The sequence below is a fragment of the Thermococcus sp. GR6 genome, from assembly GCF_012027415.1.
Classification (GTDB): Archaea; Methanobacteriota_B; Thermococci; order Thermococcales; family Thermococcaceae; genus Thermococcus; species Thermococcus onnurineus.
Window position 1 is genome coordinate 987462 of record NZ_SNUM01000001.1, and the last position, 105757, is coordinate 1093218.

At 51.6% G+C, this 105757-nt stretch carries 141 protein-coding genes and 7 tRNA genes (2 of these 148 only partly in view); 46 read left to right on the plus strand and 102 right to left on the minus strand.

Going from position 1 to position 105757, the window contains the following annotated elements; all coding sequences use genetic code 11:
- The 3 genes in view from E3E32_RS05445 to E3E32_RS05455 are tightly spaced (at most 42 nt apart) and all read right to left on the minus strand, a layout consistent with a single transcriptional unit that may run on beyond the window.
- A protein-coding gene (locus E3E32_RS05445) for an isopentenyl phosphate kinase (RefSeq protein ID WP_167730697.1) crosses the window boundary here: on the minus strand, positions 1 to 730 show its 5' portion. 47 nt of this gene lie to the left of the window's left edge; the window shows 730 of its 777 coding nt (coding positions 1-730); its start codon is at positions 728 to 730; its stop codon lies off the left edge, out of view.
- On the minus strand, positions 727 to 1749 hold the full coding sequence (locus tag E3E32_RS05450; protein WP_370456356.1) for a mevalonate kinase: 1023 nt from the start codon (positions 1747 to 1749) through the stop codon (positions 727 to 729). The genes E3E32_RS05445 and E3E32_RS05450 overlap by 4 nt, the downstream gene beginning before the upstream one ends.
- A 42-nt stretch (positions 1750 to 1791) precedes the next feature.
- Entirely contained in the window at positions 1792 to 2667 is an 876-nt protein-coding gene (locus E3E32_RS05455) for an MEMO1 family protein (protein WP_167730701.1), read from the minus strand.
- Between the two features lie 110 nt (positions 2668 to 2777).
- On the opposite strand from E3E32_RS05455, the gene udp reads away from it, so the two are divergent.
- Positions 2778 to 3611, plus strand: coding sequence for a uridine phosphorylase (gene udp / locus E3E32_RS05460; protein WP_167730703.1), 834 nt, complete (start codon positions 2778 to 2780; stop codon positions 3609 to 3611).
- Positions 3612 to 3825: 214 nt separating this feature from the next.
- Positions 3826 to 4566 carry a hypothetical protein gene (locus tag E3E32_RS05465; RefSeq protein ID WP_240910568.1) on the plus strand — a complete coding sequence of 247 codons (741 nt, stop codon included), beginning with the start codon at positions 3826 to 3828 and terminating at the stop codon, positions 4564 to 4566.
- A 33-nt stretch (positions 4567 to 4599) separates the two neighbouring features.
- Here the strand turns inward: E3E32_RS05465 and E3E32_RS05470 are convergent.
- Positions 4600 to 4677 (minus strand) — tRNA-Arg (locus E3E32_RS05470).
- 105 nt (positions 4678 to 4782) lie between these two features.
- On the opposite strand from E3E32_RS05470, the gene E3E32_RS05475 reads away from it, so the two are divergent.
- Positions 4783 to 4860, plus strand: a tRNA-Gly gene (locus E3E32_RS05475).
- A gap of 145 nt (positions 4861 to 5005) precedes the next feature.
- Here E3E32_RS05475 and E3E32_RS05480 read toward each other — a convergent pair.
- The 5 genes from E3E32_RS05480 to E3E32_RS05500 all read right to left on the minus strand — a co-directional run bounded on the left by E3E32_RS05480 (position 5006) and on the right by E3E32_RS05500 (position 9850).
- Positions 5006 to 6343: an FAD-dependent oxidoreductase gene (locus E3E32_RS05480; RefSeq protein WP_167730707.1), complete on the minus strand. Its 1338-nt coding sequence runs from the start codon at positions 6341 to 6343 to the stop codon at positions 5006 to 5008.
- 123 nt (positions 6344 to 6466) lie between these two features.
- Positions 6467 to 7270 carry an S-methyl-5'-thioadenosine phosphorylase gene (gene mtnP, locus E3E32_RS05485; protein ID WP_167730709.1) on the minus strand — a complete coding sequence of 268 codons (804 nt, stop codon included), beginning with the start codon at positions 7268 to 7270 and terminating at the stop codon, positions 6467 to 6469.
- Between the two features lie 40 nt (positions 7271 to 7310).
- Positions 7311 to 8612, minus strand: coding sequence for a hypothetical protein (locus E3E32_RS05490; RefSeq protein WP_167730710.1), 1302 nt, complete (start codon positions 8610 to 8612; stop codon positions 7311 to 7313).
- A 92-nt stretch (positions 8613 to 8704) separates the two neighbouring features.
- Entirely contained in the window at positions 8705 to 8914 is a 210-nt protein-coding gene (locus E3E32_RS05495; RefSeq protein WP_012571084.1) for a hypothetical protein, read from the minus strand.
- An 84-nt stretch (positions 8915 to 8998) separates the two neighbouring features.
- Positions 8999 to 9850, minus strand: coding sequence for a damage-control phosphatase (locus tag E3E32_RS05500; protein WP_167730712.1), 852 nt, complete (start codon positions 9848 to 9850; stop codon positions 8999 to 9001).
- Between the two features lie 418 nt (positions 9851 to 10268).
- Here E3E32_RS05500 and E3E32_RS05505 point away from each other — a divergent pair, with 418 nt between their 5' ends.
- The 5 genes from E3E32_RS05505 to E3E32_RS05525 are packed head-to-tail and all read left to right on the plus strand — an operon-like array spanning position 10269 to position 13459.
- A complete protein-coding gene (locus E3E32_RS05505) occupies positions 10269 to 11615 on the plus strand; it encodes a signal recognition particle protein Srp54 (RefSeq protein ID WP_167730714.1) in 1347 nt (448 codons plus the stop codon).
- Positions 11612 to 11851: an Lrp/AsnC ligand binding domain-containing protein gene (locus E3E32_RS05510; protein ID WP_167730716.1), complete on the plus strand. Its 240-nt coding sequence runs from the start codon at positions 11612 to 11614 to the stop codon at positions 11849 to 11851. Before E3E32_RS05505 ends, E3E32_RS05510 begins: the two co-directional genes overlap by 4 nt.
- A gap of 4 nt (positions 11852 to 11855) precedes the next feature.
- The gene (locus E3E32_RS05515) at positions 11856 to 12356 is read left to right on the plus strand and encodes a YkgJ family cysteine cluster protein (protein ID WP_167730718.1); all 501 of its coding nucleotides are present in this window, start codon (positions 11856 to 11858) and stop codon (positions 12354 to 12356) included.
- A 54-nt stretch (positions 12357 to 12410) separates the two neighbouring features.
- On the plus strand, positions 12411 to 13127 hold the full coding sequence (locus E3E32_RS05520) for a phosphoribosyltransferase family protein (RefSeq protein ID WP_012571078.1): 717 nt from the start codon (positions 12411 to 12413) through the stop codon (positions 13125 to 13127).
- Positions 13128 to 13132: 5 nt separating this feature from the next.
- A complete protein-coding gene (locus tag E3E32_RS05525) occupies positions 13133 to 13459 on the plus strand; it encodes a hypothetical protein (RefSeq protein ID WP_167730719.1) in 327 nt (108 codons plus the stop codon).
- Here E3E32_RS05525 and E3E32_RS05530 read toward each other — a convergent pair.
- Positions 13445 to 13897, minus strand: coding sequence for an Lrp/AsnC family transcriptional regulator (locus tag E3E32_RS05530; RefSeq protein WP_012571076.1), 453 nt, complete (start codon positions 13895 to 13897; stop codon positions 13445 to 13447). The two genes, E3E32_RS05525 and E3E32_RS05530, sit on opposite strands and share 15 nt — an antisense overlap.
- A gap of 67 nt (positions 13898 to 13964) precedes the next feature.
- Here E3E32_RS05530 and E3E32_RS05535 point away from each other — a divergent pair.
- Together E3E32_RS05535 and E3E32_RS05540 are read left to right on the plus strand one after the other, a co-directional pair.
- Positions 13965 to 14042 (plus strand) — tRNA-Arg (locus E3E32_RS05535).
- A gap of 415 nt (positions 14043 to 14457) precedes the next feature.
- Positions 14458 to 15213, plus strand: coding sequence for a metallophosphoesterase (locus tag E3E32_RS05540; RefSeq protein ID WP_167731012.1), 756 nt, complete (start codon positions 14458 to 14460; stop codon positions 15211 to 15213).
- On the opposite strand, the gene E3E32_RS05545 is transcribed toward E3E32_RS05540, so the two are convergent.
- The gene (locus tag E3E32_RS05545) at positions 15185 to 16507 is read right to left on the minus strand and encodes a lipopolysaccharide biosynthesis protein (protein ID WP_167730721.1); all 1323 of its coding nucleotides are present in this window, start codon (positions 16505 to 16507) and stop codon (positions 15185 to 15187) included. The two genes, E3E32_RS05540 and E3E32_RS05545, sit on opposite strands and share 29 nt — an antisense overlap.
- Positions 16508 to 16532: 25 nt before the next feature.
- The gene (locus E3E32_RS05550; RefSeq protein WP_167730723.1) at positions 16533 to 16832 is read right to left on the minus strand and encodes an FUN14 domain-containing protein; all 300 of its coding nucleotides are present in this window, start codon (positions 16830 to 16832) and stop codon (positions 16533 to 16535) included.
- Between the two features lie 135 nt (positions 16833 to 16967).
- Here E3E32_RS05550 and E3E32_RS05555 point away from each other — a divergent pair, with 135 nt between their 5' ends.
- Entirely contained in the window at positions 16968 to 17294 is a 327-nt protein-coding gene (locus E3E32_RS05555) for a PadR family transcriptional regulator (protein WP_167730725.1), read from the plus strand.
- A gap of 99 nt (positions 17295 to 17393) precedes the next feature.
- Here E3E32_RS05555 and E3E32_RS05560 read toward each other — a convergent pair whose 3' ends face one another.
- The 57 genes from E3E32_RS05560 to E3E32_RS05840 form a co-directional block, all read right to left on the minus strand.
- A complete protein-coding gene (locus E3E32_RS05560) occupies positions 17394 to 17552 on the minus strand; it encodes a 50S ribosomal protein L40e (RefSeq protein ID WP_167730727.1) in 159 nt (52 codons plus the stop codon).
- A 58-nt stretch (positions 17553 to 17610) separates the two neighbouring features.
- A tRNA-Leu gene (locus E3E32_RS05565) sits at positions 17611 to 17698 on the minus strand.
- Between the two features lie 40 nt (positions 17699 to 17738).
- Entirely contained in the window at positions 17739 to 18344 is a 606-nt protein-coding gene (gene rpsB, locus E3E32_RS05570) for a 30S ribosomal protein S2 (protein ID WP_167730728.1), read from the minus strand.
- Between the two features lie 14 nt (positions 18345 to 18358).
- Entirely contained in the window at positions 18359 to 19384 is a 1026-nt protein-coding gene (locus E3E32_RS05575) for a hypothetical protein (protein WP_167730730.1), read from the minus strand.
- Positions 19385 to 19390: 6 nt separating this feature from the next.
- On the minus strand, positions 19391 to 19564 hold the full coding sequence (locus E3E32_RS05580) for a DNA-directed RNA polymerase subunit K (protein ID WP_012571068.1): 174 nt from the start codon (positions 19562 to 19564) through the stop codon (positions 19391 to 19393).
- 21 nt (positions 19565 to 19585) lie between these two features.
- A tRNA-Pro gene (locus E3E32_RS05585) sits at positions 19586 to 19663 on the minus strand.
- 17 nt (positions 19664 to 19680) lie between these two features.
- Positions 19681 to 19878, minus strand: a complete 198-nt coding sequence (locus tag E3E32_RS05590) for a DNA-directed RNA polymerase subunit N (protein WP_055430130.1) — start codon at positions 19876 to 19878, stop codon at positions 19681 to 19683.
- Between the two features lie 33 nt (positions 19879 to 19911).
- Positions 19912 to 20319, minus strand: coding sequence for a 30S ribosomal protein S9 (locus tag E3E32_RS05595; RefSeq protein ID WP_167730732.1), 408 nt, complete (start codon positions 20317 to 20319; stop codon positions 19912 to 19914).
- Between the two features lie 11 nt (positions 20320 to 20330).
- Positions 20331 to 20759, minus strand: coding sequence for a 50S ribosomal protein L13 (gene rplM / locus E3E32_RS05600; protein WP_167730734.1), 429 nt, complete (start codon positions 20757 to 20759; stop codon positions 20331 to 20333).
- 6 nt (positions 20760 to 20765) lie between these two features.
- Entirely contained in the window at positions 20766 to 21128 is a 363-nt protein-coding gene (locus E3E32_RS05605; RefSeq protein ID WP_167731013.1) for a 50S ribosomal protein L18e, read from the minus strand.
- Between the two features lie 53 nt (positions 21129 to 21181).
- Positions 21182 to 21269: transfer RNA gene (locus E3E32_RS05610), tRNA-Leu, on the minus strand.
- Position 21270: 1 nt separating this feature from the next.
- Entirely contained in the window at positions 21271 to 22053 is a 783-nt protein-coding gene (locus E3E32_RS05615; protein WP_167730736.1) for a DNA-directed RNA polymerase subunit D, read from the minus strand.
- A 29-nt stretch (positions 22054 to 22082) separates the two neighbouring features.
- On the minus strand, positions 22083 to 22502 hold the full coding sequence (locus tag E3E32_RS05620) for a 30S ribosomal protein S11 (protein ID WP_012571062.1): 420 nt from the start codon (positions 22500 to 22502) through the stop codon (positions 22083 to 22085).
- Positions 22499 to 23041 carry a 30S ribosomal protein S4 gene (locus E3E32_RS05625; protein ID WP_167730738.1) on the minus strand — a complete coding sequence of 181 codons (543 nt, stop codon included), beginning with the start codon at positions 23039 to 23041 and terminating at the stop codon, positions 22499 to 22501. The genes E3E32_RS05620 and E3E32_RS05625 overlap by 4 nt, the downstream gene beginning before the upstream one ends.
- Positions 23042 to 23051: 10 nt before the next feature.
- The gene (locus tag E3E32_RS05630; RefSeq protein WP_167730740.1) at positions 23052 to 23501 is read right to left on the minus strand and encodes a 30S ribosomal protein S13; all 450 of its coding nucleotides are present in this window, start codon (positions 23499 to 23501) and stop codon (positions 23052 to 23054) included.
- A 39-nt stretch (positions 23502 to 23540) separates the two neighbouring features.
- Positions 23541 to 23627: transfer RNA gene (locus E3E32_RS05635), tRNA-Ser, on the minus strand.
- A complete protein-coding gene (locus tag E3E32_RS05640) occupies positions 23613 to 24200 on the minus strand; it encodes a class I SAM-dependent methyltransferase (protein ID WP_167730742.1) in 588 nt (195 codons plus the stop codon). The genes E3E32_RS05635 and E3E32_RS05640 overlap by 15 nt, the downstream gene beginning before the upstream one ends.
- Before the next feature lie 65 nt (positions 24201 to 24265).
- Positions 24266 to 24544, minus strand: coding sequence for a hypothetical protein (locus E3E32_RS05645; protein WP_167730744.1), 279 nt, complete (start codon positions 24542 to 24544; stop codon positions 24266 to 24268).
- A 64-nt stretch (positions 24545 to 24608) separates the two neighbouring features.
- The gene (locus tag E3E32_RS05650) at positions 24609 to 24788 is read right to left on the minus strand and encodes a hypothetical protein (RefSeq protein ID WP_167730746.1); all 180 of its coding nucleotides are present in this window, start codon (positions 24786 to 24788) and stop codon (positions 24609 to 24611) included.
- A 94-nt stretch (positions 24789 to 24882) separates the two neighbouring features.
- Positions 24883 to 25266 (minus strand): hypothetical protein, encoded by a 384-nt coding sequence (locus E3E32_RS05655; RefSeq protein ID WP_167730747.1) that lies wholly within the window; start codon positions 25264 to 25266, stop codon positions 24883 to 24885.
- Positions 25267 to 25474: 208 nt separating this feature from the next.
- Entirely contained in the window at positions 25475 to 26275 is an 801-nt protein-coding gene (locus E3E32_RS05660) for a hypothetical protein (RefSeq protein WP_240910569.1), read from the minus strand.
- Positions 26276 to 26605: 330 nt separating this feature from the next.
- A complete protein-coding gene (locus E3E32_RS05665; protein WP_167731014.1) occupies positions 26606 to 27610 on the minus strand; it encodes an RNA-guided pseudouridylation complex pseudouridine synthase subunit Cbf5 in 1005 nt (334 codons plus the stop codon).
- 60 nt (positions 27611 to 27670) lie between these two features.
- Positions 27671 to 28378 (minus strand): SDR family oxidoreductase, encoded by a 708-nt coding sequence (locus tag E3E32_RS05670; RefSeq protein ID WP_167730748.1) that lies wholly within the window; start codon positions 28376 to 28378, stop codon positions 27671 to 27673.
- A gap of 80 nt (positions 28379 to 28458) precedes the next feature.
- A complete protein-coding gene (locus tag E3E32_RS05675) occupies positions 28459 to 28710 on the minus strand; it encodes a 50S ribosomal protein L14e (protein ID WP_167730749.1) in 252 nt (83 codons plus the stop codon).
- The gene (gene cmk, locus E3E32_RS05680; protein ID WP_167730750.1) at positions 28711 to 29304 is read right to left on the minus strand and encodes a (d)CMP kinase; all 594 of its coding nucleotides are present in this window, start codon (positions 29302 to 29304) and stop codon (positions 28711 to 28713) included.
- Between the two features lie 9 nt (positions 29305 to 29313).
- On the minus strand, positions 29314 to 29586 hold the full coding sequence (locus E3E32_RS05685; protein WP_012571050.1) for a 50S ribosomal protein L34e: 273 nt from the start codon (positions 29584 to 29586) through the stop codon (positions 29314 to 29316).
- 42 nt (positions 29587 to 29628) lie between these two features.
- Positions 29629 to 30156 (minus strand): DUF106 domain-containing protein, encoded by a 528-nt coding sequence (locus E3E32_RS05690; protein ID WP_167730751.1) that lies wholly within the window; start codon positions 30154 to 30156, stop codon positions 29629 to 29631.
- Positions 30149 to 30739: an adenylate kinase gene (locus tag E3E32_RS05695; protein ID WP_167711043.1), complete on the minus strand. Its 591-nt coding sequence runs from the start codon at positions 30737 to 30739 to the stop codon at positions 30149 to 30151. The genes E3E32_RS05690 and E3E32_RS05695 overlap by 8 nt, the downstream gene beginning before the upstream one ends.
- Positions 30740 to 30814: 75 nt before the next feature.
- Positions 30815 to 32260, minus strand: a complete 1446-nt coding sequence (gene secY / locus E3E32_RS05700) for a preprotein translocase subunit SecY (protein WP_167730752.1) — start codon at positions 32258 to 32260, stop codon at positions 30815 to 30817.
- A 35-nt stretch (positions 32261 to 32295) separates the two neighbouring features.
- Positions 32296 to 32742 (minus strand): uL15 family ribosomal protein, encoded by a 447-nt coding sequence (locus tag E3E32_RS05705; RefSeq protein WP_167730753.1) that lies wholly within the window; start codon positions 32740 to 32742, stop codon positions 32296 to 32298.
- A gap of 11 nt (positions 32743 to 32753) precedes the next feature.
- Complete coding sequence (locus E3E32_RS05710) at positions 32754 to 33221, minus strand: 50S ribosomal protein L30 (protein WP_167730754.1); 468 nt, start codon at positions 33219 to 33221, stop codon at positions 32754 to 32756.
- An 11-nt stretch (positions 33222 to 33232) separates the two neighbouring features.
- Positions 33233 to 33940: a 30S ribosomal protein S5 gene (gene rpsE / locus E3E32_RS05715; protein ID WP_167730755.1), complete on the minus strand. Its 708-nt coding sequence runs from the start codon at positions 33938 to 33940 to the stop codon at positions 33233 to 33235.
- A complete protein-coding gene (locus tag E3E32_RS05720; protein ID WP_167730756.1) occupies positions 33937 to 34542 on the minus strand; it encodes a 50S ribosomal protein L18 in 606 nt (201 codons plus the stop codon). Before E3E32_RS05720 ends, rpsE begins: the two co-directional genes overlap by 4 nt.
- 10 nt (positions 34543 to 34552) lie before the next feature.
- Positions 34553 to 34999, minus strand: coding sequence for a 50S ribosomal protein L19e (locus E3E32_RS05725; RefSeq protein ID WP_167730757.1), 447 nt, complete (start codon positions 34997 to 34999; stop codon positions 34553 to 34555).
- 10 nt (positions 35000 to 35009) lie between these two features.
- On the minus strand, positions 35010 to 35390 hold the full coding sequence (locus tag E3E32_RS05730; RefSeq protein ID WP_167730758.1) for a 50S ribosomal protein L32e: 381 nt from the start codon (positions 35388 to 35390) through the stop codon (positions 35010 to 35012).
- 10 nt (positions 35391 to 35400) lie between these two features.
- Complete coding sequence (locus E3E32_RS05735) at positions 35401 to 35955, minus strand: 50S ribosomal protein L6 (protein ID WP_167730759.1); 555 nt, start codon at positions 35953 to 35955, stop codon at positions 35401 to 35403.
- Positions 35956 to 35965: 10 nt separating this feature from the next.
- On the minus strand, positions 35966 to 36358 hold the full coding sequence (locus tag E3E32_RS05740) for a 30S ribosomal protein S8 (protein ID WP_012571039.1): 393 nt from the start codon (positions 36356 to 36358) through the stop codon (positions 35966 to 35968).
- Positions 36359 to 36369: 11 nt separating this feature from the next.
- The gene (locus tag E3E32_RS05745) at positions 36370 to 36540 is read right to left on the minus strand and encodes a 30S ribosomal protein S14 (RefSeq protein WP_012571038.1); all 171 of its coding nucleotides are present in this window, start codon (positions 36538 to 36540) and stop codon (positions 36370 to 36372) included.
- Between the two features lies 1 nt (position 36541).
- Entirely contained in the window at positions 36542 to 37093 is a 552-nt protein-coding gene (locus E3E32_RS05750; protein ID WP_167730760.1) for a 50S ribosomal protein L5, read from the minus strand.
- An 11-nt stretch (positions 37094 to 37104) separates the two neighbouring features.
- Positions 37105 to 37836: a 30S ribosomal protein S4e gene (locus tag E3E32_RS05755; RefSeq protein WP_167730761.1), complete on the minus strand. Its 732-nt coding sequence runs from the start codon at positions 37834 to 37836 to the stop codon at positions 37105 to 37107.
- A complete protein-coding gene (rplX, locus tag E3E32_RS05760; RefSeq protein ID WP_167730762.1) occupies positions 37836 to 38201 on the minus strand; it encodes a 50S ribosomal protein L24 in 366 nt (121 codons plus the stop codon). Before rplX ends, E3E32_RS05755 begins: the two co-directional genes overlap by 1 nt.
- A 10-nt stretch (positions 38202 to 38211) precedes the next feature.
- Complete coding sequence (locus tag E3E32_RS05765) at positions 38212 to 38637, minus strand: 50S ribosomal protein L14 (protein WP_012571034.1); 426 nt, start codon at positions 38635 to 38637, stop codon at positions 38212 to 38214.
- Positions 38638 to 38642: 5 nt separating this feature from the next.
- Positions 38643 to 38978, minus strand: coding sequence for a 30S ribosomal protein S17 (locus E3E32_RS05770; protein WP_167730763.1), 336 nt, complete (start codon positions 38976 to 38978; stop codon positions 38643 to 38645).
- Entirely contained in the window at positions 38975 to 39352 is a 378-nt protein-coding gene (locus E3E32_RS05775; RefSeq protein WP_167730764.1) for a ribonuclease P protein component 1, read from the minus strand. The genes E3E32_RS05770 and E3E32_RS05775 overlap by 4 nt, the downstream gene beginning before the upstream one ends.
- Entirely contained in the window at positions 39238 to 39504 is a 267-nt protein-coding gene (gene yciH / locus E3E32_RS05780) for a stress response translation initiation inhibitor YciH (protein WP_206204400.1), read from the minus strand. The genes E3E32_RS05775 and yciH overlap by 115 nt, the downstream gene beginning before the upstream one ends.
- Positions 39505 to 39540: 36 nt before the next feature.
- Positions 39541 to 39741, minus strand: a complete 201-nt coding sequence (rpmC, locus tag E3E32_RS05785; protein ID WP_012571030.1) for a 50S ribosomal protein L29 — start codon at positions 39739 to 39741, stop codon at positions 39541 to 39543.
- A complete protein-coding gene (locus E3E32_RS05790; RefSeq protein WP_167730765.1) occupies positions 39738 to 40361 on the minus strand; it encodes a 30S ribosomal protein S3 in 624 nt (207 codons plus the stop codon). The genes rpmC and E3E32_RS05790 overlap by 4 nt, the downstream gene beginning before the upstream one ends.
- Before the next feature lie 5 nt (positions 40362 to 40366).
- Positions 40367 to 40837, minus strand: a complete 471-nt coding sequence (gene rplV, locus E3E32_RS05795; RefSeq protein ID WP_012571028.1) for a 50S ribosomal protein L22 — start codon at positions 40835 to 40837, stop codon at positions 40367 to 40369.
- A 10-nt stretch (positions 40838 to 40847) separates the two neighbouring features.
- On the minus strand, positions 40848 to 41249 hold the full coding sequence (locus E3E32_RS05800) for a 30S ribosomal protein S19 (RefSeq protein WP_012571027.1): 402 nt from the start codon (positions 41247 to 41249) through the stop codon (positions 40848 to 40850).
- Positions 41250 to 41251: 2 nt separating this feature from the next.
- Positions 41252 to 41971, minus strand: coding sequence for a 50S ribosomal protein L2 (locus tag E3E32_RS05805; protein WP_012571026.1), 720 nt, complete (start codon positions 41969 to 41971; stop codon positions 41252 to 41254).
- A 13-nt stretch (positions 41972 to 41984) separates the two neighbouring features.
- On the minus strand, positions 41985 to 42245 hold the full coding sequence (locus E3E32_RS05810) for a 50S ribosomal protein L23 (protein ID WP_167730766.1): 261 nt from the start codon (positions 42243 to 42245) through the stop codon (positions 41985 to 41987).
- Between the two features lie 6 nt (positions 42246 to 42251).
- Entirely contained in the window at positions 42252 to 43019 is a 768-nt protein-coding gene (gene rpl4p, locus E3E32_RS05815; protein WP_167730767.1) for a 50S ribosomal protein L4, read from the minus strand.
- A 10-nt stretch (positions 43020 to 43029) separates the two neighbouring features.
- On the minus strand, positions 43030 to 44073 hold the full coding sequence (locus E3E32_RS05820) for a 50S ribosomal protein L3 (protein WP_012571023.1): 1044 nt from the start codon (positions 44071 to 44073) through the stop codon (positions 43030 to 43032).
- A gap of 1 nt (position 44074) precedes the next feature.
- Positions 44075 to 44845 (minus strand): putative RNA uridine N3 methyltransferase, encoded by a 771-nt coding sequence (locus E3E32_RS05825; RefSeq protein WP_167731015.1) that lies wholly within the window; start codon positions 44843 to 44845, stop codon positions 44075 to 44077.
- 449 nt (positions 44846 to 45294) lie between these two features.
- On the minus strand, positions 45295 to 46437 hold the full coding sequence (locus E3E32_RS05830; protein ID WP_167730768.1) for an RNA ligase: 1143 nt from the start codon (positions 46435 to 46437) through the stop codon (positions 45295 to 45297).
- Positions 46438 to 46642: 205 nt separating this feature from the next.
- Positions 46643 to 47191, minus strand: a complete 549-nt coding sequence (locus E3E32_RS05835) for a 50S ribosomal protein L16 (protein WP_012571020.1) — start codon at positions 47189 to 47191, stop codon at positions 46643 to 46645.
- Between the two features lie 88 nt (positions 47192 to 47279).
- Positions 47280 to 48446: an MFS transporter gene (locus tag E3E32_RS05840; RefSeq protein WP_167730769.1), complete on the minus strand. Its 1167-nt coding sequence runs from the start codon at positions 48444 to 48446 to the stop codon at positions 47280 to 47282.
- A 165-nt stretch (positions 48447 to 48611) separates the two neighbouring features.
- Between E3E32_RS05840 and E3E32_RS05845 the strand changes: the two genes are divergently transcribed.
- Both E3E32_RS05845 and E3E32_RS05850 read left to right on the plus strand, forming a co-directional pair.
- The gene (locus E3E32_RS05845) at positions 48612 to 49766 is read left to right on the plus strand and encodes an alanine--glyoxylate aminotransferase family protein (RefSeq protein ID WP_167731016.1); all 1155 of its coding nucleotides are present in this window, start codon (positions 48612 to 48614) and stop codon (positions 49764 to 49766) included.
- A gap of 30 nt (positions 49767 to 49796) precedes the next feature.
- Positions 49797 to 50558: a hypothetical protein gene (locus E3E32_RS05850; RefSeq protein ID WP_167730770.1), complete on the plus strand. Its 762-nt coding sequence runs from the start codon at positions 49797 to 49799 to the stop codon at positions 50556 to 50558.
- 1 nt (position 50559) lies between these two features.
- On the opposite strand, the gene E3E32_RS05855 is transcribed toward E3E32_RS05850, so the two are convergent.
- The gene (locus E3E32_RS05855; protein WP_167730771.1) at positions 50560 to 51153 is read right to left on the minus strand and encodes an ATPase, T2SS/T4P/T4SS family; all 594 of its coding nucleotides are present in this window, start codon (positions 51151 to 51153) and stop codon (positions 50560 to 50562) included.
- 194 nt (positions 51154 to 51347) lie between these two features.
- Between E3E32_RS05855 and E3E32_RS05860 the strand changes: the two genes are divergently transcribed.
- Positions 51348 to 52256, plus strand: coding sequence for an asparagine synthetase A (locus E3E32_RS05860; RefSeq protein ID WP_167730772.1), 909 nt, complete (start codon positions 51348 to 51350; stop codon positions 52254 to 52256).
- Between the two features lie 72 nt (positions 52257 to 52328).
- Here the strand turns inward: E3E32_RS05860 and gltA are convergent, their stop codons facing one another.
- On the minus strand, positions 52329 to 53753 hold the full coding sequence (gltA, locus tag E3E32_RS05865; protein ID WP_167730773.1) for an NADPH-dependent glutamate synthase: 1425 nt from the start codon (positions 53751 to 53753) through the stop codon (positions 52329 to 52331).
- Positions 53753 to 54589, minus strand: coding sequence for a sulfide/dihydroorotate dehydrogenase-like FAD/NAD-binding protein (locus tag E3E32_RS05870; RefSeq protein WP_167730774.1), 837 nt, complete (start codon positions 54587 to 54589; stop codon positions 53753 to 53755). The genes gltA and E3E32_RS05870 overlap by 1 nt, the downstream gene beginning before the upstream one ends.
- Positions 54590 to 54739: 150 nt before the next feature.
- On the opposite strand from E3E32_RS05870, the gene shyB reads away from it, so the two are divergent.
- From shyB to E3E32_RS05900, 6 genes are read left to right on the plus strand one after another with little or no spacing between them, the layout of a single operon-like run.
- The gene (gene shyB / locus E3E32_RS05875) at positions 54740 to 55744 is read left to right on the plus strand and encodes an NAD(P)-dependent hydrogenase/sulfhydrogenase 2 subunit beta (RefSeq protein ID WP_167730775.1); all 1005 of its coding nucleotides are present in this window, start codon (positions 54740 to 54742) and stop codon (positions 55742 to 55744) included.
- Positions 55741 to 56616, plus strand: a complete 876-nt coding sequence (gene shyC / locus E3E32_RS05880) for an NAD(P)-dependent hydrogenase/sulfhydrogenase 2 subunit gamma (protein WP_167730776.1) — start codon at positions 55741 to 55743, stop codon at positions 56614 to 56616. Before shyB ends, shyC begins: the two co-directional genes overlap by 4 nt.
- Positions 56613 to 57353, plus strand: a complete 741-nt coding sequence (gene shyD, locus E3E32_RS05885; RefSeq protein ID WP_167730777.1) for an NAD(P)-dependent hydrogenase/sulfhydrogenase 2 subunit delta — start codon at positions 56613 to 56615, stop codon at positions 57351 to 57353. Before shyC ends, shyD begins: the two co-directional genes overlap by 4 nt.
- Positions 57350 to 58597: an NAD(P)-dependent hydrogenase/sulfhydrogenase 2 subunit alpha gene (gene shyA / locus E3E32_RS05890; RefSeq protein ID WP_167730778.1), complete on the plus strand. Its 1248-nt coding sequence runs from the start codon at positions 57350 to 57352 to the stop codon at positions 58595 to 58597. The genes shyD and shyA overlap by 4 nt, the downstream gene beginning before the upstream one ends.
- A gap of 47 nt (positions 58598 to 58644) precedes the next feature.
- Entirely contained in the window at positions 58645 to 58968 is a 324-nt protein-coding gene (gene pbp11 / locus E3E32_RS05895) for a tRNA-binding protein Pbp11 (RefSeq protein WP_167730779.1), read from the plus strand.
- 10 nt (positions 58969 to 58978) lie between these two features.
- Entirely contained in the window at positions 58979 to 59827 is an 849-nt protein-coding gene (locus E3E32_RS05900; RefSeq protein ID WP_167730780.1) for a TatD family hydrolase, read from the plus strand.
- Here E3E32_RS05900 and rtcA read toward each other — a convergent pair.
- Positions 59824 to 60858: an RNA 3'-terminal phosphate cyclase gene (gene rtcA, locus E3E32_RS05905; RefSeq protein ID WP_167730781.1), complete on the minus strand. Its 1035-nt coding sequence runs from the start codon at positions 60856 to 60858 to the stop codon at positions 59824 to 59826. The two genes, E3E32_RS05900 and rtcA, sit on opposite strands and share 4 nt — an antisense overlap.
- Positions 60859 to 60951: 93 nt before the next feature.
- On the opposite strand from rtcA, the gene E3E32_RS05910 reads away from it, so the two are divergent.
- The gene (locus E3E32_RS05910; RefSeq protein ID WP_167730782.1) at positions 60952 to 61542 is read left to right on the plus strand and encodes a hypothetical protein; all 591 of its coding nucleotides are present in this window, start codon (positions 60952 to 60954) and stop codon (positions 61540 to 61542) included.
- Here the strand turns inward: E3E32_RS05910 and E3E32_RS05915 are convergent.
- On the minus strand, positions 61523 to 62377 hold the full coding sequence (locus E3E32_RS05915; RefSeq protein WP_167730783.1) for a hypothetical protein: 855 nt from the start codon (positions 62375 to 62377) through the stop codon (positions 61523 to 61525). The two genes, E3E32_RS05910 and E3E32_RS05915, sit on opposite strands and share 20 nt — an antisense overlap.
- A 78-nt stretch (positions 62378 to 62455) precedes the next feature.
- A complete protein-coding gene (locus tag E3E32_RS05920; protein ID WP_167730784.1) occupies positions 62456 to 62968 on the minus strand; it encodes a metallophosphoesterase in 513 nt (170 codons plus the stop codon).
- Between the two features lie 107 nt (positions 62969 to 63075).
- Here E3E32_RS05920 and E3E32_RS05925 point away from each other — a divergent pair, with 107 nt between their 5' ends.
- The 10 genes from E3E32_RS05925 (at position 63076) to E3E32_RS05970 (ending at position 72375) form a co-directional block, all read left to right on the plus strand.
- Complete coding sequence (locus E3E32_RS05925) at positions 63076 to 63588, plus strand: DNA replication complex GINS family protein (protein WP_167730785.1); 513 nt, start codon at positions 63076 to 63078, stop codon at positions 63586 to 63588.
- The gene (gene mcm, locus E3E32_RS05930) at positions 63570 to 65621 is read left to right on the plus strand and encodes a minichromosome maintenance protein MCM (RefSeq protein ID WP_167730786.1); all 2052 of its coding nucleotides are present in this window, start codon (positions 63570 to 63572) and stop codon (positions 65619 to 65621) included. The genes E3E32_RS05925 and mcm overlap by 19 nt, the downstream gene beginning before the upstream one ends.
- A 68-nt stretch (positions 65622 to 65689) precedes the next feature.
- Positions 65690 to 66121, plus strand: coding sequence for a translation initiation factor IF-2 subunit beta (locus tag E3E32_RS05935; RefSeq protein WP_167731017.1), 432 nt, complete (start codon positions 65690 to 65692; stop codon positions 66119 to 66121).
- 149 nt (positions 66122 to 66270) lie between these two features.
- On the plus strand, positions 66271 to 67839 hold the full coding sequence (locus E3E32_RS05940; RefSeq protein WP_167711004.1) for a carboxyl transferase domain-containing protein: 1569 nt from the start codon (positions 66271 to 66273) through the stop codon (positions 67837 to 67839).
- Positions 67840 to 67849: 10 nt separating this feature from the next.
- Entirely contained in the window at positions 67850 to 68236 is a 387-nt protein-coding gene (locus E3E32_RS05945) for an OadG family protein (RefSeq protein ID WP_167730787.1), read from the plus strand.
- Positions 68237 to 68238: 2 nt separating this feature from the next.
- A complete protein-coding gene (locus E3E32_RS05950; RefSeq protein WP_167731018.1) occupies positions 68239 to 68703 on the plus strand; it encodes an acetyl-CoA carboxylase biotin carboxyl carrier protein subunit in 465 nt (154 codons plus the stop codon).
- Positions 68704 to 68709: 6 nt separating this feature from the next.
- Complete coding sequence (locus tag E3E32_RS05955; RefSeq protein ID WP_167730788.1) at positions 68710 to 69837, plus strand: sodium ion-translocating decarboxylase subunit beta; 1128 nt, start codon at positions 68710 to 68712, stop codon at positions 69835 to 69837.
- An 82-nt stretch (positions 69838 to 69919) separates the two neighbouring features.
- Complete coding sequence (locus tag E3E32_RS05960; RefSeq protein ID WP_167731019.1) at positions 69920 to 70762, plus strand: CBS domain-containing protein; 843 nt, start codon at positions 69920 to 69922, stop codon at positions 70760 to 70762.
- 36 nt (positions 70763 to 70798) lie between these two features.
- Entirely contained in the window at positions 70799 to 71800 is a 1002-nt protein-coding gene (locus E3E32_RS05965; protein ID WP_167730789.1) for a homoserine dehydrogenase, read from the plus strand.
- Positions 71801 to 71850: 50 nt separating this feature from the next.
- On the plus strand, positions 71851 to 72375 hold the full coding sequence (locus E3E32_RS05970; protein WP_167730790.1) for an ASCH domain-containing protein: 525 nt from the start codon (positions 71851 to 71853) through the stop codon (positions 72373 to 72375).
- Here the strand turns inward: E3E32_RS05970 and E3E32_RS05975 are convergent.
- The 9 genes from E3E32_RS05975 to E3E32_RS06015 form a co-directional block, all read right to left on the minus strand.
- Positions 72372 to 73007, minus strand: a complete 636-nt coding sequence (locus E3E32_RS05975; RefSeq protein WP_167730791.1) for a ZPR1 zinc finger domain-containing protein — start codon at positions 73005 to 73007, stop codon at positions 72372 to 72374. The two genes, E3E32_RS05970 and E3E32_RS05975, sit on opposite strands and share 4 nt — an antisense overlap.
- Positions 73008 to 73076: 69 nt before the next feature.
- Complete coding sequence (locus tag E3E32_RS05980) at positions 73077 to 73475, minus strand: cell division protein SepF (RefSeq protein WP_012570990.1); 399 nt, start codon at positions 73473 to 73475, stop codon at positions 73077 to 73079.
- A 52-nt stretch (positions 73476 to 73527) separates the two neighbouring features.
- The gene (locus E3E32_RS05985; RefSeq protein ID WP_167730792.1) at positions 73528 to 73824 is read right to left on the minus strand and encodes a hypothetical protein; all 297 of its coding nucleotides are present in this window, start codon (positions 73822 to 73824) and stop codon (positions 73528 to 73530) included.
- A gap of 38 nt (positions 73825 to 73862) precedes the next feature.
- Positions 73863 to 74672, minus strand: a complete 810-nt coding sequence (rrp42, locus tag E3E32_RS05990) for an exosome complex protein Rrp42 (protein ID WP_167730793.1) — start codon at positions 74670 to 74672, stop codon at positions 73863 to 73865.
- Position 74673: 1 nt separating this feature from the next.
- Entirely contained in the window at positions 74674 to 75423 is a 750-nt protein-coding gene (gene rrp41 / locus E3E32_RS05995) for an exosome complex exonuclease Rrp41 (protein ID WP_012570987.1), read from the minus strand.
- Positions 75420 to 76190, minus strand: coding sequence for an exosome complex RNA-binding protein Rrp4 (rrp4, locus tag E3E32_RS06000; RefSeq protein ID WP_167730794.1), 771 nt, complete (start codon positions 76188 to 76190; stop codon positions 75420 to 75422). Before rrp4 ends, rrp41 begins: the two co-directional genes overlap by 4 nt.
- The gene (locus E3E32_RS06005) at positions 76187 to 76897 is read right to left on the minus strand and encodes a ribosome assembly factor SBDS (RefSeq protein ID WP_167730795.1); all 711 of its coding nucleotides are present in this window, start codon (positions 76895 to 76897) and stop codon (positions 76187 to 76189) included. The genes rrp4 and E3E32_RS06005 overlap by 4 nt, the downstream gene beginning before the upstream one ends.
- Positions 76898 to 76908: 11 nt before the next feature.
- Complete coding sequence (psmA, locus tag E3E32_RS06010) at positions 76909 to 77691, minus strand: archaeal proteasome endopeptidase complex subunit alpha (protein WP_167730796.1); 783 nt, start codon at positions 77689 to 77691, stop codon at positions 76909 to 76911.
- Between the two features lie 64 nt (positions 77692 to 77755).
- Entirely contained in the window at positions 77756 to 77992 is a 237-nt protein-coding gene (locus tag E3E32_RS06015) for a hypothetical protein (protein WP_167730797.1), read from the minus strand.
- Between the two features lie 54 nt (positions 77993 to 78046).
- On the opposite strand from E3E32_RS06015, the gene E3E32_RS06020 reads away from it, so the two are divergent.
- Complete coding sequence (locus E3E32_RS06020; RefSeq protein ID WP_167730798.1) at positions 78047 to 78496, plus strand: HIT family protein; 450 nt, start codon at positions 78047 to 78049, stop codon at positions 78494 to 78496.
- Here E3E32_RS06020 and E3E32_RS06025 read toward each other — a convergent pair.
- Both E3E32_RS06025 and E3E32_RS06030 read right to left on the minus strand, forming a co-directional pair.
- The gene (locus E3E32_RS06025) at positions 78486 to 78803 is read right to left on the minus strand and encodes a nucleotide pyrophosphohydrolase (protein WP_167730799.1); all 318 of its coding nucleotides are present in this window, start codon (positions 78801 to 78803) and stop codon (positions 78486 to 78488) included. The genes E3E32_RS06020 and E3E32_RS06025 overlap by 11 nt on opposite strands.
- Positions 78804 to 78812: 9 nt before the next feature.
- A complete protein-coding gene (locus E3E32_RS06030; protein WP_167731020.1) occupies positions 78813 to 79100 on the minus strand; it encodes a hypothetical protein in 288 nt (95 codons plus the stop codon).
- Positions 79101 to 79181: 81 nt separating this feature from the next.
- Between E3E32_RS06030 and E3E32_RS06035 the strand changes: the two genes are divergently transcribed.
- Together E3E32_RS06035 and iorA are read left to right on the plus strand one after the other, a co-directional pair.
- Positions 79182 to 79445, plus strand: a complete 264-nt coding sequence (locus E3E32_RS06035; RefSeq protein ID WP_240910570.1) for a hypothetical protein — start codon at positions 79182 to 79184, stop codon at positions 79443 to 79445.
- A 338-nt stretch (positions 79446 to 79783) separates the two neighbouring features.
- Positions 79784 to 81700, plus strand: coding sequence for an indolepyruvate ferredoxin oxidoreductase subunit alpha (gene iorA / locus E3E32_RS06040; RefSeq protein WP_206205209.1), 1917 nt, complete (start codon positions 79784 to 79786; stop codon positions 81698 to 81700).
- On the opposite strand, the gene E3E32_RS10070 is transcribed toward iorA, so the two are convergent.
- The 3 genes from E3E32_RS10070 to E3E32_RS06060 form a co-directional block, all read right to left on the minus strand.
- Positions 81697 to 81849 (minus strand): hypothetical protein, encoded by a 153-nt coding sequence (locus E3E32_RS10070; RefSeq protein WP_206205210.1) that lies wholly within the window; start codon positions 81847 to 81849, stop codon positions 81697 to 81699. The genes iorA and E3E32_RS10070 overlap by 4 nt on opposite strands.
- A gap of 286 nt (positions 81850 to 82135) precedes the next feature.
- Positions 82136 to 82819: a DUF4152 family protein gene (locus E3E32_RS06050; RefSeq protein ID WP_167731023.1), complete on the minus strand. Its 684-nt coding sequence runs from the start codon at positions 82817 to 82819 to the stop codon at positions 82136 to 82138.
- Positions 82820 to 83316: 497 nt separating this feature from the next.
- The gene (locus E3E32_RS06060; RefSeq protein ID WP_167730801.1) at positions 83317 to 83640 is read right to left on the minus strand and encodes a hypothetical protein; all 324 of its coding nucleotides are present in this window, start codon (positions 83638 to 83640) and stop codon (positions 83317 to 83319) included.
- Positions 83641 to 83695: 55 nt separating this feature from the next.
- Here E3E32_RS06060 and E3E32_RS06065 point away from each other — a divergent pair, with 55 nt between their 5' ends.
- On the plus strand, positions 83696 to 84742 hold the full coding sequence (locus tag E3E32_RS06065) for an AI-2E family transporter (RefSeq protein WP_167730802.1): 1047 nt from the start codon (positions 83696 to 83698) through the stop codon (positions 84740 to 84742).
- Here E3E32_RS06065 and E3E32_RS06070 read toward each other — a convergent pair.
- The 5 genes from E3E32_RS06070 to E3E32_RS06090 form a co-directional block, all read right to left on the minus strand.
- Positions 84669 to 85214, minus strand: a complete 546-nt coding sequence (locus E3E32_RS06070) for a nicotinamidase (RefSeq protein WP_167731024.1) — start codon at positions 85212 to 85214, stop codon at positions 84669 to 84671. The two genes, E3E32_RS06065 and E3E32_RS06070, sit on opposite strands and share 74 nt — an antisense overlap.
- 61 nt (positions 85215 to 85275) lie before the next feature.
- Positions 85276 to 85998, minus strand: a complete 723-nt coding sequence (locus tag E3E32_RS06075; RefSeq protein ID WP_167730803.1) for an ABC transporter ATP-binding protein — start codon at positions 85996 to 85998, stop codon at positions 85276 to 85278.
- On the minus strand, positions 85995 to 86702 hold the full coding sequence (locus tag E3E32_RS06080; protein WP_167730804.1) for an ABC transporter permease: 708 nt from the start codon (positions 86700 to 86702) through the stop codon (positions 85995 to 85997). The genes E3E32_RS06075 and E3E32_RS06080 overlap by 4 nt, the downstream gene beginning before the upstream one ends.
- 39 nt (positions 86703 to 86741) lie before the next feature.
- The gene (locus tag E3E32_RS06085) at positions 86742 to 87782 is read right to left on the minus strand and encodes a substrate-binding domain-containing protein (RefSeq protein WP_167730805.1); all 1041 of its coding nucleotides are present in this window, start codon (positions 87780 to 87782) and stop codon (positions 86742 to 86744) included.
- A 120-nt stretch (positions 87783 to 87902) separates the two neighbouring features.
- A complete protein-coding gene (locus E3E32_RS06090; protein WP_167730806.1) occupies positions 87903 to 88301 on the minus strand; it encodes a DUF2240 family protein in 399 nt (132 codons plus the stop codon).
- Positions 88302 to 88393: 92 nt separating this feature from the next.
- Between E3E32_RS06090 and E3E32_RS06095 the strand changes: the two genes are divergently transcribed.
- Genes E3E32_RS06095 through E3E32_RS06105 form a run of 3 tightly spaced genes read left to right on the plus strand, consistent with a single transcriptional unit; the run spans position 88394 to position 90301 of the window.
- Positions 88394 to 88780, plus strand: a complete 387-nt coding sequence (locus tag E3E32_RS06095) for a PaaI family thioesterase (RefSeq protein WP_167712273.1) — start codon at positions 88394 to 88396, stop codon at positions 88778 to 88780.
- A 48-nt stretch (positions 88781 to 88828) separates the two neighbouring features.
- A complete protein-coding gene (locus E3E32_RS06100; protein WP_167731025.1) occupies positions 88829 to 89119 on the plus strand; it encodes a PadR family transcriptional regulator in 291 nt (96 codons plus the stop codon).
- Between the two features lie 3 nt (positions 89120 to 89122).
- Positions 89123 to 90301: an MFS transporter gene (locus E3E32_RS06105; RefSeq protein ID WP_167730807.1), complete on the plus strand. Its 1179-nt coding sequence runs from the start codon at positions 89123 to 89125 to the stop codon at positions 90299 to 90301.
- Between the two features lie 54 nt (positions 90302 to 90355).
- Here the strand turns inward: E3E32_RS06105 and E3E32_RS06110 are convergent, their stop codons facing one another.
- On the minus strand, positions 90356 to 90571 hold the full coding sequence (locus E3E32_RS06110) for a hypothetical protein (protein ID WP_167731026.1): 216 nt from the start codon (positions 90569 to 90571) through the stop codon (positions 90356 to 90358).
- 89 nt (positions 90572 to 90660) lie between these two features.
- Between E3E32_RS06110 and E3E32_RS06115 the strand changes: the two genes are divergently transcribed.
- Entirely contained in the window at positions 90661 to 91269 is a 609-nt protein-coding gene (locus E3E32_RS06115; protein WP_167730808.1) for a PEGA domain-containing protein, read from the plus strand.
- On the opposite strand, the gene E3E32_RS06120 is transcribed toward E3E32_RS06115, so the two are convergent.
- From E3E32_RS06120 to E3E32_RS06135, 4 genes are all read right to left on the minus strand, one after another.
- The gene (locus E3E32_RS06120; protein ID WP_167730809.1) at positions 91266 to 91520 is read right to left on the minus strand and encodes a hypothetical protein; all 255 of its coding nucleotides are present in this window, start codon (positions 91518 to 91520) and stop codon (positions 91266 to 91268) included. The two genes, E3E32_RS06115 and E3E32_RS06120, sit on opposite strands and share 4 nt — an antisense overlap.
- Before the next feature lie 68 nt (positions 91521 to 91588).
- Positions 91589 to 93814 carry a DHH family phosphoesterase gene (locus E3E32_RS06125; RefSeq protein WP_167730810.1) on the minus strand — a complete coding sequence of 742 codons (2226 nt, stop codon included), beginning with the start codon at positions 93812 to 93814 and terminating at the stop codon, positions 91589 to 91591.
- Positions 93815 to 93852: 38 nt separating this feature from the next.
- Positions 93853 to 95031, minus strand: coding sequence for an MFS transporter (locus tag E3E32_RS06130; protein ID WP_167730811.1), 1179 nt, complete (start codon positions 95029 to 95031; stop codon positions 93853 to 93855).
- A gap of 163 nt (positions 95032 to 95194) precedes the next feature.
- Entirely contained in the window at positions 95195 to 96664 is a 1470-nt protein-coding gene (locus tag E3E32_RS06135; protein WP_167730812.1) for an S-layer protein, read from the minus strand.
- A 65-nt stretch (positions 96665 to 96729) separates the two neighbouring features.
- Between E3E32_RS06135 and E3E32_RS06140 the strand changes: the two genes are divergently transcribed.
- From E3E32_RS06140 to E3E32_RS06150, 3 genes are read left to right on the plus strand one after another with little or no spacing between them, the layout of a single operon-like run.
- Positions 96730 to 97269, plus strand: coding sequence for a DUF2391 family protein (locus E3E32_RS06140; protein ID WP_240910571.1), 540 nt, complete (start codon positions 96730 to 96732; stop codon positions 97267 to 97269).
- Positions 97270 to 98286, plus strand: a complete 1017-nt coding sequence (locus E3E32_RS06145; RefSeq protein WP_167730814.1) for a DUF3226 domain-containing protein — start codon at positions 97270 to 97272, stop codon at positions 98284 to 98286. It begins immediately after the preceding gene.
- Positions 98287 to 98326: 40 nt separating this feature from the next.
- A complete protein-coding gene (locus E3E32_RS06150; protein WP_167730815.1) occupies positions 98327 to 99034 on the plus strand; it encodes an HAD family hydrolase in 708 nt (235 codons plus the stop codon).
- On the opposite strand, the gene E3E32_RS06155 is transcribed toward E3E32_RS06150, so the two are convergent.
- Positions 99027 to 99419: a type II toxin-antitoxin system VapC family toxin gene (locus tag E3E32_RS06155; RefSeq protein WP_167730816.1), complete on the minus strand. Its 393-nt coding sequence runs from the start codon at positions 99417 to 99419 to the stop codon at positions 99027 to 99029. The two genes, E3E32_RS06150 and E3E32_RS06155, sit on opposite strands and share 8 nt — an antisense overlap.
- Positions 99406 to 99627 (minus strand): hypothetical protein, encoded by a 222-nt coding sequence (locus E3E32_RS06160; protein ID WP_167730817.1) that lies wholly within the window; start codon positions 99625 to 99627, stop codon positions 99406 to 99408. Before E3E32_RS06160 ends, E3E32_RS06155 begins: the two co-directional genes overlap by 14 nt.
- A 126-nt stretch (positions 99628 to 99753) precedes the next feature.
- On the opposite strand from E3E32_RS06160, the gene E3E32_RS06165 reads away from it, so the two are divergent.
- The 4 genes from E3E32_RS06165 to E3E32_RS06180 are packed head-to-tail and all read left to right on the plus strand — an operon-like array spanning position 99754 to position 104775.
- On the plus strand, positions 99754 to 100182 hold the full coding sequence (locus E3E32_RS06165; RefSeq protein ID WP_167730818.1) for a DUF6884 domain-containing protein: 429 nt from the start codon (positions 99754 to 99756) through the stop codon (positions 100180 to 100182).
- Positions 100172 to 101908, plus strand: coding sequence for a DNA double-strand break repair nuclease NurA (locus E3E32_RS06170; protein ID WP_167730819.1), 1737 nt, complete (start codon positions 100172 to 100174; stop codon positions 101906 to 101908). The genes E3E32_RS06165 and E3E32_RS06170 overlap by 11 nt, the downstream gene beginning before the upstream one ends.
- A 4-nt stretch (positions 101909 to 101912) precedes the next feature.
- Complete coding sequence (locus tag E3E32_RS06175; RefSeq protein ID WP_167730820.1) at positions 101913 to 103766, plus strand: ATP-binding protein; 1854 nt, start codon at positions 101913 to 101915, stop codon at positions 103764 to 103766.
- A gap of 16 nt (positions 103767 to 103782) precedes the next feature.
- Entirely contained in the window at positions 103783 to 104775 is a 993-nt protein-coding gene (locus E3E32_RS06180; RefSeq protein ID WP_167730821.1) for a hypothetical protein, read from the plus strand.
- Between the two features lie 4 nt (positions 104776 to 104779).
- On the opposite strand, the gene E3E32_RS06185 is transcribed toward E3E32_RS06180, so the two are convergent.
- Positions 104780 to 105757: the 3' portion of a DNA polymerase domain-containing protein gene (locus tag E3E32_RS06185; protein WP_167731027.1), read on the minus strand. It continues 2517 nt past the right edge of the window; 978 of the gene's 3495 nt are visible here — the last part of the coding sequence; its start codon lies off the right edge, out of view — the gene reads right to left on this strand; the stop codon is at positions 104780 to 104782.

Below are 105757 nucleotides of genomic sequence, written 5' to 3' on the forward strand. Positions count from 1 at the left end.
TTAGCCTTCCAGCTATTTTGCCGTTCACGAACCAGACCTCCGAGAACTGGGCTATTTCTTTGGCCTCCCTGAGCTTGTTGACTATACCACCGGTGACATCTGTCCCGGCTGCACCGGAGAGCCTCTCGATTAGACTGTCAATCTCCCTGACCCTGAGCTCCCATATGAGATTTCCTTCGCCAGGTTTGCCGTCGTAGATGCCGTCCACATCCATGAGGAAAACAACCTTCCTTGGCTTCAGCATTTTGGTCAGGTATGTAATTATCTGGTCGCCAGAGAGTATGTCAATGCCCTTTTCAAGGTCAACTGCCACGTCGCCAAAAAGGACTGGAATGAACTTCAGCTCCACCAGCCTTTTAATGACCTCCACATCACCATAGGCGACTGAGCCACCCTCAGTTATGAAGACTGAGGAAGTAGAGACCGAGAAGGCCGGAAGGTTTTTCTCTAGGAAAAGGTCGATTATCTTTTCATTAAGCTCCAGCATCGCCTGATGAGTTTTTGAGAAGCCAATGCGCTTACTCTCTGGATTCGGCTCGATGCCCTCCCTGAGGTTGTACTCCTTCGCGAGTGGGTGACCATAGCTACCGCCACCGTGAACGATTACGAAATCTTCCTTGGGATAAAACTGGGCTATCTCACTTGCTATCTGACTCACAACGTCCTCGTGGAAGGACTTCTCCACATTCTTGTCACTTATAACACTTCCACCAAGCTTGACAATTATCATGGCAGAACCTCCTCTATCCTCAACCCTTCGTCACTGATTTTAGTTATCATCGGCGTTCCTCCGGCGATGGTTATTGCAGTTGCTACCTCACTCTGCTTCTCAGGGGCGAGGGCGTACATGCATCCGCCTCCTCCAGCACCGGTTATCTTCGCTCCTAGCGCTCCGGCTGTTCTGGCAGCGTAAACAAGCTCGCTGAGCTTCTTGGTAGAAACGCCCAGTGCATCAAGCAGGCCGTGGTTGATGTTCATGAGCCTGCCAAGTTGGACAAAGCGGACTTCATCGTCGAGTTCGGAGAGGAGAACGTCCTTGGCTTTCTCAACTATCTTGCCCATGGAAACGAGAATCGGCTCTATAACTTCAGGCATTTCCTCGTAGTTCCTTCTGACCATCGCAACGAGCTCTTTAGTAGAGCCACTTGAGCCGGTGTAGCCGACAACTATTGGCAGCTCCATGAAGGGAAGGTGCTCGAAGTTGCCCTTCTCGTAGTGAAGGAAGCCACCTATGGCCGAGACAGTTGGATCTATCCCGCTCGAAGCGCCTTGGACAAGGAGCTCGACTCTGTGGCCAAGTTTGGCGATTTCCTCGTTGCTCAGCTCCAGACCGAGAAGCCTTGAGACCGCACCAATGGTGGCAACCGCAACGGCCGCTGAGGAGCCCAAACCAGCTCCAACGGGAATCTGTGAGGTTATCGAGACTGTGACCCCATTTCCGTTCTTGTCGGCCTCTTCGCGAACAAGCTCAATCGCCTGTCTGACGTAGCTTAAAACCTCGGCGGCCTTACCGTAGTCACTCTCGAAGTATATCTCGTCCTCTGAGAAGGAGACTGTCAATCCGGGCACCTTGATGTCCTTGGCCTCTATCTTTATCGCCCCTTTGTTGTTAAACTCTGCCCAGACATAGGTTCTTAGATCTATCGCAGCCGCTATGGCAGGCTTTCCATAGACAACGCTGTGCTCGCCGAAGAGGATAATTTTAGCAGGAGCTGATGCGAGAACCCTCATCTCTGACCCTCCAAACAAGAAAAGGAAAGGAAGTTTATGTGAGTTTTGGTCAAATCAAGCTCACTTCCTGAAGACTATAGAGGCATAGCCAACTATCGCGTCCGTGCTCCTGCTCACCTCAAAGCTCGTCGTGTAGTGTAAAAGCTCAGCCTCAAGAGCTCCAGCCAAGCGGGAGTAAACGATGGCAGTTCCAACTCCTCCCGGTCCACACATGGTGTGGTCCATCTTCCTCAGCTCGCCGAACATTCCTTTGACGTCAAAGTCGAGGATTTTCTGAATAACGCGGAAGTCCCACTCCTTGACGCGGTGTGGGAGCTCGTCTGCTCTAGCCCTGAAGGGCACGTAGCCATAGGCTGGGCCATAGTGCATGAAGTCCGTGCTCGCTATGACCACAACGTCTCTGTCGAGCTCGTTAGCGGCCTCGTAGATTGCTTTGCCAAGATCCTCCACAACCTCCTCGTCCTGGATGCCGAGGGTTATTGGAACTATCCTGACGTCCATTCCAGCTTTCTCGGCAAGGTACTGGATGAATGGCAGCTGAACCTCAATGGAGTGCTCGTACTTGTGGGCCAGCTCGTCGAGGTCTGCTATCCCAGAGAGCTTCGCTATGGTCTTGGCCATCTCTGAATCGACCTCGATTTCCCCCAGCGGGGTCAGCCAAGAGCCGGATGGATAGACCGCTATCGGCGAGCCGATGCCAGTGTGGTTCGGCCCGAGAATTACAAATGTCTCCGGCAGACTGTCCTCGTAGATAGCCTTAAATGTTCTTGAGGCTGTGTAGCCAGAGAATATGTAGCCTGCATGAGGCACAACCCCCGCTGTTATCCTCCTCTCGCTTCCGTGCTCACCCAAGTCTCTGAAGAACTTCTCAAGCATCTCGATGAGCGTTTCATCTCCAGGGTAAAAGCTCCCGGCCACGGCAGGATACCTCACCATAGTCTCACCCCAAAGAGGTTTCTGCTCCATATTTTATAGCCTTTTAGTTAGGGAAGACTTTTTATCCACAATTCTACAAGGTATTCTCACAAAAGCGATGGGTGATTGCCATGACAAAGTTCCTATCTGCAGACAGGCCCCAAACTGAGGAAGGCTATCAGTACCACATAGCATGCAAGCCGGGGGATGTTTCAAGATATGTTCTCCTGCCCGGCGACCCAGAAAGGGTTCCAAAGATAAGCTCTCTGTGGGATAAGGCAAAGGAGATAGCCTTCCACAGGGAATACAGAACTCACACGGGCAAATACAAGGGGGTTCCAATAAGCGTTACTTCAACCGGGATAGGTGGGCCCTCAACGGCGATAGCGATTGAAGAGCTCGCAGCCATTGGAGCAGATACCTTCATAAGAGTAGGCTCCACCGGCGCTATCCAGCGTGGAATGGAAATAGGCGACCTCATCATAGCGAAGGCAGCGGTTAGGCTCGAAGGTACATCGAAGCAGTATGTTAGAGTAGAGTATCCAGCCGTTGCCGACCTTGAGGTCACGCTGGCGTTGATCGAGGCCGCCGAAACTCTGGGAGTCCGCTACCACATTGGCATAACCGCCTCGACCGACAGCTTCTACCTTGGCCAGGGACGGCCTGGCCTAAACAGCTACTTCCCGAGCTTCGCCAGGAACATCCTCGACGACCTCAGGCAGGCCCGGGTCACCAACTTTGAGATGGAAGCGGCAACCCTCTTCACGCTGGCGAACATCTACGGCCTCAGGGCTGGCTGTGTCTGTGCCGTCTTCGCCAACAGAGTAACCAACGAGTTCGGCAAGGCTGGTGAGAAGGAGGCCGCCTTAGTTGCCAGCGAAGCCGTCAAGATACTCGCCGAATGGGACGAGGAGAAGGAGCAGAAAGGCAAGAAAGTGTGGTTCCCGGGATTGAGGAAGCTTTAGCTATTCTGTTTGACCTTTAATTTTCTGTGGAATTAACTTGCGTCACGCGAGACTCTTTGAATTTTTGTTCAATCTTCACAATTTCATGAAACATCCAAAAAATTAGCAATATTTGTGACACTTTATATCAATAATTTAATATTTAGAAACTAATTGTTTTGATTATGCTAAAATACGCCACAAGTCTTATAATCAAAATATTCAAAGATAAATAATGGGGGTTTTCAATATGGTCAAGGTAAAAACTGTAAGGGAATACTTGGGAGAAATCACCCCTGGGGGGATTTTGCTATTATCATATGACCAGTACTCTTTGGGTTGGAAAATTGGAGTTAAACTTGTGAAAGAAGAGATAGAGAATGGAAATTTTGCACTTTTAACTAATGTTGCGGTTCCTTTTAGAAAGTTCTGTGCAAGAATAGAGGCCGCTGGATTAGATGTGATTCAGGAGGGTAAAAATGGCAATCTAGCGATAATAAATGTCTTTGAAGGAGAAGCCCACTACGATTTCGTTTACAATGTGGACAAGGTCGATGGGGGAACCTTCATTTCAAAATATGTTGAAGTCAAAAAGCAGATAACTAAAAAATACAATTTAAAAGAAAGGAAGGTAGTTCATGCGTTTGTAACTTTAGACACATTATACGAGCGGTTTGGAGCGTCTACTGTGAAGAAACTATTCCAAGCGCGTTTGTTTGCTGGTGAAAAGCTGGTGGAGAAGGGATATTGGTTCTGGGATATCCTTATTGTCAATAGGGACGTTGTACCCAAAGAGCTTCACTCTTGGATGGTCAGCATTAGTGATTATGTAATATTTACACAAGGCATCCTGAAGGAGAATGAGTTTGTTGAGAATATTGCAGTGCTAAAAGGACTATCTAGAGAATTCAGACCGGTGATACTTCAGATGAAAACTCCCTCGGTACTAACACCCCGAGAAAGAATCCACATTTAAGCGCCCAGTGTGCATGTCAGAAAAGAACAATTATGGCGCCCCGGCGGGGATTTGAACCCCGGACCTCGAGGTCCGCAGCCTCGCGCCCTATCCAGACTAGGCCACCGGGGCACTGCCCGCTAAACCTTCTTAGGGACGCTTTATAAATTTAACCTTTTTCTGCCACCGAAAGATTTATAAAGCGCCCAGAGGTGAGTATCTAACGGGCCGCGCAGTGCGGTGGTAGTCTAGCCTGGTCTAGGACAGCGGCCTGCCACGCCGCTGGCCCGGGTTCAAATCCCGGCCACCGCACCACAAATTTTGCTTGTACAAAGTTTGATCAAAGGTTTCTGGCCGTTCTAAAATGCTCTCTTTAAGCGCGTATTCATGCTAGAATTACTGTTTTTTGGTAGGATTCCTCGTTAAAGAGAAATGGAAACAGGATAAACAAAAGAAAACCTCAAGTCCTCAGCTTCGCGAGGGCATCTTCGGCAGCCTTGACTATCTGGTAGCCGACGGGTGAGGCAGTAAGGAGGGGATGAGTGGCTATCTGCAGCGTGTAGAGTTCGCTCGCGGTAAGGCGCTTCTGTATCGCTAGGGCGAGTATGTTTATCATCTCGCCAACGCTCTTTCCGCCGGCTATCTGGGCACCGAGAATCGCTCCCCTATCCCTTGAGAATATCAGCTTGACCGTGACCATTGAAGTGTCGGAGAACTTCGCCGGATGCCTGTCCGGTCCTTTTCCGTAGCCGACTATGACCTCGAAGCCCTCCCTTTTGGCCGCCTCTTCGGTTAGACCCGCCGCAGCCAGGGTTAGGCCGGCAACGTGGGTGGAGTAAACGCCTATTGTTCTCCTGTTTTCCCTGACTATCTGGAGCTTAAAGAGGTTAGCCCCAGCGATTCTCGCCTCGAAGGTTGCGGTTGATGCGAGCATTAAGCCATAGGGCTTGCCCGTGAAGAAGTCCCTGTGCTCGACACAGTCACCGACTGCAAAGATGTCCTGGTGAGAAGTCCTCATGTACTCGTCCGTCCAGATGCCGTAGCGAGTAACCTTCAGGCCGGCTTTGATGGCCAGGTCAACATTCGGGCGGTAGCCAATGGAGAATATCACCATATCAGCGTCAAGCTCCTTACCGTTGACTAGCTTAACCTTCTCGACCTTTTTGCTTCCCAGAAGTCTCTCAACCTGGCCGTAGACGATATTTATGCCAGCCTCCTTAAGTCTCCCTTCGATCATCTCGCTGAACTCGGGGTCAAAGGAGTTCCTCAGGAGCCTGCTCCTAACGAGAATGGTTACGTCCTTGCCGAGCTTTCTTATCTCGTCGCCAACTTCGAGGGCTATAAAACCTCCACCCACGATAACGACTTTTTCGGCGCTCTCAAGCCTCTCGCGGAGAGCTTTCAGGTAGTGGTAGTCCTTAGGAACGGTATAAACATCCTCAAGCTCAGTCCCTGGTAGCTCCGGAAAGACTGGCTTCGAGCCAGTTGCTATGACGAGTTTCTCCCAGGCAATTTCTTTTCCGCTCTTAGTCCTCACAATCTTGGCCTTCGGATCTATCTCGACGACCTCATCGACGAGTGTCTCCACACCGAGGGGCTTGAGAAACTTTTCGGCTGGAAGGATATCATCGTCAACACTCTTGAAAGTTCCAAAGATGTAAGGAATACCGCATGGAATCATGCCGGTTTGCTCCTTCTTAATTACAAGAACACTCTTGTCAGGATAAAATCTCTTGGCGGAGATCGCAGCGGTTAATCCCCCCGCGCTCGCGCCTATGACAACAACATCATACTTCATATTAGGCCCTCCTAAAGCTTTTCAGTAAGGGTTGCCCACCAAAGGATTTTAACCTTTCGTCAACCTTGGATTTAAAACGCAAGCACGGAAGATTTGATCAATGAAGAAAAGAGAACAGAAGAGTCACTCTCCGGTCGCACCCTTGAGGGCATCCTTACAGCCGCAGCGCCTCTCCCCAGGAATATACTTGATGGACTTCATGAGGAGGTACTTTATCTCCTCGCTCTTCTGGGCCATGAGCTCGACGACCTCTGTGTGGGTGAGCTTCTCTCTGCTTATTCCTGCCGCGAAGTTGGTAACTATCGCCACGCTGGCGTAGCACATCTCAAGCTCCCTGGCTAATGCCGCCTCGGGGCACTGGGTCATGCCGACGACATCCGCACCGAGTATTTTGAGTGCTCTTATTTCGGCCCTCGTCTCGAAGCGTGGGCCCTCCATGCAGGCATAGGTTCCCGTTGGGTGGTATTTGAAGCCAAGCTCTCTAGCGGCGGTGATGAGAGCTTTCCTCAGCTCAGGGCAGTATGGATCAGTGAAATCGACGTGGGCGACGAACTTCCTGTCGTGGGGACTCTCGTCTCCGTCATAGAAAGTGTAATGCCTAGTCTTTGTGAAGTCCATGAGCTGGTCGAGGATGACAAAGTCACCCGGTTTCATGGCCTCGTTGAGCGAACCAACGGCCGAAGTCGAGAGAATTCTTTCAACACCGAGTTCGTGGAGGGCCCAGATGTTCGCACGGTAGTTTATCTTGTGAGGTGGAACGCTGTGGCCTTCACCGTGCCTTGCCAGGAAAGCTATCTCCTCTCCGTTGTACTCCCCTATCTTCACCCTGACCTTCCCGTACGGGGTGCTGACCCATTCCTCTCTGACGTTCTGCAAAAGCTTTGGGTCGTAGACTCCAGAACCTCCAATAATGGCTATCCTCGGCATGGTATCACCTGAAGAAAGAAACGGGAGAGGCCTTAAAACATTAGTGTTTTTCCCAGATGGCCTTCTGGTGCATAGCCTTCTCCTCGATGTTCTCCTCAAGCCTACCCTCGGTCTGGAGCTCGAGGATTTTGGTGAGTATCTCGCTAAGCAACCAAGAGCCCCATTTGGGATCCTTAACTTCAAGGGCAGCATCGATGGCTCCGTCTATGTCCCCAACTTTGAGTTTCGCCACAGCTATGCTACCGAAGGCAAGGGAACGGAGATAATGACCCCGGACACGCTGAGCAAAGCTTAGTGCATCATCGAACTTTCCGAGTTTGGCCAGGTATGTAGTGACCTTAACGAGGAGAGCATCATCGTTTGTGCGATTGCCTATCTTCTTTATGAGAGGCTCGTACTTTTCATCCACAGGTTTACTGAGGAGTTGATCAAGAATAAAGCCGGTGATTTCCTCAAACTCCGAACCTTTCAGGAAGCCGATAAGGTGAGAAAGTAGCTCCTCCCTATCCAAGGACGTCTCAACTATTCCCCTGAAGATAGACAGTCTAGCATTGGGGGAAAGTCTCTCGAGTATCCTCGCCACGAACTCGAGCTCCCCCTGGTTGCCTAGTCCAACGAGGAGCGATTTCAGAACATCAAAGCCTGTCTCAGACGACATGCTGAGGGCTATCTCAACGAACTTTTCGTAGGTGGCCTTGGGAACGTCTGAGGTTTTCAGGTAAACTGCTACTTCCTTCATGGCTTCCCCTAGCCAGTACTCGCTCTTCAGCTCGGAGAGAATCCTGATAGCACTTCCAAACTCCTCCCTCTTGAGATGCTCCTTTATGGCTTCAATTGCACCTATCGAATGCCAAGGCTCGTCATCAATTTGTTCTATAATGAGCTTGGCCTTACGCATATTGCCCTTCTTGAGGTAGACGCGAAGTATTTTCAGAAGGAGGTCGTTGCGCTTTACAGTGTCATCAATGTCCGTGACGTAGAAGAGGGCATCATCAGTCATGTCCAGCTCTAGAAGCTTGATCACCAGTTCCTCTAGAAGATCGTCCCGCAGTGGCAGAGGAAAGGCCATTATAGATTCGTAAGCCTGATGAAACACCTTCCGAGCTGTTTTTGAACCGGTCCTCTCGAGGTACGTCCCTATCTCCATCAGTGCTTTAACCATCAGAACAGGGTTTTCAATAGAAGCCGTAGCAGTGAATGCGTACTTAAAAGCAGTTTTATATCCCGGGTTCTTGGCCCTGTGCATATAGTATCCTATTTTAGCGTAAGTGACCGCACGAAGATACTTGTCCCTAATATCAGAAGCTAATCTAAGGGCCTCACGATAAACATCCACTGGCATAATTTCCACCGGAGAAATTTATGATATCGGAGTATTTAATTATTTCCAGCATGTAGAACACAATGGGATATATCTAGTCAAAAAACGAAAGATCAGCCAAGCTCGTCGTAAACGACACCCACTACTTCACCATCGTCGAGGGACACGAAGCTTACCTTTGTCTTCTTGCCGCTCTTAGGATCCACAACAACAAAATCCGGCTTTGAAAGGTACTTACTGGCGGGCATCTTCCAGACATCGCCGTAATGGGCCCTGAGCTCCTTCAAAAATCTATCCGCATCACGTCTAATTACCGTTGTCACTGGTATCACCGTTTATATGTACCACTTAAAAGTATAAAAGGTTTTCCATAGACATTCGTTAAAGTTAATATCGACAATTGTCTATTACGCGCCCTTTATGCACACCAATGAACTCTGGGGAACATTCAACTCTCTGGAAATTGGCCTGCACTTCGCCTTAAGCAGGAAGAATATTCTCGAGTCCTTTAAATCGCTCAGCGTCTCAAAGTTTGCCTGCCCCTTCGCGATGACGACATCAACCTTTCTGAAAATCTCCTTGAATTCCTTGGATACATATTCCATGGGAGCCCCCGGAAGGCATGAGCCTGTGGAGACCACATGAGCCAGCTCTTCAAAGCCAGCTTCTCTCAAGTCTTCAACGGTTGCATCGTTGATTATCGGTCCCTCTTTGGCCGCAACGTATATAGTGAGCCCAGGGAACAGTTTTCTTATGAGCTCAAGGAACAGTTTGTCAAAGTAAATTTCCCCACAGTTATCGAGGAGGTACAGCAGGCTCTTTGCCCTTCCTAGCTCTTCAAACAGCTCATTGCTCTCATCCACGTAGAGCTCTTCTCCAGCCATACGGAGGATGTCCTCCTCTATCTTTTCGGGGTCGTAACCGACCGCGAAGTCAATCACGTTACCAGCTATAGCCAGCTTCAGAGCCCTGCCAAAATCTTCTACGTCCCCAATATCAGCGGCAACCTTTGCTGCGAGTTTAGTAGAACGACGCTTGTAGTCCCTGAACGGATCATCATCTCCCAGAAAGCGGTAAAGTTCAAGGAATAACCTCCCACCATCGATTGCTGGCACAGAGCTTTCGTCAAAAAACTCACCAATTCTCCTGCCGAAAAAGACCATTGCTTCTCTGCGCTTTTTTAAATCCGGAGTGCTCATCTCAACTATTTTCTGGGCCTGATTTACAGCACATGCAATGCACTCGTAGTGAATCTTCATACCACCACCAAGGGAAATAGAAAAGGTTTGAACTTATAAAATCACTCCATGAGCCCCTCAACGTACTCGAGCTCCTCTGGGATGGGCTTCCTTTTCCTCTTCATCTCCCTCTCGAGCATGTACTCGTAGAGTGCAGTCATCAATATCATCTCTCTCACCCCCTTTGGCCTCTCCAGTTTATACTAACTAAATTTCAAGTTTAAAAGCCTTATGAGGCCCCAAAACTCCATAAATGTCCTTAGAATGTCTCTGTTCTCCCAAAAAAGCAATGATGACGGTTTTTGATATTAAATGAACAAGATTGGACAGTTTAAAGGGTTTTAATAGGGCCGTTTTTGCCAAAAGAATACATCAGAACGGGAAAAAGCAACCCAACCGTTTATAAACTTTGGAAACCCCATCACTACGGTGGGAGAAGATGGCCCTAGAAAAGCTTGGAAAGGCACTCAACAATGCCCTGAGAAAGCTCGCCCGTTCAAGCACCGTTGATGAGGCGACGATTAAGGAAGTAGTGCGAGACATTCAAAGGGCACTCATTCAGGCCGACGTTAACGTTAGACTCGTTCTCGACTTAACTAGGAGGATAGAAAAAAGGGCTCTGGAGGAAGAGCCTCCCACGGGAGTTTCAAAGAAGGAGCACATAATTAAAATAGTCTACGAGGAACTGACGAAGTTCCTTGGCACGGAAGCTAAGCCCATCGAGATAAAGGAGAAGCCGACGGTTCTGCTGACTGTGGGTATCCAGGGTTCCGGTAAAACGACCAGCATCGCAAAACTCGCCAGATACTTCCAGAAAAGGGGCTACAAAGTTGGTCTCGTATGTTCAGATACCTGGCGTCCAGGCGCTTACCAGCAACTCAAACAGCTTGTTGAACCCTTCGGCATAGAGGTTTTCGGTGATCCCGAGGAGAATGATGCAATAAAGCTCGCAAAGGAAGGCGTCGAGCACTTCAGAGAGAAGGGCGTTGACATAATCATCGTGGATTCAGCAGGAAGGCACAAGGAGGAGAAAAGCCTCATAGAGGAGATGAAACAGATAAGCGCAGCCATAAAGCCCCACGAGGTAATCCTTGTCATAGACGGAACCATCGGTCAGCAGGCTTACAACCAAGCGCTGGCCTTTAAAGAGGCCACTCCAATAGGCTCAATAATTGTTACAAAGCTCGACGGTTCCGCCAAGGGTGGTGGAGCGCTCTCGGCGGTTGCAGCAACTGGGGCACCCATAAAGTTCATCGGTGTGGGCGAGAGAATTGATGATTTAGAGCCCTTCGACCCCAAGAGGTTCGTCTCAAGGCTCCTTGGTCTGGGTGACATTCAGGGCCTTCTCGAAAAATTTGAGGAGCTCCAGAAGCAGCAGGAATTCAGGGAGGAAGACTTAGAGAAGTTCCTTAAGGGCAAGTTCAACCTCAAGGACATGTACGCCCAGCTTGAGGCTATGCAGAAGATGGGCCCGCTGAAGCAGATACTCCAGATGATTCCGGGAATGGGCTACTCCCTGCCGGACGATGCTGTCAGGGTTGGAGAGGAAAGGTTGAAGAAGTTCAAGGTCATAATGGACTCAATGACCGAGGAGGAGCTCGAGCATCCTGAGATAATCAACTACTCAAGGATAAAGAGGATTGCCCGCGGTTCAGGAACGAGCATCCAAGAGGTAAGGGAGCTCCTTCACCAGTACAATCAAATGAAGAAGATGTTTAAGAGCATGGATAAAAGGAAACTCTCCAAGATGGCCCGCAAGTTTAACCTCGGGGGGTTTGGGTTATGATAGAAGCCTTCGTGCTGGTTGTTGTCAAGCCTGGAACTGAGGAGAAGGTCTATAACGCCCTGACAGGGGAAAAACACATTAAGGAAATATACCGCGTCTACGGCGAGTACGACATAATCCTCCGTGTGGAGGTTGAGAACATAGGGGAGCTCGACAGGTTCCACGACGAAATACTCAGAAGAATAAGCAACATCGAGATGACCGAGACCCTCATAGCAAGCTCCTACAGGGGGTGAAGGCTTGGAGAAGAGGTGGGTCGCGACCATCCACCTCGACACGCTGAAGGTGGAGTACGATCCCACCTTTAAATTTAAGTGTGTTGAGAACTGTGGAAAATGCTGCTACGAGCTGGAGATTCCGATTCGGGATGAAGATATAGCCCAGATAGAGGAACTCGGCTATAACGCATGGGAATTCGTTGATTATGAGAAGATGTTCTACCGTGGGGACAAGTTCTTAAGCTACGCCCTCAAAAAGCGTCCCTTCGATGGAGGTTGTGTTTTTCTCGATCCAGAGACCATGAGGTGTAAAATCTATAACCACAGGCCTCTAGCGTGCAGACTCTACCCTTTTGTCTTCGTGAAACATGGGAATAAAATGGAAGTCCACGTCAAGAAAGACCCCTTCTGCCCGGGTATTAACCATCCAGACGGAGAGCCTGTAACAAAGGAATTCCTCCTCAGAGAATATGGAGACATCATAGAAGATTACCGCAGGAAAGTTGTGAACACAGGCGAGTAACCGAAACATATTTATACATTTTCTTGTTAATTTTTGGCCACTGGAGGTGAGAGAATGAGTCAGCTAAAGTCGGTTCAGGAAAAGCTCAGGCTTGTCAGGGTGCTCAGACTGCTTAAGAAAAATTACACTTACGAGGAGCTCTCTAAGATAACGGGCCTCCCCATTACAGTCCTCAACAGATACGTCAGGGGAAAGGTCCTTCCGAGCACTGAAAGAACAAGAGAGCTCCTGGAGCTACTGCTCCCTTATATAAACATCGAGGAGGAAGTTAGAAGGAGGATAAAATTCGATGAGTACGGCTTTTTCGACAACATGCCAGTCCTTAGCGACACGGCATTGATGAGCCTTATAGCGGAGGACGTTGCAAGCAGATACATGGACAAAAACGTTGACAAGGTTCTCACTGCTGCAACCGATGGAATAGCACTTGGTGTTCACATCGCAAGGGAGCTCAACGTCGATGTTGTATATGCCAAGAAGAAGAAAGAAGTCGGCGTCGAGAAGTTCTACGAGGTCAGTTACGTCCCAAGCGCTTCGGGAAGCGTTACGACACTCTATCTGCCACAGTGGGCACTCAAAAAGGGTGAAAATGTCCTCATAGTTGATGACGTCATTAGGAGCGGTGAGACTCAGAAGGCACTCTTAGGAATGTGCAGACAGGCAGGGGCGAAACCAGTCGGCATGTTTTTCCTCATAAGTGTCGGGGACATCATAGATCGCCTGAAGGAGGAGTACAACATTCCAGTGGAGAGCCTCATAAGGCTGGAGTGATCCAAATGAAGGTTTTAATCTACAACGTCGATGGCCTAACGATTCCCGTGGAGGTCGAGCCCGGCCTCCCCTTCACATTCCACTGCAGCATCGAGGAGTGCGGAAAAGAGATAGTCATTGAGGGAGTCGTGAAAACCGTCAACGAGGATGAATTCAACAGGGTTCTCGAAAACACGATAGCTGAAAACTCTGATTTTGAGAGAATAAGGGGGATAACGGCTAGAAACCTGATATTCGAGGGGACTGTAAACGGAAAAGAGGTTAGACTTCCGGTGGAAAGCCTCGATGACTTCGCAAAGCGCTTCATGGAGGAGATCTTAGTCCTCCGTTAGTTTGAGCCTTAGGTCTTCTTTCACCACCTGCATGGCGACGCTCGTGTTCGTTTTTTCCACACCGTCCAGCGAGAGGAGCCACTTAACAAAGCGGTTCATATCAGCCCTGTCTTTGAACTTGGCGATAACCACAATATCGAACTCACCGGTTATGTCGTAGACCATTATCACCCTGTCGTTTTCGGCAATCTGCCGTTCAATTTCGGTGATTTTCCGCCCCTGAGCTTTTACCCCGATAACAGTCGTAAGGCCGAAGCCAAGCTTCTCGTAATCGAGGATTGGTGCAAATCCTTTTATTATTCCCTCTTCCTCCATACGCTTAATCCGATTGTAGACAGTGCCGACGGCAATTTTAAGTTCGCGCGCTATCTCACGGTAGGAGAGACGAGCATTTTGCTGGAGCAGGGAAAGTATCCTGAGGTCGAGTTCATCCACCATCCTCACCACCGGAGAGAATAGACCGTAAACTTTAAATACCCTTCCCTTTGAGGGAATAGCGGGCAGTGGACCGGTAGCCTAGCTAGGATAGGGCGGCGGCCTCCTAAGCCGCAGGTCCGGGGTTCAAATCCCCGCCGGTCCGCCAGCACACTAAAATTCTGCCGATCAGAGTTTTATCAGGGTTTGCATATCGCTTTTAGAATGACCGTCTTTCAGTGGATTTACTCCCCAATTGCAAGTCTTATAGTGTTTCACTCATAGAAACCTCCCACTCACTCAATTTGGAGTTAAATCCACATTAAACTCCAGACTTACAAAGACGTGCAAACTCAATTCAGTCCGCTTTTACTGGCTAACACCTGACCAAACTTTGCGAGACAAAAAGCTAGAGGAGGTGAGAGCATGGTGGAGGACGCCCTCCTGCTCTACATAGCAAGTATAAACTCTGAGAAAAGACGTAAGAAGAAAAAGCGCTTCCTCATCTGAACCCTTCCGAAACCTTTAAATATTTTTCCGATTTTTAGTTAATTTGGGTAAGAAAAAAGTTGGGGGTGATGGCCATGGTCTACGTAGCTGTTCTGGCAAACATCAATGGTAACCTTCCAGCACTCGCCAAGGCTCTTGAGAGGATTGAAGAGCTCAAAGAGGAAGGATATAAGATTGAGAAGTACTACATCCTCGGGAACATCATTGGACTCTTCCCATATCCAAGGGAAGTCCTTGACACTCTGGATGACCTCATAAAGAAGGACACCGTCAAGGTCATTCGCGGCGAATTCGACCAGATAATAGCGGCGAGCGATCCCCACGCGGAAGGCCCGGACTACATCGATAGGCTCGACATTCCCATGCATATAAAAGTGACCCTCAAGCACACATGGGAGGTACTCGATCACGAGGGGAGGGAATTCATCCGCGACCTGCCGGTATACCTTGTGGATAGGATCGGCAAGAACGACGTCTTCGGAGTCTATGGAAGTCCCCTGAACCCGTTCGAAGGGGTCGTTCTTCCAGACCAGCCGACGAGCTATTATGAATCTATAATGAGGCCTGTCAAGGACTACGAGATATTGCTCGTCGCCTCACCAAAGTACCCAGTGAATGCTATGACAAGATACGGCAGGGTTATCTGCCCAGGAAGTGTGGGCTTCCCACCTGGAAGGGAGCACAAGGCAACCTTCGCCCTTGTTGACGTCGATACACTTCACACCAAGTTCATAGAAGTAGACTATGACAAGAAGCTCGTCGAGGAGAGGATAAAGAGGGAAGGCCTCCCAGAAGGGCTCATCAGGATTCTCTACCACGGAAAGATTTGAGCAGACCCAGGATCTCTTTAACATCTTTTCTCCCATAGGCTAAAAAAGTGAGGAATCCAATTAGGAGTGCAATTTTTGACAGAAAGATCAGCGACTGGAGGACAAGGGCAACGATGAGGGGGCTGTATATCCCCCAAGAAATCCCGAGCAGTTTGCGAGAGTAGTGGGCGGAGCCAATGAGTATAACCCAGTACCCCAAAAGAAGGCCGAGCATAACGCCGATCGAACCGGAGAGAGGTATCAGATAAAGCCACAAGAGGAAAGAAATAACCGCACCAAGGAGTGCAACAATCGTCCCGTTTCTCACGTAGGCCGTCGAATTGAGGGCAACTATGCTCGGGTTGTAAGAAATGTAAACTTCCATCGCCATCAGGGCAATGTAAAAAGCCGGACCTACATCGAAGCTGAAAAAGAAGGACAGAACCTCTCTACCAAGGAGCATGAGAACAAATATTGCCGCGCCAGTTACTAGAATTAAAAGCCTTGTTGTCTTCTCAGCTAGAAACTTGATGTACTCATTCTCATTCTTTCCATACTTATAGGAAAAGAGAGGCATTATCGCGGACTGAAGCACCTGGGGAAGGTAAGTGAGCAGGAATGCAGCCGAGAGAACCGCAGAGACTTTTCCTGCTACTTCAGCCCCTGCTAGGTATTCGCTCATGAAGTAAGGTCCCTGAATGAGAAACACACCCGAAAGCGTGCCGAGGAATGCAATGGATGAGTAGGATAGGAGAAGCTTAAGTTCACGCTTTCTGGGCCTTCCTATGAGGTTAAATTTCACCAAGTAGACAAGGGCAAAAGCAGAGATGAACCCAAGAAAGAGCAAGTAGGGAGCAAAGACATCATGCACCAAAAAGCCTGTCAGGAAGCCCAAAAAGGCGAGTGTTATTAAATAGGCGTAGTGCTCACCGCGGTGGATACCATAGAGGAAGCTCCTTAGAGTAAGCTGTACCCCTCTAAAGGTCGCCAGAAGAGAGAGGTAAACGTTAAATGGAAGCAACAGAAGACCGGTCAACGGAAGGAGAAAAGAGGGAAGCGTGATTGAACGAATGGCCTCCCCCCTGTTACTTCCAAGAAACTCCGATGCATACTTCCCGAGGGCAACCGCAAAGAAGCTCAGGGGAATCGCCAGAAAGAAGGCCTGCGAAATCAGGGAGTTTGCCCGACCGAGCTCTTCAACACCAAACCTCCTGGAGACGATTACACTGTAGAGAAATCTGCTGATTCCCGTCAGTCCCAGGGCAATTATCGATGCCAGTGAATGCCTCAGGAGAACGCGGCGCTCGTAGCTCATGGATAAAAAGATAGGAGTGAAGAATTTAACCTTTACTGAAGCCAAGATAGAAGCCAGCTATGAATGCACCGGTTCCCGGCAGAATCCCAAGGGCTTTCTGGCCAAGGGACGCTATCTGAGCCGTTAGATCCCCCGTGAGGTTGAAGAGCTTGTCGGTGTTTATTGTTATCACTCCCTTCTGCTGAAGCCAGAAGAGGCTGAGCAGGTAGGCGCCTATTAAAGCCATCGCCAACTTCATGACCTTTTTGACAGCAAATCCTGTCAGAAATCCTGCTATTCCACCGACACCCATATCCCCAATCATGGCATTTAGGTTCAAATCCATTCACACCACCACTGACACCTACATCAATGGAAGATAAAACGTTTTTGCCCAAAATGTTTAAATTAAACGACTTCAAAATATTTACAGATCATAAAAGATAAAAGTCATAAAGGATAAAAATTTGGGAGTGGGAGCATGACGAGCCCCATGGAGAGACTCAAAAATAAGATTACCAAAGAGGTTCTGTGGCTCTACATCCTCCGCCTGCTCAGAGAGAGGCCAATGTACGCCTACGAGCTGAAGGAAAGGATAAAAGAGGCGTTTAATTTCGAACCAGCAACCGTTAGCTCATACGTTGTCCTCTACAAGCTGGAGAAGGACGGCTACGTAACAGCGGAATGGCAGGAGAGCGAAACCGGGAAGCCCTCAAGGAAGTACTACAGGCTCACGCCTGAGGGGAAGAAGCTCCTCGAAGAAGGAATAGCTTTTCTCGAGCAGATGCTCTCGAAGCTCAAGGAATAAATGCCTTCTTCAAAATTTCTCAAATCTTCTTAGCATCTAGGTGTCAATGAAATATCGAAGAAAAGCCCCAAATGGAGAAATACAAGAGGGCTAAAGCCCTCAGCGTCCTATTCCACCGCGCGGTTCCCTGGCCTTCGGGCGAAGACCCTTGTAGCCGCACTTCCTGCACTTCTTTGCCTTCCACGGGTTAGTGGCACCGCAGCGCATGCAGATGTACTTCCTAAATATCCTAGCCTCAGCCTCCGGGAATCTCGGCATCGTAATCACCCCATGATCTTGAATCCAACACACCTATTCCTTCTCACTTTTAAAGCTTTGGTGCGGGGGACGGGATTCGAACCCGCGCAGCCCTACGGCAGCGGATCTTAAGTCCGCCCCCTTTGGCCAGGCTCGGGCACCCCCGCGCGAGGGAGAGTAAATTGGGGAAATTAAAAAGCTTTGCCCTCAGGTTCTAACTATGCGCATCTCAAAGTCCTCAATCGGAACTTTGAAGTCCTCCCTGCTCTCTATCTCCTTCCTGTTGTAGAGTATCTCACGGGCTAGGATCCAGTAGATGAGCGCGAGGGCCTTCCTACCCTTGTTGTTGGTTGGAATGGCGACATCGACATAGCTAAGGAAGTTCTCGGTGTCGACGAGAGCAACGATCGGAACGCCTATCTCAATGGCCTCCTTCATGGCCTGGTGGTCTGCCCTCGGGTCAGTGACTATGAGAACGTCTGGCTCGAAGAAGTTCTTGACCTGCGGGTTGGTCATGGTCCCCGGAAGGAAACGGCCCGGTATGGCTCTGGCGCCGGTAACCTCGCCGAACTTCTTGACTGGCTTCTGGCCGTAGAGCCTGACGCTCACAGCGAGGATACTCTCCGGATCAAACTTGGCGAGGAACTTGCCGGCAATCCTAAGCCTCTCGTCAGTCTTCCTGACGTCGAGGACATAGAGGCCGTCCTGCCTAACGCGGTAGATGAACTTTTTCATGTCCTGGGTCTTCTGCTGGGTTCCGATGTGGACACCGGCAGCAAGGTACTGGTCGAGTGGAACGAGGTATTCCTCCATTCTTCACACCTCCTTCATCCTTCAAAGGTTATTATCCTACCTCTTTCGCCCAAATCTTCGGCGATTCTTATCAGCTCGTTCAGCTTGGCGATGGAATCCTTCCTCAGGACCATCGCCGGGCATCTCAAACCCACCGCAAGGTGGGCCAGTGCCTCGTCGGAGGACTCGTAGAGAGCCTCCGCGAGGATTGGAGTAATTCTCTCCGACTTCGCGTCGTTCACAAGGTTGTATAAGTCGGTGAGCGTGCCCAGATTGATAGGCTTTATGGACAACGCATTATAGTAGCGCCTGTCGAGTATGTCCTTCTCGCGGAAGAGGTGCTCGCCGTCCACGAACACCTCGTGAGTACCAGCTATTAGCTCGAGGAACAGCTCTTCGTCGCCGATAGGCTTTATGTAGGCTACGTTGTTGTCCTCGACGATTGAGAGCACTTCTTCGGTCTCCATTGGCCTCTTCTGGACGAGACCAAGCGCCACCTCAAGGCCAAGCTCATCACCAGCTTTTTCAGTGGCTTTTGACAGAGCCTCAACAGTGCTGCCCTCGGCGTTCTCAAGCACTTTTGTAGCCGCATCGACCACGTCGGTTATCTCCATGAGGTCACGGACCATAACGTAGTAGTCGAAGTTCTCACCGCTGGCTATCTCGAGGATTGGAACGGGCAGTTCAGTGGTGAAAGTTCCACCGATGTAGCTGTAGAGAGGCATCCTCTTGACGCTCGCCGCGGCTTTGGCAACTGCTATCGAGACGGCCAGAGCTGTGTTGGCACCAATGTGGCTGAAGTCCTCGGTGCCGTCTATCTCCCACAGGTAGCTGTCTATGAGCTCCTGTTCGCTCGCGTCGAAGCCTATCAGCTCGGGCCCTATTATCTCGTCGACCTCGCTGACAGCCCGATGGGCCTCAGCTATGTAGAGGCTCGGGTTCTCGTCTATCGGAGCCGCGAAGCGGCCGAAGCCCGAGCTCGTAATAACGTCTACCTCAACGGAGTACTTCCCACCCTTGAGCACCGCGACCCTGCCGATTACGTTCTCTATCACCGTCATCTCTCATCAGCTCGGCCTTATTACGGTGAGCGGTATTATGCCCTTCTCGAACTCGAGCAACGCGGCATCGAGCGGCGTGATTCCTTCCGGGACGTCTATGAGTATGGGCGCACCCATCGCTATCTGGAGGGCCCTCGCCCCCACAATCCTCGCCCTTTCAAATCTCGTGTACTTAAACATTCCAACCACCCGTGCAAATTTTGGTGGGGCCGCCGGGATTTGAACCCGGGTCTCCGGCACCCCAAGCCGGGAGGATAGACCAAGCTACCCCACGGCCCCCCAGAAATGCAGTTTTTTCAGTATACCCTGTAAACCATTACCTGGTCGATGAGCTCGACATGGCTCAGCAGGGTTCTCCTGCAGCAGTACCTCTCGATCCCGAGATCATCCAGGACCTTCTCGGGATCCTCGCCCTTCTCAACGCGGGCCTTAAACTCATAGTATTTGTCGCCTATTACCTTTCCACACGTGAAGCACCTGACGGGGACTATCACCCGTATCACCTTCTCAAATGAATATTAAAGGGGTCAGCGGTAGGACTTCTGCCTCTTGGCCCTTGGACCCTTAGTGGAGCGGTTGGGCTTGTGCGGCTCGGTTCTCCTGCTATCTCCGACGAGCATTGTCCTGTCGTACTTCATAAACTTTTCCTTGAGGTTCATGTCGTTTGTCCACTCCACGAGGGCCCTGGCAATGGCAACGCGGGCAGCCTCTGCCTGACCCATGAAGCCGCCGCCCTCGACCTTGACGTCGATGTCAACCTTGTTGACGATCTCCTCGCCGGCAAGGACGAGAGGCTCCATGATTGTGAAGCGCGCAATTTCTGGCTCGATTATCTCAACCGGCTTGTGGTTGATCCTGACGCGACCCTTTCCTTCCCTAATAGTGGCCCTTGCAACGGCCGTCTTCCTCTTTCCAGCAGTCTGGATGACCCTCATTTTCTCTCACCTCAGAACTTTCCACCGAGGAACTTGGCGACCTCGCCAACGGTAACGTACTTGGGTGTGGCAAGTTTCGACATGTGGGCCTCGCTTATGGTTTCAAGCTCCTTGCCCTCGAATTCCTTCGGAATTCCAACGTAGACCTTGAGCCTCTTGAAGGCCTTCCTTCCGCGGTCAGTCTTCCATGGAAGCATGCCCCTGACGGTTCTCCTGACTATCTCGTCGCTCCTCTTGGGGTAGAACGGACCCTTCCTTGGGTTGGTCCTGGTTCTCAGCTCGGTCCTCTGCTTGTACTTGGCGAAGATGTCCTCTCTGTTGCCGGTGATGATGGCCTTCTCGGCGTTAACTATGACCACTTCCTCGCCCTCAAGGAGCATCTTGGCAACCTTCGAGGCGAGCCTTCCAAGTATGAGTCCTTCAGCGTTAATAATCCTCATGGCCCATCACTCCATTATGATTACTCTACTTCCCTTCGGGTTTCTCTCAATGAGCTCCTCAATCGTGATGGCCTCTCCACCAGCCTCGATTATCTTCTTCTTAGCAGTCTCGCTGAACTTCCACGCCGCAACGACGACCTTGTGCTCGAGCTTTCCGGCTCCAAGAACGCTTCCCGGGACGATGACAGTGTCGCCTTCTTTGGTGTAGCGGTTGATCTTGCTGACGTTCACTTCAGCCCTCTGCCTCCTAGGCCTCTCAAGACGCCAGGCAATGTCCTTCCATATCTTAACTCCTTCCTCGTTCGACTTCTTTCTGAGGTAGCGGATGAGCCTCCTCAGGTTGATGTCGGTTGGACCGGTTCTCTTCATGAGCATTCCTCCTTCACAATTCTCGCACCGAGGGACGGGGTGAGCGTGAATTATGGTGCGGGGGCGGGGATTTGAACCCCGGAACCCCTACGGGACGGGACCCTGAATCCCGCGCCTTTGACCAGGCTCGGCAACCCCCGCGTCAGTCCGCTAATTTATGGAGTTCGCTTATAAATCTATCGCTCTTCCTCATAAGGATTTTGAGGGCTATGGTGACGATTTCCTCAACGGGGAGCTCTCCATTGCTTTCCACAGTAAAGACGAACGTATTGGGTACTACCTCTTCCCTAATCTTATCGCCCACGTACGGCTCAAACTTTCTCGGAAGGTAGAAAGCCTTCGTGGTGGTTATGACGAGCTCCTCGTCGGTCTCCTCAACGGGCAGACCGCGTTTCTCAGCTAAAGCCTTGAGCTCCCCCCAGTCTGGAACATCTTTGCTTACGTGAATCTTCGTGAGGTACTTGTAGTAGACGAAGCCGGGCTGCCACTTGGCGTGGTCCTTTCCGCGACCGAGCTTGGCATAGGCGTTCAGCGTGAGCTTCTGGCCTTCGGCCAGCTTGACTATCGGTATGTCCGGGTTAGCCGGCTTAACTCCATCGTCGTCGCTCTTGAGGTCACCAGAGTAGACCATACCCGGCCCCTCTGCCTCGAGGGAGAGGGTAACGGTATAGTCGTCAAGCTCAAGGGCATCAAGGGAGAACCTCTCTACCGGAGTAGTGAGCGGAATCATGGCCAGCCTGTGGGCGACTATCTCGTCAAACAGGGCGGAATCGTTCTCGAAGAACTCAACCTCGTCAACCGCAAAGGTCGGAACCTCGGCTAAGATGGTTCTCCTGAGGGCATTGGCGAAGGGAACATCAATTCCCTCAACGATGAACTTAATCGAATCCTCCCTTTTCTCAAGAATGCGAAACTTTGGCTCCATTTGCATCACCAAAAAAGAAGTTATAGGGGTCAGACACGCCTACCCCTTCTTCCGCCCTTCGGCCTGGTGCCATCGTGCGGAATCGGGGTGACGTCCTCAACCCTTCCTATCCTCAGGCCGGCCCTAGCGAGGGCCCTGATGGCTGCCTGGGCACCCGGCCCGGGGGTCTTGCTCTTGCTTCCTCCCGGGGCGCGGACCTTGATGTGAACACCGACGAAGCCCTTCTCCATAGCCTCCTCGGCAGCCCTCTTGGCGGCTATCATAGCCGCATAGGGCGAGGGCTCGTCCCTGTCAGCCTTAACGACCATACCACCGCTCCACCTGGAGACGGTCTCGGCCCCGGTGAGGTCGGTAATGTGGATGATGGTGTTGTTATAGGAGGAGTAGATGTGGGCAACGCCCCACTTCTCCTTCTTCTTAAGGTTAACAACCTGCTGTTCCTCGCTCATGAGGCCTCACCCTGCTTAGCCTGTTCGATAACCATTCTCTCGGGGTGGCTCTCCTTCGCGAAAGGAGAGGTCTTGGAGTAGGTTATGGTGTCTTCCTCCTCCTTGAGGACGAGGTAGCCCGGAGAGCGGATTATCTGGCCGTTGACCTCGATGTGGCCGTGGACTATGAGCTGCCTGGCCTGCCTGATGGTCCTGGCAAGTCCCTTCTTGAAGACAATGGTCTGAAGGCGCCTGTCGAGGACGTCCTCAACGGTAAGGGAGAGAACGTCATCCAGGACGGCATCGGCCGGAAGAAGGCCGAGCCTGTTGAGCCTCTGGAGGAGCTGGACCCTCTCAATCTCAGCCTGCTTGCCCCTCGCCGCAAGGAGGCGCCTGGCCCTACGCCTGAACTCCTTGAGCTGGGTCTCGTGGCGCCAGAGCTCCTTCTTGTTCTTGAGGGCGTACTTCTTCATGAGCACGCGCTCTCTGTCAAGCCTCTCCTTAATCCACGGGTGAGATGGAGTCTCGTATCTCTTCCTCTGCCTCTTTGGGTCTCCCATTTACACCACCTCACTTCTTTCTCCTTCTCACGCCGATGGTGGTACCGTGCCTGAAGTTCGACCTAGTTCTCTGTCCCCTGAGCGGCAGTCCGAGCTCGTGCCTTATGCCGCGGTAAGCCCTGATCCTCCTGAGCCTGTTGATGTCCTCACGCCAGGCCATAACAAGCTTGGCGGTGATGAGGTGCATATCCTTACCAGTCTCGTAGTCCTTCGGCCTGTTGACTGCCCAAGTCGGGATTCCGTGGGCGACCGGATCCTCAAGGATCTCCTCAATCTTCTTGACCTGCTCGTCGGTCAGGTAACCGGTCTTCATGTACGGGTCGATTCCTGCAACCCTGAGCACCATGGTGGCGAAGTTTATCCCTATGCCCTTGATGCCCGTAAGGGCCCATCTCAGCTGTTTATTTCCGTCCAAATCAACTCCTGCTACACGGACGATGTGTCTGAAGTTGTCCGTCATTACGAATACACCTCCATATCAATCCTTCAGAGAGGATTTTGGCGCCGGGACGGGGATTTGAACCCCGGTGTCCATACGGACACGGGCTCTCAAGGCCCGCGCCATCCCAGGCTAGGCGATCCCGGCATACACGCGGTAACCGCTCCCCTTTGCCAGCTCTCTTACTTCGGTGAAGTGGTCATCCATTAGAGCCTTAATATACTTTGCCCCCTGCTTCGTCTTGATAACAAGTTGCAGGAGGCCTCCATCGTTGAGATGCCGGGGAGCATTTATAACTATTTCCCTCAGGACTTCCTTTCCCGCGTGCACCGGAGGGTTAGTGATGATTGTGTCGAACTTTTCATCCTTAACGGGCTCGTAGAGGCTTCCCCACCTAACCTCGGCGTTTCTAACGTTGTTGATTTTTAAATTTTTCCTCGCTATGCTTACCGCCCGTCTGTTCACGTCGGTCATGACGACGTATTCAACAAAACGAGAGGCAACGATCCCTATTGCACCGTAGCCGCAGCCGAGGTCGAGGACGCGCCAGTTCCCGTCAAGTATCATGCTCTCTATGAGCAGTTCCGTTCCCCTGTCGAGTTTCCCGAAGGAGAAGACTCCACTGGCCGTTATGAACTTGAAACAATAACCCCTGAGGCAGACCTCGATGGTCTTTGTCTTGAGAGGAACGTTTGGCTCTTCGGAGTAGTAGTGGCTCATGTGGGGTGCTTCGTTGAGGGGTTTATAAATGTGGGGCATACATCGTGAGTCTTTTCTCCAGACCACTATCCCCTAGGGTTGCTCCTAAACCACAGCAACACCGTCACTATGACCACTGCAAGCCATCCCCATCCAGTTGCCCCCAAGTACATGGAGGGAACACTTCCACTACGAGTTCCCCAAACCATGAGGCCCATGAGCACCATGAAGATTGCCATCTCCAGCTGGATTATCCATGAAATCCTGCTGCGGCTTGCAAAGGAATCTCTGAACGCAAAAAGTAAAAGGAGGTAGATAGTCCCTCCAAGTATTCCTGCGTATGCTCCATACTCTATTGAGGACACAAGTTTTCACCTACTATTCAATAAGCTCAAAGCATAAAAGTATGATGCACAACAATGGGTAGCATCACCTTCTGGCCCTGGATAACCCAATTCCCACAATACTCCATCCCGCAATGAACCCGAAATAGACAACTGCTGGGAACTCTCGCCCCATAATCGTTGATACTGCTAATAATCCAATGGCACCTCCAATCGCTCCCAGTAGTATCCACATTTTCAACCAACCATTTTCAAACTTAATCATTAGACTCACCTGTCGGGATACTAATCCTAACCAAACTCATCATATTAAAGCAATAATTCAACAGATACTACCCTCTAACACGGATATCATTGACCTACCCAGATTCCATTGCTGGTTTCGTATTTCTCCAGTTATACATTTCAAGCAAGCTACTAACTATCCCAATGATCGCCACAGCCTTAATAAAATTCCCCTCTAACAATATCAAAATCAAACTCCCAAACATCACAACTAGAGAGCACTTAACAATCCGAATGTTCTTGTGAAGTTCGGGAACAAATAAAGCAGCCAAATACAAGTTAACAAGAACCATGTAAAAATTTCCCACAAGGGCCCCATAGCATGCTCCGAACAACAGAAGCAGGGTAATGAAAATCCCAACTAAAGGCCATTTTTTTCGCATAGATGTCTTAACTAAGAGCACCGATAACAAAGCCCCGAGTATAAATGCAATCAAGTAGATTACGTTTTCTGACATACTCCCCCCTCCACTATCTCAGACATGAAAAATAAAAAAGATTTTGACACTCATGGTAGTGCATTACAACATGCTGGTACACCAAAGCAACAGCAACAGTAGATACAAACATATGCAATCCCTGAAGCTGCTGCAAGCTGAAGATATGCTGTAGCGATAGAAATTCCAAGTACAGTAGCAACACAGAATATAACTCCTGTCCCTCCAGTTATGGCAATGCATCCAAGTATAGCTGGATCACAGAGCCACACAGCGTACAGTTAATAGAACACCAGATAATATTTGTGTCCATAATAAAAGCTGTTCCTCCTGCTTTCTCCTGGTTATATTCTGGGAGCTTGAGTCTTACCAAGTGCGAGAGGTGTCTCAGCTCATAAGCGCTCCTGCCCCAAATCCAGTTGGTTTCATCGCCCCTGCGGAGCTTCATGAGAACCTTGTTGAGAGTCCAGTAATACTCTGAAAGCGTAAGGTTATCCTTAGTGATAATCGTATCCCCAACAGGGACAACTTTATCCTCATCATTTGGAGCAATGTTCATTCCAGTGAGAAAAACCCTGTACTCTCCAGTCTCAGGGTCAGTGAAGATCCTCGTGATTAGCGTGAAGTTGTACTGGCTCCGCTCAGCCCTATAAACAAGCGTATACATAGTGTAGTTAAAAGTCTCGTTGTAAAGGCTAATTCCAATGAAGAGCAACTGCTCGTGCTTTTTCGTCATGTTGTAAAGCGTGACAACAGAAACGTTTAGTGAATTCACAGCACTGCAAGAGCTTGAGTTGTGACATGCACATGAGGCATTGGTCAAGTTCGCGAAGTCTATGGTCTTATTCACCCACGTAACGTTCATCTGGAGCCTGCCCTTATCATCGTACCAAGCAACCACAGCCCTCCTGAAGGTTATGCTGGAGTTGTTGGCGGTCATTGCCGTGGCCTGTGGTGCAGCAATCAATTGCAAACTCAACAGCATGGCCAATAAGATGACAGCACCGACCTTCCTAAAGACACCTTCCATGATGGAGACCCCCAGAGATTGTCACAAAAGATAATGCTAAAATCCTTAAAAGTTTTTTCAATTACAAGTTTGAATTAGTTCCGTTTTTTTTTTTCGTAGGATTTTCAATTTCCAACCGTATCAAAACGACGAGAGTAAGTCAAAAGAAGGAGGAGTAAAAGAGTAGACAAATGGACACAAACAACCGTTACTTGTGCAACCAGAGTTTCGGGGGCGTGGGGGCGTTAGTCCCCCGAAGGTTTAAGAGAAAACGGGGTTTGTGGGGCGAAGCCCCACTTCGGGGGTTTGAGAGTACAGAGAGATAAGGGGGCGGGGCCCCCTTGTCTTTCGTCACCACATCTTCGGGTACCAGTCCCTCGGCATGAAGACCTTGTCCACATCGACGGCTATTCCCTTGCTCTTCTGAAGCATCTCGCCGCTGGTCATGGTGGCCTTACCGAGGGCTACCAGCTCGTCTTTGAGAGTCATGACCGCAACCAGGTCGCCCCTCTTGATGCTCTTGTGAACTTTGACTATTCCCGGAACCGCGAGATCAGCGCCATGAGTAACCGCTGCAACCGCAGAGTCCCTTATCCACACCTTCGGCAGGTGCTCAACGGCCTTCTCCATCGGCTGTATCGCCTTCCTGAAGTATTCCCCAATGCCATCCTCCTTCCAGAAGTGATAGTAATCAACAAGGTCATGGAGGGTTACCAGGGTTTCATCCTCCTTGAAGGGGCCGCTTCTGGTACGGCGAAGCTCGGCCATGTGGGCCCCAACACCCAAGGCAAGGCCGATGTGGTGGATCAGTGAACGGATGTAGGTTCCCGCCTCCACTCCAACCCTGAAGAGCACGTCCTTTCCATCTATCTCCAGAATTTCGATGTAGTAGACCTTCCTCGTCCTCAGCCTTCTCTTGACCGCGCTCCTCAGCGGCGGCCTCTGGATTATCTCCCCCTCAAACTCCTTCATAACGGCGTAGATTTTGTCCTCCGGAACCTCGCCGTGGAGGTGCATCAGAGCAACGTACTCCTTACCCGCTGGAAGCAGGGCCTGAACTACCCGTGTGGCCCTCTCGAGGGCAACGGGAAGAACACCGCTCACCTTGGGATCAAGGGTTCCACCGTGACCGGCTTTGTTAAGGTTGAAGAGCTTCTTAACCCAAGCAACTACCTCGTGGCTTGTAGGGCCTGGAGGCTTGTCGAGGTTGATTATGCCAAACTGCATGTGCATTTCCATTGGCCTCTTCTCGGGCGGAAAGCCCCACTTGGGGTTTGTCTCAGCCTTCTCGTCCTTTATCAGAACCTCGCGCTTTATATCGGCCGGAAGGATCCTCCTCACTTCGTCCCTCGCCATGAGCATCACCCAATGAGCGTTATCGTGGTAACCTCGAGTTCGCGCTTTATAAACCTGCCCTCAGAACTTGAAGCGGTAGTTGAAGACAGGCCAACGGGGGAGGTACTTCACGAGCTTAAGATAACTCGGAATGAAGACCTCGCGCTTGTTCTTTTCGATGGCGGTGATGATTGCACTGACGACATCCTTAGGGTGTAGTGTCCCCTGTGGAACCATGTCGTTCCAGAAGGGTGTGGAGACCTGCTTGGGATAAACCCGGATGAGCGTTATTCCCTTCTTCTCAAGCTCGTGCTCTAGATTAACTGAGAGATAGTGAAGGGCCGCCTTTGAGGCACCGTAGGAAGGAAGGTCCCTCACGTTCACGAAAACCACACCGCTCAAAACCATCACAACCTTGCCACCCCGAGGGATTAAGTCCAAGAGCTCACGTGTGAGAGCCACCGGGGCTATCGTGTTCACCCTGAAAATCTCTTCCAGCTCCTCTTCACTCTGCTCTACCAGGGGCTTCAGTATACCAAAGCCTGCGTTGTTTATGAGAACGTCGAGCCTCTCAACACCGAGGTTTCTCAACTCACTTCTAATAACTTTAGGGACGTTTCTCTCCCGCAGATCTGCCACGATATAGTCAAAGTTACCCAACGATTGGAGTTCCTTCAGTCTCTCTTCATTTCTCGCAACGCCTATAACCCGGTAGTCCCTCCCAACGAGAGCCTCCACCAGAAGCCTCCCAATGCCGCCGGTCGCACCTGTTATAAGTGCAGTTTTCATGCCATCACCAAAAGAGTCTCCAGAGAAGGACCTTAAAAGTGTTGAGAAGTTAAAAAGAGGCCAGAAGGCCTCCAGCGATTTCACTCGAGGCTGATTCCAGCCTGCTCAAGGGCGGCCTTGACGGCCTCGTCGTCAGCGCCCCTCTCGATGTTGACCCTCTCTGGGAGGGGCTCGAGGTGCTTGACGTTCATCCTCCTGCGCTTGACCTTGTTGAGGCCAGCGCCGGTAACGAGGACGAAGTTCTTGTCGATGACGTCAACGACGACGACCTTCTGGCCAGCCCTCCTTCCTGCAATGATAACGGCTATTCTTCCAATCTCAATGGCTGGCATTCATCCCACCTCCTTCTTTTTGTTGCCCGGGCTAACGCCCGACCCCGCGTCACCGTCGGGGTAAAGGTGGTCGATGGCGGCCTTCACAATCGCGAAGACCCCATCGGGACCCCATTTAGCGGTGTTGATTATCAAGTCATAAATCGACTTGTCGTCGATGTCAATACCGTAGAGGTTTAAATACCTTTTCCTGTTGCCCTTCTCGCGCTCGGCTATCTGCACGAAGGCCTCCTCTACGGTTATGCCCTCCCTGCGGGCGACACGCTTGGCGCGCTCCATTATCGGAGCGTCGAGCCATATCTTAAGGTCAGCGTCCTTAACCATCCAGCCTGCAAGGCGGCCTTCAATAACGACGTTGCACTCCTTGGCTGCCTCAACCTGCCTCCTGTCAACCTCCCTGTCGATCTCGGGATGAAGCTCAGCATACTCCTGGAACTCCTGAAGGGTCATGCCCATCTCCTTGGCCATCTGACGGAAGATTAAGCCGGCATAGATGTGCTTGAAGCCGTAGTGCTTGGCGAGATTCCTGCACAGAGTGGTCGTTCCCGAACCGGCTAGGCCGCTGACGGTTATGACGAGGCAGCCCTTGGGCATGTTCGCACCTCAAAGGGAAATCCCGGCCCTAATCTGGGCCTTTATAACCTTCCTCATGCAGCTCGGGCAGAGGTTCGGATAGGGTCTCTCCGGCCTCTTCTTGGTCTTCGGGAGCTTCCTGAGCTCGCTCGGCCTGCCGCGCGGGACACCGTTGAGCGGCCTGCCGCACATGGCGCAGTGGGCAATCTTTGGCTTCTTCCTCTCGAAGTGTATGACCGTCCTTCCGCCCGGAGTCCTGACGTACTTCCTTCTCCATGACCTTGACCTGTACATTGGCTTCATTTCTCTCACCTCGCAATGCCTTTTTGTCAAGCGTTTTTAAATTTAACCCATATCGAGGAGCTTCCTAAGGATGTAACCCGTTATCATGGAGGTCATGATGTACCAACCTATGTATCCCAGCTCACTGGGAGGAAGGCCAGAGTGATACAGGCTATGGAACCAGTCGAAGAGGAAAAAGTCAAAGGGAGCCTTTGCTATGCCTACCTCAAAGTACCATCTCCTGAGCCAAGTGAAGAATATCCAGAATATAGGCATCGTCAGCAGGGTGACCTTGAACATTGTGTCCTTCATGACCTCACTTTGGAGCTTCATAAGCTCCATCTGCTCCTGCTGGAGCTTTCTAAGCTTCTTCTCATCCCTGGAGGCTTGGGCCTCTTTGTACTTCTTCTGAAACTCCTTGCTCTTCTTCTGGAGAAGTTTAACCTTCTCCTGATCAACCAGAACGTAGTTGATCAAGGTGAAGAACGCACCGAGTATTATTCCCGACACAGTAACTACCCATATCGGGTGGTACGAGGTTATCATTGGTCCGAACAGGTTGTCAAGGAATGCATATATTCCCTCAATCATACTCTCCCACCGCCAAATCCAGTACTTCAACAAGCTCGTGGACAGCCTCCTCAAGGCCCTTATCCTCATGGTTCTCGATTATCTTTATAAGCGCGTTGGAGTGCATCGCGTAGCTAACCGCCGCGGCACGGTTCAGATCCTGATGCCTCTGTATCTGTTCTTCAGTTTCAACGTCCCTATCGCGCTTAAGATCCCTAAGCCTTCTACCGAGTATCTCGCTCGGCGTGGCCTCAATTATGACTATGAAGTTAGGGTTTATGACTTCTATAACCTCCTTGGGGAAGCCGAGCAAGTAACCGACAGGGGTTCGTATGGTGGCGTGAGTGTCAATGAGTATTGGTTCAGTTTTTGCCATCTCAACGATTCTCCTTGCCGCTTTCATCTGGAGCTCCTTCTGGACGTTTGGATTGAGCTTTCTCATCTCGTCCCTGTGCTCCACCAGGCCAGCCTTAACTGCCTCCTCGAACATTAGATCCCCGAAATTTACCAGTCTGAACTTAGCTCGGGCCTTTCTGAGAGCCAGCCGGGTTATGGTGCTCTTCCCCACGCCAGGGATTCCTGTTATCATGACCACAAACGGCATCATGCTCACCCAAGGAGGTTTCTGGAAGAAGTAATCGAACCGGGTTTAAAAGGTTTTGTAAAGAAAGGAAAGAGTTCACTTGGCAAAGAACTTTCTCAAAGCGGGGAACATCTCGGTGGCCTGCTCTCTGGCTATCTCCTCATAGAACCTGTAGAGGATACCGACGGTAAGGAGGATTCCTGTTCCAGTTCCGAGAGCTCCAAGGAAGTCTGCCAGCACTGCGACAAGTGCTAGGGTGAATGAACCCAAGAAGGTAACATAGGGTATGTACCTGTTGAGAACCCTCTCGAGTATCCTCGGATCCCTTCTGAACCCTGGAATCTGAAGTCCAGCGCTCTGGAGCTGTCTGGCTATGCTCTTGGCATCTAGGCCGGTGAGCTCTACCCACAAGAAACCAAAGATTATCGACCAGAATATTGTCATTAGGGCGTAAACTAGTGCCCTCGTTGGATCTGCTATGACGTGGTAGATGTCCCTTGGTGGGTAGAGATATGTGACAAATCCGCTTATGGGATATCCATTGGCATCGAAGGTTCCAAGCCAAGTGTAGCCAAAGTTGTTGAGGAGCCTGGCCCAGAGCTGTATGTTGGCGTAGAGAGCAAACGTCAGGATTATCGGAATGTTGCTGACGTACATGAACCTTATCGGGTACCTTCCACGAACGGTAACCCTTCCATAGCTGAGCGGGATCTCAACGCGCATGCTCTCTAGATAGACGACGACTAGGAATACAACTATGGTTGCCAGCAGGTCCATCATGTCTGGTAGCGTTCCTCTGTACAGGGCTCCGGTAACATCACCGTAGAACAAGTGCTGGATAAACGCAGGTACAGCACCAACTATGGCCGGCCCGCCAGTTACTGGATCGATGTATTCAGCAGTAGTCATAGGGTTGAGGGCCTTGACGATAACTGTCTGTGAAACTCCCGCGGCGATGAAGAGGCTGATACCGCTACCTATACCCCACTTACTGACGAGCTCATCGAGGAGGATAAGCATCACCGAGGCAAATCCCAGCTGGAGAAGTATCAGTATGGCGAGCCCTATGCCTATGTAAGCCGCGCCTCCCGGAGTTTGGACTGTCTGGAAGGCGCCAAGGCTGGTGTCAACCTTACCGAAAGCGCCGGCAAAGACGTATATTGCCGCCTCGAAGAAGCTCATGAATACAGCGAACAACTTCTGAGCGGCCTGATAAAACCTCCTATCCTCATGATTTGAGAGATCAAGGTGAATTATCTCGGAACCGACGAGAAGCTGCATGATTATGCTCGCGGTGACAATTGGGCCTATACCCAGCGTCAAAAGAGAACCGCTTCTACCGGCAAGGACGAACCTGAGCGTGGCGAAGTAATCCTGGATCTTCTCCGGAATCCCATAGAGCGGAATTTCCGCGAGAACGAAGTACAGCAGCAGAACGATGGCGGTCCACATGAACTTCTCCTTGAGCGGAATGTGTCTTTTAGGCCGCTCAACCTCCGGGAAGTACCTCTCAATCGCGAACACTACGTTTCTGAACCCCATGAGTAACACCCGCCAAAAGTTAAATTAAATGGAAATCAGGCGAGGAGAACCTCGCCGCCAGCGGCCTTAATCTTCTCTTCGGCTTTGGGGGTGACGTAGTAGGCCTTGATGACAAGAGGCCTGGTGAGCTTTCCAGTCCCAAGAACCTTGTCGACGCCGAGCTGGGTGGTGTCGACGATGATCTTCCCCTCCTCCTCGTAGGCAACGCCTATGTCGAGGAAGAGCGGGAGGTTCTCGTCGATCTCGTTGAGGTTTATGGTCTTGGGAGTGTACTGAACGGCCTTAGGCCTGTGGAAGCCCCTCTTGCCGAGGTGATCCGGAGCGTACTTAATGGTCCAAGTCCACTTGGTGTTCTTCCTCTTACCGGTGCCTGCCATTCCTCTACCGCCCCTGCTTCCTCCACCTCTGTGCTTCTTCTTGCAGCCCCATCCATGAGTGTGACTTCCGCGGAGCTTCCTAACCTTCTTCTTCCTCCTTATCATCTCTCGCCACCTCAGAGCATTCTCTCAATGAGCTCGTTTATCTTCTCGCCGCGGTAGCCGAGTGCTCCGCCCTCCTTGAAGGAGCGCTTCTTGCTGCCCTTGAGGCCGCCCCTCGGCGGGTGGAGCCTGAAGACCGGCTTGATGTTCGGCAGGTCGGTGAGCTTCATCTCTCCGCTGACGACCTTATGGGCAAACTCCTCAATGGTCATTCCAAGCTTCTCCTTGACGTAGTCGTCGGTAACCGGCTTGTTGCCGATGAGCCTGCCCCTCTTCCTGATGAGCTTGGCGAGGGTCTCAGCGTCAATCTCGCCCCAGGTGATGTAGTCCTTAACCTTCTGAACCATTCCCTTGTAGCTCGGGGTGTCGTCGATGAGGACGAGGTGGTTTATCCTGTGGAGGCGGAGCATGGCTAGGGTGTCCCTAACATCTCCCCTCGCCCTGATTCCGCTCCTAAGCCTGATGAGTGCGAGCTTTGCCATCCTTTCTCACCTCACTCCAGCTCGAAGCTCGTAGCCATCTCCCTTCCGACGACGATACCGTACTTCTCAATCATGTCGGGTTTGATGGCAACCCTGTTGGTGTTGTAGAGCGCGTTGAAGACTGCCTTGGCGAAGTTAACGGTAGTCCTAGTCTCACCAAGGGTCTGAGACCAGACGTCCTGGACACCAGCGAGGCTGAGTATCTTCTTTCCAACATCACCAATGACCAGTCCAAGGCCACGCGGTCCGGGCATGAGCTTGACGCGGACGCTTCCTTCCTTGCCTTCGACGGCGAACGGGATTGAGTGCGGCCTCCTACACCTGCACTCCCAGGAACCGCAACCGCGCTTGATTTCGATGATGTTCATCTTGGCGTAGTTGATGGCCTTTCTGATGGCTATTCCAACCTCCTTGCCGTGTCCAATTCCAAGGCCAACGTAGCCGTCCCTGTTGCCCACCGCAGCAAGAACCCTGAAGCGGATCCTCCTGCCGCTGTCGGTCATCCTGACGGTGAGGGCTATGTCGAGCACTTCCTGGTTCTCCCTGAGGTTGACCTCTGGAAGGAGGACGTCAACGATCTCGGGCTCCTTGATCTGGTAGCCCTTCCTAAAGATCTCGTGAATGTCAGTTATCTGACCCTCCTTGACGAGCATGCCGAGCTTGGTCCTCGGCTGCCACTCCTCCAAAACCCTCTGGGCGATCTCCCTCGGGTCGCTCATTCTCTCGCCTCCTCAAACTTTTCGATTATTCTCGCCTTGACCTCCTCAAAGTGCTCGGGAAGCTTCTCGGGCTCGAGGCCCTTGACAAGGTAGCCGCTGAACTGCTTCCTGTACTTCCCCTCATCCTCTTCCTTGAGAGCCTTGGCGTAGTTGGCGATGTGCTCGCCAGTTATCCTGTAGTCCTCTGGATAGATCTCCTCGCTGTGTGGGACGTTGAGGCCAGCGTCAACAGCACCCTTGAGGACGGCAAAGACGCTCGAACCCCTGGTCGGCGGGTGCAGGCCTATGTCAAGGATTGCCTCCTCGATGCCGGCCTTCTTGGCCTTGTAGCCTATGAGCAGGCCGAGAAGGTAGGCACTCGGGGTGTTTCCTCCATGGCCCTTCCAACCAAAGTCCCTCATGAGCTCCCTCGTGTGAGCAGAGACGATAGTCTTGTCACCCTTAGGGTCGTAAACGACGATCTGAGCTATGTGGTGGTTGAGGCTCTTCCTAACGACGAGCCTTGGCTTGCCCGACTTGAGGAGGGCGAGCCTCTTGTGATAGTTAGTCTTACCCTCTCTCCTCCTCCTGAACGGAACCCTATACCTCGGTCCGTGCGCCATCTCTCTCACCTCACTCCTTCAGTATGCCGTGCTCCTGCATGAACAGGTAGAGCTGCCTCTTGTTCTTGAACTGGCCGCCCTTGGCCCTGATGTACAGCCTCCTGTAGGTGTGTTCGTCTATCTTGCCCTCGGCCTTAAGCTTCCTGAGTTCCTTCCTGAGGGCGCGGATGGTCATCATCCAGCGCTTCTTCTTGCCCATTCTAGCGGTCTTCTTACCCTTCCTGCTTCCCGGGCCCCTGTGGCGGCCCTTCTTCCTGGCCTCCTGGTAGGCCCTCGCCCTAGCCCTGCTCTGGCCCTTGATGGGCTTCTTCTTTATGATGCCATCGTTGATGAGCCTCTTGATGTCCTCCCTAGTGATGGCAGCGGCAACGTCATCAATCCTCTCAGGGTCGATCCAGACCCTGTTCTCACCGCACTTCAAAATGTCAGCGGCAATCCTTCTCTGCATCTTGAGCATCAGTCTCACCTCACGGGTTGAGTACCTTCACACCAAGCTCCTTGGCCCTAGCAAGTATCATCTCTCTCTTCCTCGCGCCGACGGTCCTCGCTATCCTGGCAGCCTGCCTGGTCGGGTCAATTGCTTCAAGCTCCTTCACGTTGTGGACGAGGACTTCCTCGTAGCCGCTCGGGTGGAGCCCGCGGACGAGCCTCGGTGAGCTCCAGCCTATGCTCGGTGAGCGGGCCCTACCCTTCCTCTTGAGCCTCATTTTGCTGTCAATACCCTTAGGCCTGCGCCACTTGGGGTCGTTCTTGAACTTCGGATAGCGCCACCACTCCTGCCTGAGGAACCTGGGCTTCTTCCTCTTGAGCTTGGCCCTAATCCTAAGGAGTCTCGCTTTCTCGTTCATTTCTCACACCTCAGAACTTTATCGGCTTACCCGCCTTCTCAACTATGTAGATACCGTCCTGGAAGACTCTCCTATCCCACTTGGTTATCCTGGTAGCCTGCTCGATGTTTGCGGCGGTCTGACCAACTGCCTCCTTATCAATGCCCTCGACGATGACCTCTGAACCCATGACCTTGACGGTAACACCGGGCAGTATCTTGGCCCTCCTCGGATTCTTCTCGCCGAGGAAGTTCTCGATGACGACCTCGTCGCCCTGAATCTTAACGGTCATGGGGAAGTGGCTGTAGACGACTTTGAGCTTGTAAGTGAAGCCCTCGGTGACGCCCTTGATCATGTTGGCTATGTGGGCCTTAAAGGTCCTCGCTATGGCAATGTCCTTCTTTCTCGGGAACTCCTTGAAGACGACAACCTTGCTGTCTTCGGTGAATATCTGAACGCCCGGGTACTTGAGCTCCCTCTCGAGCTCGCCCTTCGGACCCTTGACCTTGACGACGTTCCTCTCGATGGTGACCTCGACTCCCTCTGGAATCTCAACCTCTTCCCTTACCCACGCGTCTATCGGCATCTCTCTCACCTCAGTAGACGTAGGCTATCAGCCTTCCGCCGATTCCCTTCTCTATGGCCTCTTTGTGGGTCATGACGCCCTGGGAGGTCGAGACGATGAGGATACCGAACTCGAAAGCCGGAAGGAACCTCTTCTCCCAGGCCTCGTACTCCCTCGCCTTGACCGGGAACCTTGGCTTTATCGCACCGGCCTTGTTTATCTTGCCTATGAGCTGCACCCTGTAGATGCCGGCCCTTCCGTCGTCGATGAACTCGAACTCACCTATGTAGCCGTTCTCCTGCATAACCCTGAGGACCTCTCCAATGAGCTTGGAGGCTGGCTTTATGTAAACCTCCTTCTTTCCGACCCTCTCGCTGTTGGTTATGTGGGAGAGAGCGTTAGCCAGCGGGTCAAGCAAAGTCATCTCCTCTCACCTCACTCGTACTTCTTAAAGCCCAGCTTGGGGGCTATCTCTCTAAAGCAGTGCCTGCAGAGCATCAAGCCGTGGATCCTGATGATTGGGCCGTACTGTCCGCAGCGGACGCATCTCCTGGCGCCCTTTCCAAACTTCCTCGGCTTCCTCTTGTTGTAGTCAGCCTTCGCCATCTCACAATCCCTCCACCTGGACGTTAAACTCTTCCATAGCGAAGACGATACCCTCTTCCTTGGCCAGCTTGTGCCTGTTCGGTATCTTCTTCCTCTGCCTCTTCCTCTTGGCAACCCTGAATCCAGGCCTCTCAAGAGTAACGCAGACGTCCATACCAAAGATGCCTATCTCAGGGTCGTACTCGACGCCCGGGATGTTAATGTGCTCATCTATACCGAAGCAGAAGTTGCCATGCTCGTCAAAGTTGCTCGCCTTGAGCTTGTTGTCGACCGCAGCGAGGAGCCTCCTGAGCATCTCCTCAGCCTTCTTGCCCCTGAGGGTGACCTTCACAGCGATAGGCTCGCCGCGTCTGATTCCGAAGTCCTTGTTGGTCTGCTTCGCGTGCCTCCTTATCGGCTTCTGGCCGACGAGCTGCTCGAGCATGGTCTCGGCCTTGGTAAGCCTCTCACCGCTCTCGCCAACTCCAATGTTTATGGTGACCTTCGCAATCCTGGGCTTCCTCATGGGGTGAGCTTCCCAGTCAGCAAGTATGGCCTCTCTGTTGATCTGCATCTCATCTCACCTCACGGAAGGGAAATCTCCGGCTTGTCCTTTCCAACCACGAAGGCGTACTCCTTCAGGGTGTCAAAGAGCTCGCCGTTCTCGTCCTCGATGGTGACGACATCCGGCCATCCCATTGGGAACTGCCTGACCTCGACGACCTTACCTTTCCTTGCGACGTTCTTACCCTGAGTAACGAAGACGTAGGCACCGACCTCGAAGGGGATGACCTCGATTATTTCCCTCTCCGGAACCTTCATGAGAACAGTGTAGGCGGTCATGAATCTGTCCTTCTCGCTGAGGGCAACGAGGTGGTTGCTTCCGTCGTGAAGGTTGAGCTGAACCTTGGCTCCCTTGACCATTCTCTTGTTGCTGATCCTAAGAGGCTTTATGTTAGCCTCCTTCTCAGTTATCGGGTGGAGTATGAGCTTGCCAATCCTGTTCGGGAGAACCCTGTAGTGCTCACCAGTCTCGGGGATGGAAACGACGTCCATTATACCGACCGGGAACTTGTAGTCCTTCCTAACACGGCCGTCAACGAGTATCTTGCCCTCGTTGAGTATCTTCCTGGCCTCGCGAGCGGTCTTGGCATAGCCAAGGTAGTCCCTGACAATATAAAGCAGCGGAATGGAGGTCTTCATGCTGTGCGGACCGGGTCTTGGCCTGACAGCCCACTTATAGGCCTTCCTCTCAATATACCACTGATTTGGAGCGGCAAGCCTCTTAAGGTGCCTCTTAGCGCCTTTCCTCGCCATCAACCAGCCCTCCTCTCAATTATCTTCTCCCTCTCCTCGTCCTCGAGGTTGAGCTCGACTATCATAACGTTCGACGGATGAACCGGGTAGAAGACCTCGGTACCGTCGACCTTCTTTTGGGTAACGCCCTCGACATAGATCCTGTACCTCTTGAGGTTGACCTCAACGACCTTTCCTTCCTTGCCCTTGTAGTCGCCGCGCATGATTTTGACCTTGTCGCCCTCCCTTATCGGAAGGCTCCTCACGCCGTACTTCTGCCTGAGCTCTTTGCTCAGGGTGGCGCTCATTATCTTGCTCCTAAGGTGAAGGGGAGCGTTGTAAAGGAACTTCCTCTGCTTCCTCGGCTGCTTGGTATCCAACTTCATCATTCTCACCTCACAACACAATGCTCGCTATGCTACCGAGCCTAACCCACCTCTCGGCGGCCTCCCTAGCTATGGCACCCCTGATCTCGGTTCCCCTCGGAACACCCTCGGGGGTGACTATGGCAGCAGCGTTGTCCTCGAACTTAACGCGCATGCCATCGAGCCTTCTGTACTCCTTTCTCTGCCTGACAACAACTGCCCTAACGACCTGGTGCCTTATGTCCGGCCTTCCCTTCTTGACGGTGGCGACGACCATGTCGCCGACGCCGGCACTAGCAAGCCTCCTCCTGGTTCCCTTGTAACCAACAACACCGATTATCTGGATGAGCTTGGCGCCGCTGTTGTCGGCGACCTTGAGGTAGGCGCCGATTGGCAGAGCACGGGTCGGCCTGACGGGACTAATACCTCTCGTAGCACCTGCACCCTTCTTAGCCATGGTTATCACCTCTCCTCTGTTCTCTGAAGTATGCCAACGACTACGAAGCTCTTGGTCTTGCTAAGCGGCCTGGTCTCAGCAATGAGGACCTTGTCGCCGGGCTTGGCGTTGATGCACGGTGGGTTGTGTGCGTGTATCCTGCTCCTCCTTAGCTCATACCTCTCGTACTTCTTGAGGTAGTGGTAGTGCTGCCTCTCAACGGTAACGGTCCTCTTGGGCTTGTCGCTGATGACGATGCCTTCAAAGTATCTGCCGTGTATCTTGAGGTTCCCGTGCCAGGGGCAGTGCGGGTCATCACACTTCTCAGCGGGAGGCTGAATCTTCAATCCAATCTCTCTCATCGTCTCCACCTCTTCTTCAATCTCATCTCGGGTCTTCCAATCAGTTCCCTTCCGTTGATCCGGATTCTTTTATCGCCAACCTCAAACTCGAGCTCCACCACGTCCTTCGGGATAACCCAGACCCTCTCACCGCATATGGTGAGGGTGTTCCTCGTCTCATCAAGGACGTAGCCCTCAATGCCAACCAGCTCTGGATGAGATGCCCTTATAATTTTTGCTTTTAGCCCTATGAGCTCGTGCCAGAGGATGTTTTTCGCCGTCACTCGATTTCTATCAAGTCCTCTGAAAATCCAAGGTCTGCTAGCAACTTCTTGACCCTTTCTCTGTGATCTCCCTGGAGCTCTATCCTTCCCTTCTTTACCGTTCCGCCGCATGCCAGCTTCGCCTTCAGCTTTTTGGCTATATCCTCGAGGTCAAACTCCTTCTCGTCTATGCCCTCGATTATGGTTTTAAGCTTTCCGTAGCGGGCCTTCTCTATGTAAACTCTAATCCTCTGCTGCTCCTTCAGGACCTCCTTAAAGAGCATCTCATCCAGAGGGTTAACAATCCTAGGCACTAACCATCACCTTTTCTCCCTAAGCTTCTCTTTCTTTATGGTAAGCAGGCGCGCAATATCGCGCCTGATGTTGCGGATGACCATGGGGTTCTCAAGAGAGGCCCCCATGGTGAGCACAGCCCTCTCCTTGGCAAGCTCGAGGCGGAGCTCCCTGATCTTCTTGTCGATCTCCTCAATGCTCATCTCTCTAATCTCGCTCGGCTTCATTCTTCACTCACCTCTTCCTCCTGAACCTTCTCAAGGACCTCAATCTCGTCCGGAAGCTTGGCGTCGGGCGGCATGATGGAGACCTTGACACCTATGACGCCGAGCTTGAGCAGGGCCTGGGCATAGCCCTTGCTGACGAGGGTCTCGGCAGGGTTTCCGACCTTGGCAAGGTAGCCCTGGTAGAACCTGACACTCTTGGCCCTCTCTCCGGTGAGTTTGCCGCTGATCCTTATCTCGACGCCCCTAGCGCCGTTTCTCATAATGGCCCTTATAGCAGCGTAGGCAGCCCTCCTGAAGTGGACGCCCCTCTCAAGGGCCTGGGCGAGCCTGACTGCCTGAACCTTGGCGTTGAGGTAGGGGTTCTTGATCTCCTCGACCTCGATCTGCGGGTTCTCGAGGCCGAACTGCCTCTCAAGGATCCTGGTGAGCTCCCTAATGCGCCTGCCTCCCCTTCCGATGACGTAACCGGGGTTGGCGGCGAAGATGATGACCTTAGTTCCGAGCGGGGTCTTCTTGATGTCTATACCACCATAACCGGCGCGCCTAAGCTCCTTCTCAAGGTACTCGTCGATGAGCATCTCCCTAACGCCTTCCTTGATGAAGTATCTCTCGATCGCCAAACGTCTCACCTCCTAATCTCCTCAACGACTATCTCGATATGGGTGGTCTGCTCGTTGAACGGTGTGGCCCTTCCGAAGGCCCTCGGGATGTATCCGCGGAGCACTGGTCCCCTGTGGGCAGCAGCGTGGATTATCTTGAGCCTGTCCGGGTCGAGGCCCTTCTGCTCTGCGTTGTTCTTGGCGTTGAGGAGGACTTTCTTAACGGCCTTGGCGACCTTGACCGGGTAGCGACCTGGACCGAAGCCCTTGCCCGGCTTGTGACCCTGGCTGTCGTTGAAGCGCCTCATTGGAACCGGCCTCTTGAGGGCAATAACGTCGTCAAGGTACTTGAGTGCATCGTTGAGCATCATGCCCTTTATCTCCCTCAGGAGTTCAACGCTGTGCTTCGGGGAAATCCTGAGGTCCCTTCCGCTCGCACGAGCCATCCTCTCGGGGTCAAAATTTTGGAATGAGTAGGAAAACCTGCCCCTGCTCATCTAAACCACCTCACTTGATGGCCACGAACATCGATGACCTGGTTGCACCGACACCAGGGGAGCCGTGCTGGACGATCTTCCTCGTGAGGGCAAACTCACCGAGGTAGTGGCCTATCATCTCCTCCTTAATCTCGACTGGAACGAACTCCTTTCCGTTGTAGACGTGAATGGTCATGCCGACCATCTCTGGAAGGATGACCATGTCCCTGCTGTGGGTCCTGATGGGCTTGTTGTACTTGCCCTTCTTAGCAAGCCTGATCTTCCTGAGGAGCTTCTTCTGCTCGGGGCTGAGACCCCTCTTAAGGCTCCTCCTCTGCCTCGCAGGGAGGAGCTTAGCAAAGTCCTCAAGTGACATGTTGAGCAGTTCCTCAAAGGTGTAACCCCTATACCTAAACTCCTTCTTTCTCGCCATCTTCACTTCCTCCTACCAGTTCTTCTCGCGGCTATGTGACCGACCTTCCTTCCAGGCGGAGCGCGCCTCGAAACGGTGCTTGGCCTTCCGATGTGGTGCTCCTTACCACCGTGTGGGTGGTTGACGGCGTTCATCTTGACACCCCTCGGCTTCGGCCAGAACCTGTTCCTCGCCTTGGCGATGTAGTATGCCTTTCCTGCCTTGACGATAGGCTTCTCGAGCCTACCACCACCTGCAACGACACCAATGGTGGCCCTGCACATTGGGTTGAACTGCTTGAGCTCGCCGCTCGGGAGCTGGACGATGACCTTGTCCTTCTCCCTGCTGACGACGAGGGCATAGACACCGCCAGCGCGAACGTACTTACCGCCGTCTCCAGGGGTTCCCTCTATGTCATAGACATAGCTTCCCTCCGGTATCATGGCAAGCGGGAGGGTGTTGCCTATCTTGATTGGAGCGTTCGGTCCTATGGCAATCTCCTCGCCGACGAGGATTCCCTCGGGAGCGATAATGAGCTTCTCCATGCCGTTCTCGAACTTGACGCGAGCCACTGGAGCGGTCCTTCCAGGGTCGTGGAGTATCTCAACGACCTTACCGACGAGGGTCTTCTCCTTTGTCAGGTTGAGCGGAACGTACCTGACGGCACCCCTGTACCTGTGGGAGGGGGCCCTAAAGGTCGTGGTTCCCTTACCTCTCCTCTGCTGAATCAAACTCTTTCCCATCTCACTCACCCCGTCAGAACAATCCTATCCTGGCAGCAATCTCACTTGCACTGTACTCAGGCTTGAGCTTCACATAGGCCTTCTTCTCTCCCCTCATGGTGATGAGGGTGTTGACCTTCTCGACCTTGACGTCGAACATCGCTTCCACGGCCCTCTTGATGTCCTGCTTGGTGGCGCGCCTGTCAACTATGAAGGTGAGCTTGTTCTCGTTCTCAACCATGGCAACAGCCTTCTCGGTGACGACCGGCCTGATAATAACCTTGTATGGGTCCATCTCTCATCACCCGTAAATCTCCCTAAGCCTCTCTATAGCGCCCTTGGTCCAGATGGTGAGCCTTCCCGGGTGGGTACCCGGAGCGAGCAGCTCAACGCCGAGGTTCTCGACGGTGACGACGTCAACACCCGGGTGGTTCCTGGCTCCCTGGACGATTCCCTCGTTCTTGGCGACAACGATGAGCGGGCCCTTGGCCTTCTTGTAGCGTCTTCCGCGCATCTTACCCTTACCGGCCCTTATCTTGGTGTTCTTCTTGGCCCTCTCTATGTCGTCCCAGACGCCGAGCTTCTTGAAGATCTCCCTAGTCTGGGCGGTCTTGAAGACCTTCTCGAGATCATCGACGACAACGAGCGGAACCTGCGGGACGTTGTCAACGATGTGTCCTCTAGCCCTAACGAGGTCGTAGTTAGCGGTGGCAGCTATGGCGCTCATGATGGCGAGTCTGCGCTCCTTCTTGTTGATGTCCTCCCAGATTATCTTCTCGACCTTCGGCGGGTGGGTCCTCCTTCCACCCCTCGCGAATGGGACGAAGGCGGCAAACCTCGGGGAGGTCTTTATCCTCTCAACCCTCGCCATTCCGTGGCCCTTTCCAATGTTCTCGGTGACCCTTCTCTTTCCAGAGAGCGGGTCCCTACCCTGGGGCTGAATCCTGTGGGTCCATGAGGCAATGACAGCCCTCCTGATGAGGTCGGGCCTGAAGGGAGTGGCGAAGACATTTGGAAGCTCTATCTCCTCGACTGGCTCGCCTTCGAGATTGAAAACCTTAACCTTCATCTATCTCACCTCACTGCTTGGATTCCCTACTGATGTAGGTTATCTGCGGCCTCTCAACGGGCGGCTTCTTCTTCGGCGGCCTTATAGCCGGCCTGACCCTGATTATCCTCTTGAAGGAACCCGGTATAGTACCCTGTATCATGAGGAAGTCGCTCCTTATGATGCCGTAGTGCGGGAAGCCTCCCTTCGGGGTAATCTCTATCTCGTTCTTCTCGTCGAGCTTGAGCTTGCCGTTCTCGCCTATGGCGATGAGCCTCTTGTTGAACTCGGTTCTGTGGTGGAAGCCCATCTGACCAGCCTGCGGGACGGTCCACATGACTCTAGTCGGGTGCCATGGACCAAGGTTACCGACGTGCCTGCCCTTTCCAGCCCTCTGGGCCTTGTGGAACTGGATCTTTATTCCCCACCTCTTGACCGGACCCTGGGTTCCCTTGCCCTTGGTGACGGCTATGACGTCGAGGAGCTCTCCCTCGTGGAGAACCTCGCTCGCGCGGAGCTCCTTGCCTATCTTCTCCTTGGCGTAGTCAAACTTGGCCTTGACGTCATCGCCGCCGATGGCGTACTCCATGACCTCTGGCTTCTTCTTGAGCTTGATGAGCCACGGCTGGGTGTGGACGAGAAGCCTAACGTCAACTATCTCGCCGTCGTTGACGAGGTCCTCGAGCTGGCCAAGCTTGGCCTGGAAGGCCTCCTCGTTGTAGTCCTTTGGCAGGGTCTTTATCCTCCTCTTGACGTAGTCGTTAAGCTCGTGGAACCAGACCTCGGTGGCTGTCTCAAGTCCGAGGTAGCCCTGCCTGTAGGCCCTGATGCCGTAGACGAAGAGCGGCGGGACCTCGACTACCGTGACCGGCATGAATATTTCCTTGCCCTTGGTGAGCCCTGGCCTGTCGTCTATCATGAGGATGTGGGTCATGCCAGCCTTGTAGCCGGCGAAACCGAGCATCCTGACCTCACTGTCCTTCGGCCACTTCCTGATTCTCGGAACTATGCTCTTAGCCCTCTTTCTCGGGGAGTAAGCCAGTGAACCTCTCCTTGGCCTGTGTATTTTTCCCATCTCAATCCCTCCTTATGAGATTAAACACCGCGAGGGTGGCCAGCACGGCCTCCTCGGTGCGGACGGTAGCTGTCCGCTGATTTGGAATGGTGTTGAGGATTAGATCAAAGGAATAATCCTCCTCGCCGAGGAGCTCCATCACACCCTTCCTCGGTGAGCCGAAGATGAATCCGACCTCCCCCTCGAGCGGGGGAAGCTTCACCTCTCGAATGTCTTGCCCCTTCCTGGAGGTGGCGATTGCCAAGTCAAGCCCGGCCTTTTTAAGTGTTTTTGCTAAGGACTTTTTCGTGAGGTGCACCCTGTATCCCCAGTACTCTTCTGGCTTCGCTGGTATGACCCTGAGCGGCCTCGTTGAGACAATTCTGAACGTTGCACGCCCCTCAACGTCCCCCCCTACCAAAGCGAGCTCGTCGAGGCCGATGTCGGCGTAGACCCTCCGCCCCTTCCTGAAGGCGAAGCCCTCACGGATTTCTCCAACCTTGGGCTTGCCTTTGAGCTTGTGGTGGGGCGTTCTGAGCGGGGGAATCACGCCAACGTACTTGAGTTCAGGCATGAGGGGGAAGAGCCTCTTCCTGAGGTACTGGGGCGTTTCCGCATACTCGAGGATGAGCTTGATGAACCTTCCGTCCTTCCCGTCGGCCCTGTAAATCCAGATGTGCTCGATACCGAATATTGCTGCTGCCCTTGCTATCTGCCCAACCTTGTACGTCCTGATTTTCGGGTCATCGGTCTCTTCTAGTAGCGAATCCGGAATGAAGATGTGCCAGGCCATTTTTCCGTCATCCTTCGCTATGGTAACTTCAACGCTGAAGTGGGGTCTATGGAGACTATTTAAAAGGCTTTCGAACCCTTCCACCCTTTTTTGGGTTTGGGGGTGTACAAAATTTTTGCAAAGAAACTTTGCAGGACAAAGTTTCATCAAAGTTCGTAGCTCATTAAAGTATAGCCAATCTTTTTCTGGGGTTTACTATTCCAAGAGCAATACTTTTATAGAGAAGCCCCAGGAACTCCCTCATAAAAAGGGGTTTATCTCAAGAGGACGCCCTTCGGGCGTCGAAAAGATGCAAACCCACGGATAAGCTGGTACTTAATCGTTGTTCTCTTCAATCCAACGAAAACACAAAAGAGAAACCCCTCTTAAGCATTATAAGGTCGGAGAGCTACCAACTTTTGGTGAAGCTTTTTCCAAAAGCTTCAGCGCTGGCAAAAAAGAAGGAGTAATTAATCCACAAAAGCCAACCCGTTCCACAGTTCTCTAATCTCGCGCGTGGCATCTGGGTAGACTCGCTTGAAGGTTATCCTCCAGTAGCCGTTCTTCAAGTCCTCGATGTCCTCGATGTGGATCTTGACCCCTAGCCTCTCAAAGTGGGTCACCATTTTATGGGCGGTCGTTATGTTCTTGACCCTCACCGTGAAGACCTCCTCGACCTCGCCGCCGTTGGCAACCTCATGGATGCTCTCCACAAAAGGCCTCAGGAGAGCTTTTCCAAGGGCCTTGGCGTACTCGTCGAACCCCTCGCCCTTTACGTGCTTCTCCGCGAGGTAGAATGCGAGACGTTTAATCCTCTGCATGAAGTAGCCATGCGGCAGGTCGAAGAAGATGTGCGAGCCTATCCTGACGTCGTTGATGTTGGCGTAGGGCGTTACGTACTTCGCGATTCTCTTCATGTCGGGGCTCTTCATGACGATTCCTTCCCTTCTCTCGCGGTAGAGCCTCTCAATGAGGTCGTAGAGGTCGTCGATGCGGCGTCGATCATAAACTCCGAACACTTCAACGTGGGGAATTCCGTATTCTTCAGCGAGCTTCAGCCTTTCCTCTACGGAAAGGCTCTTCCCACTCCCCTTCTCCTGGATGTCAAAGAGGAAGAACTGAATATCCTCCTTCACGTAGGGCGGACCTTCAACAAGGTAAGGACTTTCAGGTCCAGCCATCTCCCCAGCCAGAACGAGGTTCGGGTAGTCCCTGAAGAAGTCGAAATTTATGAAGTCCTCAACCCTCCCCGTCGTGAAGGGACAGACGAAACCTCCTCTTGTGAGGGCGAGAATCTTATCTCTCACTTTAACGACCCTAACGTTGTATCCATCGACCTTCTCCTCTACATAGAAGAGCTTGTTCCTGAAGACACGTCTTATCCCGTTCTCAAGCTGGACGATGCGCTTTATGTGGGGGAAGCCAAGAACAACATCACCGTTCTCGAAGACGACAGTTCCACGCCTGAAGCCTTTGGCAGAATCGCGGAAGCGGACGTATCTGATGCCCTCGAACTCGTCTTCGACGACGCCCCCCTTACCCTCGAGGACTGATAATCGCTCCTCAGGGATGCCAAGCTTGAGCAGAATGTTCCTGAAGTGAGAGCTTACCATCATCTCACCAAAGAAGTTTAGACGTTGGCATTAATAATTATTTGGACTTATCGAACTTAAAGTTAAAGGAAATCAACACCCCTTGCACGTGAGGAATCATCACTATGCACAAAATTAGAGCGACATCGTTAATAATCATCTTATGAATATACGGCAAAACTTGAACAGAAAAAGGAGCAAGAAAGAAGCGCTTCAGCGCTGCGCTTTAGCGTTTCATGGTCGAGAGAACCTTGCTGGTAATGTCGTTGCCTTCCTTGTCGTAGATCCTGTAGTAGGCGCTGTAGGGGAGCTTCATGGCAGCCCTGCGCATGGCCTCGAGAGCGAACTTGAGGTGGCCCTCGTTGACCCAGACGGTGAGTATCTTCTGATCCTTCTTAACGCGAGCGGCAAGGCCGATTGGCTTTCCGAAGGGCCTGCGCATACCGTTACCGTAACGATCTGCCTTCCTTCCGGTAGCCATCGGGTTCTCACGGAGAACCTGGAACGGGTAGACCCTTATCTTGAAGTGGTAGTTGCTCCTACCGACGTTCTTCTGGAGGTACCTGTTGACTTGTATACGGATGGCCTCAAGGGCGTTCTGCCTTATCTGCATGGCCTGCTCAGCGTGAAGGCTCACCTCATACTGGAACTCAGCGGAAAGGTTGCCCATGTCGAAGATGGTTATCTTCGGTCCAGGGGCACCGCGTATGTATTCCCTCCTTGTGTAAGCGGGCTTGTCAACGTCCCTATCAATCTTGGCTGGTCTCAGTCCCATACTCTCACCTCCAAATGAGCGTAAGCTAAGCCTAAACTTAGGCGAGTGGAGTGGCTTATAAAAGTTTTGGAAAGCCCGTCACCCCATCTTACTCTCCAGTCCCTTTAAGCTTAACGGACTCCCGAAGGAGTGCCAGTGAAAACGGCAGGAAGGAAAGCAGGGCGAGGTTCAACGTTACGCCAACACTTATCTCTCCGAGCGAGTAGGCCAGGCCGAAGAGCATTCCCCCAGCGAAGGTCGAGAGGTTCTGAATTCCGTTCACACCCCCTATAGCCAATGAAGAGCGGTAGTATGAAGCCAAGACTTTCCTCGAAATCGGTCTGAAGCTCTGGAAGGCTAAGAGAGCCATAAATATTCCGAGAAAAACTGTCGGAGCAGTCTTTACGGCAGCGAGGATTGGGGAGATCGCTGCCATAACTGACGTCAGAACAACCATCCTTCTCTCGCTCCTGACGTCGGCGAGCCAGGAAATGACGTAGCTGAGGAGTGCCGATAAAAAGCCTGCCCATCCGATAAGCATCGCTGTCCTAGCTTTGTCCATGCCCAAAGCTTCGGAAACATAGATGTAGGTTATCTCGCCAGATGTAAAGGCAACTATGATCGCCATCAGCGACGCGATTATGAGAATCCTTTTTGGGTTGAGGCTCGGCTTCTCCCCATCGGGCGTTTTCTTTCTCTTGGGCACTATCCAGCCGTAGAGTAGGAAGTAGGCAAGGACCATTATCACGCCGGTGAATACAAAGAATGCAGAGGCAATCCACATCTGACCAGACAAGCCAAGGTTAATGGTGTAGGCGTAAACATAGTTGCCGAGGAGTGAAGCTATACTGCCAAAGAGGAAGTAAATTGATGTGACCCTTGCCCTTATCTCGTTTGGTGTAGTTACTGCTATGACGAATTGAGCCATTGGCCAGCTCAATCCATTGAGGAAGCCGTTGAGAAGCTTTATTCCGGCCACCTGAACCCAGGTGCTTGTGATGGGGTAGAGATGGACCGCCAGAGCGTTACCCATCATAGCCAGTGCTCCTATGTAAACGAGCTTCCTGCCTCTCTCAAGGGCGAGACCACCAAGAACAGACGAAAATGCCCTTGCCAGGACAAATGACATGGAAACAATGGAGACCGAGAGCATTGAGGCCTGGAGAATGTTCCTTGTGTAGAAGGCTATCGCCGGAGTCGCGAGGCGGAAAGCTATCGTTCCTGTGAAGGCGGAGATGATGAGCAGGATTATTCCAGCCAGGCGTTTGCGTTCCATCAAACCCCCTTCTAAACGTTAGGGTGGAACTTTTAAAAGTCTTGGCTAGGTCGAAAATTCTTCATTTTATTGCCGGCGAAACGAACATAGCTTCGATAAGCCACGTGAAGGGACTAACGAACCCTTTTTATATTTCCCTTCCAACCCCCCGCCGAGGTGATGCTGATGGAGCTCAGGTTCGACATGGAGTATGAGGAAGCTTACAGGGAGCTTTATGAAATAGTCAGGCCGAAGTACAAGCTCTTCACAGCAGGTCCTGTTGCTTGTTTCCCGGAGGTTCTCGCGATAATGAGTGTCCAGATGTTCAGCCACCGCTCGGCTGAGGCAAAGGAGGTTCACGTTGATACCCTCAACAGGCTCAAGGCCTTCCTCGAGGCCGATAAAGGCGAGATAATCCTCTTCCCGAGCTCTGGAACGGGCTTCATGGAGGCCGCTGTGAGAAACACCATTCCGCGCGGTGGAAAAGTTCTCGTCACGATCATTGGTGCGTTCGGAAAGCGCTTTGCTGACGTCGTCAACACCAACGGAAGGAACGCCGTTGTATTTGAAAAGGAGCCTGGAAAGGCCATCAAGCCAGAGGAGCTTGATGAAGTTCTCAAGAAGAACCCTGACGTTCACGCGGTCACCATAACCTACAATGAGACAAGCACTGGTGTTCTTAATCCGCTTCCGGAGCTTGCTAAGGTCGTCAAGGAGCACGACAAGCTCCTCTTCGTCGATGCCGTTTCGGCGATGGGCGGTGCCGACATAAAGTTTGACAAGTGGGACATCGATCTTATCTTCGCGAGTAGCCAAAAAGCCTTCGGTGTTCCACCGGGATTAGCGGTTGCCGCCGTTAGTGAGAGAGTCTTTGAGATCGCCGAGAGGATGCCCGAGCGCGGCTGGTACTTCGACCTGCCGCTCTACAAGAAGTTCAACGAGAAGAAGAAGGGAACGCCCTCAACCCCACCACTCCCACAGATATTTGGCCTCAACGTCGTCCTCAGGATAATCGAGAAGATGGGCGGCAAAGGTGCCTGGCTCGATATGTACAGGAAGAGGAGTGAGATGATACGCGAGGGCGTCAAGGAGATGGGCCTCGGAATCCTCGCCGAACCAGGCTACGAGAGCCCAACCATCACTGCCGTAGTCGTTCCTGAGGGAATGAAGGGCGTTGACGTCTACAACGCCATGCGCGAGAGGGGCTTTGAGCTCGCCAAGGGCTATGGAAGCGTCGCTGAAAAGACCTTCAGGATTGGAAACATGGGCTACATGACATTCGACGACATAAGGGAGATGCTCGACAACCTGAGGGTGGTCATAGAAAAGCTTAAGGCCTGATGCTCCCTTTATATTTCTCCAGTGAAGGTAATGGCAAAGAAAAGATGGATTGCACTGTGGCTTTTCATTAATCTTCTGATATTTTGGAGTGTTGGACTCTACACGAGCGGATATTCCCTCGAGGGCTACCTCCCATGGGAAAGCGCCAAGATTCAAGAGTATACCCCTATCATCCACACCTTCCCCGGAGATGAACCTTACGGAATTCTATACATGGTGGACATAAAGGGCAACATCTACTACTACATCGTATGGGAGGACGAGTATTTTCACAACACGATAATCGACAGGCTTTACCACTTCTTCCGTTCCTTGGTCTACAGCGGGAACACTTACGATATAGAGGTCGTGAAGGTCTATCCAGACAACAACAGTATATACCTCCAAACCTACGAGCACACCGATGTATGGGCAACGATGCAGCCCGACGGGAGCTGCCTCTGGAACGGGCAGACCATCCCCGACTGCACCGAGAAGGGAACCCACGTGAAGGTCTACGTCGTGACTTGGAACCACATGCTCTCGCTGACTCCGGAGAACGGCACCATCAGGGTTGAGAACCTCCCTATGAGACACATGACGGTGGACGACTATGTTTCCCTCGGCATGTTCCGGAGAACCCAGAAGACCATCGGTGGTGTTACTGTAAACTCCCTCCTGATAGCAGTTCTGATAACCGTTCTGTTCAACGTGACTCTCTACGCCGGCTGGAAAAGGGGCTATCTATCCATGGAATACTACCGCAAACTGAAGGAAGAGATACACAAGGACCTTAAAAGGATAAGGAAATAACCTAAAGAAGCGGCTCGAGCTCCACTTTTTCTCCCGACTTTTTGACAGCGTATATCCTGTTGATCTTCCTGGTTCCAGTTCTGAAGTCCCTCTTGAGTTCGACCACAATATCAAATTTGCTCATGACGTCATTGTTTGCCCTTAGCCAGTGCTTGACTTCCTCGATTATATCGCCAGAGATGGCCAGCGAGGTCGCTATGAAGGTGTAGTCATCAAGGAGCTCGCTCAGAATCGTGGGCACGTGGACGGTGTGGATGGTGTCTATGACAATGTAGTCCGGGTTTATGCGCTTTATCTTTTCGATAACATCCTCGGTGCGCTTCTCAAGGCTCTCGGGGTTAAATTGGGTGTCTATAACAACGATATTCGGTTTGAATGGCTTGAATTCGCTGTAGGCGGTTATTACAGCAACCTTCCTGTCATCAGGTATCAGGTGGATCAGGGCCTCGACGAGTTTGGTCTTTCCAGACCTGCTTGAGCCAACAATTAAGATGTCCTTCCTCTCAAGGAGGGCATCCTTTAAGATCTCAAGCTGTTCCTCGGTTATCGTTCCGTATCTAAGGAGGTCTTCGGGGGTGAATATGTAGACGCCCATGCTTTACCACCGTATAGGGTTCTCCTTGGGGCATTATAACGCTATCGTTTACCCGCCGCCATCTTCGCCAATTAGATTGTGATTTTCTGACGTTTATTCAAAATTAACCTTTATTTTATGTCGAATTTTGCCCAAAATTCAACTTTTCTTGCACAAAGGACATAAAGGTGGAAAACACTGACAAAGAACAGGTGATGAAGATGAACGCTCTCCAAATTGTAACCCGGAAAATTGAACCAGTTATAGAAGTTCAAACGAGAGTGATTGACTATATGACAAGATACATGGTGAGCAAGGGTTTCAGGTGGATGCTCCCGGTGATGCTCAGCTCCATAACTGACCCCCTCTGGCCAGACCCGGCCGCCAGTGAGGCCCTAAAGCCGCCAGAAGTCGAGGTCTACGGCGAGAGGCTAAGGCTAACTCACAGCATGATACTCCACAAGCAGATGGCGGTAGCTATGGGAATTGACAGGCTCTTTATACTCTCGCCGAACATAAGGCTCGAAGGGAGAAGCGCCGACGATGGCAGACACGCCTACGAGTTTACGCAGCTTGACTTCGAGATAGCCTATGCGAGCATGGACGACGTCATGAGCCTCATAGAGGAGCTGATAAGCGGATTGTTTAAGGAAGCTAGGAACTGGGGACTGGAGAGGGAAGTGCCCAAGGTAAGGCCACCCTTCAAGCGCTTCACTCTTGAGGAGATTAAGGCCGAGTTTGGAAGCGAGGATGAGGCAAGTAAAGCCATGGACGAGCCCTTCTGGGTGATAGACATTGAGAGGGAGTTCTACGACAGGGAAGACCCAGAGAGGCCGGGCCACTTCAGGAACTACGACCTCTATCTGCCAGAGGGATACGGCGAGGTTTCGAGCGGCGGCGAGAGGGAGTGGGAATACGAAGTAATAGTCAGGAAAATTAAGAAGGCAGGCATAAGCCTCGACGCCTTCAAACCCTACCTCGAGGTCGCCAAAGCGGGCCTCCTGAGGCCGAGCGCTGGAGCGGGCATAGGCATCGAGAGGCTCATCAGGTACATGGTCGGGGCTGAGCACATAGCGGAGGTTCAGCCCTTCCCGAGAATTCCGGGGATTCCAGCAATCATATAATGACATGCTTTTCTTTCTTCTAACCAGTCAAAATTAACTGCACCGTGACAAGTAGAATAAAAGTAAGAGAATTCACGAACCACTTAGGTACCTGTGGATTGCCCTTGCCGCCTTTTTTCCATCCCCCATAGCCAAAATAACCGTTGCCTCTCCCCTTATTGCGTCTCCCCCAGCGAAGACCCCTGGGATGCTCGACATCAGGTTCTCATCGACCTTTATCCTGCCCTTCCCATCAACCTCGAGTCCGGGGACAGTTTCGAGAAACGTTCTGTTCGGGGTCTGACCGATGGCTATAATAGCAGTATCGAACTCCATCGTTATCGTCTCACCCGTTGGTACGGGTCTCCTCCTGCCGCTCTCATCGGGCTCACCGAGCTCCATTTTCTCAAGCTCTATGGCTTTAAGGTTCCCATTTTCGTCGCCGATGAAACGCTTGGGCGAAACGAGAAACATGAAGTTCACACCCTCTTCCTCGGCGTGGTGGATTTCCTCCTCACGGGCAGTCATCTCTGCCTTTGTCCTGCGGTATAATATCCACACCTTTGCGCCGAGTCTCAAGGCTGAACGGGCGGCATCCATGGCAGTGTTCCCACCACCGATCACCGCCACATTCTTTCCTATCTTTATGGGAGTGTCGTACTCTGGGAACGCATAGGCTTTCATGAGGTTCACCCTAGTGAGAAACTCGTTCGCAGAATAGACCCCATTGAGGTTCACCCCTGGCCACGGGTATATGCGGGGCGTTCCAGCACCCGTGCCTATGAATATCGCGTCGTACTCCTCCCTCAGCTCCTGAAAGGTCACGGTCTTGCCGACGAGCACGTTGGTTTCTATCTTAACGCCGAGCCTCCCCAGGTTCTCAAGTTCCCTCTCAACAATCACCTTTGGTAGCCTGAACTCTGGGATGCCGTAGATCAGGACTCCTCCAGGTTTATGGAGGGCTTCGAAAATCGTAACCTCATAGCCAAGCTTAGCCAGCTCTGCTGCGCATGTCAGACCCGCTGGACCAGCACCTATGACCGCAACCTTCTTGCCGTTCCTCCGTATTTCCCTCGTCCCTTCCTCTAAGAGCTGGATGTCTATGCCATTCTCGCGGGAGTAATCTGCCACAAACCTTTCGAGCTTGCCGATATTGATTTTGTCACCAACCCTACCCATGACACAGTTCATCTCACACTGATCCTCCTGAGGACAAACCCGGCCTGTTATAGCTGGAAGTGAGTTGCAAGCCCAGATGACACTTAAAGCCTCTCTAACGGCCCTATCAGGATCATCACGGTACTGGACAAGCTTAGATATGAACTCGGGAATCCTTATTCCGACTGGACAGCCCTTAACACAGGGAGCATAGTCAATTGGACAGTTAAGGCAGCGTTCGGCCTCCTTCACAGCCAATTCGAAAGTATATCCAAGGTTTACCTCCTCGAAATCCTTAACTCTCTCCTCAGGCGGTCTTTCAGGAGTCAAAATACGCCTCTTAATAATTTTTCTCGGCATCAGACCATCCCCCTCTCCCGCTTCCACTTCTCAAGGCTTATGAGCTCCAAATCTCTGTAATAGTTAAGCCTCTTCACCAGCTCGTCCCAGTCAACAAGATGGGCGTCGAATTCGGGTCCATCAACGCAAGCGAACTTTATCTCACCGCCGACAGTTACCCTACAAGCGCCACACATGCCAGTTCCATCGACCATAATTGGATTCAGGCTCGCGACGGTTCTTATGCCATGGGGCCTAGTGAGTTCTGCAACGGCCTTCATCATGATAACGGGCCCAACAGCATGCACGAGGTCAATTTTTCTACCTTCATCGAACAGCTTCGCTAGAGCGTGCGTGGTGAAGCCCTCCATACCGTAGCTCCCGTCGTTGGTGGTAACGATTACCTCGTCGCTTACCTCCGCGAGTTTATCCCCCCAGAAGACGAGCTTCTTCGTCCTAAAACCTAGTATAGAAATCACATGGTTGCCAGCTTCCTTCATCGCTTTTGCAACGGGATAAATTTCAGCAACTCCAACGCCACCACCTACCATAACGACCGTACCGAAGTTATCTATGTGACTTGGCCTTCCAAGTGGCCCCAAGAGATCAAGTATGTTATCGCCATTTTCATAGGTACCGAGTTCGTAAGTGGTCTTTCCAACTTCTTGGACAACTATCGTTATAGTGCCCCTACCTGCATCGCTGTCGGCTATGGTGAGCGGTATCCTCTCGCCCTTCTCATGAAGCCTAAGAACGACAAACTGGCCGGGCTTAGCGTGTCTCGCTATCCTTGGCGCCTCGATTTCGAATAGGTTTATGCCAGGAGAAAGCTTCTCCTTGTGAACTATCCTAAACACAGTTCCCCACCTGGGTATTTTGGGGCAAGCTCCTATAAAACCCTTTTCTAATACCCAACCATCCGTTGGTAACTGTTGGTTTGGAGAACCCTTAAATCATCCTTCTACAAACTATATATTATAGAATGCCACATAACGGAGGCGGTGTGTTTGAGATATGTAAAACTATCATCTGAGAACTTTAGCTCATTTTTTGAATCTCTAAGGAATTGGGGCAAAGTCTACGCTCCCATCAAAAGAGGAAGCATTTACACATTCCAAGAGGTTCACGAGCTAGGAGAGATAGAACTCAACTATACAAGGACAATGCTACCTCCAAAAAAGTTCTTCGTGAGGCCAAGGGACGAAATTCTTCGCCTGAAGAACGGTCGCTGGGAAAACGGAACCGATGCAGAGCCGATAGTTCTCTTCGGCCTCCACTCCTGCGATATACACGGGCTCAAGATTCTCGATAAGGTCTATCTCGACGAGCCCGCCGACCCATACTACAAGGCAAGGCGCGAGAAGACATTCATAGTTGGAATAAGCTGCATGCCCGACGAGTACTGCTTCTGCAAGAGCTTAGGCACTCACTTCGCCATAGACGGCTTTGACCTCTTCCTACACGAGCTTCCCGACGGATGGCTCGTCAGGATAGGAAGCGTGAGGGGCCACGAGATAGTCTGGGAGAACGAAGAGCTCTTTGAGGAAGTCACGGACGAAGATCTGGGGCACTTTAAGGAGTTCGAGGAGAGGCGCGCAAATGCGTTCCAGAAGGAGATCCCGCAAGAAGGACTCGCAGACATGCTCGATTTAGCCTACAACAGCCCGGTATGGAAGAAGTACGCCGAGATATGCCTAGCCTGCGGCAACTGCAACATGGTCTGTCCTACCTGTCGCTGCTACGAGGTCTGCGATAAATGGATCAGCGCCTACGACGCCGTCAGAGAGAGACGCTACGACTCTTGCTTTATGGAGAACCACGGACTGGTTGCCGGAGGCCACAACTTCAGGCCAACTAGACTCGACAGGTTCAGGCACAGGTACTACTGCAAGAGTTACTTCGATCCCTCTTCAGGTTACAACTGCGTCGGTTGTGGGAGGTGCGACGAGTTCTGTCCGGCGAAGATAGAGCACGTCAAGGTTCTTGAGGAGATTAGGAGGTCATTGAGATGAGCGAGAATCCATATCAAACTTACGATGCGCGCATTCTAGAAGTGAAGGACCTAACATCCCGAGAGAAGCTCTTCACGCTCCGCTTCTTAGACCCAGAAATTGGCGAACACTTCACATTCAAGCCCGGCCAGTTCGTCATCGTCGATATACGGGGCTTCGGTGAGTTCCCCATAAGCCTCTGCTCCTCACCAACGAGAAAAGGATACATTCAGCTCTGCATCAGAAAAGCCGGAAGGATGACCAAGTTCATCCACCAAATGAAAGAGGGAGAAGTGGTGGGCATCCGTGGGCCCTACGGCAACGGCTTCCCGATGGAGAAAATGGAGGGCTCAAACCTGATCCTGGTCGCCGGTGGACTCGGTATGGCACCCCTCCGCTCGGTCCTCTGGTACGCGATAGACACCGGAAAGTACGAGCACGTCTGGCTCCTCTACGGCACCAAAGCCTACGAGGACATACTCTTCCGCGACGAAATAATCCACCTGCTGAAGCACGGCGACGCGATTGGCTGCAGCGTAAAGCTCGCCTATGAGGTCGAAAGTCCCTCGTGCATCTACCTCGAGCGGGGCTTCTCTGACAGGGTGTGCAAGGGTGTCGTTACCGACCTCTTCCGCGGGGAGGAGTTTGACGTCGACAACACCTATGCCCTCATCTGCGGACCGCCGGTTATGTACCGCTTCGTCATCAAGGAGCTCCTAGACAGGAAGCTCTCGCCAGGCAGGATATACATGACCCTCGAGAGGCGCATGCGCTGCGGAATAGGCAAGTGCGGCCACTGTATAGTGGGGACGAGCACCTCCATAAAGTACGTCTGCAAGGACGGCCCCATCTTCACATACTGGGATGCTCTCTCCACAAGGGGGTTGATATGATGGACAAGCTCAAGTTGGCCGTCTTCGAGCTTACCGACTGCGGCGGCTGTGCGCTGAATATTCTCTTCCTCTACGAAAAGCTGTTTGACCTGCTCGAGTTCTACGAGATAACGGAGTTTCACATGGCGACCAGCTTAAGCGAGGGGGGCCACTACGATGTGGCTCTCGTAACTGGAACGGTCTCAAACCAGCGCGACCTAACACTCCTCAAGGAGGCGAGAAACCACTCCGACTACCTCATAGCCCTCGGAACCTGCGCAACGCACGGTTCAGTTCAGGCGAGCGTCGAAGGGAGCATAAGAGAGAAGCTGAAGAGAGTCTATGGAGACGATGGTAACCCGATGAGGGCGCTGGATTCAAAGCCCGTCGTTGAGTACGTCGCCGTCGATTTTGCCCTCCCAGGCTGCCCTTACGACAAAAACGAGGTCTATCAGGTTCTGATAGACATAGCCAAAGGCATTGAGCCGGTAAAGAAGGATTATCCCGTCTGCATTGAGTGCAAGCTCAACGAATACGAGTGCGTTCTGATTAAGAAGGGCCTCCCGTGCCTCGGTCCGATAACCTACGGCGGCTGCAACGCTGCTTGTATACGCTCCGGGCTGGGATGCATAGGCTGCCGCGGGCCGTTGCCCGGCGAGGTGAATCCTGCAAGCGAGTACGAGATACTCAAGGATCTGGGCTACGATGACGACTACATCATCAAGAAGTTCAAGACCTTCGCGAGGTGGGAGCCATGATAATCGAGTTGAGGGAGTTCACGAGAGTTGAAGGCAACGGCAAAGCCGAGATAGTTGTCGAGAACGGTGAAGTTAAGAACGTCAGGCTCAAAATCGTTGAAGGGCCGCGCTTCTTCGAGTTGCTGACTTTGGGAAGGCATTATTATGACGTTCCAGACTTGGAAGCGAGGATATGCGCCATATGCTACCTCTCACACAGCGTCGCCTCGGTTCTGGGCATAGAGATGGCCTTCGGAGTTGAAGTTTCGGAGGAGATCCAGCTGCTAAGAGAGCTTGGTCTCATCGGTGAATTGCTGGAAAGCCACGCACTTCACCTGTACCTGCTCGTTGCTCCGGACGTTTTCGGCTATCCTGACGCGATAAGAATGGCTACCAAACACGGCGAGCTCGTGAAGGAAGGATTAGCTCTAAAGGCATTTGGAAACAAGATAAGGGAACTCATCGGAGGAAGGGAGATCCACGGCATAAACGTCAAACCCGGTGGATTTGGCAGGTATCCGACGGTTGAGGAACTTGAAAACATCGAAAGGGAGAGTGAAGCCCTTTTGAGACTCGCGAGGAGAGCGGTGAGGTTATTCGCTTCGTTCGAGCCTTACGGCGAAAAGGCGGAACACTTTGTTGCGACGGACGGCTACCTCTTGGGCGACAAACTGATTTCCGATGAGGATGATCCTTTCCACTATACGGAGAGGATAGAGGAGCGCGCGTTGGTTTACAGCTTCGCAAAGCAGAGCCGCTATAAGGGGGAGCCCTTCTTCGTTGGCGCACTGCCAAGGCTCCTGCTCAAGGCGGAGATGCTGACGCCCACAGCGAAGAGATTCTTTGAGGAGCACAGAGAAAAACTTGCCACAGGTTACGTCAGCTACAACAACCTCGCTCAGGCCATAGAGCTAGTCTACGCGCTTGAAAGGGCGGGAGAGATAGCAAAGAAACTCCTCGACAAGGGCATAAAGGGGGAAAACGTTCCCGTTGAAATCAAAGAAGGCGAGGGCATAGGGTACGTGGAAGCGCCGAGAGGTGTTCTAATACACCACTACCGCATTGACTCTGAGGGCAAAATCGCCTACTCGAACATCATAACGCCCACGGCTTTAAACCACGCTATGATGGAGGCAAGCCTGTTCAAGGAAGCGAGAAAACTCTACGGAGAGGCGGACGAGACGGCACTCGTCCAGAGGCTGGAGGAAACGGTTAGAGCCTTCGATCCGTGCATTTCCTGTTCAGTGCACATCGTGAAGCTTTAATCGGCAATCTTTTTATTTCTCCTCTTCAATCCCTTTCGGGGGAGAGCATGGGATTCCTAAGCAGACTGTTCGGTGGGAAGAAGGAAACCGAGGCTGAGGAAATTCAGATAGTCTCAAGGAAGCCGGTTGGAAAGTTCCATGTTGAGAAGGTCTTCCACATCATGGGGCGCGAAACCCTCGTGGGGACCGTGGAGAGAGGAGTAATCTACCCAGGCTACAAGGTGAAGGGAAAGAAAGCCGCAGTGATTTACAGGATAGAGAAAGGTAGAAAGGCTGTGGACTTTGTCGTCGACGGAGACAAGGCTGCACTTATTCTCGAGGGAAGTACTAAAGCGAAAGAGGGAGATACCCTTGAAGTCTATCAGTCGTGAGGTGAGGGAAATGATAATCCTCGATGACCACTTCCACGTTGATCCTTTCAAGGGGCTTTTCCTCGAGGCCGTCAAGCAGTTCCACAGAGCTGGCGGGACTCACCTGATGGTGGTCTACAAGACGGCCCACGACTACGGCTTCCCTGGAATGAGCGCAGAGGATTTCATCAAAGCCATGGACTTCCACATTGAGCTGGTTGAAAAAATAAACAGGGAAACCCCAGTGAAGGCCTTCGCCGTAGTTGGAGTCCATCCAGCAGAGTTCGTCTACCTTGCAGAGAAAAAGGGCCTCGAATATGCCAAGAACGAAGTGATGAAGGCCTTAGAATACGCCCAGAGGCTCTGCCTTGAGGGGAAAGCGGTAGCGATAGGCGAGATAGGCAGACCCCACTACGAGGTTCCGCCCGAGATCTGGGATGCGAGCATCGAGCTGATGAAGTACGGGATGAGCTTGGCCAAGGAAGCCGACTGCGCGGTCCAGCTCCACACGGAGAGCTTCGACGAGGCCAAGTTCCGCGAGCTGGGCGAGATAGTTAAGGAGGTCGGAATAAAGCCGTACAGGGTTGTCAAGCACTTCTCGCCGCCGCTGGTGAAGGTTGCCAAGGAAGTCGGTGTCTTTCCGAGCATAATCGCGAGCAAGAAGAACATTGCCGAGGCCATCAAGCAGGGCAACCGCTTCATGATGGAGACGGACTACATAGACGACAAACGCCGTCCCGGAGCCGTTTTAGGGCCGAAGACAGTACCGAAGAGGACAAAGGCCTTCCTCCAGAACGGCCTGTTCACGGAGGAGGACGTTTACAAAATCCACGTGGAAAATCCGGAGAAAGTTTACGGGGTAGAGATGGAGAGGCCTTAAAGTTCGGCCTTTCTCACAACCCTCACCCTTCCAGGCTCTCCAACCTCTCCCTCCACCTCGAAGATCTTGCCCAAAAACTGCTCCACGACCCAGACGTTCGTCACGAGGTGGTTCGTTATCTCGGCAACTTTTATCTCGCCTCCTGCGAAGGCCAGGAATGGTACCAGCTGGTCGCCAAGGAATCTATCAACCGCGGCCCTGCTCGTTAGCTGCTCCAGAAGCTCGTCCGCCGCTTCCCTGCCCACTGCTTCAGCAGGCTTTCCGCGCTTTCCGAGGGCGTCTCCACTGAGTCTCAAAACGTCCGTCTCGGCCCATACCACTATCCCACTACCCGGCCCGAGGGAACGCGAGACTTCTTCATATATATTAATAGGAACATCGTAAAACTCACTCAACCTCTCCCTAGCGGCCTTCGCCTGCCTACTCGCCACGTGCTCCGGGAGGTTGGTAGCGTGGCTGATGCCATCAAATAGCTCTATATGCCTCCACTCCAAAGCAACCAGCGGCTTTCTCTCCTCCCACGGCTCGACCCTGCCGACCACCAGTCCACCGCCTTTGGGATAGTGTCCCCTGCGCTTGATTTCAATCTCGGCTCTTAGTCCCATTTTTTCCAAGGCGAAAAGGGTAACGTGCCTGAGGTAGTCCACCGGCGGCGACCAGGGGACGTCGGTTCCGCCTGTTATCTCGAAGCTCCCGCCGATGAAAGCCATCGCCGGAAGTAAAGCCTGGAGAACGAGGGTTATACTGCCAGCGGTCTTTATCGGTACGCGGATGTGCCTCGGCCTAGCCCTGCCGGGGTAGAACTCGAGAACCGTCGAGCCGACCTGGGCCCCCTTAACCTTAGCGCTGCTCAGCTCCTTCAGAGCCAAGATGCCGTGCATGTGCTGGGGCCTTAAACCCGGGTTCGGCCTGTTTATCCTGATGTTGATTATCTTGACAGGCTTTCCAGTGAGGACAGATAAGGCCACGCTCGTCCTCAGTATCTGACCACCACCCTCGCCGTAGGAACCATCTATGACTATCATGCTCATGCTTTCTCACCATGACTAAATTCCCGGCTTGGGCTAAAAAGCTTCACCCAAAAGGCTTTTACAATTGAAAACCAAATTCACAACGGTGGAAGTATGGACGAGCTGGAGTTCTGCCTGAAGAGCCTGAGTTATCCCCTTGGGATGCTCCTTGAGAGGTTGGAAAGAAGAAACGGCAAAGTGGTAACTGTCTCAAAGGAAACACTCGCTCTCCCGGAAATCCCCTTCGTGGTGAAGTGCTACTTAACAGCCGTAGCGCTCTTCGAGAGCCTCGACATTGTCGATAAGAAGCGCCTGAGCGACGACTACAAGGCCATCGAGGAGTTCAGGCTCAAGATACTCCACTCGAAGCTTGGGGAGGGTGTTGCCGAATACCTCACCGACCCTGGGAGATACCTCCTGATCAGCGAGCACTTGGCGATAGACTGGCTCGAGTTTGAGAGGCGGGAGGAAAAGGTTAGACCATACCTCGAGCGGCTGAAGGAGCTCAGAAATGAAGTGAAAGAGCGTTCAGAGTTTCTCAAGAGGACAGACTTCTTAGAAGAGCTGGGCGTTGACGAGGGTCTGCTCTTAAGATATCTCGCTGAGGATGAGAAGTTCAAAGAGCTAATAAACGCCGCCCTAGGCAAACACAACCCAGAGTTCAAGGCCATGGTGGTTCGTTACTTCAAAGCTCTCCGAGGTTGAGTCTCACTGCGAGTCCCAGAGCATCTTTTTCGCTCAGCCCCTTCTTTTCCATCAGAGCCCTAACGAGCTTTGCGAGGGCTTCAACGTTCCTAAGGTTGAGCCTCTCGGGAGGATAGCTGAGGAAGTGTCGAGAATCGACATCGAAGCCAAGCCGTTGGGAAAGCTCCGCCGTGAACTCCTCAACGGTCAAGGGTGGAAGTCTTAGAACCACCGGGAAGTCGAGAGGTGCGTATTTTTTCAAATCTTTAGTCTCGACGATGAGGGGGTAATCCCTCTCTCCGCTCAGTAGTTCGACTACTCTCTCAACCGGCGGCTCCCTGAGGAGAAGTGCATTTTCCGGGAGGAACTCCGACAGCTCAACCCCACGGAGGTTCTCGACGATGGCATCTAGTCCAAGAGAAAGGGCCTCAAGCTCGTCCACAGGTCCCTCTATTTTGACCTTCCGGGATTCCTTGGTGGCAGTTTCAGAGGCTATCCTCTCGTAGAGGGTCTCGCTGACGAGGGTGAACTGATAGAGCCTCTCAATGTTCTCCAGGTAGAGGACGCCGTTCGAGAGTAGCTTAAGGCCGAGCCTCGCGAGGGCGGCGCTGAGCGAGCCTTCCGTCTTTGTCGTTATGGCCTTTCTCTCCCCGACTTCCTCGTGGCCGCGGCTGACGAGGCGGTAGTCCCCGGGAAAGAGCCCCCTAGCGTTGAAGAACTCTTCCAGGGTTTTCTTCGCTATCTCCTCGCTGACCGCGTAGACCTTGATGAACTCGACGTTCTCCCATCTGTCCACGCCTATTAAGACCACCGCATCATGCCTTTCCCGGGGAACTAAAACATCTTCCATACTCATCGCCAGGCCCTTCTCCTGATTCTATCCTCCAGAGGTTCTTCAAAGGCACTCGTCAGAGACATTCGTTAGAGACGCTCGCTAGAGACTCATGACCCCGAGCAGTTCACCCGTTTCAATGTTCACTATTCTGACTTCCCTCTTCCTCGTGTCCAGCAGTGCAACGCTCTTAATGCCGGTAATGTAACCGCAGACCTCACCGGGATTTATCAGTATCGTCCTGCCATCCTCCCTGATCTCGTAGCGGTGCGTGTGGCCAACGACTACAACGTCGTAGAGCCTGCTCCTCGCCAGGGCCCTCACTATCCTCTCGTCCGTACCGTGTGTGACCGCTATTTTCATACCATCAGCCTCGATTTCAAGTATCTCGTCGGCTATTCCCAGCACTTCGTGGAGGCCCTTTTTCTCGCCATCGTTGTTTCCGAAGACTCCCTTAAGCGGGGCTTTGAGCTTCTTGAGCTCCCTCACCACGAACGGCGCCACGTAGTCGCCAGCGTGAATCACCAGCTCGACGTTCTGCTCGTTGAAGAACTCCACAGCCTTCCTTACCGCCGGAAGGTTATCGTGGGTGTCGCTCATTATCCCTATCAGCATGCTCCCACCGGATTAATTTTGGGAGGCTGAGCTTATAGCCTTAACCCACCCACAGCCATAAGGTTAATAGACCCAAGGGAGTAGGATACATTCGAGAGGGTGATGTCATGTTCACAGGGAGGGCAATAATAGCCGTTAAAATCCTCCGCCCCTTCGGAGACTGGAACGCCGGCGATATAGTGCTCATCGAGGACTGGAAAGCGAAGGAGCTGTGGGAAGCAAGGGTAGTTGAGGTTGTTGATGAGACCGACAAGGTTATAGGCGAGATAGATAGGGCAATAGCCGAGGAGAGGGAGAACGAGCCCCTCATGCCCCTTCCGGCCGGCCTCTACGAGAGGGCGGAGTTCTACATATACTACCTCGAAAACTACGCGAAGATAGACGTTAATGAAAGCGTCGAAACTATCAACGTCAAACTGTCCCAGCTGGCTAATTTGAAGAAAAAATTGAAGTACCTAAAAACAATAAGATTTAACAAGATCCTCGAAACAGTCATGAGACGTCCAGGAAGTCTGGAGGTTCTCTCCCGTTTGGCGCCTGAAGAAAAGAGGATATACCTACAGCTTTCAAAGATACGCAATGAGTGGCTGGGTGATGCTAAATGGACAGGGAAGAGATGATTGAAAGATTCGCGAATTTTCTGCGCAATTACGTTGATAACAGCGGAAAGGAGGTTTACATAAACAAACTGATTGACCTGCTCACCATCACCCCAAAACGCTCACTTACGATAGACTGGGCTCATCTGAATTCTATTGATCCTGAACTCGCAGCCGAACTGATCGAAAATCCTGAGGAGGCAATTTTAGCTGCTGAAGATGCAATCCAAATAATCCTTCGCGAACCCCCGATTCTCAAAAAGAAAGAGCTCAAAATCCATGCAAGATTCACAAACCTCCCAAGGACGCTCCTCGTTAAAGAACTCGGCAGCGAGCACATAAACAGGCTCATACAGGTTGATGGAATTATCACGCGCGTGAGCGAGGTCAAGCCATTCGTTGAGAAGGCCGTCTTCGTCTGTAAGGACTGCGGCAACGAAATGGTAAGACTGCAAAGGCCCTACGACAACATAGTCAAGCCGAGCAAGTGTGACGCCTGTGGGTCAAGAAACGTTGAGCTCGACGTCGAGAAGAGCAGGTTCATCAACTTCCAGAGCTTCCGCCTTCAGGACAGGCCCGAGAGCCTCAAGGGTGGCCAGATGCCGAGGTTTATTGACGCAATCCTCCTAGATGACCTCGTTGATACCGCCCTGCCAGGCGACAGGGTTCTCGTCACAGGAATACTTCGCGTAATTCTCGAGCAGAAGGATAAGCGGCCGATATTCAAGAAGGTTCTCGAGGTCAACCACATCGAGCAGCTCAGTAAGGAGATAGAGGAGCTTGAGATTACTCCTGAAGACGAGCAGAAGATAAGGGAACTGGCAAAGAGAAAGGACATCGTTGATGCTATTGTCGATTCGATAGCCCCGGCAATCTGGGGACACAAGACCGTGAAGAAGGGCATAGCTTTGGCACTCTTCGGTGGCGTGCAGCGGGTTCTCCCTGACGGAACTAAGCTGAGAGGAGAGAGCCACGTTCTGCTGGTCGGAGATCCTGGTGTGGCCAAATCACAAATTCTCCGCTATGTTGCCAATTTGGCACCGAGAGCGATTTATACGAGTGGAAAAAGCAGCTCTGCCGCCGGTTTGACGGCCGCAGCCGTCCGCGACGAATTTACAGGTTCGTGGGTTCTGGAGGCTGGTGTTCTGGTTCTCGCCGATGGCGGATTTGCCCTAATTGACGAGTTCGACAAGATGAGCGACCGTGACAGGAGCGCTATACATGAGGCACTCGAGCAGCAGACAATCAGCATTTCAAAAGCGGGCATCACAGCGACACTTAACTCCAGAACAACGGTTATAGCCGCCGCCAATCCGAAGTATGGCAGATTTAACCGCCACAAGTCCCTTCCGGAGCAGCTCGACCTCCCGCCGACTCTGCTGAGCCGTTTCGACCTTATATTCCTCCTGCTGGACGAGCCGGACGAGAAGATAGACGCATCTATAGCCGAGCACATACTTAAGGTCAGGAGGGGAGAGGCCGAGGCGGTAACGCCCAAGATACCCTACGACCTGCTCAAGAAGTATATAGCCTACGCGAGGAAGAACATCCACCCGGTTTTGAGCAAAGAGGCGATGGACGAGATAAAGCGCTACTACGTCCGTATGAGGAAGGGCTTCAGAAAGAGCGGTGAGGACGAGGGAGTGCAGCCGATTCCAATTACTGCGAGGCAGCTGGAGGCACTCATACGTCTCAGCGAGGCCCATGCGAGAATGCGCCTGAGCGAGACCGTGACGAGGGAAGACGCCAGAGCGGCGATACAGATAATCGAGGAGATGATAAGAAAGATAGCGACCGACGAGGAGGGGACACTGGACGTTTCGATCCTCGAGGTCGGCAAGAGTTCCAAGAAGATAAACAAGATTGACAAGCTCATAGACATCATCAAGAGCCTTGAGAGTGAGGGTGAGTTCGGCGCACCGGAGGACAAGGTAGTAGAAGCGGCGAAGCAGGCTGGAATTGGAACGGAGAACGAAGTAAAGAAGCTCATCAACGACCTCAAGAGGGACGCGAGGATATACGAGCCGAGGGCCGGCTTCTACAGGGTGCTCTGATTTTCTCTATCTTCCCCACGCCAAAAGGTTATAAACGGCTCTGCATACCTTAAGTGGAGGTGAGGAAAGTGAGCGAGAAGAAGGTTGATTTTTACGATTTCGAAGGCTTACTCGATAAGGCTTACGAGGAGCTTCCAGAGAACGTTAAGCATCACATCTCGAGGTTTGAGGTTCCCGCCGCCATAGTCACGATAGCCGGAAACAGGACTATAATCGAGAACTTCATGGACATAGCCGAGGCCATGAACCGCGACCCGAACCATCTTCTCAAGTTCATCTTGAGAGAGGTGGCAACGGCCGGAACACTCGAGGGAAGAAGAGTTGTCCTCCAGGGACGCTTCACACCCTACCTGATAGCCAACAAAATGAAGAAGTACCTCAAGGACTACGTTATCTGCCCGGTCTGCGGCTCACCAGATACCAAGATCATCAAGAGAGGACGCTTCCACTTCCTCAAGTGCGAGGCCTGTGGTGCAGAAACTCCGATTGCACACCTCTGAATCCGTTCTACCTTTTTCTACTTTACTCCTTTTGCTGCTTTCAACATCTAAGCATTTTATCAACTCCTCAACGGGCAGTGGAGTAAAAACCCTTTTAAACTTTACAAACTACAACCACCAGACACTCTCAGCTGTTAGGGGGAGTTCTCATGAGCATGGAGGAAAAGGTTAACGAGCTGTACGAACGGAGAAAAAAGATTCTTGAAATGGGCGGCGAAAAGGCCGTCGAAAAGCAGCACGCTAAAGGCAAGCTCACAGCGCGCGAGAGGATCGAGAAGCTCCTCGACCCGGGAAGCTTCGTCGAGATCGGCATGTTCGTCAAGCACAGAGGAACAGAGTTCGGTCTCGACAAGAAGGAACTGCCCGCGGATGGTGTCATCACCGGCTATGGAACCATCGATGGAAGGCTTGTCTTCGTCTATGCCCAGGACTTCACCGTCATGGGAGGTTCCCTCGGCGAGATGCACGCTGCTAAGATAAAGCGCATAATGGAGCTCGCACTTGAAGCGGGAGCACCTGTAATAGGCCTCAACGATTCCGGCGGTGCAAGGATTCAGGAGGGTGTGGACTCCCTCAAGGGCTACGGTGAGATCTTCAAGATGAACACAATTCTCAGTGGTGTTGTGCCTCAGATCACCGCAATTATGGGTCCCTGTGCCGGAGGAGCGGTTTACAGTCCGGCGATAGGAGACTTCATCCTCATGGTGGACAACCCGTCGAGCTTCATGTTCATCACCGGCCCGCAGGTCGTTAAAGCTGTCACGGGCGTCGAGGTTACGCCTGTTCAGCTCGGTGGAGCCATGGTTCACGCCCAAAAGAGCGGACAGGCCCATCTCATAGGAAAGAGCGACGAAGAAGTTCTAGCGTTGATAAGGCGTCTCATGAGCTACCTGCCGTCAAACAACATGGAGAAGCCGCCGCGTGTTAAGACAAGCGATTTGCCATTCAGGAAGACCGAGAGCCTGTACTCCATAGTTCCGGACGACCCGAACAAGGGCTACGACGTCAGACAGGTCATCTACGAGATAGTTGACAGGGATGAGAACGGCAATCCGGACTTCCTGGAGATTCTGCCCTACTTCGCCCCAAACGCCGTCGTCGGCTTCGGAAGGATGAACGGCCAGACGGTTGGTATAGTTGCCAACAACCCCAACTACTTCGCAGGCGTTCTTGACATAGACAGCTCCGACAAGATAGCACGCTTTGTGAGAACCTGCGACGCCTTCAACATACCCATCGTCACGCTTGTCGACGTCCCCGGCTACCTGCCGGGCACCCAGCAGGAGTATGGTGGAATCATCAGGCACGGAGCCAAGGTCCTTTACGCCTACTCCGAGGCCACCGTCCCGATGGTGACCGTCATTCTCAGGAAGGCCTACGGTGGCGCTTACCTCGCAATGGGAAGCAAGCACCTCGGTGCAGACTTCGTCTTCGCCTGGCCGACCGCGGAGATAGCCGTTATGGGTCCGGAGGGAGCGGCCAATATCATCTTCAGGAAGGAGATTGCAGCGGCAGAGAACCCTGAGGAGGTCAGGCAGCAGAAGATACAGGAGTACAGGGACAGGTTTGCCAACCCGTACGTCGCTGCCGCGAGGGGATACATCGACGATGTCATAGACCCTGCCGAGACGAGGGCAAAGATAATCCTCGCCCTCGAGGCCATGGAGAGCAAGCGCGTCAAGCTCCCGCCGAAGAAGCACGGCAACATACCGCTGTGAGGTGTGAGACATGGTAACCATGGCCGAGTTCGTGGAGGGCCTCAACATAACCGCCCTCGGAGTGACGGTGGTCTTTGCCGTCCTCACCATTTTAGCTCTAGTCCTCTACTTCGTCGGCTGGCTCGAGAGGAGGCTCATAGATAGAGAAACTTCAGGAAAAGTCCCTATCCCGACGAAGGTCGAAGAAGTACCAAAAGTTGAGGAAGCGAAGCCGGAGATACCCCCGAGGGACCTGGCAGTTATTACCGCGGCTATTTTAGCATATACTGCCGAGAAGACAGCCCAGCTGAGGCCCTTACCCTTCAAGAGGAAGGTTTCTGACTCATGGCGCCTCTACGGCATCCAGACAACTATGGAAGATGTTGAGGACTTCAATTACGAGATAGGGAAGTGGTGAAGATGGCAAAGGTTAAGGTCATCGTTGACGGTGTTGAATACGAGGTTGAGGTTAAAGAGCTTGGAATGGGCCGTTTTAAAGTCTCCTTCGAGGACAAGAGCTACGAGGTCGAGGCAAAGGGGCTCGGAATAGACCTGAGCGCAATAAGCGAGCCGACAGCTACCCCAGCCAGCGTCAGCGCTCCTGCTGTTCCGAGTGCCCCCGTTCCGGTTTCAGCGCCTGCTGCTCCGACTCCGGCGCCAGCGCCAGCAGGTGAGGGGGTTGTGACTGCGCCAATGCCGGGTAAAATCCTTAGAATACTCGTTAAAGAAGGCGATCAAGTCAAAACTGGTCAAGGACTACTCATCCTCGAGGCAATGAAAATGGAAAACGAAATCCCAGCACCAAAAGACGGAATAATAAAGAAAATCCTCATCAAAGAAGGCCAAACCGTCGACACCGGACAACCACTAATCGAACTCGGGTGATGGAGAATGGCCGGACTGGAGCAGGCAATAATCGAATTCGTCGAGAGCATGGGACTTCTCCATCTAACTATTGGCAACGTAATAATGATACTCGTCGGTCTGATACTCGTCTATCTCGCCATCAGATATGAGATGGAGCCCCTGCTCCTCCTCCCGATAGGCATAAGTGCCGTCATCGTCAACCTGCCGCTCACAGGCATAACCGACGAACCACATGGACTGTTCTATCTTATCCACCACTACCTCATAAGCACAGAGATAGTGCCACTGCTGATATTCTTTGGACTAGGAGCGATGACCGACTTCGGGCCGATGATAGCAGACCCCAAGACGGCTCTGCTCGGCGCTGCCGCTCAGATAGGTGTCTTCGTTGCTATGCTGAGCGCGGTGCTGCTCGGCTTCACCCTGCCTGAGGCGGCTTCGATAGGTATCATCGGCGGTGCCGACGGACCGACGACCATATACCTCACCACCAAGCTGGCTCCACACCTTCTCGGAGCGACCGCCGTGGCGGCTTACTCTTACATGAGCCTCGTCCCGCTTATCCAGCCGCCTATCATCAAGGCCATGACCAGTAAAGAGGAAAGGAAAATCAGAATGGAGCAGCTCAGACCTGTCTCCAAGAGGGAGAAGATAATGTTCCCCATAATCACTGCTATCGTCATCAGCCTCCTCGTTCCAAGCGCCGGGCCGCTCATTGGAATGCTCATGATAGGCAACCTCTTCAGGGAGAGCGGCGTCGTTGAGAGGCTGAGCAAAGCTGCCCAGGAGGAGCTAATGAACATCGTCACCATCTTCCTCGGGCTTGGCGTCGGCTCAACGATGAGGGCTGAGACTTTCCTTACGGCGAAGACCCTTATGATACTTGGCCTTGGTGTCGTCGCCTTCGCCTCTGCAACCGCTGGAGGAGTGCTCCTCGGGAAGATTATGATGAAGCTTAGCGGCGGCAAGATAAACCCGATGATTGGAGCGGCTGGAGTTTCGGCAGTTCCAATGAGCGCCAGGGTTGTCCAGCGCTTGGCGAGTGAGGAAGACCCAGGGAACTTCATACTCATGCACGCAATGGGTCCGAACGTCGCTGGAGTTATAGGAACTGCCGTCGTCGCCGGAGTTCTTCTCTCAGTTCTAGGCTGACCTTTTCTTCAAATTTTTGATGAGCCTAATGAAAACCTTAAATAGGAGAAGGACGCTTTAACCTAAAGCGGTGGTGAAGAAAATGCGTGTAAAGACTTTGATGACCCCCGATCCAGTGGTCATAAAGCTCCCGGCCACGAGGGAGTATGCCCTTGACCTCTTCAGGAAACACAAAGTAAGGTCATTCCCCGTAGCAAACAGAGAAGGCAAGCTCGTTGGAATAATAAGTATCAAGCGTGTTATGCTCCATCCTGATGAGGAGCAACTGGCAATGCTCGTCAAAAGGGATGTTCCCACAGTGAAACCCAATGATGACCTTAAGAAGGCTGTCAGAGCTATGCTGGAGAGTGACTACAGGCGCGTAGTGGTAGTTGATGACGATGACCATGTTCTGGGCATACTGACAGTAGGGGACATCGTGAGGCGCTACCTGTCCAAGAACGAGAAGCTGAGGAGCGTTACGATAGAGAAATACTACCAGAAGAACGTCGGCGTTGTCTGGCGTGGAACGCCGCTCAAGGCCGCTTTGAAGGCCCTTCTCCTCTGCAACGCGATGGCTATCCCTGTCATAGACGACGGCGGCAACCTCGTCGGAATGGTCGACGAGACTGACCTCCTCAAAGACAGCGAAGTTGTAAGGGTTATGAAGAGCACAGCCCTGGCTGCCTCCAGCGAGGAGGACTGGATACTCGAGAGCCACCCAACTCTGCTCTTCGAGAAGGCCGAGCTGCAGCTCCCGGAGAAGCCAGTCGAGGATATAATGAATCCCGAAGTTATCATAGCCACACCACACATGAGTGTCTACGAGGTCGCCCAGAAGATGGTCCAGTACCACATCGAGCAGCTGCCCGTCATAAGAGGTGAAGGCGAGCTTGTCGGCATCGTCAGGGACATGGATATCATAAAGGTCATCCTAAACAAGTGAACTCTTCTTTTTCCCAACATTTTAGCGGGTGTTTCTATGGAGGTAAAGCTCTCTCTTTTCGGCTTCGGAAACGTCGGTAGGGCCGTAGCGAGGGTTCTTCTCGAAAAAGAGACCTTCTTCAAAGAGCGATACAGCCTGAGCTTTAAGGTGGTTAGCATAGCCGACACGAGCGGAACGGTGTGGCTCCCGGAGGGCATCGACCTGAGGGAAGCGCTCACCGTGAAGGAAACCTTCGGAAAGCTCTCGGCATGGACTAACGACTACGAGGTTTACAACTTCACACCAAAGGAGGCAGTTCAGGAGATAGACGCAGACATCGTTATCGACGTGACGAACGACAAGAACGCCTACGAGTGGCATCTAACTGCTTTGAGGGACGGAAAGGCTGTCGTTACGAGCAACAAGCCACCGCTGGCTTTCCACTACGCGGAACTGATGGAAGAGGCCGATAAAAGGAGCCTTCCCTATCTCTTCGAGGCGACTGTGATGGCAGGAACCCCGATAATAACGCTCCTCCGCCACGGGCTGAGAGGGGACACCGTGGAGAGAATTGAAGCCGTCCTCAACGCCACAACAACCTTCATCCTGAGCGAGATGGAGAAGGGGTTGGACTTTGATGATGCTTTGAAGAAGGCCCAAAAGTTGGGCATAGCGGAGCGCGACCCGAGCGGCGATATATTGGGCATCGACGCCGGCTATAAAGCGACCATCCTCCACTGCCTCGCCTTCGAGCCTATAACGTTTGATATGGCGAGTGTTAAGGGCATCGTCGAGGTAACGCCCGGAGAGATTGAGAGGGCAAAAGCGAAGGGCAAGACAATAAGGCTCGTCGCCACGGTTGAAGAGGGGAGGGTCGTTGTGGAGCCTAAAGAAATCCCGAAGAACAGTCCACTCGCAGTTGAAAGCCACGAAAACGCGGCAGTGATAAAAACTGACCTCCTCGGCGAGCTTGTGATTAAGGGTGCTGGCGCGGGGCTGAAGGAAACCGCCAGCGGAGTGGTGAGTGATATCGTTACGGCGGCGCTGATGATGCGCTGAACCACCCAAACCTTTTTTAGTCCTACCGGAAGCCTAACTCCGGTGAGCCCATGGAGCACGTGATAGCGCTCCACCAGGTCTACGGCGAGCTGATATTCAGAGGCCTAAAGACGGTGGAGCTGAGGAAGAGCAGGGCTTTTGGCGAGGGGGACATCGTTTTCCTCTACATAGCGCGCGGAAACCCCTACGAGCTGAGGGACACGCTAAGGAGGCTCGGCCTTCACGAGGAGCAGACGCTGACCAAGAGGGGAACCATCGCCGGTGGCTTCGAGGTTGGAGAAGTCATTAAGGCTGATCTTGAGACGCTCTGGGAGATGACGAAAGATACGAGCGGTTTAACCCTCGTTCACGGCGAGAACGGGAAGAAATGGCTTGGACAGTACATCAGGGACTACGGCTACGCCTTCACCATAGAAAGACCCTTCCTTTTCAAGGAGCCGATGAACAGGGAGGAGATGAAGGAGCGCTACGGAATCCACGTGGAGGGCATAATTCACCTGTCGAGAAAAACAAGGAAGCCCTGGGTAAGGGCTTTGATAGAAGACCTCCTCGCGAGGGAGGCAGTCTATCTTTAATCAGAGTCCTCCTTTTCTCTCGTCTCCTTCTCTGGATCAACGATGACGTATGGCCCAAGACTGAGGCTCTTGATTTCTTCCTGAGTTAAGAGCCTGCTCCTGACCTTCTCGCCTATCAGTGCACTGTTGCCGAGGGGATCCATGATTTTAACCGTGAGCGGCTTTTTGCCCTCTCTGACGTCCTCGATGTACTGGAGTATTTCATCAACCCTCTTGACGGCTTCCTCGTCGCCCTCCTGCTTCCTGAAGTCCCTGGCCATGAGGAGAGTCTCCCTGACCCTTTCAAGCACTCCCTCGACGTTGCTGACAAAGCCTTCCGCGGCCGGGCCGGGCTCTATCTTAACTCCTATCTCGTCGAGCTCTATGGTTCCGCTCTTGCTCCTGACGACGCGCGTGAAGAGATCCTTCTCCTCCTCCACCTTCATCGTGTAGAGCTTCGGCGGCCTGTCTTCGAGTATCATGACGTCGGCGTTTCTATAGCCGCAGCGCTCGCAGATTATCGTGGACTCCATGACCTTGCCGAAGTAAGGTATCTCGTGAACGTACTGCAGAGCCTTGAGCGTGCCTTTGCCGCCGCAGATAGGACAGTCACCGAGGCGAATCTCCTGAATCTCTCCCTCTCTCTCACTCATCTCACACCACCGAAGAATAGAACCCCTAAGCCCTTTATAAAATCATGGTATGGGAAAAAGAAAACCCCGTCACTTGGCTATCTTTATGTCCACAGGGGTTAAAATCAGCTTTATTTCGTGCTTGCAGATTTTAGCGGCCTGGCCGCCGAGGGCACTCACCATGCCCTTTATTTGCTCCGCGACCTTCTCAAGAACCTCCGGCTTGACCTCGAGCGGGGTGAGGTCGACTAAAACGATGTTGCCGTTCTGGAGCTCCTCTGAAATCCTCTCGAGGTCGGCGTAGCTGGTGACGACGATCTTCTTGAGGTACCTGACCTGGGGCTTGACTAGCTCCTTAGCAAGAACATCCTCCTCAAGGGGTACGACATCAATGTCACGCCTTGGAGCAGCAACCTCCTTCTTAATAGCAGTGGGTGGCTTCCTCTTGATCTTTTCGTCCTTCTTTTTGAGGCTATCAAACAATCCCATAACCTGTTCCCCCCAGTTAATCGTAAGGCTGGATTAATTTGGGCATTGGTGTTTATATCTCTTTCTGAAATTTAGGAGGCCCTTCTTCCTTCCGCAACCTGAGGAGACCAAAAACGCTCAGGAGGAATGTGGCGAGAGCAAAGACCAGAGGGACGTAGGTGTAAACGTCCCACCCCCAGTTAAAGAAGGCGTTGTAGACCAGCCACACGGCCATGCCGAGTGCCCAGAGGGCGAGCGTGAGGAAGAGTTCCTTTTTCGAGCCACCCCTGAGGGCGAGCCTGAAGAACTGGATAATGAAGAGTAGAAACACGACGACCGCTATGCCGTTAACCAAAAGGGACCCCTCCACAAACACCACCGGAGAGTATGAAAACAAAAAGTAGAGGTTCACTCGGCCCCAACGGCCTCGAGAACCTTCTCCCTTATCTCTGCAGCTTTCTTGAGGGCAAGGTCTATGGCGTACATGACCTCTTCGAGCTTAAAGCTTCCGCCCTCACTCTTCTGGACGGATGATATCATGCCGTTCTCGTCGGTGGTGATGGTTATCCTGCCGTCCATGACGCGCTCCTCGTCGAGGTTAGGGTCAACGAGCAGGTTTCCGCCGATCTTGGCTATTGTAACCGGAATCGGCATCTTGCTCACTGGCAGGGGCTCGTACTCGTCGAGTATCTGCACCTCGCCGCTCTCCTCGTCGTAGACCACCTTCGGCATCTTGGCGCTCATGAGCGCGGCGATAGCGCCTATTCCGCTGGCGTCGAGCAGGTTACCGTCGTGGTCAAGGACGTGCACATCAATGAAGACGACGCGGACGAGCTTGCCGGGAACTATGACGAGCTTCTCCAGCTCAACCGCTCCGCTCTCCCTTATACCCCTGTCAACAACACGCGCAAGCTCGATGGCCCTCTCGTCCGGTGGTCCAGGCTCGAAGCTCGGTGAAGCGAGTGGGACGAGCTCGACGTTGGTGGTTATTACTCCCTTCTCTGGAAGGTCAGGGAACGGCTCACCCATGTCAATCTTGATTCCAACTAGAACCTGGGTGTTTCCGAGCTTTACCCACGCTGAGCCCTCGGCCTTCTCGATGACGTTGATCTTGATCTCCAGATCGCGGTAGTCCTCCAGCGAGCGACCGTCAACGCGCTTGCCCTCTTTGAGGAGAGCGAGGATGTGGTCGCGCATTATGCTGGCCATAACTTCCATCTCACTCACCTCCACCGACCTCCTCTGCTATTTTGAGATACTTCTCCTTCAGCGCCTCGCGCTGCTTCTGGTAGACGGCCTTTGCACCCTTTATGGCGAGCCTCACAGCCTCTATGAACTCGTCTCTTGTGAGGTAACCGTCCATCTGGAGGAGTGTAATGTCGTTCTTGAGAGGCATTATGGCAACTGGAACGTCCGCCTCGCCGTAGTTGTCTTCCTCTTTATTGAGGTCGAGAACAATTTCGCCCTCTATCTTTCCGGCAGCGCATGCAGCTACAAGGTCCCTCATGGGTATTCCGGCATCTGCCAGGGCGAGCGAAGCGGCGGTAATTCCTGCAACCCTCGTTCCAGCGTCAGCCTGGAGAACCTCAATGAATATGTCTATAGCGGTCCTCGGGAACATCTCGAGTATCAGGGCCGGCTCAAGCGCGCCCCTGATGACCTTACTTATCTCGACGCTCCTCCTGTCAGGACCGGGTTTCTTCCTCTCCTCCACACTGAAAGGTGCCATGTTGTAGCGGACGCGGAGGATTGCCCTGTCAGGCCTCTGGAGGTGCTTGGGATGAATCTCCCTCGGACCGTAGACGGCAGCCAAAATCTTGTTCTTACCCCACTCAACGTAGGCAGAACCGTCGGCGTTCTTCAGCACGCCGACCTCCATCTTAATCGGTCTGAGTTCATACTTCTTTCTGCCGTCTATTCTTCTTCCGTTCTCATCTATGAGCTTTAAATCCTCTGGCTTGCCCATCATTCTCCTTCACCCTCTCCAGCGGTTGGCTCTTCAATCTGGGGTATCTCCTCAATAACTCCCTGCTCCTTGAGCTCCTGGAGCCTGCTCATAAGGAGCTCCTTTACCCTGTCTGTGAGTCCCTGTGTGTGACTCTCCCTGTCAACTTTGAGAATAGCTTCGATAGCGAGTTTCTCAAGCTCCTCCTTCTTTCCGCTGACCCAGACCCAGCCATTCTGGCCAACGATTATCCTCGTGCCGGTTAGCTTCTTGATTAGGTTTATCATCGAACCGCCCTTTCCTATGAGTCTGGGCACTTTGGAGGGCGTTATCTTTACTATCTGACCTCCCCTGAGCGGCCCGCCCTTGAATGGCATTCCCTTGGTGGTTAGGTCTATCTGGTTGATCTCGTTGTAGGCCTTTATCTTGGCATAGATTATGTCGCCTATGTCGAATATCTTCCTCAAGTCCGTCTTTAGGATGTCAATGCGTTCCTCAACAGCGTCCTGAATGCGCAGATTCGCCTGATAAGGCGCGCCGATGTCAACCGTCCAGTTGGAGAACTTGACGTCCACTATCTTTCCTATGACGTTATCGCCGACCTCTGGTATGTAGGGACCCTCAAGGGGGATAACCCTTATAGCGTCTCCCCTGATCTCTACGAGTCCTACAACTGTCGAGTAAATTCTGTTCCCTTCCCTGAAGGTACCTCTTCCACTCTTAAAAGGCCCCTGGGCGAGTAAAGTCCCAGGGACAACCAGTTCCCGATTTTTTACAAAAATCCGCCTCATAGTCCCTTCCTCTCTATCAGTTTAGTTATCGCATTGCCCTTCGTGAGGGCGTTAAGCTTCTCATAAAACTCCTCCTCGACACCGCCGGGTATCTCGATGATGAACATCCACGAGCCGTCGCTGGCCCACTCCTCGCGCTTTATGTTGCCAAACTTCCTGACCTCACCGTAGGCCCTGCCCACGTAGTCACCGGGTATCTTAACTGCGATGACCTTCATCTCCATCTTGAGCGGCAGTATGGGCCTTATCGCCTTAATGATGCCTGGAAGCTGAGCCTCAGCATCCTTGAAGAGGTCAACGTGGACACCTGCCTCCTCCATCGCCCTGAGGATTCTGTCAACCGGATGAGGGTAGCCAGTTCTTGGATCAACCGCATGCCTGTGAATGATTGTGGCAATATAGCGCCTCTTCTCCTCGAGCATCTGCCTCCTCTGCTCGGCGGTAAGCTGGACGTCTCCCTTGCGAAGGATTATCTTAGCGACCTCGTAGGGGTCACTTGTGCCGAATATCTTCTCCATCTCGTGCTCGCTAGCTTTATCGCCCTTGTGGGCGTCCTTAAAAACGTAGGGGGCGGCAAGAATCTCCTCTATCGGGACGTCCTTGCCCTCCTTGAAGTCTCTGGCTAGATAAGGGTCAACTAGTATCTCAAAGGTCTCGCCATGGGTCTTAAGACGGGCGATGACTGCCTTATCGACGCTTATCGGCATCGCCCGTCACCTCAGTAGTTGCTGTCGAGCTCTGAATAATCCTCTTCCTTCTCCTCGACTTCCTCCTCCTTGATCTCCTCGAGGATCTCGCCGAGATACTTAGCGACCTCTTCTTTGTCCATTTTCTTCCAGCGCTTGTCCTTCATGGTTATGTACGCCACCTCTATGCTCTCCGGGTTCGGCTCCTCGAGGGTCTTTGCCAGGGCGAGGATAGCCAGCTTTATCGCGCCCTCCATGTCAAGGTCGTCGCTATAGTGTTCTTCGAAGATTGCCATGGCAGTGTTCCTGCCGCTGCCTATCGCCACTGCTCTCCACTCAAAGTACGCTCCACTCGGGTCGGTTTCGTAGAGCTCGGGCTTATCGTTGACACCTGCCATGAGCAGGGCCGCACCAAAGGGCCTCACACCGCCGTACTGGGTGTGGGCCTGCTTGAGGTCACAGATCTTCTTCACCAGAACGGTGAGTGGAACGGGTTCTCCGTAGGTTAGACGATACACCTGGGCTTCCAGGCGGGCCCTGTCAACGAGAACACGGGCATCGGCAATTATACCGCTTGGAGCAGCAGCTATGTGGTCGTCTATCTGGAATATCTTCTCGTAGCTGCTCGGCTCGATGAGCTTGCTGGTTATCCTCTTCTCGACGGCGAGAACAACTCCTTCCTTCCACTTAACCCCTACAGCGGTAGCACCACGCTTCACTGCCTCCCTCGCGTAGTTCACCTGGAAAAGCCTTCCATCAGGGCTGAAAACCGTAATAGCCCTATCATAACCTGCCTGTGGTGGCACAAACGCCATTTTACATCACCCCTATGGATTATCGCGATATCTCCTACTCTCTTTGGGATAATTCTCGGACGGCCTAATTAAGCTTTTCTATTTTTCCTCCAAACGCCAACAGGGCCATCTTTCTGGCGGTTCTCTTTGCCATCTCCAGCGGCAGGAAAGCGAAGAGGAATATCACAACCGCCAGGACAAGGGAGGCGCTCCTGCCAAGGGGCTGGAATATCATGAGCGCGAAAGCGACTAGCATCATGACCAATCCTAAGGCCAAAAACCTCTGGTACGTTCTCTTTAGGATTTCCATAGTTTCCTCCATCTCACCACCGAGGGGTTTTTATTGCAAAGCAGTTTTAAGCCTTTGGTGTTGAGCATGAACTGTCCGTTCTGCAATCCAAGCGCTGAAGTCATCCTCTATGAAGACGAGCTGATCAGGATACTTATCGACTCATATCCAGCGAGCAGAGGCCACCTCCTTGTCGTTCCAAAGAGGCACGTTGAGCGCTGGGAAGAACTGACGGAAGAAGAAAAGACCGCACTGGTCAACGGTATAGACCTTGCGATGGAAGGGCTGAAGAAGGCGCTCAAGCCTGATGCATTCAACATCGGGATGAACCTTGGGAAGGCAGCAGGACAGACGGTTCCCCACCTTCACATGCACGTGATTCCAAGATGGGAGGGCGACTGCAGGCACCCGCGTGGCGGCGTCAGAAAGGCGGTCCTCGATCTGGAAGATGAGAACTTAAACTTAAGAGAGCGGTGGGAGAAGAACAGACTGAATAGGGAGGAGATGGAGGGTCTGAGGAAAGCGTTCAAGCTTTAACAGGATACTTCTCTTCGTTCTTCCTCAGCTTTCTTTTGACTGCCTCGTCGAGGTCTATTCCAAGCTCGTGGGCGAGGAGTGTAAGGTAGATTATGACATCCGCAATCTCGTCGGCTATCGCTTCCCTTTTGGTTGGGTTCTCGGCGAGTTCAAGAATCTCCTCGTCGGTCCCCCACTGGAAGTGCTCCAAAAGTTCGCCGAGCTCAACCGCTGCCGAGATGGCGAGGTTTTTGGGCGTGTGATACTTCGCCCAGCCTCGTGCATCACGGAAGGCCACAACCTTTCTCTCCAGCTCTCCGAAGTCCATGAAACCACCTCAGTAGATGTGGGCATCGGTGTTTCTCAGCAACTCAAGCATCTTTAGGAACTCCCTGAGCTCTTCCTCGGAGAAGTGGTTCTCCGCCTCATCCTCCGGGTCGAATTTGCTTAGGTATTCTCTGGCCTTCATTAGGTCATCAAGATCCTCCTGAAGCTCTAAAGCGCGCTGGGTGAACTCATAGCTCGTGTGCGGGCTCTCAAAGGCCCTGTTCTGGTTGGCTATTATGGCAATCTTAACGTTGGCTATCGTTTCGTCGAGCAGTTGGATGAGTTCTCCAATCTTCATTTCCATCACGTTGAGACTTTCTCGGCCAGAATATTTAAGCTTCTCCCGAAAGGTTTTTACGCAATAGCTGAGGAAATGTTTATGGTGAGGCCTATGGACTTCTACCTCTTCATGGAGAGGTACGGGTACAAAATCCTGTTCGGCATCTTCGGTCTAGTTCTGCTGGCGATCTTCGGAACCCTCGGCCTCTACGCCTACGCAGTCTTTAAACTGTTCGACTTCTTTGCTGGGGGACTGCTGCTACTCTTCGTGATTGTCTACGCATTCACTGCCGGCAGAAGGGTACTTGACGCCCAGGCCAAGGCGCACGCAAAGTACTTCTATGACGACAGGCGCAAGAGGTGAGGGTATGAACCCCGGGATTTTTATGGAGAGGTAGGTTACAAGCTCCTGATGGCCCTCATGGTCTCGTCGTCATCGGGATAATCTCGGTACCATTCGTCGTGATGTTCAGCCTCGATAGATGCGTCGGTATGGCGGTGTTCATTATTGTTTCCATCCTGATGAGCTTTTCATAGTGGTCCCCTGGCGTTCAGAGATGATAACGAGAACCTAGTTCAAAACTCACAACGAGGTGTACTACGACAAAAAGGCAAGCGAAAGATCTAAATTTTTCGAAAATTTTTCAACTATTGCGGGGACTTTTCTGAGCATAGAGTTTTAACCCTCGGCACAGATAGCCTATGGTGGTCATCGTGGAGACGGTTAAGGCTTATCCTTCTGATTTAGTCAAGTCCAAAGTCAAGGAACGTGAGAAAAAGCTCCTCATGGGCAATGAGGCGATAGCCTACGGTGCCCTTGAGTCGGGCGTTGTCTTCGCAACTGGTTACCCAGGGACTCCCTCAACCGAGGTCATCGAGACAATTGCCCATCTCAAGCCAGAAGTCTTCGCCGAGTGGGCGCCCAACGAAAAGGTTGCCCTTGAAGAGGCGGCGGGTGTTGCCTACACCGGCCTGAGGGCACTCGTCACGATGAAATGTGTTGGTCTCAACGTTGCAGCCGATCCCCTTATGAGCCTCGCCTATTCCGGTGTTGAAGGTGGTCTTGTAATCCTCGTTGCGGATGACCCCGGCCCGCACACCAGCCAGACCGAGCAGGATGACAGATATTATGGAAAGCTCTCGCTTCTCCCAGTTCTTGAGCCCGCTGACCCGCAAGAGGCCCACGATTTAATCATCTACGCCTACGAGCTGAGTGAGCGCTATAAGGTTCCCGTCATCTTCAGAACGACCACAAGGGTGAATCACACGACGGCTGACGTTGAAGTCGGTGAGTTCGTTGAGCTCAACCGCGAGCCGAAGTTCAAGAAGGACATAGAGCGCTATGTAAGGGCAAGCATGGATGGCAACAGGAAGAGGCATAAGTGGCTTAACGAAACGCTGAGAAAGATCGAGGAGGAGTTCAACTCGATGCCCTTCAACTGGGTCGAGGGAGAGGGAAGGATTGGAATAATCGTCGAAGGAGCACCCTACAACTACGTGAGGGAGGTTCTGCCCAAGCTCGACGGTGACTTCAAAGTTCTCAAGATCTCAACGCCTCACCCGCTCCCCAGGAAGCTGGTTGTTGACTTCCTCAAAACGGTTGACTTCGCAATAGTCATTGAGGACGGCGCTCCCTTCCTCGAGGAGGAGGTTAAAATAGCAGCCTATGAGGCCAGTCTGAACGTGCCAATCTACGGCAAGAGAACTGGTCATCTGCCCCTTGAGGGTGAATTGAACCCGAGCCTGGTCAGAAACGCCCTGCTGAATCTCCTCGGCAGGGGAGCTGAAGAGTACACCAAGCCCGAGGAGGTCGCTTACGCCGAGAGTCTTGCCCCGAAGAGGCCTCCGGTTATGTGCCCCGGCTGTCCGCACAGAGGCTCCTACAGGGCTGCCCTTGATGCCCTGAGAGACCTTAAGCTCGGCCGCTATTCGGTTCCCATACACGGTGACATAGGCTGCTACGCTCTATCGCTTCTTCCGCCGCTTGAGGCTATCTGGACCGAGTTCGTCATGGGCGCGAGCATAAGCCTCGCCAACGGCCAGAGCGTGGCAATGAAGAAGAAAATCATAGCGACGATCGGAGACTCTACCTTCTTCCACAATGGAATCCAGCCCCTGGTCGATGCAGTCTACAAGAACCTCGACGTTCTAGTGATGATACTCGACAACAGGACAACGGCAATGACCGGCCACCAGCCGCATCCAGGAACGGGGGGAAGCGAAACCGGCAGGAAGTTCAACGAGATTGACATCGAGGCGCTCGTCAAGGCTCTGGGCGTCAAGTACGTCAAGACTGTTGATCCCTACGACCTCAAGGCAACGAGAGAAGCGATAAAGGAAGCGATGCAGGTTGAAGGGCCGGCCGTGATAATAGCCAGACGGGAGTGCGTTATTCCGGTCATAAGGCGCGGCGAGATCGGCGAGATACCGCTCGTCGTCGAGGAGAAGTGCACCGGCTGCAAGGCGTGCATACTCCTGACGGGCTGTCCAGCTCTAGTCTACGACCCAGATACCAACAAGGTGAAAATCGACGAGCTCCTCTGTACCGGCTGTGGAGTCTGCAACCAGCTCTGTCCGTTCGACGCGATAAAGTTCCCGAGCGAGCTGGGAAAGAGCTAATACCACCCGTACTTCCAGCCACTTTTTCTTTCTCTTCTCGCTTTTTCTACTTCATCCGAAACAATCGCGTTGAAGAGCCAGAGGTATATTAGCGTTAGGAAAAAGCCGATGAACGCTCCGGGCTGCTCGTCAATCTTGGCAAGACCCATATTACCGCAAGCAGGGGGAGAGCCAGCTTAAATGCAGCTTTCCTTATGTGTCCCCAGTTCTCCGGTCCAAGGTAGTCAGAGCCTCCTGGTCTCGAGAACGGGTCGTGGATGAACCAGTAGAGCCACTGGACATAATAGACGGCCAAACCAGTGGGGAGAGTGTCAAGGCTGTGTACATAGCGGGAGCAATCCAATAGGCCAAGCTCTCACCCGTTGGGGATTGGTCATGAATCTATTAAGCTTTTCGGTCGTAAAAAATTGCCTAAAAATTATAGTGAGTAAGGCTTTACTCCTTCCAGACCTCCAGAACCATAAACCTCCTCACAAGCGGGTTCGGGTAGAGCTCCCAGCCAATACCGTCTGTATCCGCTTCAATCTCTCCGTAGAGACCACCTTCTCTCGGGTCGAGACTCTCACCGCGTATCTTCCCGGAGAGTAGTTCAACTTTCATATACCTCGGCAGGCCGACCATGGCCCTGCCGTTCTCTCTCGCGTAGTCAATGGCCCACTTGGCGGTGTATATTCCTGAGAAAATCTCCGCTATCCTGACCGGGACACTCGACTTTCCGACGGCGAGAATTTCTATGCCCGTGTCTTCCCAGAATTTCTTCGCGAGGGGCTGAAGGTCCTTCCTCAGCTCGTGCCATACTGCCTTTCCTCTCTCGGTTATCGTCAGTGCATCGATGGTGACATCGTCGAGCTTTCTTACCTCTATCCCACCGAGTGTAGAGTCGAGGTGAATAACGTCGGGCTTGACTTTCTTTGCCAGCTTTACAGCAAGAAATGCCTCATCCTTCACGGCCTGTCTGCCGCTCATGTCGTAATTGAAGGGATCAGCGTACTTGACTATGCTGAGCGTTGCCGTCCTGTATGGCTTCTCAACGAGAACCGCGACCGTGGCGATAAGTCCGACGGGTTCATACTCCTCCGTGAGAAGTGCACCCCCAGTGTCAGCAGCGACTATCCTCATGGCAACCACCGTTAAGCACCAATTACCAATATACTCCTGATATTACAAGATCTAGGTGATAGTGTTGAATGGGTCAGATGATGTAGTTTATGAAACTTTGGGTTCGTACATAGACGCCCTGTGCGATGCGATTTACATTGGGACGGCTAGGGGCAAGCAATCCTCTACAATGGGAGAGCTTACCCGCTAACACCAATAGAGAAACCGCTCCTATTTTTGAGTGTATTCTATGTGGACGGGATGCTGGAGTAACCGGGTGTGGAGAGAAAAAAGAACCATGCTTTTCTCATCAAAATGTGCCCCTCAAGGATTGATGTGTACAGGCTGGATTACATCGTGGAGCTTATTTTTCATCCATCCGGAGGGGTGTGATTATGGTCACGCTCTACACGAACACGGGGCTGGCAAAAACTCTTGAAGGTGCGATAAGAGACTGCAGAATTCACAAAGGAAAAAGGGAAAAGGTTCTCTCGTCGAGGGTCAGCCACTGAGCCTCATCACTTCTCAGAACTCGGCAAAGTCATCATCCCTCTGAGCCTTTCCACATCCTCCCTTAAAGCGCTTACCGTTTCTTCATCAAAGCTCGTGATTCCGGAGTAGCGCTTTATGACTTCATGAACCTCAGGATACCTGCTCTCCAGCATTCCCATTAGTTCTCCAGCGGGCAGGAGCATGCCCGTGTCGCGGTAAACAAAGTAGGCGCCTATCGCGTAGAGGGCATCCATATAGGAGCTGTAGGCCATATCAAAGCGTCTCTCGGACAGGTAATACTCAGCACGGCCCACGTAAGCTGAAATCTTCTCAATGAGCTCCTTTTCCATTTCTCCCACCACGCAGAGTTTATAAGGACGGACTTAATAAATCTGTCGAGGGCTTATGAGGGCGGAGATAATCACGTGGGCCGCAACGGTCTTGGTCATAATCTACATCGCCTGGGAAGTCGTCAGTCCGCTCATCACGCCAATATTCTTCGGCCTCGTTCTGGCTTACGCAGTCTATCCTATCCACAAGAGACTAATCCCAGAGCTCGGCGAGGCAAGGTCGGCCTTCCTGCTGACGGCCGGAATGGTGGGTCTTGGGGGCACCATAACGGCGGAACTTATAATGATCTCCGCCCAGGTTGCTGCATCGTTCTACTACAACGTCGTCGACTTCTTCAACTGGGTGCTGACCCAACCGCTTCCCTCAGAAGTTCTTGACTTCATCAGGAACTTCTCAGGAGAATTCATACCCAAACTTTCCGAGTATCTATCCAAACAGGCCTTTTCACTCCCCATGTACATCCTGCAGCTGTTCATCTTCCTCTTCACATTCTACTACGCCCTGACAAACTCAACGAGCATAATCGAGCAGATACAGCTTTCCCTCCCCGAGAAAAACCGGCACCTCGGCGAAGAGATACTCCAAAGCGTAAGCAAAACGCTGGGTGCCCTGGTTAGGGCGTGGCTCCTCCTCAACGTTGCCAAGGGAGTGCTCATGACCCTCGGCTTCATAATCTTCGGCGTTTCAGATATTTACACCGCCATAGTGGCAGGCTTTCTTACGTTCCTCTTCAGCTTCGTGCCCCTCTTCGAAGGCTGGATGATATGGCTCATTGCCGCCGCTTACTTCGCTAAAGAGGGAATGTACCTCCACGCTGCCGGCATCTCGCTCTATGGGTTCTTCCTCGTCTCTCCGATGCCTGACTACACTATAAGGCCGCTGATAGTGGCCAAGGACACGGACCTCGATGAGACGCTCGTCTTCATCGGAATGGTTGGCGGCACGTGGGCAATGGGGATAAAAGGGCTGATAATAGGGCCTATAGTCCTCAACCTTCTTCTGACGCTCCTAAAAGAGTGGAAGAGAGTCATAGCGAGGAAAGAACCTTCACACCAGCCTGCTCCAGCTCCCTCAAAGCATTCCCCTCATCCTCAGGATTGATGCCCCTGACGGCATCGCGTAGGAGATAGGTCTCAAAGCCGTGCCTGACCGCGTCGAGGGCCGTGGCTTTAACACAGTACTCTGTTGCCACACCGCAGACGTAAACACGTTTTACACCCTTCTCCTTCAGGATTTCCGCCAGGTTGGTTCCTTCGAAGCCGGAGTAGGCCTCCTTATCCGGATCGGCCGCCTTCGAGATTACCACTGCATCTTCAGGAAGTTCAACAACGAACTCGGCACCAGGCGTGTTCTGAACGCAGTGCTTCGGCCAGGGACCTCCCTGCTCCATAAAGCTGATGTGGTCCTCAGGGTGCCAGTCCCTCGTGGCAACTATCAGAGCCCCGCGCTCCTTGAACTTTCTGATGTACTCGTTCACCCTCGGGATGATTTTGTCACCATCCGGAACGGGAAGGGCTCCTCCAGGCATGAAATCCCTCTGCATGTCTACAACTATCAAGGCCGCCTCAGGCATGTCAACCACCAGTTAACATTTCGAAAAACACATTAAAAACAGTTCGCGGAATAAGTGAACTTCAGAAAAGCTCACCGTTGATGAACTTCCTCGTTAGCTCATTTTTGGGTTTCTCGAAGATTTCCCTTGTATCCCCAATCTCAACAATCCGTCCGGAATACATGTGGGCAATCCTGTCCGCGAGCCTCTTGGCCTGGAACATGTTATGAGTAGAGAAGACTATTGTGGTCCCGTTTTCCTTAGCAATCTCCCGGACTATGTCCTCTATTATGGTGGAGTTCGTCGGGTCCAGATTGGCAGTTGGTTCGTCCATCAGGAGGAGTTTTGGCTCCAGCACTATCGCCCTCGCTATGGCCACTCTCTGCTTCTCACCACCCGAGAGGGTCTTTGCCTTTCTGTGCTCGTACCCCTCAAGCCTCACAAGCCTCAGAACTTCTTCCACCCTCCTCTTGATCTCGGCCATTGGATAACCCCTCAGCATCAGGCCATAAGCTATGTTCTTGAAGACGGTGGTGTTGAACATCACCGGCGTCTGGAACACCATTGTTATTTCCTTTCTGATACTTCCCGGCCGGTTCCAAGAAACTCTGACCCCATCGAAGTAGTACTCACCGGAATCTGGCCGTTCAAGCAGGGCAAGAACCCTCAGAAGGGTCGTCTTTCCGGCACCACTGTGGCCCATAACGCAGAATATCTCACCCTTCATGATTTCAAGACTGACGCCGTCAAGAGCCCTTTTCCCATCATAGGCCTTGACAAGGTTTAGAACCCTAACAAGGCTCATGCCAACCACTTCCTCACGAGGTTCGATAGAAGGTTCACGGTAAGGACTATGCCCATCAGGATTATGCCCAGCGCTATGGCTATGCTTACCTCAGCCCTGACCGTGTACATCTGTATGGCCGTCGTCAGGACGCGGGTATTGTAGACGCCGCCCTTTACGTAGATGTTTCCGCCTATCATGAGCGCTATACCGAGTTCGGATATTGCCCTGTTGAAGGCCGCTATTATCGCCAGGACTATTCCCCCGATGCTCTCCCTGACGACTTGTAAGGAAGCCCTAATCTCATCGGCACCGAGGGTTAAAGCGAGCTCTCTTATTTCACCCTCAATGGATTCCAGGGAGCTTACGACTATGCTCATGATTATCGGAGTGATCAGCAGAGCCTGGCCGATGCTTATTCCCATCTCGGTATAGAGCAGGCCCAGTGAGCCGAGTGGGCCAAGTGGAACGAACATAAGGTACAGCACCAGCCCCCAGATGACGGTGGGAACTCCCATGAGGCCGTTTATCAGTGTCTTCACGAGCCACTTACCTGGAAAGTCCCTGAGTCCAAGCAGAACCGAGAGTGGCAAAGACCAGACAACGGCAATGAGAGTAGCCATCCCAGAGACCTTAATTGAACGGAGGGCTATCTCAATGACGTACGGGTCGTCTATCAGTTTGATGGCCTCTGAAAATCCCTGGATTATGTAGTCCCATGCCATAGCTCATCCACCCAGAGATGGAAAGAGAAAATAAAAGGCTTAGCCTTCCACGACCGAGGCAGGGAACTCGAAGAAGTCGTAGGTAGGCTTGTACCTGAACTTCTCAGGGCACTCGGTGTACTTGTCGCCGTCCTTCATGAAGCCGTACTTGAGTATCCACTTGAAGACTTCTCCCTCCTGACTCTTAAGGACCGGAACCGCTGGGTAGAATAGAGGTCTTCCGAATTCGTCCTTTCCGTACTCAGCTATTGCCTTCTGGCCCTCCTCTGAGGTCAACCACTCAGCGAGGAACATCGCGCCTTCAAAGTCCTTGCCCGATATCTTTTCAGGATTAATGATGATTATAGCGTAGACGTTGATAAGCTCTTCACCCTTGTCGACGAGGACATCGAGGTTTATCTTGCCTTCCTTCTGGTACTTGAGGTATGTACCGATGTCGGAGAGAGTGTAGGCATTTCTCTCGCTGGTGTAGAGGAGGGTATTGCCCATTCCAGAACCGGTCGTGCCGAACCAGCTCTCGTTCTTTAAAGCTTCAAACTCAAAGCCAGCATTCTTCCAGAGGGCTATCTCCTTGGTGTTGGTTCCGGAACCATCATCTCTTGAGACCCAGACGAGCTGGTCAGGATGTGCCCTTCCGTACTCGACTATCTTTTTCAACGCCTCAGTAACGCTGAGCCCTCTTATTCCAGCCGGGTCATCCTTGGGGCCGACGATGACGAAGAAGTTGTAGGCGAAAACCTTCCTGTTAACACCGTAGCCCTCTTCCATAAAGGCCTGCTCCTTCGACAGAGCGTGAACGAGGATAGCGTCACTGGCACCGCTTTTAGCGTCGAGTATCGCTCCACCGGTTCCCTTAGGAATGAAACGGAGCTCTATGTTGTACTTCTCCTTGAAGATTGGCGCGACCACATTCTCAAGAATTCCAGTATCGTAGAGGCTGGTTGTTGTTGAAATCGTCAAAACCTTGGGCTTCTCGGAGACAGTGCTTGTTGTGCTGGTGTTCGTGTTACTAATACAACCATAGGAAAACCCAACAAGGAGGAACACCAGTAGAGCTAACAGCTTTATCTTCTTATTCATGATGCCCCCACCGTTAGCTGGACGAAGGCCAATCTTATAAACATTTTTGTCTAAGTTAAACTGATTTGTTTAACAACATCTGCATCCTGATGTCTATAACGTGAGTCGAAAAGAGAAAACCTAGAGCTCAAGCCTTTCCCTGAACTTTGCCATGTCCACTCCCTTATCCATACCAAAGAGATACGCCAGAACCTTCTCGTCAAGGTCACCGTAGCGCTCGCGCATAGCTTTGATGCCTTCGAGAACCTCCTCCCGTTCCCAGCCGAGGGACTTCGCTATATATCCAACCATCTCGTTGAAGAGGTCTTCACTGGCCTCTTCCTCTTCTAACAAGGCCTCGTTTACAACCAGCTTTCCTTCCCTCTCCTCGAGGAGGCCACTCTCGATGGATTTCTCTATGAGCTCCTTCGTGGCTTTAATGTCCATGAGCCTGAGGCTGAAGGCGATGATTCCAACGAGTTCGCTCCTCGTGAACTCAACCGAGCCTTTATACTCAACGGCGCGCTTCAGCGGGTGCACACAATCACCTAACGTTTTTAGGGCGTTGGAATAGATAAACCTTTGCCCGTTAGAGGTTTAAACGGTGAAGAAAATTTAAAGTGGTGATGATCGTGGAGCAGAGAACGCATATTCTAACCTCTGAGACCCTTGTGGGGAAGCCCGTTAAAATTGGAGAAGGCTATGCAGAGGTCGTTCTTCAGACGACGGACGAGATGAAGGTCGACGAGTACGGACTGGTTCATGGAGGCTTCACCTTCGGGCTTGCCGATTACGCGGCCATGCTCGCTGTAAACGAGCCGACCGTTGTTCTCGGAAAGGCCGAGGTGCGCTTTTTGAAACCGGTCAAAGCCGGCGAGAGACTCCTCGCTAAGGCCTCCCTGGTGGAAGATCTGGGCAAAAAGAAGCTCGTGAAAGCCGAAGTGTTCAACGAGAAGAACGAGAAGGTCTTTGAGGGAACCTTCCACTGCTACGTCCTTGAGAAGCACGTCCTCGAGTGACCAAAATTTTTTAAATCCCAATATCGGATTTCGATATCGGTGTTCGATATGAAATACCGCGACTTCCTGACTCTGCACGTCCTCCACCACGCAGAAAGGGAGCCAATAACCGGTTCTTTCATGATGGAAGAGCTCAAAAGACATGGCTATCACATCAGTCCGGGCACGATATACCCCCTTCTGCACGGCATGGAGGAAAGCAGGCTCCTAAAGAGCCGCTGGGAAGTAAGGGACGGAAGGCGCGTCAGAGTCTACGAGATAACTCCAGAGGGAAAGAAAGCCCTCGAAGAGGGCAGGGAACGAGTTAGGGAGCTGTGCAGAGAACTCCTGGAGGAGTGAAATATGGAGGAGAAGGAAAAGAAAATCTTCGGCGTTAGCTGGAACGTCTTCCTGCTCGGGATCGTCAGCTTCCTCAACGACATGAGCAGTGAGATGATAGCACCGGTAGTACCAACTTATCTGACTGAAATCCTGGGAATTAGCAAGGTCGTGAGCGGCTCGATAATGGGCCTCATCGAAAGCCTGAGCTCGCTGTTTAAAGTACTTTTCGGCTACTTCAGCGACCGCTTTAGAAAAAGGAAGCTCTTCGTGGCCTTCGGCTACCTGTTCTCCACCATCGCCAAGGGGGCCCTTGCATTCGTCCACTCGTGGTGGGACTTTGTAACCCTAAGGGTTCTCGACAGGGTGGGCAAAGGAATAAGAACCGCACCAAGAGACGCGCTCATTGCCGAATCCAGTGAGAAGGGGAAGACAGGCAAGTCCTTTGGCTTTCACAGAATGATGGATACGCTTGGAGCTGTTGCCGGACCGCTGGCGGCGATAGCGATTCTGGAGCTGCTCAAAAGCCTGCCCCTAGAAACCGCCTACCGTTATCTCTTCCTGCTCTCGGCTATTCCAGGCTTAATCGGAGTCGTCATCGTCATACTGCTGGTCAAAGACAAAGGTGGCGAGGTAAAGAAGAAGGTAAAGGGCATCTCGGCGCTCAAATCCAGAAACCTGCGCCTCTTCCTCGTCGTGGTTGCCATCGGCGCCCTCGGCAGGTACAGCTACGCCTTCACACTCTGGAAGGCCGAGGAGCTCGGCTTCTCAGTCGTTCAGGGACTGGGCTTTTACGCGCTCTTCAACCTAATCTACGCTCTCTCAGCCTATCCCCTCGGAACCTACTCGGACACCTTCGGAAAGAAGAGGATGATAACCCTCGGCTTCGGAATAGCGGCTCTGGCATCGCTGGCCTTCGCATACGCGAGGGACTTCTACACCCTAATAGCAGCCTTCGTGCTCTATGGCCTCTACATAGCCATCGAAGACACCATACCGAGGGCCTACATGGCTGACTTAGCGAAGGAATTCGAGAAGGGGACAATCATAGGCGCATACCACACTGTCTTTGGTGTCTTTGTCTTTCCAGCTTCGGTGATAGCGGGCTGGCTGTGGCAGAGCTATTCACTGACCTACTCGTTCACCTTCGCAGCGCTGATGAACGCGATAGCTATGGTTCTGATGGCGTTTGTGAGGGAGTAGCCTCGTTTCATTTTTACTTTGCAGAAAAGCCGGGAGGAGAGAAGAACAGCAAAATCAAGCCCCAAGCTTCTCGAGCTCTTCCTTTCCTATGAGAAGCGGCCTCTCAGCCTCTATAACGTAGCTCAGCTCCCAGAGGACTTCGCCTTTGTTCATGGCCTTGGCGTAGCGCTCGGCCATCTCCTCGGCCTCTTCAAGTGAGTTAGCCTCGATTATCCTCCTGACGTACCATTTCCTATCTCCAAAGCGAAGCTTGAACTCCGCCATGTACATGGGCATCACCGCAGGTAGGTAGGGGACAAACTTTAAAACGTTCACCCTAATTATAGTCAGTGGTATAAAGCAACTTGGAGGAAGGAGTAATGAAGGGTCATGCCCTTTTTCTTGCCCTCCTGGCGATGCTGCTTATAACTCCACCAATCCTCACCACTTCAGAGAATCAAACGGCGTACCTTATGGTAGTTAGTACCCCAAAGGCCCACGTCTTCATCAACGGAAAGAACGTTGGCGAGACACCCCTCAACCTCACCATCACGCCGGGCAACTACACCATCCAGCTCTACAACCCCGACTACCTCGTCTACTCCCTGAACGTCTCCCTGCGAGATGGGGAAAGAAAACTGATTAACGCCACGCTGAAGCACCCAACCTTCAAGCTCAGGATACTCACAAAGGAGAAGGGGCTGGAAGTCTATCTCGACGGAGAGCTTATCGGAGAGACGCCCCTTAACGAGACGGACGTTCCAGTAGGCATCTACAGCCTAACGATAAAGCGTGATGGGAAGACAATTTACAACACCACGATACGCGGGGAGAGAGGAGGATGCGTTACGATAAGCCTAGACCCAATAGAGCTGCCAGGAGAGACATCACTAGCAAAGAAGGAAACAAGAAATAACGAAGAAAACATCTGCGGTCCTAGCTTGTTGATACTGACAGCACTGACACCTGCACTCGCGAGAAAGCGCTAAGGCTCTATCACCCTATAAACCCCGTCCACCTCAGTTGCCTCGAAGACCTTGCCCCCGTCCTTCGTGCGGAGCTCCACGAGGACCTTAGCAGGCTCGCGCTCAACTTCCTCCTCCACAATCCTTTTGCTTAGAACCTGGATAAAGGCATCCCCCAGCCTCTCGAACTCGAAGACGAGAACGTCATCCTCCCATCTGTGGCCGCGGTAAGAAACGCCGCCCATTCTAAAAGTAACCTCAACCTTAACCTTCATTCGGACTCCTCCAAAAACTTGTACCATAAAAACCTTCAGCTTTCACCTTTAAAAAGGTTGAGAAAGGGTCAAGAGCTCTTCTTCAGCTTGAGCACCTGCTTGGCGAACTCCTCAAGCACTTCCTTGCGCATACCCTCGAAGAACTTTATTGAGCCAGCGTAGCTGTGGCCACCGCCCTCGATGCCAGCACTCGGGAGTGCCTCCTGGAGCTTGGGTATTATCTCGTTGAGGTCGAAGTTGTAGGCCGCCATGCCGTCGCTCGCCCTGACAACAGCGAAGTCCGGGCCGTAGGCCAAAGTGAGTATCGGGCTGTCCTCGCCGTATTTCTCCTTGAAGTGGTCGTGGATCAGGCCGCTCAGCTTGCCAGGGCTCGGGTAGCTGAACTTCGGTGCGTAGAGCTCTATGTCTATGGTGTTGAACCTTATGCCGTTCGGCAGGACGACGCTCTTGACGTGAGGCAGTGAAGCCCTAAGGGCCTTCTCCTGCTTCTCCTTGACCTCTGGATAAATTGCGTCGATAAGCATTCTGTGCCTCTGCAGGTTGCCCGTTAGGAGAAGTATCTCGTCGATTATGCCGTGCCCGTCCATGAACTTCCAGAAATAGGCCTCGTGGTCTATAACCTCGGCTATCTTCTTGAGATCTTCTTCGGTTAGACCCTTCGCCTTCTTGGCTATCTCAAGGTACTGGTAAAACTCCGGTGCTTTACTCCTGTCGCCAGTTCCGGCTATGGCCGGCAGATGCTTGATCTTGTCTTCTACAGCAGGATTAATGTAGCGCGCTATTTCAGTTGCCAGCATTCCGGCGGTCAGTTCGTAGTAGCCGCGCTTGATATGATGAGGATTGACGTGAACGTCGACATACTCATCGACGGCCGCTTTGTCCTCGCTTATCCACTCCCTCGGATCGTGGTGATCAATGACGACTATCGGTACTCCATAGGCCTTGATGCGCTTGTAGGCTGGAATGTCCTCACTCGTTCCGCCGTTGTCCACTATGACGACGAGCGGTAATGGATCGCCGAACTTCTCGTGATCCTCGACCATGAAGATTATGTCCTTGAGGACATCCTCAAGCTCGTAGAACGGTGCTCTGCTCGGTCTGCGCTTGAAGAGCTTCCACCTCGCGCCAGGGTCTGGGGAAACTTCCTCGATGAGCGGGACTATTGCGTATTCAAGGGCCAAGCCGGAGGTATAGCCGTCGGCATCGGCGTGGTGCCTCAGCAGTATCGGCCTGCCCTCATAGATGGCGCGCCTTATCATGAAGGCGGCCTTCATTATCTTCGGCTTGAGCTTCTCCAGAACCTCGCTCTCCACGAGGAAGCCAACGTCCTCGGGCTGGGCCTTCCTGTCGAGTTGCTCTTCAATCTTCTTCTTTACCTCAGCCGCCTCCGGACCCCAGAGGCGGGCCATGTCGCTGACTTCTATCTGTATCTCGCCGGAGTGGAAGGCTATCTTTCCGATTATCTCAACGATGTCGCCGACGTTTATGTTAGGATAGGCCCTAACGCCCGGTGCCTCAAAGGCGGCCGCCCAAGTTATGCCCGTTCCGTCGGTTATCGTGAAGACCGTTGGGCCGCCGGTGACCTGTATCTGGGTGACCCTACCGCGTATCCTCACGGTTTTTCCGGCCATGTCCTTCCTGAGTTCGCCGATTGGAGTAACTGGAAGCTCTTTTCTAACGACGACCTCCTTGTAGTGCTTGAGGGCCGACTCTATGAGGTCAACCTCGCGCTTGTCGGGTCTAACATCAAGAACCTGGACGAGTATCTCCTGACCCGGAACGTAATCCCTGCCGCCAAGGAGGTCCTTCCTCTTGATAAGCCCTGTAACGTGCGGGTTAAGCTTCACAAAAACACCAAAGCGCTCCACCCTGTCTATGGTTCCCTTATATACATTGCCTATCTCAACGTCCTCATAGTCGCAGGTCTTGTCGAGAATATAGACCACCTTGTATTTCCTCATGCAGTCCGGACAGACCCAGGTGGTTTCCATACCGGGCTCCCAGGGCTCCTTCACCTTACCACAGATGTCGCAGGCGAGAACACGGCCAGTTCCGCCGCAGGTTGGACAAGTGTCGTAAACCGGTACAACGCCCTTGCCGTGGCACTCGGGACAGGGTATCTCGTCAACTTCGTCTTCAACGCCGAAGTAGTCCAGGTTTCTATAACCTTTAAGCTGCTTGTCGAGCTTGAAATCAGCCGGAACATAGCCCCAGCCGTTACAAACTTGACACTCCTTCTCGCCAACCTTGACTTTACCCGTTCCGTGACACTCAGGACAGTCTTTAACCACCATGGCTCACACTCTCCAGAAGTTCTCTCACTGAAGTCACTTTAGGCCGATGGGGACTTATAACCTTTTGTCTCTGCGTCCCGGAAGAAACCCCAGAAGACAAGCATAGAGATTACGTAAAGGAATGCCGTTATAAGGAACGGCCAGGTGAAAGAGAAGTCGAAAAGCCTGCCGCCTATGTACTGACCTATTCCGAAGGTGGCCGTCCAGGAGAGGTTGTTCAAGGCCATTACAGTCGAACGCTCCTCCTTGGAGAAGGAACTCATCATGAAGGAGTTCCATATGGGGTTGACTATGTTCATGAGAATAGTTCTAACGGTGTAGATGAAGGCCGCTACCATGAAAGTCGGGGAGAATGGCATCGCAGCTATCAGGAAACTGGCACTTCCGTTGAAAGAGACTATGGTCTTGACACTGCCGAGCCTGTCCGCTATCATCGGGAGGATAAACATGCCAAGGCCCATTATGAACTGCTGAAGGGCGAAGAGCCAGCCTATGCTTTCCAGGCTCGTGCCGAAGCGCTGGTTGAAGTAGAGGCCCATGTATGGTATCGTAACACCGGCACCGAGACCAATGAGGGCGCTCGGAAGAGCGAAGCGACCGATTCTCAGGAGCAGTTTCTTATTGAGGTCGAGTCTTTTCTCCGTGCTTGCCAGAATGGACTTCACGAAGAGCACGATAACGAATCTAATCGGGATTATAAGGAGAACCAGCGCAAAGACCTCGCGGTAGCCTAAGTACCTTGGCAGGAAGCCAGCTAAAAGGAGGCCCACTGCGGAACCTATCGTTCCCATCGCGGATGAGAGGCTGAAGAGGTAGTGCCTCTTCTCGTCGCTAACTTCACCGCTCAGCAGGGCCATGTAGGAGGGGCCCTCAAAGGCGAGGCCTATCCCAATGAGCACGCCGCCCAGGGTGAGCATGACTATGGTCGGATATAGAACCTGGATGAGCCTGCCCAAGAACATCAGTGAGACTCCAAGAAGAACGGCCCTCTTGTAGCCTATCCTCGTGCCGAGAGGGCCCGAGAAGAGGAGAACGCTCGCCTGAGCCAGGGTCGAGAGCGAGAAGACTATCCCAATGTTTGTGTAGTCAAAGCCGAGGGATTTTAGATAGAACGGGAATATGAACCATGCTATGTTGCCGCCTAGCCAGGATATAAACGAGTAGGCCACGAGCAACCATGCATCCCTGCTGAAGTCCCTGTAATTCTGCAGTGGCATGAACGTTTAGACGAGGGTTTGAGTATATAAACCTACCCCACGCCATGCCAAAAAATTTATTAACAAAAAAAGGCATTACTCACCGATTAAATCAAAAAAATACGAGCATTCCCTGGCTTAAATAAGAGTGAGTAAAATTAGAAAAACGGGATAAAATAAGCTTTCACATTTCTTCCATAAACGTCTCCACCGCAAGCCTTGTCTCTTCATAGGTCTTTCCTGCGAGTATGATTACCTTGTACTGCGGGTTGTTCGGGTTGTCCAGCTCTTTTATCACGTATCCTTTCTGCTCTACCTCGGCCTTGATGGCATCCACGATGTTCGTTCCATAGACCTGCTCGAGGAGTTCCCAGGCTTTGTTGCTGACCCAGCCACCTATTATTATAACGTTCTTGTCCGATGGAAGGCTCGTCAGGTCGGTATCCTCGATGATGAAGTCGTAAACATCGTCCGTAGCCTCGACTTTCGGGGCGATAACTGAGACGGTTCTCGTAACCGTGGCAACGCGGACGAAGCGGTAGCCCTCAACTCCAACTATCCCTCCGTTCTCGTCCCTCTGGAAGACCGCCATAATCTCAAGACCCCAATCAGTTGGGAGCTCTAGGGCGTCTCCTGACCCTATGAACACCCTTGGGAAGCTCTCGAGGCTCTCGTTCACGTGGAGGTAGAGGGTGTAGAGCCCGTTATCAGGGTCTATGTCCCAGATCCACTGGCCTTTATAGACATCACCGTCCGAGTACTGCTTCACTTTCTCGTAGTACCAGTAGTCGTAGGTGACCATCTGGGCGTTGTTTATGCCAACGAAGAAGTCCGTGGGGGTGAAAAGGAAGACGTTCTTCGCCCCAGTTTCGAGAAGTTCGTTTATTCTTGCAGAGGGATAGGTGTCGTACTCCTCAAAGTCCTCGGCACCGTTGGTGTCGACGTACATGACGTAGTACTTGTCCTCGCTCATGGTCTTGGTCTTGATGAGGCCGCTGGGATAGGTCAGCTCGATGAGCATCTTGGAGACGTCGAGGTTTATGTCGAGCAGCTTTATCTTCCAGCCACCGACGACTATGGAATCGCCAAGCGAGCTAGATTCAGAGTCGGCCTCCAAGTACGCGTAGAAGTACATGGTGTCCTTCCCATCAATGGTCGCCGAGACAACCTTATAATCGCCGCCTATATCGAGGGGCGTTGTGTTCTCGTTGAAGATTATCTCTACGCTTCTGTCGAGGAACTCAGCCATCCCGTTAGTGGAGTTAAACTCAACGCGGGAGAAGTCAACCTGAACAACTACAGCGTGCCCCACGGGTACGTCGCTAACGTTCACTCCGACGTCGGGCATGTCGATTGGATTGAGTTTGTATATCTGGTTTTCATCAGGAATAACCACACTGTGGTACTCAACGGGTACAGAAACGGTGGTAGTGTAAGTTCCCTGAGAAATCCCCCTGAGAACCAGAAAAGCTCCGAGTCTTGAGCCCGTTATCGCGTCCTCACCTATGTGAAGGGGTACGCCGTTAACTATTTTGGTAGTTGGTAGAACTATCACGGTATTGGCAGAATTAATGCCAGTAATCACTGCATTAATCGGCGTAAGAAGCAAGCCCAGAATTGTCAGGCTCACAAACAGAGCCAAAGCCTTTTTCATCGTTTATCACCGAATTAAGGTGCATCTCAACCTTTATAACTTTTCCTGGGGAAATCCTTTCTGCGATGATGAGTGAATCCAATGCTGACGGGATGATGAACCCCGAACCTGAGCACCCACCAGAAGACAAAAGGGGAAACGAAATGAAAAATAAGCTTGACGAGATATACAACAGTCTTGAAGAGCTCCGCAGAGAGGTCGAAAAAAAGAAGGTGCCCGACAGGCTCGGGTGGGACGACATAGCCCAGGAGATCATCGGTGCGGTAACCTTCGCCCTTCCATTCCTCTTCACCGGCGAACTTTGGGAAATCGCCAAAGACATATCCGTAGAGCGCTCCCTGGTAATCCTCCTCATGACCCTGGCCATTGCATACCTCTTCATTGCGAAGTCCCAGATAGGCAACCTCAAAAAAGAGGAGCTCTTCCATGTCCCAAAAAGACTTCTCACCGTGACCTTGATAGCGTATCTGATTTCCTCCGGGTTAATATACCTCTACGGCATCAACGGGATAGCCGACTTTACGACGGAGCAGTACCTCAACGCGACCATACTTATAAGCACATTCGCCGTCATCGGAGCGATAACTGTTGACATGGTGAAGTGAATGAGGATCATCACTGGAAAGAGATTTGAGGCCTTTGCAGATGATAACACACTGATTTTTCCCGAATGCGGAAAAAACCGGAGAGAGCTAGTTGAGATTGTTAGATCGCTCACCGGGGAGGAGACGGTGATAACAGCGAGCCTCGAGCTCATAGACCTCATACTTGGTAAGTTCAGAGGCGAGGGACATTTCCTTATTTACTCCGACACTGGAAAGAATCTAACCGCCAAGGAGGCCTATGAGCTGAGAAAATACCTTGACTTCGATCTCCGAGGCGGCTTTACCGGTGAACCCTTCCGGGCAAGCGTCCTTTTCGTCGAGGGTAAGACTGATGCTAAGTTCTTTAAGGCGGTCTTCAAGAAGCTCTTCAAGTTCAAAGAGAGCAGAGAAGTTCCAGCGAATCTAAAATTCATTGAGAGGGTCTTCGAGCGTGAGAACTTCGAGCTGTTGAGAAATGAGAATGGCTTCTTAGCGGTAATCCCAAGTGAGGGCAATTCGGGAGTTATCAGAAACCTCGGCAACTTTATCAGAGCAATGGAAGTCTTTGAATTCAGTGTTGACAAAATAGGAGTCGCCATAGATGTTGATGACGACAGAGAGAGTGCGATGGCCTCAATAACCGGGAAGCTCTCCCGGTTCCGTCCTGAAAAAACGGCCACAGGTTTTAGAGTTGGGAAGACAGAGGTAATACCTCTAATCATAGGCCTTCCCTTTGAGGACGAGCTAATCGAGTGGAAGAAGCCCACTGTTGAAGATTTAATGCTCCACCTCATAGAGCGGGAGGGACTTCTGGAGAGAATCAGACCGGCATTAAGGACCCTAAACGAGAGCCTGTGCAGAAAGCTAAAGCCCAAAGAGGTCATGTACCTGGCTCTTTCGGCCTACGGACACTGGGGCAATCTGGAAGGCTTTTACGAGCTTTTTGTCATGCGCTCCCGCTTCAGAAACCTCAAGGCCATTCTTAGGGAAGCGGGGCTTATGGAAGGGCTTTTCATTATCTCAGGCATAAACCGTTGAATTTTTATTCCACCTTCCCCAACTCTTCCAGGTGATACGCATGAAGCTCGCCTCATTCGATGTCTGGAACACCCTCCTAGACCTCAACGTCATGCTCGATGCTATGGCCGTTGAGCTGTCCAAGCTCATGGGGGTATGCATACTCGACGTAGTGGAGGGCATGATGTTCACAAGGGAGAGGATAAAGCGCATGAGGGCAGAAACGGCAGGTGACCCTCAGAGGGCCTTAGAGGAGAGCCAGGAACTTCTGGCAGAGCTCCTCGGAACGGATGTCGAGGTTGTAAGGAGGGCTGCCGCGAAGGCGGTTCTTAAGGTCGGTGATGAAATCGTTCTGCCGGGGGCAAAGGAGGCGCTTGAGGGCGTCAAGAGGAAGGGCCTAAAGGTCACCGTTACGGGCAACGTGATGTTCTGGCCTGGCTCTTACACAAGGCTTCTGCTTGAGCGCTTCGGGCTGATGAAGTTCGTGGACAAGACCTTCTTTGCGGACGAGGTCTTCGCTTACAAGCCAATGCCCGAGATGTTCGAGAAGCCGCTTAAAGCGTTCGGCGTTGAGCCAGGTGAGACCATCCACATTGGCGACACCTATGCAGAAGACTTTGAGGGAGCGCTTAAAATGGGGATGTGGGCGGTCTGGATTAATCCCGAGGCCGAGGAAGTGAGGAAAATCCACGAGAGGGGCTTTGAGGTGCCGGGAGTGGAGGGAATTCTGGAGGTGTTGGAGGAGTTAGAGAAAGGAAAAGCTACCTGACCAGCTTTGCCTTCACATAATTTTGAGCCGCATAGTACTGCTTCTCGTCGGCGGTGTGGAACTCGGCGTTGAGGGCTTCAGCGAGAGCTATGTACATGGCATCGTAGATAGTGATGTTTTCCTTTAGGGCGATTTCAAGGGAGCGCTCAAAGAAGTTTTCAGCCTCGAAGAGGGTTAATGAACTCCCCAATGTTTTGAGCACGGTTATCTTGATCTTTCCCTGTTCCAAGGTCAATTCTTTTCGCCGCACCGCTTTCCAGATGGCGTTCATGCCTTCAACGAGCGCGTAGTCGAGAGTCGCCACGCTGGGCTCCACTGGAACCTTTTCCCAGCCAGGCTCCTGAAGAACGACCTTTACTAGGGATGAGGCATCAACGACTATCACGGTCCTCCCTCACTGACTTTGCTGCAAAGCCCCTGCTCACGCTCCCACTTGCCTTTGCGAGCTCCAAAGCTTCCCGTATCTTCCGTCTCCGCTCCTCCTCGTCTATCCTCCTCCTTATGAACTCCCGTATCTCCTCGCTCCAGTTGATGTTGAGCTCCTTCATCTTGAGCTTCAGCTCGTCGGGAATCCTAACCGTGATAACTGCCATGTATTACACCTCAAAATACGTTTTGTATTGCGAGGATAAAAGGGTTTCGGGACATTAAAACCAATGATGATTGTAGGCAAATTTTACCTAAAAACTTAAATATCTCTAATCTCCTAACATACCCAGGTGATCACCATTAAGGTGGCTTTAGTAACGGCATGTGGTGCTAAAAAAGAAAACACACCACAACCTGCAGGTAAGTTATACAAGTCTTCAAGAATCAGACATCTCTACCGCAGGTCAAAAGAACTTGGACTTCCGTTTTATATCCTCAGTGCTAAGTATGGATTGGTCAATGCTGATACTGTCATAGAACCCTATGATAAAGTCATGACACCTGAAAGAGCGGCAGAGCTTCTGCCCCAGGTCAGAGAAGTCATCAAGAACTTTGATCTGATCATTTTCTACAAAGGCGGGGCCAGGAAAGAGTATCGAGAGCTAATTGAGAAAGCATGTAAAGAGACTGGCACGAGACTGATAAGTTTTGGATATGGGAATATGGGAGATATCAGAAACCTTGATAAAATTTTAGAGGGGGCGCTTTATGGCATTTAAACAGACGTATTTCACAGATTTAGGCAGGAAGAAGGCGTTACAAAATGAGTTCCTAATTGTCCCAGAGGAAATTAGGAAGAACCAGGATCTTTTAAAAGAAGTTTTCAAGTTCATACTAGAAGAAATTCCATTAGAAATAAGAAACAATACGCCACTAACTCTAACCGCATGCAGAACTGGAACTTTATCGCCCTATTCCCTGGAGGTTCAATGTCTATTGGATACATGTCCCGATGCTCCCTTTCACTCAAGAGATGACGTTATTGAGCGCCTGAACATAGACTTAGCGACAAAGATATTTAGAGATGCCAAAATAGAGCTTATTGGGATTGATGAGTCCAGAGTCGAAATGCCTCTCCAGGGTAGTGCATATGCATATTTGAAAAGTGTTGCGTTCAGAATATCTAGAACCCCAGAGAGACAGGAAGAATACCTGGGGCCTATTGTAAGGGATTTTAAAGTGGACTTCAGAGAAGATGCTTATTTTGAAAAACGGAACCAATTCTGGGGATATCTACGAAATTTGTTTGTGGCAAAAGTTGTTATTGAGAGAAGCATCAACCGAGGATTTAAGCCGATTGTTTTTATGCATGGCCCGCTAGTCAGAGCTATTGGGGGTTTTACTGATATATTCCTAAAGAAAGAAGAAGCAGTTCGTGTGCTTAGTTTAGATCTTGGATCCGCAGAGGAACTGGGACCGGACAGCTATGAGGGAGATATCATTAGTAAGGATGAGTATGGCGAAGAATTATTAAGAAAACTTCACGATGAGGAAGTAGAAAATGTAGAGGAGATATATGGGAGCATTATAACTCGCTTGGAGAACTCAGGAAGCGATAGCAGACTTTCAAGGCTTTGGTACAAGGCACTTCCAATGAACATCAGAACCGGAAACATGATAGAATTTGAAGACAGGGAATACTACCCCGGAATAACCATATATTTCTGGCTCCTACGTGAGTTATACGATCTTTGTAAAGAGAATGAAGTTCCACTGGTTGCTGTAGTAGAAAATATTGAAAGGGCAACCGAATTCGTCCAATATGTATTACCCCCACTTTTGTTGATGTCATATATCTCGGATGAATATTATGACCTTCCAAAAAATATTAAGAGCATATTCGACAAACACGCAGCGCATGGGGTTCCTTTTGATGCGATTGTAGATAGGATACGGTCAAGAAGACTTGAAAGAGACAAGAGAGATTTCTACCAGTACATTTTCAGGATGATCAAAATGCTGAATATAACGGACTCTGTTATCACAACAAATCTTCTCAATGAAGGAGAATACACCACTCCTATTCAAACATACAGGTATGTGACCCGAGAAATATTCCAAGATAAATTAGGACATGGAGAATATGGCATAGACAATGATTACAGAAGCATCTTGCAATATTATTTTGATCCCGAGGAAAAGAGAATCTTGTTCTCATACCTTAGGACAACGCCGCTAAGAGAGCCAATTAGGATTGAGTTCTTTGACATATACTCTGACTACACTCCGATAGTAGGAGCTACATATCTGCTATCCCTATTCTACCCCAATTATGGGCTTCCAATTATCCTATATTACACTGACAAAGTAGCCAGGACACATACTAACTACCTAAGACAAATCCTAGAATATGTGTTAGTTGACATTCTAAGTGGAGAATTCAGGACAGAAGATATGTTGAGAATATTCAAAGCCTTATCTAGAAACTTTTGGGAAAGGGGGTGAAAAGATGAAAAAGATCGGGAATATTGTTGAAGTGACCTCAACTTTGAGCTTTAAGTTTGTTATAACTGACAAAGAAGCAGAAAAAGAGAACTTGGTCTTTAGTTATGTCGAAGTGCCACTAGATGAGGATGAGAAGATAGTTGGGAGGATCCTGGATGTAAAGAAAGAAAATCCTCTATTAAGTATTGAACAGGCCGGAGCACTAGCCAAAGAGCTTATTGAGGGCATTGGAGTGTCTTTTCCTCCCGAAAGATACACATATGCCATTGCGGAATGTGAAGTGGTGGGCCTTTTAAAAGGAGATAAAATTGAGCAAAATCGCAAACCAGTACCTCCTGGTAAAGAGGTGTATCCTCTTAGTACCGATAGTCTTAGGATACTATTCTATAAGAAATCCCCTGAGTTCATTCCAATCGGAAAAATCGAAAGTTTTGGATCAACAGAGAAGATTCCAATAACAGTTAATGGAGACGAGCTTGTTACCAAGCATTTTGCAGTATTTGGTATGACTGGCTCAGGGAAGACTAATACTGCTGCCAAGATCATTGAGGAACTTGCAATGAGAGGGTATCGGATAATAATTTTTGACCCGCATGGAGACTATTACTCCGCTACTAATGCCAATAGAACTGTTGTGAATTTTGAGGGTGTCTTTGAGATAAATCCAGATAAGAAACGTGAGATGCTAGCATTTTTAGAAAGTGAGGGACTTAGTATCCGGCCAGAAGAGCTTACACCATTGCTTCAAACATTGAGTGTTCTCCTAAATCAACCTATCTGGTACGTCATTACTAACTTTAGAGACATTATTAACAAGATTAAATATAACCTGGATGATATCAAGAAGAGCGACTTATTTGAATTCCAGAAAAAGCTTAAAGAAAACATTAGACAACACATTATTTTTCCGGAACTAAAATATTATGGAGAAGGATTTGAGGACTTCACACTTAAACTTATGGAAGGTTTCCTTGGAGAGAGGTTTAGTGATGCTCAGAGGAGATATTTATACGATTTTATTAAGCCAAAAGATGACAAAGAAAGAAATGAAACTGATAGAAAAGGAGAAGCATTTATAGAAGATCTGATAAAAAAGACCCGGAGAATTGAACATGATGCCACTAGGAGAGCACTAGACGGAAAGTTAAGAAGGCTCAAAAATGCGTACAGGGATCTCAAAAAGATGGCAGACCCTAGTGAAGTTGATAAACTTTCAGTTGATATATTCATGGGGAATACTCCAGAAAGAATTCACGTATTCTCATTATACTCTCTCCCAGAAAAAATGCGTAAAGTTGTTGTATTCGCAATAGTGGAATATATTTTTAGGGCTTACAAATTTGGAATATACAATGAAGACACAAAAGAGACCATCAGGATACCAGAGAAGTCTAGATATCCACTTCTATTTATACTGGAGGAAGCTAGATCTCTAATTCCAGCTCATGCATCACCTGAGAGAGACTATGCAGGATGGTTAGCAGTTTCATCACTTCGGGATCTAGCATATGAAGGAAGAAAATTCAAGTTATCTTATGGGATCATTTCACAAAAACCCTCTACTGTAGACGTAGAAGTAGTATCACAGTGCAATACGTTAATACTCCACCAGTTAAAGAATCCAGATGATCAAGAATATGTTAAGAAAGTCACAGAGGGGTTAACCAAGATAGAAATCGAGATGCTAAAAAACATTGGCACTGGAAAAGCCGTTCTTACAGGTGCGGCTATTAACTCTACTATCTTAATGGAGGTCTTCAGAAGATATAGTCTAGAGGGGATAGTCAGGCCTACACCTTTAAGTGATGTCCTCTACGATCTTAAGATCGATGAATTAAAAAAGCAACTCAGACTATAATTCCCAGGTGGCCTTTATGATTCCATTTTTTGTTTTAGATCGCAGAGCTAGTCTAGAAATTCTCAAGGGACTGTTCATTAAATTCCCTAACCTCCAATTTGGACTAATGACTCATGTCAATGTATCTCACCAATTCACTGAGCTGTTTAGTAAGTTCCCAGCTAAAACCCAGCTGAAGTACGTCGACGATATTCCTGAAAAGGGGAGAAGGTTTAACAGGCTTTTAAAAAAGAACATTATAAAAATCTCTGACAGCGGAGTATTCCAGAAAAATGGTTCAAACCACACCTACGAGGAGCTCTTTGAAAAATATATCCAGTTAAAAGTTGACTATGGGATTATAAAAGACGTTCTCCATGACATGGATGGCACCTTAAAAAGTGCTGAAGAGGCTATCAACGTCTACGAAGACAACGGATTCAAGAAAAAGTTCAAACTAATAGGTGTAGCCCAAGGCAACGATGCTGATGAATATAAAAAATGCTATGGAATGCTCCTGGATATGGGCTACAAATACATCGCCATCGGAGGTCTTCTCGGGAGGCGGCAAAATAGCAAATACGTGTACTTGAAAAATGGGAACGGGCATTTGAGAAAAGTTGTTGAGACCATTACCAATGAGTATTCCCCCGAATGGCTTTTTGTTCTCGGTGTATACCACCCCAATAGGCATAAACTCCTAGATGAGCTTGGAGTCTGGGGTGCAGACTATAAAGGATGGCTCTTTCATTATGACGAGTTTTACAGGAATGCTATGAAAAAGCTAGAAGAACAGGGAAGAATAAACAAAGAAATTCGCGAGAAATACGAGCTATTCCTTCAACACAAAATCCAATATCTTCAAACAAAATCCCCGCAAGATCGAGAAAAGTATTGGGAATCAAGAAAAGAACTCGATAAAACTCTCAAAAAATATGGAACATCTCTTCAAGAACTCAGATTCAGAGAGGTCAGAGAAAGGCTAGAAAGGGAAGTTGTAGCAAAAATGCTGGAGAAAGAGACTAAATGACCTCTCACTTCTTCCCCTTCACACCGAGCCACGCCCCAAGGCCGACCTGCTTTGTCTTCTGGTATCTTAAATCCTCTTTCTTATATCCAAACGCCTCCAAAATCCTCATCACAGCCGGGAGAACCTGGTTCTCGATGTAGTAGTCAGCGTCGTACTTGTGCTTCGTTGGGTCGAACTCGTCGAAGGGTATCGCCCTGTCGCCTATCCTTCCGCTTCCCTTAAGGACGATGTAGCTGATTATCGTGCCGGGGCGAACTTTTATTCCCCTCGCCGCCAAACGCTTGGCTATTGCCACGTGTGGACCAGTTGCTTTGTAGTCCTTAAGCTCGCGGGTTATCTGCTCGTGGATAACGAGCTTCTCCGGCGGGATTTCGTATTTGCTCAGCTTCTCGGTTATCTCCTTGACTATCTTAACGGCCTTCTCAACATTACCGTCCTTTAGGAGAGTCTCAAGAACCCTAGCCTGCGTTTCTTTAGCTATATCACTCCAGTCACGCCTGACTATCTCCAGCCCGCGAGTTACGATCTTGCCCTCCTCGTCGATAACGGCGTACTTCTTTTTGGTGACGAAGAAGCCGCGCTTGTAGAAGCCCTCGTACTCAAGCTCTAGGAGGCCAGGCAGCTTGGCGTTTATATATTTAAGAAACTCTTTAGCCTTCTTTTTGACAGTTTCAGCGTCCGCTCCTGGTATTGTCGCATAAAAGCCGTCTGTGTTGTGGACGAGTATTCCATTGGCAAAGAACCTGTGGGTGTCCTCAACCCCTATGTCATAGACGTAGCCATTATAGGGTATCTCCTCAACTTTCTTAATCTGCACAAGGTCAAAGTCGTACTTGAAGGCCCTCTTTTTCATCATAGATTCCTTGAGATTTTCGACGAGCTTCCTCTGCTTCCTTTCGAGGATGAAGCCTATCCTCTCGGCGAAGGCCCTCTTGTCCTTGATGCGGATATGCTTTGAGTATGTGCCGCTGACCTTTCCGTT

Bases quoted from the DNA above. Each gene is read 5' to 3' on its own strand.
- E3E32_RS05455 (WP_167730701.1), bottom strand. From the start codon at position 2,667: ATGGTGAGGTATCCTGCCGTGGCCGGGAGCTTTTACCCTGGAGATGAA.
- udp (WP_167730703.1), top strand. From the start codon at position 2,778: ATGACAAAGTTCCTATCTGCAGACAGGCCCCAAACTGAGGAAGGCTAT.
- E3E32_RS05465 (WP_240910568.1), top strand. From the start codon at position 3,826: ATGGGGGTTTTCAATATGGTCAAGGTAAAAACTGTAAGGGAATACTTG.
- E3E32_RS05480 (WP_167730707.1), bottom strand. From the start codon at position 6,343: ATGAAGTATGATGTTGTTGTCATAGGCGCGAGCGCGGGGGGATTAACC.
- mtnP (WP_167730709.1), bottom strand. From the start codon at position 7,270: ATGCCGAGGATAGCCATTATTGGAGGTTCTGGAGTCTACGACCCAAAG.
- E3E32_RS05490 (WP_167730710.1), bottom strand. From the start codon at position 8,612: ATGCCAGTGGATGTTTATCGTGAGGCCCTTAGATTAGCTTCTGATATT.
- E3E32_RS05500 (WP_167730712.1), bottom strand. From the start codon at position 9,850: ATGAAGATTCACTACGAGTGCATTGCATGTGCTGTAAATCAGGCCCAG.
- E3E32_RS05505 (WP_167730714.1), top strand. From the start codon at position 10,269: ATGGCCCTAGAAAAGCTTGGAAAGGCACTCAACAATGCCCTGAGAAAG.
- E3E32_RS05510 (WP_167730716.1), top strand. From the start codon at position 11,612: ATGATAGAAGCCTTCGTGCTGGTTGTTGTCAAGCCTGGAACTGAGGAG.
- E3E32_RS05520 (WP_012571078.1), top strand. From the start codon at position 12,411: ATGAGTCAGCTAAAGTCGGTTCAGGAAAAGCTCAGGCTTGTCAGGGTG.
- E3E32_RS05525 (WP_167730719.1), top strand. From the start codon at position 13,133: ATGAAGGTTTTAATCTACAACGTCGATGGCCTAACGATTCCCGTGGAG.
- E3E32_RS05530 (WP_012571076.1), bottom strand. From the start codon at position 13,897: ATGGTGGATGAACTCGACCTCAGGATACTTTCCCTGCTCCAGCAAAAT.
- E3E32_RS05540 (WP_167731012.1), top strand. From the start codon at position 14,458: ATGGTCTACGTAGCTGTTCTGGCAAACATCAATGGTAACCTTCCAGCA.
- E3E32_RS05545 (WP_167730721.1), bottom strand. From the start codon at position 16,507: ATGAGCTACGAGCGCCGCGTTCTCCTGAGGCATTCACTGGCATCGATA.
- E3E32_RS05550 (WP_167730723.1), bottom strand. From the start codon at position 16,832: ATGGATTTGAACCTAAATGCCATGATTGGGGATATGGGTGTCGGTGGA.
- E3E32_RS05555 (WP_167730725.1), top strand. From the start codon at position 16,968: ATGACGAGCCCCATGGAGAGACTCAAAAATAAGATTACCAAAGAGGTT.
- E3E32_RS05560 (WP_167730727.1), bottom strand. From the start codon at position 17,552: ATGCCGAGATTCCCGGAGGCTGAGGCTAGGATATTTAGGAAGTACATC.
- rpsB (WP_167730728.1), bottom strand. From the start codon at position 18,344: ATGGAGGAATACCTCGTTCCACTCGACCAGTACCTTGCTGCCGGTGTC.
- E3E32_RS05575 (WP_167730730.1), bottom strand. From the start codon at position 19,384: ATGACGGTGATAGAGAACGTAATCGGCAGGGTCGCGGTGCTCAAGGGT.
- E3E32_RS05580 (WP_012571068.1), bottom strand. From the start codon at position 19,564: ATGTTTAAGTACACGAGATTTGAAAGGGCGAGGATTGTGGGGGCGAGG.
- E3E32_RS05595 (WP_167730732.1), bottom strand. From the start codon at position 20,319: ATGAGGGTCATCCAGACTGCTGGAAAGAGGAAGACGGCCGTTGCAAGG.
- rplM (WP_167730734.1), bottom strand. From the start codon at position 20,759: ATGAGGATTATTAACGCTGAAGGACTCATACTTGGAAGGCTCGCCTCG.
- E3E32_RS05605 (WP_167731013.1), bottom strand. From the start codon at position 21,128: ATGAAGAGAACCGGTCCAACCGACATCAACCTGAGGAGGCTCATCCGC.
- E3E32_RS05615 (WP_167730736.1), bottom strand. From the start codon at position 22,053: ATGGAGCCAAAGTTTCGCATTCTTGAGAAAAGGGAGGATTCGATTAAG.
- E3E32_RS05620 (WP_012571062.1), bottom strand. From the start codon at position 22,502: ATGAGCGAGGAACAGCAGGTTGTTAACCTTAAGAAGAAGGAGAAGTGG.
- E3E32_RS05625 (WP_167730738.1), bottom strand. From the start codon at position 23,041: ATGGGAGACCCAAAGAGGCAGAGGAAGAGATACGAGACTCCATCTCAC.
- E3E32_RS05630 (WP_167730740.1), bottom strand. From the start codon at position 23,501: ATGACGGACAACTTCAGACACATCGTCCGTGTAGCAGGAGTTGATTTG.
- E3E32_RS05640 (WP_167730742.1), bottom strand. From the start codon at position 24,200: ATGAGCCACTACTACTCCGAAGAGCCAAACGTTCCTCTCAAGACAAAG.
- E3E32_RS05650 (WP_167730746.1), bottom strand. From the start codon at position 24,788: ATGATTAAGTTTGAAAATGGTTGGTTGAAAATGTGGATACTACTGGGA.
- E3E32_RS05655 (WP_167730747.1), bottom strand. From the start codon at position 25,266: ATGTCAGAAAACGTAATCTACTTGATTGCATTTATACTCGGGGCTTTG.
- E3E32_RS05660 (WP_240910569.1), bottom strand. From the start codon at position 26,275: ATGGAAGGTGTCTTTAGGAAGGTCGGTGCTGTCATCTTATTGGCCATG.
- E3E32_RS05665 (WP_167731014.1), bottom strand. From the start codon at position 27,610: ATGGCGAGGGACGAAGTGAGGAGGATCCTTCCGGCCGATATAAAGCGC.
- E3E32_RS05670 (WP_167730748.1), bottom strand. From the start codon at position 28,378: ATGAAAACTGCACTTATAACAGGTGCGACCGGCGGCATTGGGAGGCTT.
- E3E32_RS05675 (WP_167730749.1), bottom strand. From the start codon at position 28,710: ATGCCAGCCATTGAGATTGGAAGAATAGCCGTTATCATTGCAGGAAGG.
- cmk (WP_167730750.1), bottom strand. From the start codon at position 29,304: ATGCCCAAGGGCTGCCTCGTCATAACCGTCAGCGGCCTAGCCGGTTCG.
- E3E32_RS05685 (WP_012571050.1), bottom strand. From the start codon at position 29,586: ATGAAGCCAATGTACAGGTCAAGGTCATGGAGAAGGAAGTACGTCAGG.
- E3E32_RS05690 (WP_167730751.1), bottom strand. From the start codon at position 30,156: ATGATTGAGGGAATATATGCATTCCTTGACAACCTGTTCGGACCAATG.
- E3E32_RS05695 (WP_167711043.1), bottom strand. From the start codon at position 30,739: ATGCCGTTTGTGGTCATGATAACAGGAATCCCTGGCGTGGGGAAGAGC.
- secY (WP_167730752.1), bottom strand. From the start codon at position 32,260: ATGGGGTTCAGAAACGTAGTGTTCGCGATTGAGAGGTACTTCCCGGAG.
- E3E32_RS05705 (WP_167730753.1), bottom strand. From the start codon at position 32,742: ATGATAAGGAGGAAGAAGAAGGTTAGGAAGCTCCGCGGAAGTCACACT.
- E3E32_RS05710 (WP_167730754.1), bottom strand. From the start codon at position 33,221: ATGGCAAAGCTCGCACTCATCAGGCTTAGGAGCGGAATCAGGGCGAGG.
- rpsE (WP_167730755.1), bottom strand. From the start codon at position 33,940: ATGAGCGACCCGAGGGAGATCGCCCAGAGGGTTTTGGAGGAGTGGCAG.
- E3E32_RS05720 (WP_167730756.1), bottom strand. From the start codon at position 34,542: ATGGCGCACGGACCGAGGTATAGGGTTCCGTTCAGGAGGAGGAGAGAG.
- E3E32_RS05725 (WP_167730757.1), bottom strand. From the start codon at position 34,999: ATGCTCAAGATGCAGAGAAGGATTGCCGCTGACATTTTGAAGTGCGGT.
- E3E32_RS05730 (WP_167730758.1), bottom strand. From the start codon at position 35,390: ATGAACGAGAAAGCGAGACTCCTTAGGATTAGGGCCAAGCTCAAGAGG.
- E3E32_RS05735 (WP_167730759.1), bottom strand. From the start codon at position 35,955: ATGCCGATAGACGCGTGGGTAAGGGAAGAGGTTGAGATTCCAGAGGGA.
- E3E32_RS05740 (WP_012571039.1), bottom strand. From the start codon at position 36,358: ATGACTTTGCTTGACCCGCTGGCTAACGCTCTCTCCCACATAACCAAC.
- E3E32_RS05745 (WP_012571038.1), bottom strand. From the start codon at position 36,540: ATGGCGAAGGCTGACTACAACAAGAGGAAGCCGAGGAAGTTTGGAAAG.
- E3E32_RS05750 (WP_167730760.1), bottom strand. From the start codon at position 37,093: ATGCAGATCAACAGAGAGGCCATACTTGCTGACTGGGAAGCTCACCCC.
- E3E32_RS05755 (WP_167730761.1), bottom strand. From the start codon at position 37,836: ATGGCGAGGAAAGGCGCTAAGAGGCACCTTAAGAGGCTTGCCGCTCCA.
- rplX (WP_167730762.1), bottom strand. From the start codon at position 38,201: ATGAAGTTGGATACCAAGCAGCCGAGGAAGCAGAGGAAGTTCCTTTAC.
- E3E32_RS05765 (WP_012571034.1), bottom strand. From the start codon at position 38,637: ATGGCTAAGAAGGGTGCAGGTGCTACGAGAGGTATTAGTCCCGTCAGG.
- E3E32_RS05770 (WP_167730763.1), bottom strand. From the start codon at position 38,978: ATGAGAGAGATTGGATTGAAGATTCAGCCTCCCGCTGAGAAGTGTGAT.
- E3E32_RS05775 (WP_167730764.1), bottom strand. From the start codon at position 39,352: ATGCGGCGGAACGGTAAAGAAGGGAAGGATAGAGCTCCAGGGAGATCA.
- yciH (WP_206204400.1), bottom strand. From the start codon at position 39,504: ATGCTCTTTAAGGAGGTCCTGAAGGAGCAGCAGAGGATTAGAGTTTAC.
- rpmC (WP_012571030.1), bottom strand. From the start codon at position 39,741: ATGAAGCCGAGCGAGATTAGAGAGATGAGCATTGAGGAGATCGACAAG.
- rplV (WP_012571028.1), bottom strand. From the start codon at position 40,837: ATGAGCAGGGGCAGGTTTTCCTACTCATTCCAAAATTTTGACCCCGAG.
- E3E32_RS05800 (WP_012571027.1), bottom strand. From the start codon at position 41,249: ATGGCGAGAAAGAAGGAGTTTAGGTATAGGGGTTACACCTTTGAGGAA.
- E3E32_RS05805 (WP_012571026.1), bottom strand. From the start codon at position 41,971: ATGGGAAAGAGTTTGATTCAGCAGAGGAGAGGTAAGGGAACCACGACC.
- E3E32_RS05810 (WP_167730766.1), bottom strand. From the start codon at position 42,245: ATGGACCCATACAAGGTTATTATCAGGCCGGTCGTCACCGAGAAGGCT.
- rpl4p (WP_167730767.1), bottom strand. From the start codon at position 43,019: ATGAAGGTTAAGGTTTTCAATCTCGAAGGCGAGCCAGTCGAGGAGATA.
- E3E32_RS05820 (WP_012571023.1), bottom strand. From the start codon at position 44,073: ATGGGAAAAATACACAGGCCAAGGAGAGGTTCACTGGCTTACTCCCCG.
- E3E32_RS05825 (WP_167731015.1), bottom strand. From the start codon at position 44,845: ATGGCCTGGCACATCTTCATTCCGGATTCGCTACTAGAAGAGACCGAT.
- E3E32_RS05830 (WP_167730768.1), bottom strand. From the start codon at position 46,437: ATGGTAAGCTCTCACTTCAGGAACATTCTGCTCAAGCTTGGCATCCCT.
- E3E32_RS05835 (WP_012571020.1), bottom strand. From the start codon at position 47,191: ATGGGACTGAGACCAGCCAAGATTGATAGGGACGTTGACAAGCCCGCT.
- E3E32_RS05840 (WP_167730769.1), bottom strand. From the start codon at position 48,446: ATGGAACGCAAACGCCTGGCTGGAATAATCCTGCTCATCATCTCCGCC.
- E3E32_RS05845 (WP_167731016.1), top strand. From the start codon at position 48,612: ATGGAGCTCAGGTTCGACATGGAGTATGAGGAAGCTTACAGGGAGCTT.
- E3E32_RS05850 (WP_167730770.1), top strand. From the start codon at position 49,797: ATGGCAAAGAAAAGATGGATTGCACTGTGGCTTTTCATTAATCTTCTG.
- E3E32_RS05855 (WP_167730771.1), bottom strand. From the start codon at position 51,153: ATGGGCGTCTACATATTCACCCCCGAAGACCTCCTTAGATACGGAACG.
- E3E32_RS05860 (WP_167730772.1), top strand. From the start codon at position 51,348: ATGAAGATGAACGCTCTCCAAATTGTAACCCGGAAAATTGAACCAGTT.
- gltA (WP_167730773.1), bottom strand. From the start codon at position 53,753: ATGCCGAGAAAAATTATTAAGAGGCGTATTTTGACTCCTGAAAGACCG.
- shyC (WP_167730776.1), top strand. From the start codon at position 55,741: ATGAGCGAGAATCCATATCAAACTTACGATGCGCGCATTCTAGAAGTG.
- shyD (WP_167730777.1), top strand. From the start codon at position 56,613: ATGATGGACAAGCTCAAGTTGGCCGTCTTCGAGCTTACCGACTGCGGC.
- shyA (WP_167730778.1), top strand. From the start codon at position 57,350: ATGATAATCGAGTTGAGGGAGTTCACGAGAGTTGAAGGCAACGGCAAA.
- pbp11 (WP_167730779.1), top strand. From the start codon at position 58,645: ATGGGATTCCTAAGCAGACTGTTCGGTGGGAAGAAGGAAACCGAGGCT.
- E3E32_RS05900 (WP_167730780.1), top strand. From the start codon at position 58,979: ATGATAATCCTCGATGACCACTTCCACGTTGATCCTTTCAAGGGGCTT.
- rtcA (WP_167730781.1), bottom strand. From the start codon at position 60,858: ATGAGCATGATAGTCATAGATGGTTCCTACGGCGAGGGTGGTGGTCAG.
- E3E32_RS05910 (WP_167730782.1), top strand. From the start codon at position 60,952: ATGGACGAGCTGGAGTTCTGCCTGAAGAGCCTGAGTTATCCCCTTGGG.
- E3E32_RS05915 (WP_167730783.1), bottom strand. From the start codon at position 62,377: ATGAGTATGGAAGATGTTTTAGTTCCCCGGGAAAGGCATGATGCGGTG.
- E3E32_RS05920 (WP_167730784.1), bottom strand. From the start codon at position 62,968: ATGCTGATAGGGATAATGAGCGACACCCACGATAACCTTCCGGCGGTA.
- E3E32_RS05925 (WP_167730785.1), top strand. From the start codon at position 63,076: ATGTTCACAGGGAGGGCAATAATAGCCGTTAAAATCCTCCGCCCCTTC.
- mcm (WP_167730786.1), top strand. From the start codon at position 63,570: ATGGACAGGGAAGAGATGATTGAAAGATTCGCGAATTTTCTGCGCAAT.
- E3E32_RS05940 (WP_167711004.1), top strand. From the start codon at position 66,271: ATGAGCATGGAGGAAAAGGTTAACGAGCTGTACGAACGGAGAAAAAAG.
- E3E32_RS05945 (WP_167730787.1), top strand. From the start codon at position 67,850: ATGGTAACCATGGCCGAGTTCGTGGAGGGCCTCAACATAACCGCCCTC.
- E3E32_RS05950 (WP_167731018.1), top strand. From the start codon at position 68,239: ATGGCAAAGGTTAAGGTCATCGTTGACGGTGTTGAATACGAGGTTGAG.
- E3E32_RS05955 (WP_167730788.1), top strand. From the start codon at position 68,710: ATGGCCGGACTGGAGCAGGCAATAATCGAATTCGTCGAGAGCATGGGA.
- E3E32_RS05960 (WP_167731019.1), top strand. From the start codon at position 69,920: ATGCGTGTAAAGACTTTGATGACCCCCGATCCAGTGGTCATAAAGCTC.
- E3E32_RS05965 (WP_167730789.1), top strand. From the start codon at position 70,799: ATGGAGGTAAAGCTCTCTCTTTTCGGCTTCGGAAACGTCGGTAGGGCC.
- E3E32_RS05970 (WP_167730790.1), top strand. From the start codon at position 71,851: ATGGAGCACGTGATAGCGCTCCACCAGGTCTACGGCGAGCTGATATTC.
- E3E32_RS05975 (WP_167730791.1), bottom strand. From the start codon at position 73,007: ATGAGTGAGAGAGAGGGAGAGATTCAGGAGATTCGCCTCGGTGACTGT.
- E3E32_RS05980 (WP_012570990.1), bottom strand. From the start codon at position 73,475: ATGGGATTGTTTGATAGCCTCAAAAAGAAGGACGAAAAGATCAAGAGG.
- rrp42 (WP_167730793.1), bottom strand. From the start codon at position 74,672: ATGGAAGTTATGGCCAGCATAATGCGCGACCACATCCTCGCTCTCCTC.
- rrp41 (WP_012570987.1), bottom strand. From the start codon at position 75,423: ATGATGGGCAAGCCAGAGGATTTAAAGCTCATAGATGAGAACGGAAGA.
- rrp4 (WP_167730794.1), bottom strand. From the start codon at position 76,190: ATGAGGCGGATTTTTGTAAAAAATCGGGAACTGGTTGTCCCTGGGACT.
- E3E32_RS06005 (WP_167730795.1), bottom strand. From the start codon at position 76,897: ATGCCGATAAGCGTCGATAAGGCAGTCATCGCCCGTCTTAAGACCCAT.
- psmA (WP_167730796.1), bottom strand. From the start codon at position 77,691: ATGGCGTTTGTGCCACCACAGGCAGGTTATGATAGGGCTATTACGGTT.
- E3E32_RS06015 (WP_167730797.1), bottom strand. From the start codon at position 77,992: ATGGAGGAAACTATGGAAATCCTAAAGAGAACGTACCAGAGGTTTTTG.
- E3E32_RS06020 (WP_167730798.1), top strand. From the start codon at position 78,047: ATGAACTGTCCGTTCTGCAATCCAAGCGCTGAAGTCATCCTCTATGAA.
- E3E32_RS06025 (WP_167730799.1), bottom strand. From the start codon at position 78,803: ATGGACTTCGGAGAGCTGGAGAGAAAGGTTGTGGCCTTCCGTGATGCA.
- E3E32_RS06030 (WP_167731020.1), bottom strand. From the start codon at position 79,100: ATGAAGATTGGAGAACTCATCCAACTGCTCGACGAAACGATAGCCAAC.
- E3E32_RS06035 (WP_240910570.1), top strand. From the start codon at position 79,182: ATGGTGAGGCCTATGGACTTCTACCTCTTCATGGAGAGGTACGGGTAC.
- iorA (WP_206205209.1), top strand. From the start codon at position 79,784: ATGGTGGTCATCGTGGAGACGGTTAAGGCTTATCCTTCTGATTTAGTC.
- E3E32_RS10070 (WP_206205210.1), bottom strand. From the start codon at position 81,849: ATGGGTCTTGCCAAGATTGACGAGCAGCCCGGAGCGTTCATCGGCTTT.
- E3E32_RS06050 (WP_167731023.1), bottom strand. From the start codon at position 82,819: ATGAGGATAGTCGCTGCTGACACTGGGGGTGCACTTCTCACGGAGGAG.
- E3E32_RS06060 (WP_167730801.1), bottom strand. From the start codon at position 83,640: ATGGAAAAGGAGCTCATTGAGAAGATTTCAGCTTACGTGGGCCGTGCT.
- E3E32_RS06065 (WP_167730802.1), top strand. From the start codon at position 83,696: ATGAGGGCGGAGATAATCACGTGGGCCGCAACGGTCTTGGTCATAATC.
- E3E32_RS06070 (WP_167731024.1), bottom strand. From the start codon at position 85,214: ATGCCTGAGGCGGCCTTGATAGTTGTAGACATGCAGAGGGATTTCATG.
- E3E32_RS06075 (WP_167730803.1), bottom strand. From the start codon at position 85,998: ATGAGCCTTGTTAGGGTTCTAAACCTTGTCAAGGCCTATGATGGGAAA.
- E3E32_RS06080 (WP_167730804.1), bottom strand. From the start codon at position 86,702: ATGGCATGGGACTACATAATCCAGGGATTTTCAGAGGCCATCAAACTG.
- E3E32_RS06085 (WP_167730805.1), bottom strand. From the start codon at position 87,782: ATGAATAAGAAGATAAAGCTGTTAGCTCTACTGGTGTTCCTCCTTGTT.
- E3E32_RS06100 (WP_167731025.1), top strand. From the start codon at position 88,829: ATGAAATACCGCGACTTCCTGACTCTGCACGTCCTCCACCACGCAGAA.
- E3E32_RS06105 (WP_167730807.1), top strand. From the start codon at position 89,123: ATGGAGGAGAAGGAAAAGAAAATCTTCGGCGTTAGCTGGAACGTCTTC.
- E3E32_RS06110 (WP_167731026.1), bottom strand. From the start codon at position 90,571: ATGTACATGGCGGAGTTCAAGCTTCGCTTTGGAGATAGGAAATGGTAC.
- E3E32_RS06115 (WP_167730808.1), top strand. From the start codon at position 90,661: ATGAAGGGTCATGCCCTTTTTCTTGCCCTCCTGGCGATGCTGCTTATA.
- E3E32_RS06120 (WP_167730809.1), bottom strand. From the start codon at position 91,520: ATGAAGGTTAAGGTTGAGGTTACTTTTAGAATGGGCGGCGTTTCTTAC.
- E3E32_RS06125 (WP_167730810.1), bottom strand. From the start codon at position 93,814: ATGGTGGTTAAAGACTGTCCTGAGTGTCACGGAACGGGTAAAGTCAAG.
- E3E32_RS06130 (WP_167730811.1), bottom strand. From the start codon at position 95,031: ATGCCACTGCAGAATTACAGGGACTTCAGCAGGGATGCATGGTTGCTC.
- E3E32_RS06135 (WP_167730812.1), bottom strand. From the start codon at position 96,664: ATGAAAAAGGCTTTGGCTCTGTTTGTGAGCCTGACAATTCTGGGCTTG.
- E3E32_RS06140 (WP_240910571.1), top strand. From the start codon at position 96,730: ATGATGAGTGAATCCAATGCTGACGGGATGATGAACCCCGAACCTGAG.
- E3E32_RS06145 (WP_167730814.1), top strand. From the start codon at position 97,270: ATGAGGATCATCACTGGAAAGAGATTTGAGGCCTTTGCAGATGATAAC.
- E3E32_RS06150 (WP_167730815.1), top strand. From the start codon at position 98,327: ATGAAGCTCGCCTCATTCGATGTCTGGAACACCCTCCTAGACCTCAAC.
- E3E32_RS06160 (WP_167730817.1), bottom strand. From the start codon at position 99,627: ATGGCAGTTATCACGGTTAGGATTCCCGACGAGCTGAAGCTCAAGATG.
- E3E32_RS06170 (WP_167730819.1), top strand. From the start codon at position 100,172: ATGGCATTTAAACAGACGTATTTCACAGATTTAGGCAGGAAGAAGGCG.
- E3E32_RS06175 (WP_167730820.1), top strand. From the start codon at position 101,913: ATGAAAAAGATCGGGAATATTGTTGAAGTGACCTCAACTTTGAGCTTT.
- E3E32_RS06180 (WP_167730821.1), top strand. From the start codon at position 103,783: ATGATTCCATTTTTTGTTTTAGATCGCAGAGCTAGTCTAGAAATTCTC.